112 protein-coding genes and 1 tRNA gene (2 of these 113 running past the window's edge) are annotated in these 112968 nt (G+C 61.8%); 46 read left to right on the forward strand and 67 right to left on the reverse strand.

The window, feature by feature from the left end:
* The 8 genes from NIM87_RS08140 to NIM87_RS08175 all read left to right on the forward strand — a co-directional run.
* Nucleotides 1–559, forward strand: partial view of a hypothetical protein gene (locus NIM87_RS08140; protein ID WP_254674157.1) — the 3' portion only. The gene continues 38 nt to the left of window position 1, outside the view; 559 of the gene's 597 nt are visible here — the last part of the coding sequence; its start codon lies beyond the left edge, outside the window; it ends in the stop codon at nucleotides 557–559.
* A 92-nt stretch (nucleotides 560–651) separates the two neighbouring features.
* Nucleotides 652–885, forward strand: coding sequence for a BolA/IbaG family iron-sulfur metabolism protein (locus NIM87_RS08145; protein ID WP_254674158.1), 234 nt, complete (start codon nucleotides 652–654; stop codon nucleotides 883–885).
* Nucleotides 886–888: 3 nt separating this feature from the next.
* Nucleotides 889–1200, forward strand: coding sequence for a DUF6665 family protein (locus NIM87_RS08150; protein WP_254674159.1), 312 nt, complete (start codon nucleotides 889–891; stop codon nucleotides 1198–1200).
* Nucleotides 1197–1589, forward strand: a complete 393-nt coding sequence (locus tag NIM87_RS08155) for an HIT family protein (protein WP_254674160.1) — start codon at nucleotides 1197–1199, stop codon at nucleotides 1587–1589. Before NIM87_RS08150 ends, NIM87_RS08155 begins: the two co-directional genes overlap by 4 nt.
* A complete protein-coding gene (locus NIM87_RS08160) occupies nucleotides 1586–2212 on the forward strand; it encodes an HAD family hydrolase (protein ID WP_254674161.1) in 627 nt (208 codons plus the stop codon). Before NIM87_RS08155 ends, NIM87_RS08160 begins: the two co-directional genes overlap by 4 nt.
* A gap of 93 nt (nucleotides 2213–2305) precedes the next feature.
* The gene (gene grxD, locus NIM87_RS08165; RefSeq protein ID WP_254674162.1) at nucleotides 2306–2641 is read left to right on the forward strand and encodes a Grx4 family monothiol glutaredoxin; all 336 of its coding nucleotides are present in this window, start codon (nucleotides 2306–2308) and stop codon (nucleotides 2639–2641) included.
* A 314-nt stretch (nucleotides 2642–2955) separates the two neighbouring features.
* The gene (locus NIM87_RS08170; protein WP_254674163.1) at nucleotides 2956–4173 is read left to right on the forward strand and encodes an MFS transporter; all 1218 of its coding nucleotides are present in this window, start codon (nucleotides 2956–2958) and stop codon (nucleotides 4171–4173) included.
* A 126-nt stretch (nucleotides 4174–4299) separates the two neighbouring features.
* Nucleotides 4300–5556, forward strand: coding sequence for a multidrug effflux MFS transporter (locus NIM87_RS08175; protein ID WP_254674164.1), 1257 nt, complete (start codon nucleotides 4300–4302; stop codon nucleotides 5554–5556).
* Between the two features lie 3 nt (nucleotides 5557–5559).
* On the opposite strand, the gene NIM87_RS08180 is transcribed toward NIM87_RS08175, so the two are convergent.
* The 5 genes from NIM87_RS08180 to ttcA form a co-directional block, all read right to left on the reverse strand.
* Nucleotides 5560–6186, reverse strand: a complete 627-nt coding sequence (locus NIM87_RS08180) for an ATP-dependent Clp protease proteolytic subunit (RefSeq protein ID WP_254674165.1) — start codon at nucleotides 6184–6186, stop codon at nucleotides 5560–5562.
* Nucleotides 6187–6231: 45 nt separating this feature from the next.
* Complete coding sequence (locus tag NIM87_RS08185; RefSeq protein ID WP_254674166.1) at nucleotides 6232–6576, reverse strand: SRPBCC family protein; 345 nt, start codon at nucleotides 6574–6576, stop codon at nucleotides 6232–6234.
* Nucleotides 6573–6887, reverse strand: coding sequence for an ArsR/SmtB family transcription factor (locus NIM87_RS08190; RefSeq protein WP_254674167.1), 315 nt, complete (start codon nucleotides 6885–6887; stop codon nucleotides 6573–6575). Before NIM87_RS08190 ends, NIM87_RS08185 begins: the two co-directional genes overlap by 4 nt.
* Before the next feature lie 68 nt (nucleotides 6888–6955).
* Entirely contained in the window at nucleotides 6956–7768 is an 813-nt protein-coding gene (locus NIM87_RS08195) for an inositol monophosphatase family protein (protein ID WP_254674168.1), read from the reverse strand.
* A gap of 4 nt (nucleotides 7769–7772) precedes the next feature.
* Nucleotides 7773–8630, reverse strand: a complete 858-nt coding sequence (gene ttcA / locus NIM87_RS08200) for a tRNA 2-thiocytidine(32) synthetase TtcA (RefSeq protein WP_254674788.1) — start codon at nucleotides 8628–8630, stop codon at nucleotides 7773–7775.
* Nucleotides 8631–8809: 179 nt separating this feature from the next.
* On the opposite strand from ttcA, the gene sbmA reads away from it, so the two are divergent.
* Complete coding sequence (gene sbmA / locus NIM87_RS08205; RefSeq protein ID WP_254674169.1) at nucleotides 8810–10108, forward strand: peptide antibiotic transporter SbmA; 1299 nt, start codon at nucleotides 8810–8812, stop codon at nucleotides 10106–10108.
* Nucleotides 10109–10270: 162 nt separating this feature from the next.
* On the opposite strand, the gene rpsD is transcribed toward sbmA, so the two are convergent.
* The 5 genes from rpsD to NIM87_RS08230 form a co-directional block, all read right to left on the reverse strand.
* Nucleotides 10271–10888, reverse strand: a complete 618-nt coding sequence (gene rpsD / locus NIM87_RS08210) for a 30S ribosomal protein S4 (RefSeq protein WP_254674170.1) — start codon at nucleotides 10886–10888, stop codon at nucleotides 10271–10273.
* Nucleotides 10889–11063: 175 nt separating this feature from the next.
* On the reverse strand, nucleotides 11064–12302 hold the full coding sequence (locus NIM87_RS08215; protein ID WP_254674171.1) for an MFS transporter: 1239 nt from the start codon (nucleotides 12300–12302) through the stop codon (nucleotides 11064–11066).
* A gap of 144 nt (nucleotides 12303–12446) precedes the next feature.
* Nucleotides 12447–13253, reverse strand: a complete 807-nt coding sequence (locus tag NIM87_RS08220; protein WP_254674172.1) for an RNA methyltransferase — start codon at nucleotides 13251–13253, stop codon at nucleotides 12447–12449.
* A 64-nt stretch (nucleotides 13254–13317) separates the two neighbouring features.
* Nucleotides 13318–13914 (reverse strand): GNAT family N-acetyltransferase, encoded by a 597-nt coding sequence (locus NIM87_RS08225; protein WP_254674173.1) that lies wholly within the window; start codon nucleotides 13912–13914, stop codon nucleotides 13318–13320.
* A gap of 116 nt (nucleotides 13915–14030) precedes the next feature.
* Nucleotides 14031–14609, reverse strand: coding sequence for a GNAT family N-acetyltransferase (locus tag NIM87_RS08230; RefSeq protein ID WP_254674174.1), 579 nt, complete (start codon nucleotides 14607–14609; stop codon nucleotides 14031–14033).
* Between the two features lie 94 nt (nucleotides 14610–14703).
* Between NIM87_RS08230 and NIM87_RS08235 the strand changes: the two genes are divergently transcribed.
* From NIM87_RS08235 to NIM87_RS08245, 3 genes are all read left to right on the forward strand, one after another.
* On the forward strand, nucleotides 14704–15147 hold the full coding sequence (locus NIM87_RS08235; RefSeq protein WP_254674175.1) for a GFA family protein: 444 nt from the start codon (nucleotides 14704–14706) through the stop codon (nucleotides 15145–15147).
* A complete protein-coding gene (locus tag NIM87_RS08240) occupies nucleotides 15144–15479 on the forward strand; it encodes a TfoX/Sxy family protein (protein ID WP_254674176.1) in 336 nt (111 codons plus the stop codon). Before NIM87_RS08235 ends, NIM87_RS08240 begins: the two co-directional genes overlap by 4 nt.
* 120 nt (nucleotides 15480–15599) lie before the next feature.
* Nucleotides 15600–16811 carry an NADP-dependent isocitrate dehydrogenase gene (locus NIM87_RS08245; protein WP_254674177.1) on the forward strand — a complete coding sequence of 404 codons (1212 nt, stop codon included), beginning with the start codon at nucleotides 15600–15602 and terminating at the stop codon, nucleotides 16809–16811.
* 109 nt (nucleotides 16812–16920) lie between these two features.
* Here NIM87_RS08245 and NIM87_RS08250 read toward each other — a convergent pair whose 3' ends face one another.
* Nucleotides 16921–18621 (reverse strand): vWA domain-containing protein, encoded by a 1701-nt coding sequence (locus NIM87_RS08250; protein ID WP_254674178.1) that lies wholly within the window; start codon nucleotides 18619–18621, stop codon nucleotides 16921–16923.
* A gap of 165 nt (nucleotides 18622–18786) precedes the next feature.
* Between NIM87_RS08250 and NIM87_RS08255 the strand changes: the two genes are divergently transcribed.
* Together NIM87_RS08255 and NIM87_RS08260 are read left to right on the forward strand one after the other, a co-directional pair.
* The gene (locus tag NIM87_RS08255) at nucleotides 18787–19794 is read left to right on the forward strand and encodes a glycerophosphodiester phosphodiesterase family protein (protein WP_254674179.1); all 1008 of its coding nucleotides are present in this window, start codon (nucleotides 18787–18789) and stop codon (nucleotides 19792–19794) included.
* Nucleotides 19795–19869: 75 nt separating this feature from the next.
* Nucleotides 19870–20754 carry a DMT family transporter gene (locus tag NIM87_RS08260; protein WP_254674180.1) on the forward strand — a complete coding sequence of 295 codons (885 nt, stop codon included), beginning with the start codon at nucleotides 19870–19872 and terminating at the stop codon, nucleotides 20752–20754.
* Nucleotides 20755–20822: 68 nt separating this feature from the next.
* Here NIM87_RS08260 and alaS read toward each other — a convergent pair whose 3' ends face one another.
* Together alaS and recA are read right to left on the reverse strand one after the other, a co-directional pair.
* Nucleotides 20823–23462, reverse strand: a complete 2640-nt coding sequence (alaS, locus tag NIM87_RS08265; protein WP_254674181.1) for an alanine--tRNA ligase — start codon at nucleotides 23460–23462, stop codon at nucleotides 20823–20825.
* A 175-nt stretch (nucleotides 23463–23637) separates the two neighbouring features.
* Complete coding sequence (recA, locus tag NIM87_RS08270; RefSeq protein WP_254674182.1) at nucleotides 23638–24711, reverse strand: recombinase RecA; 1074 nt, start codon at nucleotides 24709–24711, stop codon at nucleotides 23638–23640.
* Nucleotides 24712–24987: 276 nt separating this feature from the next.
* Between recA and araD1 the strand changes: the two genes are divergently transcribed.
* From araD1 to NIM87_RS08290, 4 genes are all read left to right on the forward strand, one after another.
* Nucleotides 24988–25983, forward strand: coding sequence for an AraD1 family protein (araD1, locus tag NIM87_RS08275; RefSeq protein ID WP_254674789.1), 996 nt, complete (start codon nucleotides 24988–24990; stop codon nucleotides 25981–25983).
* Nucleotides 25984–26195: 212 nt separating this feature from the next.
* Nucleotides 26196–27215, forward strand: a complete 1020-nt coding sequence (locus NIM87_RS08280; RefSeq protein WP_254674183.1) for an aldo/keto reductase — start codon at nucleotides 26196–26198, stop codon at nucleotides 27213–27215.
* Nucleotides 27216–27274: 59 nt separating this feature from the next.
* A complete protein-coding gene (locus NIM87_RS08285) occupies nucleotides 27275–27628 on the forward strand; it encodes an ArsR/SmtB family transcription factor (protein WP_254674184.1) in 354 nt (117 codons plus the stop codon).
* 11 nt (nucleotides 27629–27639) lie between these two features.
* Entirely contained in the window at nucleotides 27640–28131 is a 492-nt protein-coding gene (locus NIM87_RS08290) for an SRPBCC domain-containing protein (RefSeq protein WP_254674185.1), read from the forward strand.
* A gap of 4 nt (nucleotides 28132–28135) precedes the next feature.
* Here NIM87_RS08290 and NIM87_RS08295 read toward each other — a convergent pair whose 3' ends face one another.
* The 8 genes from NIM87_RS08295 to flgB all read right to left on the reverse strand — a co-directional run bounded on the left by NIM87_RS08295 (nucleotide 28136) and on the right by flgB (nucleotide 34891).
* Nucleotides 28136–28531 carry a DUF2237 family protein gene (locus tag NIM87_RS08295; protein WP_254674186.1) on the reverse strand — a complete coding sequence of 132 codons (396 nt, stop codon included), beginning with the start codon at nucleotides 28529–28531 and terminating at the stop codon, nucleotides 28136–28138.
* Between the two features lie 136 nt (nucleotides 28532–28667).
* Nucleotides 28668–31235, reverse strand: coding sequence for a cell cycle histidine kinase CckA (cckA, locus tag NIM87_RS08300; RefSeq protein ID WP_254674187.1), 2568 nt, complete (start codon nucleotides 31233–31235; stop codon nucleotides 28668–28670).
* A 111-nt stretch (nucleotides 31236–31346) separates the two neighbouring features.
* The gene (gene flhB / locus NIM87_RS08305) at nucleotides 31347–32435 is read right to left on the reverse strand and encodes a flagellar biosynthesis protein FlhB (protein ID WP_254674188.1); all 1089 of its coding nucleotides are present in this window, start codon (nucleotides 32433–32435) and stop codon (nucleotides 31347–31349) included.
* A gap of 3 nt (nucleotides 32436–32438) precedes the next feature.
* Nucleotides 32439–33206 carry a flagellar biosynthetic protein FliR gene (gene fliR, locus NIM87_RS08310; RefSeq protein ID WP_254674189.1) on the reverse strand — a complete coding sequence of 256 codons (768 nt, stop codon included), beginning with the start codon at nucleotides 33204–33206 and terminating at the stop codon, nucleotides 32439–32441.
* 2 nt (nucleotides 33207–33208) lie between these two features.
* Entirely contained in the window at nucleotides 33209–33475 is a 267-nt protein-coding gene (gene fliQ / locus NIM87_RS08315; RefSeq protein ID WP_254674190.1) for a flagellar biosynthesis protein FliQ, read from the reverse strand.
* A 168-nt stretch (nucleotides 33476–33643) separates the two neighbouring features.
* Nucleotides 33644–33976: a flagellar hook-basal body complex protein FliE gene (locus NIM87_RS08320; RefSeq protein WP_254674191.1), complete on the reverse strand. Its 333-nt coding sequence runs from the start codon at nucleotides 33974–33976 to the stop codon at nucleotides 33644–33646.
* Nucleotides 33977–33997: 21 nt separating this feature from the next.
* A complete protein-coding gene (gene flgC, locus NIM87_RS08325) occupies nucleotides 33998–34408 on the reverse strand; it encodes a flagellar basal body rod protein FlgC (protein WP_254674192.1) in 411 nt (136 codons plus the stop codon).
* Between the two features lie 75 nt (nucleotides 34409–34483).
* The gene (gene flgB / locus NIM87_RS08330; protein ID WP_254674193.1) at nucleotides 34484–34891 is read right to left on the reverse strand and encodes a flagellar basal body rod protein FlgB; all 408 of its coding nucleotides are present in this window, start codon (nucleotides 34889–34891) and stop codon (nucleotides 34484–34486) included.
* Nucleotides 34892–35111: 220 nt separating this feature from the next.
* On the opposite strand from flgB, the gene NIM87_RS08335 reads away from it, so the two are divergent.
* Nucleotides 35112–35747, forward strand: a complete 636-nt coding sequence (locus NIM87_RS08335; RefSeq protein ID WP_254674194.1) for a flagellar biosynthetic protein FliO — start codon at nucleotides 35112–35114, stop codon at nucleotides 35745–35747.
* Nucleotides 35710–36501 carry a flagellar type III secretion system pore protein FliP gene (gene fliP / locus NIM87_RS08340; RefSeq protein ID WP_408640060.1) on the forward strand — a complete coding sequence of 264 codons (792 nt, stop codon included), beginning with the start codon at nucleotides 35710–35712 and terminating at the stop codon, nucleotides 36499–36501. The genes NIM87_RS08335 and fliP overlap by 38 nt, the downstream gene beginning before the upstream one ends.
* Here fliP and NIM87_RS08345 read toward each other — a convergent pair.
* From NIM87_RS08345 to NIM87_RS08365, 5 genes are all read right to left on the reverse strand, one after another.
* Nucleotides 36498–39785, reverse strand: a complete 3288-nt coding sequence (locus NIM87_RS08345; RefSeq protein ID WP_254674195.1) for a tetratricopeptide repeat protein — start codon at nucleotides 39783–39785, stop codon at nucleotides 36498–36500. The two genes, fliP and NIM87_RS08345, sit on opposite strands and share 4 nt — an antisense overlap.
* A 243-nt stretch (nucleotides 39786–40028) precedes the next feature.
* Nucleotides 40029–41021, reverse strand: a complete 993-nt coding sequence (locus NIM87_RS08350; protein ID WP_254674196.1) for a MotE family protein — start codon at nucleotides 41019–41021, stop codon at nucleotides 40029–40031.
* Nucleotides 41018–41449 carry a DUF6468 domain-containing protein gene (locus NIM87_RS08355; RefSeq protein WP_254674197.1) on the reverse strand — a complete coding sequence of 144 codons (432 nt, stop codon included), beginning with the start codon at nucleotides 41447–41449 and terminating at the stop codon, nucleotides 41018–41020. The genes NIM87_RS08350 and NIM87_RS08355 overlap by 4 nt, the downstream gene beginning before the upstream one ends.
* Complete coding sequence (gene fliM / locus NIM87_RS08360) at nucleotides 41449–42642, reverse strand: flagellar motor switch protein FliM (RefSeq protein ID WP_254674198.1); 1194 nt, start codon at nucleotides 42640–42642, stop codon at nucleotides 41449–41451. The genes NIM87_RS08355 and fliM overlap by 1 nt, the downstream gene beginning before the upstream one ends.
* Nucleotides 42642–43142: a flagellar basal body-associated FliL family protein gene (locus NIM87_RS08365; protein ID WP_254674199.1), complete on the reverse strand. Its 501-nt coding sequence runs from the start codon at nucleotides 43140–43142 to the stop codon at nucleotides 42642–42644. The genes fliM and NIM87_RS08365 overlap by 1 nt, the downstream gene beginning before the upstream one ends.
* Before the next feature lie 284 nt (nucleotides 43143–43426).
* Between NIM87_RS08365 and flgF the strand changes: the two genes are divergently transcribed.
* The 9 genes from flgF (at nucleotide 43427) to NIM87_RS08410 (ending at nucleotide 50719) form a co-directional block, all read left to right on the forward strand.
* A complete protein-coding gene (flgF, locus tag NIM87_RS08370; protein WP_269467979.1) occupies nucleotides 43427–44167 on the forward strand; it encodes a flagellar basal-body rod protein FlgF in 741 nt (246 codons plus the stop codon).
* 18 nt (nucleotides 44168–44185) lie between these two features.
* Entirely contained in the window at nucleotides 44186–44971 is a 786-nt protein-coding gene (gene flgG / locus NIM87_RS08375; RefSeq protein WP_254674200.1) for a flagellar basal-body rod protein FlgG, read from the forward strand.
* An 11-nt stretch (nucleotides 44972–44982) separates the two neighbouring features.
* A complete protein-coding gene (gene flgA, locus NIM87_RS08380) occupies nucleotides 44983–45930 on the forward strand; it encodes a flagellar basal body P-ring formation chaperone FlgA (protein WP_254674201.1) in 948 nt (315 codons plus the stop codon).
* 16 nt (nucleotides 45931–45946) lie between these two features.
* Nucleotides 45947–46693 carry a flagellar basal body L-ring protein FlgH gene (flgH, locus tag NIM87_RS08385; protein WP_254674202.1) on the forward strand — a complete coding sequence of 249 codons (747 nt, stop codon included), beginning with the start codon at nucleotides 45947–45949 and terminating at the stop codon, nucleotides 46691–46693.
* Nucleotides 46694–46963: 270 nt separating this feature from the next.
* A complete protein-coding gene (locus NIM87_RS08390; RefSeq protein ID WP_254674203.1) occupies nucleotides 46964–48460 on the forward strand; it encodes a carboxypeptidase M32 in 1497 nt (498 codons plus the stop codon).
* Nucleotides 48461–48635: 175 nt separating this feature from the next.
* Nucleotides 48636–49070: a curlin gene (locus tag NIM87_RS08395; protein WP_254674204.1), complete on the forward strand. Its 435-nt coding sequence runs from the start codon at nucleotides 48636–48638 to the stop codon at nucleotides 49068–49070.
* 61 nt (nucleotides 49071–49131) lie between these two features.
* Nucleotides 49132–49518 (forward strand): curli-like amyloid fiber formation chaperone CsgH, encoded by a 387-nt coding sequence (gene csgH / locus NIM87_RS08400; RefSeq protein ID WP_254674205.1) that lies wholly within the window; start codon nucleotides 49132–49134, stop codon nucleotides 49516–49518.
* 203 nt (nucleotides 49519–49721) lie between these two features.
* Nucleotides 49722–50135 (forward strand): curlin, encoded by a 414-nt coding sequence (locus NIM87_RS08405; protein ID WP_254674206.1) that lies wholly within the window; start codon nucleotides 49722–49724, stop codon nucleotides 50133–50135.
* A 161-nt stretch (nucleotides 50136–50296) separates the two neighbouring features.
* Nucleotides 50297–50719: a YciI family protein gene (locus NIM87_RS08410; protein WP_254674207.1), complete on the forward strand. Its 423-nt coding sequence runs from the start codon at nucleotides 50297–50299 to the stop codon at nucleotides 50717–50719.
* A gap of 66 nt (nucleotides 50720–50785) precedes the next feature.
* Here the strand turns inward: NIM87_RS08410 and dksA are convergent, their stop codons facing one another.
* Nucleotides 50786–51202 (reverse strand): RNA polymerase-binding protein DksA, encoded by a 417-nt coding sequence (gene dksA, locus NIM87_RS08415; RefSeq protein WP_254674208.1) that lies wholly within the window; start codon nucleotides 51200–51202, stop codon nucleotides 50786–50788.
* Between the two features lie 164 nt (nucleotides 51203–51366).
* Nucleotides 51367–51786 (reverse strand): flagellar assembly protein FliX, encoded by a 420-nt coding sequence (locus NIM87_RS08420; RefSeq protein WP_254674209.1) that lies wholly within the window; start codon nucleotides 51784–51786, stop codon nucleotides 51367–51369.
* Between the two features lie 250 nt (nucleotides 51787–52036).
* Here NIM87_RS08420 and NIM87_RS08425 point away from each other — a divergent pair, with 250 nt between their 5' ends.
* From NIM87_RS08425 to flaF, 8 genes are all read left to right on the forward strand, one after another.
* A complete protein-coding gene (locus tag NIM87_RS08425; RefSeq protein ID WP_254674210.1) occupies nucleotides 52037–53155 on the forward strand; it encodes a flagellar basal body P-ring protein FlgI in 1119 nt (372 codons plus the stop codon).
* Nucleotides 53155–53493 carry a rod-binding protein gene (locus NIM87_RS08430; protein WP_254674211.1) on the forward strand — a complete coding sequence of 113 codons (339 nt, stop codon included), beginning with the start codon at nucleotides 53155–53157 and terminating at the stop codon, nucleotides 53491–53493. The genes NIM87_RS08425 and NIM87_RS08430 overlap by 1 nt, the downstream gene beginning before the upstream one ends.
* Nucleotides 53490–53957, forward strand: a complete 468-nt coding sequence (locus tag NIM87_RS08435) for a flagellar protein FlgN (RefSeq protein WP_254674212.1) — start codon at nucleotides 53490–53492, stop codon at nucleotides 53955–53957. Before NIM87_RS08430 ends, NIM87_RS08435 begins: the two co-directional genes overlap by 4 nt.
* A 97-nt stretch (nucleotides 53958–54054) precedes the next feature.
* Entirely contained in the window at nucleotides 54055–54405 is a 351-nt protein-coding gene (locus tag NIM87_RS08440; protein ID WP_254674213.1) for a hypothetical protein, read from the forward strand.
* A 212-nt stretch (nucleotides 54406–54617) separates the two neighbouring features.
* Complete coding sequence (locus NIM87_RS08445) at nucleotides 54618–56153, forward strand: flagellin N-terminal helical domain-containing protein (protein WP_254674214.1); 1536 nt, start codon at nucleotides 54618–54620, stop codon at nucleotides 56151–56153.
* Nucleotides 56154–56344: 191 nt separating this feature from the next.
* Nucleotides 56345–57955 (forward strand): flagellin N-terminal helical domain-containing protein, encoded by a 1611-nt coding sequence (locus tag NIM87_RS08450; protein WP_254674215.1) that lies wholly within the window; start codon nucleotides 56345–56347, stop codon nucleotides 57953–57955.
* Nucleotides 57956–58068: 113 nt separating this feature from the next.
* Nucleotides 58069–58494: a flagellar biosynthesis repressor FlbT gene (flbT, locus tag NIM87_RS08455; RefSeq protein WP_254674216.1), complete on the forward strand. Its 426-nt coding sequence runs from the start codon at nucleotides 58069–58071 to the stop codon at nucleotides 58492–58494.
* Nucleotides 58445–58819 (forward strand): flagellar biosynthesis regulator FlaF, encoded by a 375-nt coding sequence (flaF, locus tag NIM87_RS08460; protein ID WP_254674217.1) that lies wholly within the window; start codon nucleotides 58445–58447, stop codon nucleotides 58817–58819. The genes flbT and flaF overlap by 50 nt, the downstream gene beginning before the upstream one ends.
* 258 nt (nucleotides 58820–59077) lie before the next feature.
* On the opposite strand, the gene NIM87_RS08465 is transcribed toward flaF, so the two are convergent.
* From NIM87_RS08465 to NIM87_RS08475, 3 genes are all read right to left on the reverse strand, one after another.
* Nucleotides 59078–61081, reverse strand: a complete 2004-nt coding sequence (locus NIM87_RS08465) for a hypothetical protein (protein WP_254674218.1) — start codon at nucleotides 61079–61081, stop codon at nucleotides 59078–59080.
* 14 nt (nucleotides 61082–61095) lie between these two features.
* On the reverse strand, nucleotides 61096–62934 hold the full coding sequence (gene flgK, locus NIM87_RS08470; RefSeq protein WP_254674219.1) for a flagellar hook-associated protein FlgK: 1839 nt from the start codon (nucleotides 62932–62934) through the stop codon (nucleotides 61096–61098).
* A gap of 68 nt (nucleotides 62935–63002) precedes the next feature.
* Nucleotides 63003–64772: a flagellar hook protein FlgE gene (locus NIM87_RS08475; RefSeq protein ID WP_254674220.1), complete on the reverse strand. Its 1770-nt coding sequence runs from the start codon at nucleotides 64770–64772 to the stop codon at nucleotides 63003–63005.
* A 247-nt stretch (nucleotides 64773–65019) separates the two neighbouring features.
* Here NIM87_RS08475 and NIM87_RS08480 point away from each other — a divergent pair, with 247 nt between their 5' ends.
* Nucleotides 65020–65886 (forward strand): ATPase, encoded by an 867-nt coding sequence (locus NIM87_RS08480; protein ID WP_254674221.1) that lies wholly within the window; start codon nucleotides 65020–65022, stop codon nucleotides 65884–65886.
* Between the two features lie 75 nt (nucleotides 65887–65961).
* A complete protein-coding gene (locus NIM87_RS08485) occupies nucleotides 65962–66876 on the forward strand; it encodes a homoserine O-succinyltransferase (protein ID WP_254674222.1) in 915 nt (304 codons plus the stop codon).
* 24 nt (nucleotides 66877–66900) lie between these two features.
* On the opposite strand, the gene NIM87_RS08490 is transcribed toward NIM87_RS08485, so the two are convergent.
* From NIM87_RS08490 to NIM87_RS08505, 4 genes are all read right to left on the reverse strand, one after another.
* Nucleotides 66901–68163, reverse strand: coding sequence for an ABC transporter permease (locus NIM87_RS08490; RefSeq protein WP_254674223.1), 1263 nt, complete (start codon nucleotides 68161–68163; stop codon nucleotides 66901–66903).
* Nucleotides 68160–68843, reverse strand: a complete 684-nt coding sequence (locus NIM87_RS08495) for an ABC transporter ATP-binding protein (RefSeq protein ID WP_254674224.1) — start codon at nucleotides 68841–68843, stop codon at nucleotides 68160–68162. Before NIM87_RS08495 ends, NIM87_RS08490 begins: the two co-directional genes overlap by 4 nt.
* Nucleotide 68844: 1 nt before the next feature.
* Entirely contained in the window at nucleotides 68845–69279 is a 435-nt protein-coding gene (locus tag NIM87_RS08500; RefSeq protein WP_254674225.1) for a hypothetical protein, read from the reverse strand.
* Nucleotides 69280–69347: 68 nt separating this feature from the next.
* Entirely contained in the window at nucleotides 69348–70835 is a 1488-nt protein-coding gene (locus NIM87_RS08505; protein ID WP_254674226.1) for an alkaline phosphatase, read from the reverse strand.
* 213 nt (nucleotides 70836–71048) lie between these two features.
* Between NIM87_RS08505 and NIM87_RS08510 the strand changes: the two genes are divergently transcribed.
* Nucleotides 71049–72500 carry a YcjX family GTP-binding protein gene (locus NIM87_RS08510; protein ID WP_254674227.1) on the forward strand — a complete coding sequence of 484 codons (1452 nt, stop codon included), beginning with the start codon at nucleotides 71049–71051 and terminating at the stop codon, nucleotides 72498–72500.
* A complete protein-coding gene (locus tag NIM87_RS08515) occupies nucleotides 72497–73513 on the forward strand; it encodes a YcjF family protein (RefSeq protein WP_254674228.1) in 1017 nt (338 codons plus the stop codon). The genes NIM87_RS08510 and NIM87_RS08515 overlap by 4 nt, the downstream gene beginning before the upstream one ends.
* Before the next feature lie 113 nt (nucleotides 73514–73626).
* Here NIM87_RS08515 and NIM87_RS08520 read toward each other — a convergent pair whose 3' ends face one another.
* From NIM87_RS08520 to NIM87_RS08560, 9 genes are all read right to left on the reverse strand, one after another.
* On the reverse strand, nucleotides 73627–73950 hold the full coding sequence (locus tag NIM87_RS08520) for a 2Fe-2S iron-sulfur cluster-binding protein (RefSeq protein ID WP_254674229.1): 324 nt from the start codon (nucleotides 73948–73950) through the stop codon (nucleotides 73627–73629).
* Between the two features lie 126 nt (nucleotides 73951–74076).
* Nucleotides 74077–75102, reverse strand: a complete 1026-nt coding sequence (locus NIM87_RS08525; RefSeq protein WP_254674230.1) for an NAD(P)/FAD-dependent oxidoreductase — start codon at nucleotides 75100–75102, stop codon at nucleotides 74077–74079.
* Nucleotides 75103–75245: 143 nt separating this feature from the next.
* A complete protein-coding gene (locus NIM87_RS08530; protein WP_254674231.1) occupies nucleotides 75246–76520 on the reverse strand; it encodes a phosphoadenylyl-sulfate reductase in 1275 nt (424 codons plus the stop codon).
* A 152-nt stretch (nucleotides 76521–76672) separates the two neighbouring features.
* Nucleotides 76673–78331, reverse strand: a complete 1659-nt coding sequence (locus tag NIM87_RS08535) for a nitrite/sulfite reductase (RefSeq protein WP_254674232.1) — start codon at nucleotides 78329–78331, stop codon at nucleotides 76673–76675.
* A complete protein-coding gene (locus NIM87_RS08540; RefSeq protein WP_254674233.1) occupies nucleotides 78318–78641 on the reverse strand; it encodes a DUF2849 domain-containing protein in 324 nt (107 codons plus the stop codon). Before NIM87_RS08540 ends, NIM87_RS08535 begins: the two co-directional genes overlap by 14 nt.
* A gap of 2 nt (nucleotides 78642–78643) precedes the next feature.
* Nucleotides 78644–80014, reverse strand: a complete 1371-nt coding sequence (gene cysG, locus NIM87_RS08545) for a siroheme synthase CysG (protein ID WP_254674234.1) — start codon at nucleotides 80012–80014, stop codon at nucleotides 78644–78646.
* Between the two features lie 188 nt (nucleotides 80015–80202).
* Entirely contained in the window at nucleotides 80203–80523 is a 321-nt protein-coding gene (locus NIM87_RS08550) for a 2Fe-2S iron-sulfur cluster-binding protein (RefSeq protein WP_254674235.1), read from the reverse strand.
* A gap of 22 nt (nucleotides 80524–80545) precedes the next feature.
* Nucleotides 80546–81718: a class I SAM-dependent methyltransferase gene (locus NIM87_RS08555; protein WP_254674236.1), complete on the reverse strand. Its 1173-nt coding sequence runs from the start codon at nucleotides 81716–81718 to the stop codon at nucleotides 80546–80548.
* Entirely contained in the window at nucleotides 81715–83316 is a 1602-nt protein-coding gene (locus NIM87_RS08560) for a peptide chain release factor 3 (protein ID WP_254674237.1), read from the reverse strand. Before NIM87_RS08560 ends, NIM87_RS08555 begins: the two co-directional genes overlap by 4 nt.
* Between NIM87_RS08560 and NIM87_RS08565 the strand changes: the two genes are divergently transcribed.
* Complete coding sequence (locus tag NIM87_RS08565; protein ID WP_254674238.1) at nucleotides 83315–83470, forward strand: hypothetical protein; 156 nt, start codon at nucleotides 83315–83317, stop codon at nucleotides 83468–83470. The genes NIM87_RS08560 and NIM87_RS08565 overlap by 2 nt on opposite strands.
* A 24-nt stretch (nucleotides 83471–83494) precedes the next feature.
* On the opposite strand, the gene NIM87_RS08570 is transcribed toward NIM87_RS08565, so the two are convergent.
* Together NIM87_RS08570 and NIM87_RS08575 are read right to left on the reverse strand one after the other, a co-directional pair.
* Entirely contained in the window at nucleotides 83495–84085 is a 591-nt protein-coding gene (locus tag NIM87_RS08570) for an outer membrane protein (RefSeq protein WP_254674239.1), read from the reverse strand.
* 120 nt (nucleotides 84086–84205) lie between these two features.
* Nucleotides 84206–84595 (reverse strand): Hpt domain-containing protein, encoded by a 390-nt coding sequence (locus NIM87_RS08575; protein ID WP_254674240.1) that lies wholly within the window; start codon nucleotides 84593–84595, stop codon nucleotides 84206–84208.
* A gap of 354 nt (nucleotides 84596–84949) precedes the next feature.
* On the opposite strand from NIM87_RS08575, the gene NIM87_RS08580 reads away from it, so the two are divergent.
* Nucleotides 84950–90160 carry an apolipoprotein A-IV repeat region-like domain-containing protein gene (locus NIM87_RS08580; RefSeq protein WP_254674241.1) on the forward strand — a complete coding sequence of 1737 codons (5211 nt, stop codon included), beginning with the start codon at nucleotides 84950–84952 and terminating at the stop codon, nucleotides 90158–90160.
* 142 nt (nucleotides 90161–90302) lie between these two features.
* On the opposite strand, the gene NIM87_RS08585 is transcribed toward NIM87_RS08580, so the two are convergent.
* The 7 genes from NIM87_RS08585 to acs all read right to left on the reverse strand — a co-directional run bounded on the left by NIM87_RS08585 (nucleotide 90303) and on the right by acs (nucleotide 97774).
* A complete protein-coding gene (locus tag NIM87_RS08585) occupies nucleotides 90303–90824 on the reverse strand; it encodes an SRPBCC family protein (RefSeq protein ID WP_254674242.1) in 522 nt (173 codons plus the stop codon).
* Nucleotides 90802–91167, reverse strand: coding sequence for an ArsR/SmtB family transcription factor (locus NIM87_RS08590; protein ID WP_254674792.1), 366 nt, complete (start codon nucleotides 91165–91167; stop codon nucleotides 90802–90804). The genes NIM87_RS08585 and NIM87_RS08590 overlap by 23 nt, the downstream gene beginning before the upstream one ends.
* An 80-nt stretch (nucleotides 91168–91247) precedes the next feature.
* The gene (locus NIM87_RS08595; protein ID WP_254674243.1) at nucleotides 91248–92447 is read right to left on the reverse strand and encodes an MFS transporter; all 1200 of its coding nucleotides are present in this window, start codon (nucleotides 92445–92447) and stop codon (nucleotides 91248–91250) included.
* An 85-nt stretch (nucleotides 92448–92532) separates the two neighbouring features.
* Nucleotides 92533–93591, reverse strand: a complete 1059-nt coding sequence (locus tag NIM87_RS08600) for a glycosyltransferase family 4 protein (RefSeq protein ID WP_254674244.1) — start codon at nucleotides 93589–93591, stop codon at nucleotides 92533–92535.
* Between the two features lie 88 nt (nucleotides 93592–93679).
* Nucleotides 93680–94480, reverse strand: coding sequence for a UDP-2,3-diacylglucosamine diphosphatase (locus NIM87_RS08605; RefSeq protein ID WP_254674245.1), 801 nt, complete (start codon nucleotides 94478–94480; stop codon nucleotides 93680–93682).
* Nucleotides 94481–94571: 91 nt separating this feature from the next.
* Entirely contained in the window at nucleotides 94572–95654 is a 1083-nt protein-coding gene (locus tag NIM87_RS08610) for a glycoside hydrolase family 3 protein (RefSeq protein ID WP_254674246.1), read from the reverse strand.
* 167 nt (nucleotides 95655–95821) lie between these two features.
* Nucleotides 95822–97774: an acetate--CoA ligase gene (gene acs / locus NIM87_RS08615; RefSeq protein ID WP_254674247.1), complete on the reverse strand. Its 1953-nt coding sequence runs from the start codon at nucleotides 97772–97774 to the stop codon at nucleotides 95822–95824.
* Between the two features lie 194 nt (nucleotides 97775–97968).
* On the opposite strand from acs, the gene NIM87_RS08620 reads away from it, so the two are divergent.
* Nucleotides 97969–98532, forward strand: coding sequence for a hypothetical protein (locus NIM87_RS08620; protein ID WP_254674248.1), 564 nt, complete (start codon nucleotides 97969–97971; stop codon nucleotides 98530–98532).
* A gap of 3 nt (nucleotides 98533–98535) precedes the next feature.
* Here NIM87_RS08620 and NIM87_RS08625 read toward each other — a convergent pair whose 3' ends face one another.
* From NIM87_RS08625 to NIM87_RS08645, 5 genes are all read right to left on the reverse strand, one after another.
* Complete coding sequence (locus NIM87_RS08625) at nucleotides 98536–99861, reverse strand: lipopolysaccharide biosynthesis protein (RefSeq protein ID WP_254674249.1); 1326 nt, start codon at nucleotides 99859–99861, stop codon at nucleotides 98536–98538.
* Entirely contained in the window at nucleotides 99858–101033 is a 1176-nt protein-coding gene (locus NIM87_RS08630) for a lipid II:glycine glycyltransferase FemX (RefSeq protein WP_254674250.1), read from the reverse strand. The genes NIM87_RS08625 and NIM87_RS08630 overlap by 4 nt, the downstream gene beginning before the upstream one ends.
* A 167-nt stretch (nucleotides 101034–101200) precedes the next feature.
* On the reverse strand, nucleotides 101201–101899 hold the full coding sequence (locus NIM87_RS08635) for a YjbE family putative metal transport protein (RefSeq protein WP_254674251.1): 699 nt from the start codon (nucleotides 101897–101899) through the stop codon (nucleotides 101201–101203).
* Nucleotides 101900–102094: 195 nt separating this feature from the next.
* Nucleotides 102095–103006, reverse strand: a complete 912-nt coding sequence (locus tag NIM87_RS08640) for a dioxygenase family protein (protein WP_254674252.1) — start codon at nucleotides 103004–103006, stop codon at nucleotides 102095–102097.
* Between the two features lie 200 nt (nucleotides 103007–103206).
* A tRNA-Lys gene (locus NIM87_RS08645) sits at nucleotides 103207–103282 on the reverse strand.
* Nucleotides 103283–103451: 169 nt separating this feature from the next.
* On the opposite strand from NIM87_RS08645, the gene NIM87_RS08650 reads away from it, so the two are divergent.
* Nucleotides 103452–103604, forward strand: a complete 153-nt coding sequence (locus NIM87_RS08650; RefSeq protein WP_254674253.1) for a hypothetical protein — start codon at nucleotides 103452–103454, stop codon at nucleotides 103602–103604.
* Between the two features lie 323 nt (nucleotides 103605–103927).
* On the forward strand, nucleotides 103928–105037 hold the full coding sequence (locus NIM87_RS08655; protein WP_254674254.1) for a pyridoxal phosphate-dependent aminotransferase: 1110 nt from the start codon (nucleotides 103928–103930) through the stop codon (nucleotides 105035–105037).
* On the opposite strand, the gene NIM87_RS08660 is transcribed toward NIM87_RS08655, so the two are convergent.
* The 9 genes from NIM87_RS08660 to ilvC form a co-directional block, all read right to left on the reverse strand.
* A complete protein-coding gene (locus NIM87_RS08660; RefSeq protein WP_254674255.1) occupies nucleotides 105022–105966 on the reverse strand; it encodes an endonuclease/exonuclease/phosphatase family protein in 945 nt (314 codons plus the stop codon). The two genes, NIM87_RS08655 and NIM87_RS08660, sit on opposite strands and share 16 nt — an antisense overlap.
* Nucleotides 105967–106085: 119 nt before the next feature.
* On the reverse strand, nucleotides 106086–107639 hold the full coding sequence (locus NIM87_RS08665) for a 2-isopropylmalate synthase (protein WP_254674256.1): 1554 nt from the start codon (nucleotides 107637–107639) through the stop codon (nucleotides 106086–106088).
* Nucleotides 107640–107758: 119 nt separating this feature from the next.
* Nucleotides 107759–107914 carry a hypothetical protein gene (locus NIM87_RS08670; RefSeq protein ID WP_254674257.1) on the reverse strand — a complete coding sequence of 52 codons (156 nt, stop codon included), beginning with the start codon at nucleotides 107912–107914 and terminating at the stop codon, nucleotides 107759–107761.
* A gap of 62 nt (nucleotides 107915–107976) precedes the next feature.
* Complete coding sequence (locus NIM87_RS08675) at nucleotides 107977–108405, reverse strand: CopD family protein (protein WP_254674258.1); 429 nt, start codon at nucleotides 108403–108405, stop codon at nucleotides 107977–107979.
* A gap of 62 nt (nucleotides 108406–108467) precedes the next feature.
* Entirely contained in the window at nucleotides 108468–109352 is an 885-nt protein-coding gene (locus NIM87_RS08680) for a PhzF family phenazine biosynthesis protein (RefSeq protein ID WP_254674259.1), read from the reverse strand.
* On the reverse strand, nucleotides 109349–109846 hold the full coding sequence (locus tag NIM87_RS08685) for a heme-degrading domain-containing protein (RefSeq protein WP_254674260.1): 498 nt from the start codon (nucleotides 109844–109846) through the stop codon (nucleotides 109349–109351). The genes NIM87_RS08680 and NIM87_RS08685 overlap by 4 nt, the downstream gene beginning before the upstream one ends.
* 3 nt (nucleotides 109847–109849) lie before the next feature.
* Nucleotides 109850–110314: a GFA family protein gene (locus tag NIM87_RS08690; RefSeq protein ID WP_254674261.1), complete on the reverse strand. Its 465-nt coding sequence runs from the start codon at nucleotides 110312–110314 to the stop codon at nucleotides 109850–109852.
* Between the two features lie 61 nt (nucleotides 110315–110375).
* On the reverse strand, nucleotides 110376–112145 hold the full coding sequence (locus NIM87_RS08695) for a B12-binding domain-containing radical SAM protein (RefSeq protein WP_254674262.1): 1770 nt from the start codon (nucleotides 112143–112145) through the stop codon (nucleotides 110376–110378).
* A 156-nt stretch (nucleotides 112146–112301) separates the two neighbouring features.
* Nucleotides 112302–112968, reverse strand: partial view of a ketol-acid reductoisomerase gene (gene ilvC, locus NIM87_RS08700; RefSeq protein ID WP_254674263.1) — the 3' portion only. It continues 353 nt past the right edge of the window; only the last 667 of its 1020 coding nucleotides appear in the window; its start codon lies beyond the right edge, outside the window; it ends in the stop codon at nucleotides 112302–112304.

Consider the following 112968-nt stretch of genomic DNA (forward strand, 5'->3'; position numbering starts at 1 on the left):
CCTTGTCCTTTCTCCCGCACTGGCGGCGGCGCAAAGCGTGGTTGTCACACGCTCCGTCCTGCCGGCCCTGCCCTATACGCTGATCTATCCCGAACCCATGATCGCCTCCGGCGGCGGCGCAGATCCCCTGGTCATCAATCACCCCGAGGCGCCCCTGCAGTGCGAAATGCGGGTCGTGCCGGTGGAAGACACCGGCTGGACCGCCGAGACTGCGCTGGACCAGATCAATGACGGCGACGTGGCCACCTCCTGGGCCGAAATCATGCCGGGCTTTGTCATGGGCGCCAAGGGCATAACGTCCTACCAGGATGCCACGGCGCTGATCTATGACGGCAGCAGCCCGGAATCAGCCATGGGCGTGCCCTTGACCGTGGTGCACACAGAGACGGTCTCCAATGGCCGCGGCTATATTCTCGACTGCCTCTATGCCACCGCTGAGGCCGAACAGGCACGGCCTATCGTCGATTTCATCATCGCCAATTTTGCCACAAAGCTGGACGCCGAATGCTGCATCGGCGCGACAGTGGCCCCTGAGCAAGAGACGACACCTGCGCAATAGCGCTGGTTGAAGACGCTTCTTCCGCATGCCATATCAATGACATCGGCTCAGGTTTCGACCCAGCCACCATTTACGACAGCGGGAGACAGCACATGGCCATGGACGCAAGCGAAATCGAGCGCCGCATCAAGGCCGCCCTGCCCGATGCCGATATTGAAATCCGCGATCTGGCCGGTGACGGCGACCATTGGGCCGCCACGGTGAAATCCGAGCAGTTCCGGGGCAAGACCCGGGTGCAGCAGCACAAGCAGGTCTATGAGAGCCTGCAGGGCGACATGGGCGGCGCACTGCATGCCCTGGCCCTCCAGACAGTCGTCCCGGACTGATCCGTGTCCGGGCTGCGCGATTCCCTCGACCTGATCCGCATGGTTCGGCCAGAGGCCGGCACCGCAGCCCTCGATCATGAAATCCAGGCCGAGCGCGCCAATTCGCTGAGCGCCGCCGAACGGCGCGTCATCAAGGCGCTGGCGGAATTGAAATCGGGCGCGGACCGGCTGGCTGAAGCACGTGAGGCCGTCTGGGCCTATTTCGTGCAGCGCGAACTGATCGGCTTCCGCCGGCACACTGACGTCATCCTCGATCTCGGCATCCCGCCAGAAGTGCTCAACGGATTGGGCGCCATGCCGGGCAAGGGCCGATGAGCGAACAAGCCTGCCGATTCTGCCTGCACAATCAGTTGCTATCCGACGCACCTATTTTCGAGACGGAACGCTTCTACGTCCTCAGGAGCAATGACCCCGCCCTACCTCACTCGACCATGGTCATTCCGCGGCGACATGGCACGACACCGCTCGAAATGGACGCGGCAGAATGGGTCGAGCTGCCAATGGCCATCGAAGGCGCCCGACAGGCATTGGGTTCGTGGGCGCCTGACGGCTATACGATCGGCTGGAATGTGGGTGCCGTTGCCGGGCAAACGGTGGACCACACGCATTTGCATGTCATCGCCCGCTTCAAAGATGAGCCAATGGCTGGCAAGGGCATCCGCCACCCCCTGAAAAAAGCACTTCGTCAGGACCACAACGCATGACCCGCGCCCTTGTTTTCGACGTTGATGGCGTGCTGGTGCATGGCTATCACGCCCGACCGGATCGACAGCGCCGTTGGGACGAAAATCTCTTGATTGACCTGGGCGTCGATCCCGACCGCTTCCGCGAGGAGTTCATCTTCGACATCTTCATCAAGAAGGTGGTCATTGGTGAGATGGCGTTGATCGAGGCCCTGGACAAGCGGCTCCCCGGCCTGGGCTACAAAGGCTCGCCCATGGCGTTCGCCCAGTACTGGCTGGCCAACGACAGCACGCTGAACACTGAACTGCTTGACGCCATCCGCACGCTCAAGGCCCGAAGCGATGTGCGCCTTTTCATCGCCACCAACCAGGACCACATGCGCGCCCAATGGCTGTGGCAAACGCTGGGCCTGGGCGAAATTTTCGAGGACATCTTCTATTCGGCCCGCATTGGCATGACCAAGGCGCACAAGGGCTTCTTTGCGTTTGCCGATGAGCGAATGGGACGTTTTGACCAGCCGCCGCTGTTTTTCGACGACACGCAGAAGGTCATTGATGTGGCGCAAACGGCCGGATGGGACGCGGTGCTATTCGACACCAACGACCAATTCTTCGCTCACCCCTGGGTGAAGGCGAGGCTCTAACCAATGCGTCGCACTCGACAGCGGCAAAGTCCTATCCTATTTAAAGGCGAATTCAGCCGGCCCTTGAAACCGGACTTTTGAAAGGCTCCTCCCATGACCGACATCAATGCCTTCATCGACGACAAGGTAAAGAACAACGACGTTTTCCTGTTCATGAAAGGCTCCCCGGACTTTCCGCAGTGCGGCTTTTCCGGCCAGGTCGTCCAGATCCTGAACTACCTCGGCGTCGACTATTCCAGCGCCAATGTGCTCGAAAGCGAAGAACTGCGCGACGGCATTAAGGCCTATACCAACTGGCCAACCATCCCCCAGCTCTACGTCAAGGGTGAGTTCGTCGGCGGCGCCGATATTGTGCGCGAAATGTTCCAGTCGGGCGAATTGCAGACCCATCTCCAGCAGGCAGGCCTAGAGGTCAAGCAAAGCGCCTGATCGCGCCAGCGTTGAATCAGATTTTGAAGGCTCAGCCCTAACAGGCTGGGCTTTCTTGTTTTATTCTGGCTCAATTGTGATGCCCTGATCCTCACCACCGCGCCGCCCCCGGACTTGAGCCGAGGGCCAGCTGGAACAAACTCGAGGTCGAGAATGGTCCTCGGATCAAGTCCGTGGACGATTCAGCGAGGGCGGAATCTCGGACCTTGAACTGCCTCCCATCACAAACTCTGATCACCTGCATCAGCTTTTATCGCTTTGCGTGATGAGAAGCGGGGCGTAGATTGCGCGAAGCTCCTTTCGAGATTCCCGCCATGACCGTCACAGCCGTTCGCCCAGCAGTCCCTCTGCCGCTCGTCATCATTGCTGGCTGCATCATTGCCGCCATCGGCTTTGGCACGCGCGGATCGTTCGGCCTGTTCACCCTGCCGGTCACCGAGGACCTGGGCCTCAGCCGCGAGCAATGGGGCATGGCCATGGCCATCCAGAACCTGGCCTGGGGTCTGGCGCAGCCCTTCGCCGGCGCCATGGCTGACCGTTATGGCTCGGGCCGCGTACTGGCCGTGGGTGGTGTCATCTATGCGCTGGGCGTGCTCGGCATGGCATTCTCGCCCGATACGCTGACCATGACGCTGACCGCAGGCGTCGTCACCGGCGTCGGCATTGCCATTGCTTCATTCGGCGTGGTCATGGCCGCCTTCGGCCGCGTCGTGCCGGCGGAAAAGCGCAGCTTTGTCTTCGGAATCGCCACGGCGGCCTCCTCGGCTGGCCAGTTCATATTTGCGCCGCTCGGCCAGGGCTTCATCTCCGCCTTCGGCTGGCAGATGGCGCTGGTCTATATCGCGATCCTGCTGTTGCTGATCATTCCACTCTCGGCCGCCCTGCGCGGACGCACCGAATCTGTTCCAGGCCAGGCCGACCTGCCCTTCATGCAGGCGCTGTCGCGCGCCTGGGGCTATGGCTCATACCGGCTGCTGGTGATCGGCTTTTTCGTCTGCGGATTCCACCTGGCCTTTATCAATGTGCATATGCCCGCCTATCTGGTGCAGTGCGGTCTGTCGCCGGAAGTTGGCAGCTGGACTATTGCTGTCATCGGGCTTTTCAACATTGTCGGATCGCTCCTGTCCGGTTGGCTTGGCAGTCGCCTGCCCAAGCAGATGTTGCTGGCCGCGATCTATTTCCTCCGCGCCATCCTGATTGCCGCCTTCCTGCTCTTTCCGGTGAGCGAGATCACCGCCTATGCCTTCGCCGCAGGCATGGGCCTGCTCTGGCTCTCCACCGTGCCGCTGACGGCGGGTCTCGTGACCCTGTTTTTCGGGCCACGCTACATGGGCATGCTTTATGGCATCGCCTTCCTCAGCCATCAGGTCGGCTCCTTTGTCGGCGTCTGGCTGGGCGGCTACGTTTATGACATGACCGGCGCCTACGACCTGGTCTGGTACATCGGCATTCTGCTCGGCCTCGCATCCGCCGCGATTCACATCCCGATCAACGAGCGCACCGACGGCAATTTCGCGCTCAGGCCAGCCTGAGCCCATTTGAGCGGCTCGGGCTTCCATCGGCTTTTGCCGATTGAAGGCTTGCCAAAGATGAACAACGGGTCCATGGTCCGGCCAATCCTTTCGGCCGGCATCCTTCGGCTTTGATGAGTTTCAAACATGTCCGATCACTTTACGCGGGTTCTCTCGCGCCCTGAATTCATTGCTTTGATGGCCGCCTTAATGGCCCTCAATGCGCTGGCCATCGACGTCATGCTGCCCGCCCTGCCCTATATGGGCGAGGCCCTTGGCATCAGCCACGAGAACGAACGACAGTTTGTCATCACTGCCTATATGATCGGCATGGGCGTGGCCCAGCTGGCCTTCGGGCCGCTGACTGACCGGTTCGGGCGCCGCGCGCCGCTGCTGGCTGGTATTGGCGTCTATATCGTCGCGGTCATCTTCGCCGCCTTTGCGCCCAGCTTCACCATGCTGCTGGTGCTGCGCTTCATCCAGGGCCTTGGCGCCGCCAGCGTGCGCGTGATCACCACCGCCGTGGTGCGCGACCGGTATTCGGGCCGCGAAATGGCCGAGGTCATGTCGCTGGTCTTCATGGTGTTCATGGCCATCCCCGTGATCGCCCCCAGCATCGGCCAGGTGCTGCTGCTGACCGGCCCCTGGCAGACCATCTTCATCTTCATGGGTGGCCTCGCCGCGGCTTTCTGGGCCTGGACCTTCTTCCGCCTGCCCGAGACCCTGCCGCTCGACAAGCGCCGCCCGCTCAGCCTCAAGGGCGTCACTGACGGTTTCCGCATCGTCTTTACCAATCGCGTGGCCATTTCCTACGGGCTGGCCGGCACGTTCCTGTTTGGTGCGCTGTTCGGCTTCATCAGCTCATCCCAGCAGATCTATGTCGATATCTATGGGCTGGGCGTCTATTTCCCCGTCGCCTTCGCGGCCATGGCGGGGCTGATGGCGGTGTCGTCCTTCACCAATTCCAAGGTGGTGCGGCGGCTCGGCATGCGGCGCCTGTCGCATGGCGCCATGCTGACTTTCACCGGTGTCTCGGGCATCTGGGTGGCCTTCGCCCTCTCCGGCTTCCTGCCGCTCTGGCTGTTCTTCGGCCTCTTGTGCATCATCATGTTCTCGTTTGGCTGGTCCGCCTCGAACATGAACTCGCTCTCGATGGAGCCGCTTGGCGCCGTCGCCGGCACGGCCGCATCGGTCTTCGGCTTTATCCAGACGGTGGGCGGCGCGCTGATCGGTGGCTATATCGGCCAGCTGTTCAACGGCACCACCATTCCGGCCGCTGTGGGCTATTTCTCCATGGGCGCCGTGGCGCTGGTGTTCATCCTGATCGCCGAGAAGGGCCGGCTGTTCGGCGTCGGCGAGCAATATGCCGAAGCCAAGGGCGCCCCGGTGATGGACGCCCACTAGGCATCACGCCTCGGCCGGTCCCGGAAGTTCAAACTGGGACCGGTCGGCATAGATATGATCGACCAGTCCCCAGTCGCGCGCTTCCGTCGGGGACATGTAGCGGTCCCGCTCCAGCGCCGCCTCGACCTCCTCATAGCTGCGCCCGCAATGCCGGGCATAGATGGTGTTGGTGAGACGCTTGAGCCTGAGGCTTTCCTCGGCATGGATCATGATATCGGTCACCTTGCCCTGATAGCCGCCTGAAGGCTGGTGCAGCATGATGGACGCACTGGGCAGGCAGGCCCGGTGACCGGCTGCGCCCGCCGCCAGGATCAGCGTCGCCGCCGAAGCCGCCATGCCCATGCACAATGTGCCCACCGGCGCCTTGATGAACTGCATGGTGTCGTACATCGCCAGGGCCGCAGTCACCACGCCGCCGGGCGAGTTGATGTAGAGATAGATCGGCTTGGCCGGGTTTTCCGCTTCCAGAAACAACAGCTGTGCATTGATCAGCGAGGCCATGTTGTCCTCGATCTGGCCGTTGACGAAGATGATCCGCTCGCGCAGCAGCCGCGAATAGATATCGAAGGCGCGTTCGCCCCGGCTCGAATTTTCAACGACCATAGGGACGAGTTGCATCATGTCGCGCATGGGCGATCTCCTTGGGTTTGGCGATGGGGGCGGAAGTGGGAGCGGTCAGGCGGCCAGCAGCATGGCCGGCCCGGCCCTCTCGTTGTTATTGGCGGCCACCGGCACGGCGACCGGGGCATGGGTGAGGCGGAACCAGGTGCCGCCATCGGCCTGGGGCGTCAGCTCGAAGGTGACAAGGCTTTCCTGCGGATCGGCAGCTGCGCCCTGACCGGGATCCCGCCAGCGGTATGTGAGGCTTTTGTTCTCGTCCGAGGCGACGATATCGAGCTGTGTGTCGGCAGGTTTCTGCAGCCAGCGCTCGATATATTCGGGGATGGTCAGGGCCCGCCAGACCATCTCGGGCGGCGCGTCGAGCGCGGTTTCAAACACCAGTTCGTCCGTCTCGCTCATTGATCCATCTCCCTCAAGAGGTCCTTCAGGTTATCGATGCGGCTTGGCCAGAAGGCGCGATAGCGGGCCAACCAGGCATGGAGCGGCGCAAAGCCTTCTGGATCGACGCGATAATGCGCATAACGTCCTTCCCGCCGCTCGCTGACCAGACCAGCTCCGCGCAACACGGCCAGATGCTGGCTCATGGCTGGCTGGGTGATGGCAAAGCCTTCCCGCAAGTCCGTCGCCGTCGCCTCGCCCGCCGAAAGGCGTTCGAGAATAGCCCTTCGGGTGGGATCGGACAGGACCTTGAAGATTTCGATCTCGCTCATGCGTTACACATAAGCACATACTTATGAGTCGTGACAAGGGGCAGATCGTTGAACGCCAAGCGACAGCCTCAGACTGCAAAGACCTCGCGGCGCAGTTCGTCCCAGCTGTTCTGATCGGGGGCAACCAGCAGGCCACCACCCAGATCGCTGGGGCGATAGGCCGAGCCATCGAACTTGGCAACATGAGCGCCGCATTCGCGCATGATCAATGCCCCGCCGACATGGTCCCAGGGCATGAGCTTGTTATACATCAGGAAATGCACATTGCCCCCGGCGGCCAGACGATATTCGTGGCCGGCGCAACGGTAATTGGCGAACATCTTGACCTTGGCCAGATTGCCCATCACCCGGGCGCGTGCGTCGGGCGGCAGGAATGAGGTCGAGGCCAGACCGCCCATTTCCTCGAGCGGTACAGCATCGGCAAACTTCTGCCGTACCATGCGACCATCGGGGAAAGCCAGAAACGCGCCACACCCCTTTTCGGCCATCAGCACATCGCCGCCCAGCGGGTCATAGATGACACCAGCCACGGGCTCGCCGTTCTGCACCACCGCAGCCATGACCGCGAACAGTGGCAGGCCCCCGGCGAAATTGTAGGTTCCATCAACGGGATCGACGAAAATCACGATTTGATCGTCGAGGTTGCTTTCCAGCAGTTTCGGATTGGCGGCAACCGCCTCTTCGCCAATCACCAGATAGTCTGGCCGATGCGCTTTGATGGCAGCGGTTATGACCCGCTCGGCCCCGACGTCTGCCTCGGTGACGAGGTCGAATGCGCCGGTCTTGGTCTTGATCATGCCTTCGTCCAGCCGCCGGAAGCGCGGCATGATCTCCTCCTGCGCTGCCTGTTTCAGGATGGCGGCGAGACGATCGATATTCATGGGCTCAGGCGTCCTTTGGCTTGATGGAAAGACCTGCGAAATCGAACAGGCGCGGGTCGAGCATATGGCTGGGATTGATATTGCCCAGCGCGCGGATCATCACGTCCTTGCGGCCGGGCATCGCGCGTTCCATGTCGGTCAACATGGCCTTGGTGACATTGCGCTGCAGCCCGTCCTGGGAGCCACAGAGGTCACACGGAATGATCGGGAAGGCCATTGCGTCCGAAAAGCGCTGCAAATCTTCTTCGGCGCAATAGATCAGCGGGCGCAGCACTTCGAGGTCTCCCTCGTCATTGACCAGCTTTGGCGGCATGGCCGCAAGCTTGCCGCCATGGAACAGGTTCATGAAGAAGGTTTCGAGACTGTCGTCGCGATGGTGCCCCAGAACCAGCGCCGTGCACCCTTCCTCCCGCGCGATGCGATAGAGATTGCCGCGCCGCAGCCGGGAACAGAGCGAGCAATAGGTCGCGCCCTGGGGCAGCTTGTCGGTGACGATGGAATAAGTGTCCTGATATTCGATGCGATGCTCGATGCCGAGGCCGGTCAGGAATTCGGGCAGGATATGCTTGGGAAAGTTCGGCTGGCCCTGGTCGAGATTACAGGCCAGCAGCTCAACTGGAAGCAGGCCGCGCCACTTGAGGTCGAGCAGCAGGGCCAGGAGGCCATAGCTGTCCTTGCCGCCCGATAGGGCAATCAGCCACTTCTCGCCCGGCCGCACCATGGCGAACTTTTCCAGCGCCTCGCGGGTATTGCGGATCAGGCGCTTCCTGAGCTTGTTGAACTCCACCGAGCGCGGCGCATGAGCATAGATCGGATGGGCGCCAGTATCGGCGTCATCATCTGGCGTGGCGGGGGCGTCCATCACCGCAGTCATGGCGAAACTCTCGTTTGGGGCGTTGCGTAGCTGATAGCGTCCCTTGGCCGGTAATGAAAGTCAAAGCGGCGGTGCACAACCTTACCAAAGCTTAACTTCGGCTCCTTGTTTTAAGCCGTTTGCCACAGTTAGATGACACCATCGTCCCGACACCCAGGAGTCTCCCGGTGTTCCGCTCATTCTTTCCCAATCCACGGCTTTTCTTCACCTCGGCGCTTGTCTGGGTCGCTCTTGTCATGGTCGCCTGGTTCACCCTCGGCGCGCAAATGCAGTCGGTCATCAGCCTTGGGCCTTGGCTGGGCATTGCGCCCACTGAGGCGGACCCAGAGCCATTCTTCTCCTCCGACAAGGTATGGCTCTACCAATACGTTCTGATGTCTGGCTATCTGTTCTGCATTCCCTGGTATTGGGGCGGAAACCGGCGCTGGTACTGGTGGAGCGTCGTGGGCAGCGTCACCATTATCGAGATTGTCTATTTCAACGTCCAGATCAGTGCCTGGCTGAACGATTGGTATGGTGCCTTCTACAACCTCATTCAGTCTGCGCTCACCACGCCTGGCTCTGTGACGCTGGAGCAATTTCTCGGCGAAATCATAACCGTCGCCTATGTGCTCATTCCCAACATTACGGTGCTGGTGATCAACGCGTTCTTTATCGCCCACTATCTCTTCCGCTGGCGCCGGGCGATGAGCTTTTTCTACATGAGCCACTGGCAGCATCTGCGGCACATCGAAGGCGCGTCCCAGCGTATCCAAGAGGACACGCAGCGCTTCTCCAGCATCGTCGAGGGTCTGGCCGTGTCGCTGGTGGCTTCGGTGATGACGCTGATCGTGTTCTTGCCGCTGCTTTGGAACCTTTCGTCCAACATCACCGAACTGCCATTCATCGGGCAAGTTGACGGAAGCCTTGTCTGGGTGGCGCTAGTGTCATCGGCCTTTGGCACGGTGCTGCTGGCAGCGGTGGGTTGGAAACTGCCAGGGCTAGAATTCGACAATCAGCGCGTCGAAGCCGCGTTCCGCAAGGAACTGGTCTATGGCGAAGACCATCACGATCGGGCAGAACCCGTCACCGTCCGGCAGTTGTTCATCAACATGCAGCACAATTATTTCCGGCTGTACCGCCACTACCTCTACTTCAATATCGCGCGCTACGCCTACTTGCAGGGATCGAACTTCGTGCCCCTGATCGCCATGGGGCCCTCTATTGTGGCAGGAGCACTGACGCTCGGCCTGTTCCAGCAGGTCAGCAACGCGTTTGGGCAGGTTGAGGACTCGTTCAAATTCCTCGCCAGTTCCTGGACCACAATCATTTCGCTGATCTCGGTGTTCAAGCGACTGCGCGCATTCGAGGCTAACATTCCACCCAACGCAATCGCCGCCAATGACTATGACGATCCGATCTTCCTCAATCAGGAAGCAGTCCCAACCACGAGCGACGCAGTGCCCAGGCAACCAGCGCAGTTCTAAACCGTCTCACGTTTGGGTCGACGCGGCTCCATCGCCCCCTCCCCATTGAGGAGAGGGAGGCGGAGGCCCGATAGCCAAGCCGACAGTGAAATGCTCTCGGCAAAGCAAAAGGGCCGCTCCCCAGGAGCGGCCCTTTCCAATTTGGTTCTGTCGAACCCGCGATTAACGCGAGTAGAATTCGACGACCAGGTTCGGTTCCATCTGGACCGGGTATGGCACGTCGGTCAGGGTCGGAACGCGGACATAGGTCGCGGTCATCTTGTTGTGGTCGACGTCCACATAGTCAGGAACGTCACGCTCGGCCAGCTGTACAGCTTCGAGAACGACGGTGAGCTGCTTGGAACGCTCGCGCACTTCAACCTTGTCGCCCAGCTTGACCTGGTAGGACGGGATGTTGACGCGCTGGCCGTTGACCATGACGTGGCCATGGGACACGAACTGGCGGGCAGCAAACACGGTCGGGACGAACTTCGCACGATAGACGATGGCGTCCAGGCGACCTTCGAGCAGGCCGATCAGGTTTTCACCGGTATCGCCCTTGCGACGGGCAGCTTCGTCATACAGACGACGGAAGGCCTTCTCGGTGATCGAGCCGTAGTAACCCTTGAGCTTCTGCTTGGCGCGCAGCTGCAGACCATAGTCCGAGAGCTTGCCCTTGCGGCGCTGGCCGTGCTGGCCGGGGCCATAGGCGCGTGCGTTAAGCGGGGACTTGGGACGGCCCCAGATATTCTCGCCAAGACGGCGGTCAATTTTGTACTTTGCTGAATGACGCTTCGACATCGCGTATCCTTCTCAACAGTTGATGGGATCGCGCCCTCCTTTGCTCTCCTTGCGAAGAGCCGACAGATTCCTAAAAATTCAGGAGATCCCGGGTGCGCCTATAGGCCAAAGGCCCGATAGGTGGGCGCTTGATAGTGGGGCATGCCCATTGAGTCAAGCGCGACCGCCTATTTCCTCAGGCCATACGCTTGTCGATGTGCCGCTGATCGCGCAATTGCGGGAAAATGCGGCTCCAGATGACGGCCACAGCCATGGCTCCAACCCCGCCAATGACCACGGCAGGCACTGGCCCGATCAGATACGCCACACTGCCGGCGCGGAATTCGCCCAGCTCGTTGGACGCCCCGATAAACACCGAATTGACCGCATTGACGCGGCCACGCACTTCTTCGGGCGTCCACAGCTGCATGATCGTCTCGCGGATGCTGACGCTGACCATATCGGCGGCGCCAACCAGCGCCAGCGCCGGAATGGAAATCCAGACCGTGGTGGACAAGCCAAAGACGAGTGTGAACAGCCCGAACAGGCCCACGAACAGAAAGAGAATTTTGCCGGCATGGTCGCGCACGGGAAAGCGCGTGAGCCAGAGCGCCATGACAATGGCGCCAATGCCAGGCGCCGCGCGCAAAAGACCCAGCTCCGTCGGCCCGGCGTGGAGAATATCCTTGGTATAGACCGGCAGCAGTGCGACCGCCCCGCCCATCAGCACCGCGAACATGTCGAGCGAAATGGCGCCCAGCACCACCCTGTTCGAGAAGATATAGCGGAAGCCGCCAAAAATGGTCTCAAGGCTCGTCGCCTGATGCGACTGGCGCTGCACCGGCCTGGGAATCAGCAGCACCGTGACGACGGCGCAGAGCAGCAGCACGGCGCCCGTGCCAAAAGCAAAAGTGGGCGAAATGCCATAGAGCAGGCCACCGGCAGCCGGGCCGGTGATCGAGGCGAATTGCCAGGCCGACGCATTGACGGTGATGGCATTGGAGAGCGCCTCGGAAGGCACGAGGTTGGGCGCCAGCGATTGCGCCGCCGGACCCCAGAAGGCGCGGGCCGTGCCAAGCACGAGCAGAATGCCGAAAATCGGCCAGACTTCGTGCGCCTCGGCATTAGCCAGCAGCAGGAACCCCAGCGCACAGGCCAGCTCGACCGTCAGGCAGATCGCCATGATGCCGCGCCGGTTGAAGCGGTCAGCAGCCAGCCCGGTGATCAGCATCAGCAGCAGCGCCGGCAGGAACAGGCAGAGCCCCACCAGTCCCAGAAGGAAGGCATTGCCGGTGACATCGTAGATCTGCCAGGCAATCGACACCGACATGATCTGCACTGCAAAGCTGACCAGCAGCGTGGTCAGCCAGAAGAAGCGGAAACCGATATAGGTGAAGGCGAGCTTTGATGGCTCGGAAGGGGCGTGTGCGCTCATGGTGCACCGCTCATCGCATTTCGGCGATGAAGGGTCAAAGGGAGAGTGTGCTTTTCTCGCGGCCTCTGTCAGACACGGGGGCGAGTGGTCCTCGGATCAAGTCCGAGGACGGCGCGGTGGGGCGGATAGAGCGCGGAAGGCGACTTACTCTTCGTCTTTCTCCGCCTTCTTCATCCGGTTCGGATTGGGTCGCTCGTGCCGCCGGTCGATGGAAGAGATTACCCCGCGCAGGGTGCGGATTTCCTGGGCGGTGAAGCGGCCACGGGTCAGCGCGGTGCGCAGGTTATTGACCATGCTGGGGCGCTTGTCGGGTGTGGTGAAAAAACCGGACTGGTCGAGCACGCCTTCGAGATGTTCAAAAAGGCCCACCAACTCGCTGCGCGGCGCGGCTTCGGCCAGGCCATCGCCAAAGGGCAGAGCCCGGCCCGCCTCGCTGGTGCGGCGCCATTCGTATGACATCAGCAGCACCGCCTGGGCGATATTGAGCGAGGCAAAGGCCGCTTCCACCGGCAGCGTGACAATGGCATCGGCCATGGCCACTTCGTCATTGAGCAGGCCCCACTTTTCCCGGCCAAAAAGCAGGCCGGCCTTGTTCCCACCGGCAATATGGGCCGCCATGCTGCCCGCCGCCGTTTCGGGGCCAAGCACTTCCTTTTGCATGTCGCGCGACCGCGCAGTAGTGGCGTAAACCAGCGTCAGGTCGCCCATTGCCTCTTCCAGGGTTTCGAACACGCGAACCTGTTCAAGCACGTGATCGGCGCGCGAGGCCGAGGCAATGGCTTTTTCATTGGGCCAGCCGTCGCGCGGGCGCACCAGGCGCAGGTCCCACAGGCCGAAATTCGCCATGGCCCGCGCTGCCGCGCCGATGTTCTCGCCCAGTTGCGGCTCACACAGGATGATTGCCGGGCTGGGCGCCAGGGTGATGGGGAGTGAGCTGTCGGTGCCTGCCATGTGCCGCCAATCCGCGATGAGCTAGAGTGGCGGCGACATATCCCAAATGTCTCTGGCGGGCAAATCAGGCGACGCGATCACGCAACGGCAATTCGAGCACCTTGGCACTGGGGCGCCATTCGCGGTCGAGCACCGCAAAATGCAGTTCCTCATCCCACTCGCCCTGGAACAGCGCGTGCTCGCGATAATGGGCTTCAAGCCGGAAGCCAAGCTTTTGCATGAGCTTGACCGAATGGTGGCTGCGCCCATCGCAGCGCACCATGATCCGATGGATGCGGAAATGATCAAAGGCCAGATCGATCAGCGCGGTCAGCGCCTCGGTGAGATAGCCCTTGCCGCTCTGGGCCGGGTCGATGGCAAAGCGCACTTCACCCTGGCTGGCGGTCGCGTCGGACCATTTGAGACTCACCTGCCCTATCAGGCGGTGATCGCCCTTGCGTACCATGGCCAGGGTCAGCGTTTCACCCGGCCGCTGCAGCCCCACCTGCTTGCGCATGACGGCGATGGCCGCGGCGACGTCCTCGTCATAGCGGGTGGGCCGCTCGATATAGCGCTGCACAGCCGGAAGCGTGTGGTAGCGGCTGACAGCGTCCACATCGCCGCGTTCAAAGGGCCGAAGCAAGAGGTGCGCGGTCTCCACGGGTAGGCGCAATGACGACATGATCCGGCATCCTCCATGGGCGTTCGACAGGCACACTCGGCAAACGTTGCGTTGCCTGCGAAGTTCCTGTTCGCGAGGAGAATATCTTGCCAATTTGACGGGGTGCTGACAGCGCTTCAGAAATCGCCCGGATGGCGCGACGACAACCACTCATCACGCAGGATGGCATAGTAAAATTCCTCATCCCAACCACCCTTGAACAGGGCATGCTGGCGAAAGTGCGCCTCCCGCCGCATGCCCAGCCGCTCCATCAGCCGCCAGGACGGTTCGTTGCGCGCGTCGCAGCGGGCGAAAATGCGGTGGAGATCAGCAGCACCGAAACCCAGATCGAGCAGCGCATTGGCCGCCTCGCTGGCATAACCCCGCCCCTGATGGTCGGGATGGAAAATCCAGCCCAGCTCGCCCTGCCGCGCCTCCACCGAACGCCAGATCAACGAAACCTCTCCGACCAGAACGCCGGCATCCCGCGTCTCGACGGCAAGGACAATCCGGTCGCCTTCCTCGCTCAGCCCCGTCTGGTTGGTGCGCTGCTGAATGGCCAGCGCACATTCGTCGCGGCTGAGCGGCGGATCGAACAGATAGCGCGCCACGGCCTCACGGCCGCGATAGTCAAACACGGCATCGACATCGCCCCGGGTAAAGGGACGCATACGGAGCCGGTCGGTCAGAAGCGGAAATTCGGGATGCAGCGCCATGCTCACTCCAACAGCGGCGGCACTTTTGACCCTGCGATGGACAATGGCAAGCCAGTGCTTGCGGACCAAACGGGCCCATGCCAGCTTGCGCCGCATGAGCACACAGGACCGACCCGAACTCGACCTTGTCGCCAGCTGCGATTGCGGCGCCGTGAGGCTTGCGGTCAAGGGCCGGCCAATCGCGATGTTTCAATGCGCCTGTCAGAACTGCCAGAAGACGTCGGGCAGCGGTCATTCCTCAGTCGTGCTGTTTCCAGCCAGTGCGACCAGCGTTACCGGCGAAACGAAAAGCTATGTGCGACCAGCCGATTCCGGCGCCAGCTTCACGCGACACTTCTGCCCCGTCTGCAGCACCACGGTTTATGCGCAGTCGTCCCGGGCGCCCGCCTTCCACATTGTACCAGCGGGCCTCTTTGCCGGTCAGAACGAGTGGTACACCCCAAACCAGCTGATCTTTGCGCGCAGCCATGTCGGCTGGGACCTGATCGACACCCACCTGCCCCGCCACGACACCTATCGACCGGAGAAACAGTCATGAGCATGGCATCGGAAGACCTGGCGGACCGCATCCGCGCGCTCCTGCTACCCGAGGAAATTGTCCGCGAGCAGAAGATGTTCGGCGCCATCGCCTTCATGCTGCACGGCAATATGCTGGTGGCACCCATGAAGGATGGGGCGCTGCTGGTGCGTGTGGGCAAGGACGGCATGGATGACGCCCTGGCCCTGCCCGGCGCCAGCGTCATGACCATGGGCAGCAAGTCCATGAGCGGTTTCATCATGGTCAGCGGCGACGCGGTCGAGGACGATACTGCGCTGGGCGAATGGATCGACCGCGCCCGCACTTTTGTCAGAACCCTGCCGGCCAAATAGCTCAGGCCCATCCGGCAAGCCCCCATGCCGAGCCTGTCTTTGCGCTTTGCTCTGGCGGTGCTATACGGGCGGCCGAACTTGGCCAAGGGCCGAAAAGCGTATTTGCAAGGGAGCAATTCGATGAGCAAGATCAAAGTCGCCAACCCGGTCGTCGACCTCGACGGCGATGAGATGACCCGCATTATCTGGCAGGCCATCAAGGACAAGCTCATCCATCCCTATCTCGATCTGCCAATCGAATATTATGACCTCTCGGTCGAGAACCGCGACGCCACCAATGATCAGGTGACCGTGGATGCCGCCAATGCCATCAAGAAGCACGGCGTCGGCATCAAGTGCGCCACCATCACCCCCGACGAGCAGCGCGTCGAAGAATTCAAGCTCAAGAAGATGTGGAAGTCGCCCAACGGCACCATCCGCAACATCCTGGGTGGCGTGATCTTCCGCGAGCCGATCATCTGCAAGAACGTGCCGCGCCTGGTGCCGGGCTGGACCCAGCCGATCATCGTGGGCCGTCACGCCTTTGGCGACCAGTACCGCGCCACCGACTTCCGCTTCCCTGGCAAGGGCACGCTGACCATCAAGTTCACCGGCGAAGATGGCGAAGTCATCGAGCACGAAGTGTACCAGGCCCCAGGCGCCGGCGTCGCCATGGCGATGTACAACCTCGACGACTCGATCCGCGACTTCGCCTATTCGAGCTTCAACTACGCCCTGGCGCGCGGCGTACCCTGCTACCTGTCGACCAAGAACACCATCCTCAAGGCCTATGACGGTCGCTTCAAGGACATCTTCCAGGAAATCTACGACGCCGAATTCAAGGAAAAGTTCGAGGCCAAGAAGATCTGGTACGAACACCGCCTGATCGACGACATGGTCGCCTCGGCCCTCAAGTGGTCCGGCGGCTACGTCTGGGCCTGCAAGAACTACGATGGCGACGTGCAGTCCGACATCGTGGCCCAGGGCTTTGGTTCGCTCGGCCTCATGACCTCGGTCCTTGCCACACCCGATGGCAAGATCGTGGAAGCCGAAGCTGCCCATGGCACGGTGACCCGTCACTACCGCCAGCACCAGCAGGGCAAGGAAACCTCGACCAACTCGACTGCGTCGATCTTTGCCTGGACCCGTGGCCTCGCCCACCGCGCCAAGCTCGACAACAACGAGGCGCTGGCCAAGTTCGCCCTGACGCTCGAAAAGGTCACCGTCGACACCATCGAAGAAGGCAAGATGACCAAGGACCTGGCGCTGCTCGTCGGCCCGGATCAGCCCTGGCTCACCACCATCGGCTTCCTCGACGCCATCGACCAGAACCTGCAGAAGGCCATGGCGTAAGCCAGACCAATCTGAACGAGAAAGCCGGGGCAATGCCCCGGCTTTTTGTTGGGTTTGACAAAGCAAAGGGGCGCCCGTGGCGCCCCTTTCCCATTCTCCGGGAGAAAGCCTATTTCTTCTTGGTCTTGGCTGCGCCCTTTTCGACGGTGACCTCGGTGCGCTCGCCGCCAGAAACGCTGAACGGTGTCTCGGTCACGGTATCGTCGGCATAGCGCGTCACGGCAACATATTCGCCCGCCGGCAGGGTCGTCTGGTACTCGGCACCGAAACCATAGCCAACCTCGACGCGATTCCCCTGAATGTCCTTTTTGGCAGCATAAAGATTGAAGGCATCGGTTTCGGGCATGGTCAGGGACACGACCCCGGCATCAAGAATGCCCATGACCTCGACGCGCTCGCCGCTCTTGACCGCAAAGGGCACCTCGACCGAGGCCGCGTCCAACTTGAGCACGGCGACATAGTCACCCGGCGGCAGATCGAACGTATTGGCAGGGCCAAAGCCATAGCCCACTTCCTCGCGCGATCCGTCGATGGTCTTGGCTGCCTTGTAGACATTGACGGCCATGCCACCATCTTCCACCGCCATGCCTTCGACATAGCTTGCATCGATCACCGCCAGGCCAACGCCAAGGACAATGTCCTTTTCGATGGTTTCGCCGGCCGCAAGATCGAAGGTCTCGACATGTTCGCCGGCGCCTATCGTGACCGTCAGGGTCTGCTCGCCGGCCGGAAGGCGGAAAGTGCTTTCACCATAGCCGGTGGTCGGTCCACCGCCAGGATAGGCAACTGAAACCGCTGCATCGTCGGCGACAGGCTCGCCTTCAGCCGAGAAGGGACGAACGACGAGCAGGCCGGCGTTGAGCACGAAATGCGGCTCGATCACCTCGCCGGCCACAACCGTGATCGGCTGGTCGACCATGACGGCACCCCATTCGGCGCGCATGATATAGTCGCCCGGCTCCATGTCGATCTGGGCCCCGGAATGATATTCTGTGCGGATCCATTCGCCGGCAGCGCCATCAGCACCGACCGTGTGGAAGCTCCAGACGAGATCCGCCATGTCGTCGACCAGATCGGGTCCACCCTCGGTCAGCGATGCCGTGGGGGCAACCGTGTAGCCCAGAACCGCAGGCTCGGGTTCGGGGGCGGGTTCCGGTTCGGGCGCCGGTTCGGGCTCCACCTGGGCCGCTTCGGCCACCGTGGCGGTCAACGCATCGACGAGGTCGCCGCCATTCTGCGCCGAAAGATACTTGCCGCCGGTGTTTTCGGCCAGGCACGCGACCTGGCGGCCTTCCTCATCGGACAGGCCAAAACCGAGCACATGGGTGGTGAAATCAATGCCCTGGGTCTCAAGATCGCTGCCCAATGCGCAGGGATCGACTTCGCAGGTTTCGAGCCCATCGGTGATCAGGATGACCGTCGCCTTGTTCTCGGTAAAGCGCAGTTCCTCGGCCGCGAGGCGGACCGCATCGCTGAGCGGGGTCATGCCCTTGGGGTTGATGTCGTCAGCCGCCGCTGCAATCGCCGCGCCAGTGCCCGCCGCCGGGTCCACCAGCATTTCGATATCGGCGCAATTGCCCTTCTCGCGATGGCCATAAGTCATGAAACCCAACTCGAGATCGGCCGGCAATTCAGCCAGCACCGAGGCCAGGGTTTCGCGCGCAATGGTGATGCGCGCTTCGCCATCGATCTGCGCCCACATCGAGCCGGACCCATCGAGCACGATAATGGCCCGCTCGGCTGCCAAGGCTGGAAATGCCAGTCCCAGCGCCAAAGCGGCGCCCAAAATGGCCTTGTTCAGTAATTTCATTGAATGCCCTCCAAAATAGCATCGCCACGACCCGGCGACTGCGCGCTAAAAAGCCATGCGGACGATGAAGCCAGCATGAATGAGCGGTTCAGACTTGGCCTCTATTCTGCCGCCGCAATATGACTAGTTTCGCTGGTAAATGATCGCGCGAACAGGGGGATAATCATGCAGCGTCGTTATTGGGTCGGCCTCATTATTCTGGCGCTGGGCACGGGACTATACGTGTTCAACGCCAGCTGGCGGGTTGACCCTGCGAGCGGTGGAGACACCCGGCTTATTGCACATCGTGGCGTTCACCAAACCTTCAACCGCGACGACCTCGATAGTGACACCTGCACCGCCGAACGTATCGACCCGCCGCGTCATGGCCTGCTGGAAAATACAATTCCCTCGATGCAAGCCGCCTTCGCATCCGGCGCCGACATCGTCGAGCTTGATGTGCATCCCACAACCGACGGTCAATTTGCCGTTTTGCACGACTGGACCGTGGACTGTCGTACCGAGGGTAGTGGCGAGACCCGGTCCCATTCCATGGCCGACCTGCGCGCGCTCGATATCGGTTATGGCTATACCGCCGACGGTGGCGAGAGTTACCCCTTTCGCGGGGCCGGCATTGGGCAGATGCCCGAGCTCAAGGACGTGCTGCGGGCAATGCCGGAGCAGCACTTCCTGATCAATTTCAAGAGCCGCGAAGCGCGCGAGGGCGATATGCTCGGAACGCTCATGGCGGAACACCCCGAATGGCGCGCCGCCGTTTGGGGCGCCTACGGCGGCGACGAGCCGACCTATCGTGCGGCCGGCGCGATTGATGGGCTGGCGGTCTGGTCACGGCGCGGGCTGGTCGATTGTCTTGGCCAATATCTGGCGCTGGGATGGAGCGGCTTCGTGCCCGGCGCCTGCCATGACACCAAGGTCATGATTCCCATCAATATTGCCCCCTGGCTCTGGGGTTGGCCAAACCTCTTGCAACAACGCATGAGCGATGCCGGAAGCGAGATTATCCTCCTTGGCCCCTATGACGCCGGCGACCCGGGCACCGCCGGGATAGACGATATTGAAACGCTGGCGCAGGTTCCGCCCAACTTCTCGGGTTATCTCTGGACCAATCGCATCGAGATAATAGGCCCGGCATGGACCGGCGCGAGGCCGGTAGATATCCCGCCCGCCCCCTGATGACGGGGGGCGGCACTCCTTGTATGGTAACGCCATACCGTTCCGAGTCTTCCCCATTTCATTGGATAGTTTGAGATGCCCGTTGGCGTCGTATTTGCCTTTCTGGCCTATGCCATCTTTTCGATGGCCGATGCCCTGATCAAAACCACCGGATCGAGCCTGTCGGTGTTTGAGATCGCCTTCTTCACCACCAGTTTTTCCATCATCCCAGCCATGCTGACAAAGCGCGGCGAACGCTGGCGCGACGCCTACAAGCTGCACCACCCCTGGCTGGTGCATCTGCGCTGCCTGACCGCCATTTCGGGCACGGCCTGCGTGATGTACGCCTTCACCCACATCGCCTTTGCCGATGTCTATTCCATTGGCTTCACCACGCCGCTATTTGTCACGCTGCTCTCGGTGCTGCTGCTGCGCGAGCATGTGGCTCTGCATCGCTGGGTCCTGCTGTTCATCAGCTTTCTGGGCGTGGTCCTGGTCATCCGCCCCGGCCTGCGGGAACTCGAAACCGGCCATTTCGTGATGATGGCCGGCGCCGTGTTCGGCGCCATCACCACCACGGTCCTGCGCCATGTCGCACCCAAGGAGCGCCGGGTGAGTCTCGTCGGCCTGCAGGTGCTTTATTCGGCTATCGTCAATTTCGTGCTGATGTTGCCCACCTTCGTGGTTCCAACACTTGAACAATTGGCAATGCTGCTGGGGATTGGCCTGTTAGGCGGCGTGGGCGGCCTGCTGCTGATCCAGGCCAGCAAGCAGACCCCGGCCAACCTGATCGCGCCGGTGCAATACAGCCAGCTGATCTGGGCGATCCTTTTCGGAGCGCTGTTCTTTGGCGAATACCCCGATTGGATTGCCATCGTCGGCATGCTGGTGGTCGTGGGCGCGGGGCTTCTCAATGTGCTGACCGAGAGAACCCCCATCCGCTGGAAGCCGCGCATCTTCTTCTTCCGCATCGGCCAATAGCCCGGGGACGCCACAAAAAACCCCGCGTCAATGGCGCGGGGCTTCAGCTTGGGAATGCGTGCTCGCTGCTAGAGCAGCGCGCGAATGGCGGCGATGGCGTCGTCGGCCTTGTGGCCATCAGGACCACCGCCCTGCGCCATGTCGGGGCGGCCGCCACCGCCCTGCCCGCCCAGCGCTGCCGTCGCCGACTTGATCAGCGTGCCCGCAGCATAGCGGCCGGTGAGATCATCGGTGACGCCAATGGCCACGGTGCCCTTGCCGTCCTCACCCTTGAGCACGAGGATGACCACCCCCGAGCCAATGCGCTTCTTCTCGGCATCGACCACGCTCTTGATGTCCTTGGCCGCGACGCCTTCGACAACGCGCCCGACAAAGGTGACGCCATTGACGGTTTCCCCGGCATTGCCGCCTTCACCGCCGCCGCCCAAAGCCAACTTCTGGCGCGCATCGGCCAGCGCCTTCTCGGAGCGCTTGAGCTGATCCTGAAGCGCCTCGATCCGGTCCAGCACCTCGTGTGTGCCTGAGCGCAGGAGGCCGGCGGCTGACGAAACAATGGCCGTGCTGGCATTGCCACGATGGCGGGCCGCCGTACCCGTTAGCGCCTCGATGCGACGCACGCCGGCCGCGACCGCACTCTCGGCCACAACCGAGACCAGGCCGATGTCGCCGGTGCGGCGCACATGGGTGCCGCCGCACAGCTCGACCGACCAGCCAAGACCATTGCCAGTGGGTTCCCCCATCGAGACAACGCGCACCTCGTCGCCATACTTTTCGCCAAACAGCGCCCGCGCGCCCGAATCCTTTGCTTCCTCGACGCCCATCAACCGGGTTTCGACCGGGGTGTTCTGAAGGATGATGGAATTGGCGATATCCTCGACCTCGGCCATTTCCTGCGGGGTCATCGGCTTGGTGTGAACAAAGTCAAAGCGCAGACGGTCCGCCGAAACCATCGATCCCTTCTGGGCGACATGATCGCCGAGCACCAGGCGCAGGGCCTCGTGCAGCAGGTGGGTAGCCGAGTGATTGGCCCGAATGGAGCTGCGACGGCCATGGTCGACCAGGAGTTCCACGGCCTGGCCGCGCTTCAACGTGCCTTCGGTGACGCTCACCTTGTGGGCGAACACGCCATGGTGCTTGCCGGTGTCGGACACCGTAGCCACCACGCCTTCACCCTTGATGGTGCCGGTGTCGCCAACCTGGCCGCCGCTTTCGCCATAGAACGGGGTCTGGTTGACCACCACGATGCCGTCCTGCCCCGCGGCAATGGCATCGACTTCGACGCCATCCACCAGAAGCGCGGTGACTTCACCTTCGGCGGTCTCGGTCTCATAGCCGAGGAATTCCGTGGGTCCCAGCTTGTCGGCAAGGCCATACCAAACCGTGTCGGTGGCCGCCTCGCCCGAGCCGGCCCAATTCTTGCGGGCCTCGGCCTTCTGCTGGGCCATGGCGGCATCGAAACCGGCCTGGTCGACGCTGATATTGCGCGACCGCAGAGCGTCCTGGGTCAGGTCGAGCGGGAAACCAAACGTGTCATAGAGCTTGAAGGCCGTGGCACCATCGAGCGTCGCACCATCTCCCAGATCGGCGGTTTCAGCCTCGAGAATCTGGAGGCCGCGACCGAGGGTCTTGAGGAAGCGCCCCTCTTCGAGACGCACGGTCTCTGCGATCATGGCTTCGCCACGGCTCAACTCGGGATAGGCCTGGCCCATCTCGCGCACCAGGGTCGGCACCAGCTTGTGGATGACCGGCTCATTGGCGCCCAACAGGGTCGCGTGACGCATGGCGCGGCGCATGATGCGGCGCAGGACATAGCCGCGACCTTCATTGGACGGCAGCACGCCCTCGGCAATCAGGAAGCTCATCGAGCGCAGATGGTCGGCGATGACGCGCAGGCTCCGATTGCCCGGGCCGTTCACATCGGCATTGGTGGCGTTGGCCGCCGCACCGATCAGCGCCTTGAACAGGTCGATGTCGTAATTGTCGTGCACGCCCTGCATCACGGCGGCAATGCGCTCAAGACCCATGCCGGTATCGATGGACGGACGGGGCAGGCCGGTGCGCGAACCATCGGCATGCTGCTCGAACTGCATGAAAACGAGGTTCCAGATCTCGATCCAGCGGTCGCCGTCCTCGTCGGGCGAGCCCGGAGGACCGCCCCAGACCTTGTCGCCATGGTCATAGAAGATTTCCGAACACGGACCGCACGGCCCGGTATCGCCCATCTGCCAGAAGTTCGACTTGGCCCCGAGCCGCACGATGCGATCCTCGGAAAGGCCGGCGATCTTTTTCCAAAGCTCCATTGCCTCGTCATCGTCCTCATAGACGGTGACCATCAGCTTGTCCTTGGGCAACTCCCAATCCTTGGTGAGCAGGTTCCAGGCCAGTTCGATGGCGCGATCCTTGAAATAATCACCAAACGAGAAATTGCCGAGCATTTCAAAGAAGGTGTGGTGGCGCGCGGTAAATCCGACATTGTCGAGATCATTGTGCTTGCCACCGGCGCGCACGCATTTCTGTGCCGTCGTCGCCGTCGAATAGGGGCGCTTTTCGACGCCGGTAAACACGTTCTTGAACTGCACCATGCCCGCATTGGTGAACATCAGGGTCGGATCATTGCGCGGCACCAGCGGGCTGGACGACACGGCCTCATGCCCATTGCGGGCAAAATAGCCGGTAAAGCTCGAACGGAGATCGTTTACGCTGGTCATGCAGAGGCTTTCATGGCGAGCGGACGCGGACGCGCCCAAAGAGAAATTTCGAGGGCTTTCTATCCCGCAGGCCTTGGGCCTGTCCAGCATGGCGAAGCCGTCCGGGGATGCCAAAAGACAAGAAAAAGGCACCGGAAGACCGGTGCCTTAACGAGTGAGCATGGGATCGGGGAGGTTACTCGTCGCTGTCGGTGGGGTCGTCCCCGCCGGCAACGAGCAAAACTTCACCCAACAAGCCCGAACTTTCGCGCACACCATGTTCGATTGTGGCCGCAATCTCGGGATTGTCCTTGAGGAACTGCCGCGAATTTTCGCGGCCCTGGCCGAGGCGCTGGCTGTCCCAGGAGAACCAGGCGCCGGACTTCTCGACAATGCCGGCCTTGACGCCCAGATCGAGCAATTCACCCGTCTTGGAAATGCCTTCGCCATACATGATGTCGAACTCAACCTGACGGAAGGGCGGGGCCAGCTTGTTCTTGACCACTTTCACGCGGGTCTGGTTGCCCACGATCTCTTCGCGGTCCTTGAGCGCGCCGATGCGGCGGATGTCGAGGCGTACCGAGGCATAGAACTTGAGCGCATTGCCGCCCGTGGTGGTCTCGGGCGAGCCATACATCACGCCGATCTTCATGCGGATCTGGTTGATGAAGATGACCAGACACTTGGACTTGGAAATCGACGAGGTCAGCTTTCGCATGGCCTGGCTCATCAGGCGGGCCTGCAGACCCGGCAGGCTGTCGCCCATTTCGCCTTCGAGTTCGGCGCGCGGCGTGAGCGCGGCAACCGAGTCGACCACCAGCACGTCGATGGCGCCGGAGCGCACCAGCGTGTCGGTGATTTCGAGTGCCTGCTCGCCAGCGTCAGGCTGGGATATCAGCAGATCATCGACATTAACGCCCAGCTTGCGCGCATAAATCGGATCAAGCGCGTGCTCCGCATCGACAAAAGCGCAAATACCGCCCTTGCGCTGCGCTTCGGCAATGACATGCAGCGCCAATGTGGTCTTGCCCGAGCTTTCGGGCCCGAAAATCTCGACGATGCGGCCCTTTGGCAGACCGCCAATGCCCAGCGCAATGTCGAGGCCCAATGATCCGGTTGAAATCGACTCAACCTCGATGGAGGACGCTTCGCCAAGGCGCATAATCGAGCCCTTGCCGAAATTTCGCTCGATCTGGCTCAGCGCGGCCGCGAGAGCCTTATCCTTATCCATCGAACCACCCTCTACAACGCGAAGCGGCGAAGCTGCCATAATGCTGTCTCCTTATTTCACGCTCTCGAAACCCGTGCAACGAGAGGCGGCTGATGCCAATGTCTTTATTCCGTGCTTTATTTGTTCTCATTTTGTTTCACTCTCGTCAAGGGACAAAATAAGAACATCGCACAACCAGACCGGAGACGGCGCTCGCCTGCTGATAGGGCGATTCTGCCCGTCTCGTCAGCCTGATTGCAAAAGTATGATTTTTGACTGGACAGTTTGGCTGCGGACACGTTTTATGCGGCCAAATTCTTTGCCAAGGACCGCCCCATGCACCTGATCCAGTTTTTCGATGACAAGGGAAACCGCGCCGTCGGCGTCACCCGGGGGGGCGACACCCGCCGGGTCAACGGCGTTTCGAGCGTCTATGAACTGGTGCAAAAGGCACTGGCGGGTGCCGGTGGCCTTGCCGCCACTGTCGAGGCGGCCGGACTGGGCGAAACATTGGACAAGCTGGCGCTCGCCCGCGAGGGGCGTCTGCTCGCACCCATCGACCATCCCGACGCTGCGCACCTGCATGTCACCGGCACCGGCCTGACCCACCTTGGTTCGGCGGCCACCCGCGACGCCATGCACAAGGCCAATGGCGAAAAGCCGGCCGGCGAGTTGACCGACAGCATGAAAATGTTTCGCATGGGGCTCGAGAACGGCAAACCAGCCCCGGGCGAAAAGGGCGTGCAGCCTGAGTGGTTCTACAAGGGCAATGGCCATATCGTCGCCAATCCGGGCAAGGCTATTCCCTCCCCGTCCTTCGCGCTCGATGCTGGCGAAGAGCCTGAAATTGCCGGCATCTATGTGATCGATCAGAATGGCCAGCCACGCCGCCTCGGTTTTGCCCTGGGCAACGAATTTTCCGATCACGTCACCGAGCGGATCAACTATCTCTATCTGGCCCATTCCAAGCTGCGCGCCTGTTCCTTTGGGCCAGAGCTGCGGGTCGGCGACCTGCCGCGCCATATCGAGGGCAAGTCGCGCATTATTCGCGACGGCAAGGTGTTGTGGGAAAAGCCGTTCCTCTCGGGCGAGGACAACATGAGCCACACCATTGCCAACCTCGAATATCACCACTTCAAATATGACCTGTTCTGCCAGCCCGGCGACGTCCACGTGCACATGTTCGGCACGGCGACGCTGAGCTTTGCGGATGGCATTTCCACCCAGAACGGCGACACCTTCGAAATCGAGGAAAGCCAGTTCGGCCTGCCGCTGCGCAATCCGGTGCACGTTGAGGCGGAAAAGCCGGTGGTGATTGCAGGGATTTACTGAGGCGGCCCGGCGCGGCGTCTCATCCCGAACTGCCCTCGGGCTTGACCCGAGGGCCCCGACCCTCGCGCACAATGTTCAGATCGAGGCTCCCAAATAGCCCTCGGGTCAGGCCCGAGGGCGGGTTGTGCGCGTGGTTAGTGCCATAGCTGTGGCCCGGCTTTACTCGCACCAACTAACATGTCAGTTATCCGGTGCCCTGACGGAGGATGACGATGACCACGCGCACGTTCGAAAAGCGCCGCATTGCCCAGACTGATCTCGAGGTCACGACCCTGGGCCTGGGCGGGGCGAGCCTTGCGGGGATTTTCTCTGCCGTACCGGCCGATCAGGCCCGCTCGACAGTGGCGCACGCCCTCGATATGGGCATCAACTATGTCGATACTGCCCCGCAGTATGGCCTTGGCCGCTCCGAACACCTGATGGGTGACGTGGTGCGCGGCGCCAATCCGCGCCCGGTGATTTCCACCAAGGTCGGTCGCCGGTTGCGGCCTGTCGATCCGGCCGCACAGGACAAGGGCAACTGGGTCGATCCCCTGCCCTTCGATCAGGTCTACGATTATACCTATGACGGCATCATGCGCTCGCACGAGGACAGCCTGCAGCGTCTCGGCCTTGAGCGTGTGGACATTCTCTATGTCCACGATATCGGCGTCGCCACTCATGGCACGGAGGCCAACGCACCGCTTTGGCAGCAACTCGCCTCAGGCGGTTACAGGGCATTGCGCGAATTGCGCGACAGCGGCGCCGTCAAGGCTATCGGCCTGGGGGTCAACGAGTGGGAAGTGTGCATGGACGCCCTGGCGCTGGGCGACTGGGACGTGTTTCTGCTGGCGGGGCGCTATACGCTGCTTGAGCAAACCGCTCTCGAGCCCTTCATGACCACCTGCCTTGCGCGCAAGGCATCCATTGTGGTCGGCGGCCCCTTCAATTCCGGCATTCTGGTGGGCGGCGACAAGTTCAACTATGCCAAGGCGCCCGACGATGTGGTGACCCGCGTACGTGCCATCGAGGCGGTCTGCAAATCGTTCAATGTGCCCCTGCCCGCCGCCGCGCTGCAATTCCCGCTGACCCATCCGGCCGTCTGCAATGTGCTGCCCGGCCCGCGTTCACCGGCCGAACTGGACGGAATTCTGGCATGGTGGGACATTCAGATCCCCAATGCGCTCTGGACCACTTTGGCCGATGAAGGCCTTCTCGCGCCCGGCACGCCCGTCCCCGGCGGCTTGGCTTGACCGATAGCCTGATCCGACCATATAAATAACTATATGGTTTTGTAACTGGATCGTTTGGTATGGACGACAGCGCGCGGCTCGACGCCACCTTTCAGGCCCTTTCCGACCCGACCCGGCGGGCCATTTTGGCGCGGTTGGCGCGGGATGGGGATGTCAGCGTCATGGAACTGGCCGAGCCCTTCGCCATGAGCCAGCCTGCCATTTCCAAGCATTTGAAGGTGCTCGAAAAGGCCGGGCTTGTCTCGCGCGGCCGCGACGCGCAGAAGCGTCCGGTGCATCTGGAGGCGCAACCCCTGGCTGAGGCAACCGGCTGGCTGATCGACTATCGTAAATACTGGCAGGCCCAGTTCGGGCGCCTCGACGACCTGCTGGACGAATTGCAAAAGCTCGAAGCCGCCGCCGGCAAGAACTAGGAGCCCGTACGATGCAGTTTGGCGATCCCCTCTCGGTCACGACCCCCACCGACACGCAGATCATCATCACGCGCGGCTTCGTCGCGCCCCCGCATCTGGTCTATGCCTGTTACACCCAGCCCAGCCTCATCCGCCGCTGGCTGACCGGGCCGGATGGCTGGACAATGCCTGTCTGCACCTATGACGCCCGGATCGGCGGTGGCTATCGTTTCGAATGGCTCGGGCCGGGTGGCGAAGGTTTTCTGGCCGTTTCGGGCGACATCAACCAGATCGACGCCATCCGCTATATCGACAGCCAGGAAGTCTTCGACAGCGGCGTCATGGGTCCGGCCTATCGCGCCGAACTGTTGTTCGAGCTTGAAGAGCGCGGCACGAAGCTGGTCAATACCCTGACCTACACTTCCCTCGCCCACCGCGACATGGTCGCCTCGACCGGCATGGCTGAAGGGATGGAAATGAGTTTTCAAAGCCTGGATCGCCTGCTGGCAGCCGAGCAGGCATGAATCGCTAGTTCAAGTCCAGCGCGTAAGTCTTGAGCGTTGCTAGCGGAATAAGGTCCAGCACCCGCTGATTGGTGGCCCGCAGATACACCCGCGGCGCCATGCCGGCACTTTGCGCCTGCGCCCAGCGGCCCGCGACGAGACACCAGCGATTGCCGGCCACAAGGCCAGGAAAACCGAACTCCGGCCGGGGCGTCGAGAGATCATTGCCGGCGCTGGACGAATAGGCAAGAAACGCCTCGGTGGCCTCGATGCAGACCAGATGCACGGCCCCACCCTCGGGCCCTGCGGCACAATAACCGGAGCGAAAGTAACCGGTTAGCGGATCATGCGAGCAGGGCTGCAGCGGCTCACCCAAAACGTTGAGCTCAGACTGGCCTTCAATGCGGGGGACGACGGTCATGGAATTTCCTGCTCTCAACGTTCACCGGCCAAACACCTCCCCCTGGACGGCGGAGGATGGATGGGTCGGTCACACGCTGGATTTCGAGCGGGAACGCCCCTCTCCGTCAAGGGGAGGGTGCTGCATCGTGTGCGCCCTACTCCGCCTTGTCCATGCGCCGCAGCACTTCCTTGACCTTGGAATTGATCTGGTCGAGCGAATAGGGTTTTGGCAGGAAATCGACGCTTTGGTCGTCCTCGATATCGCGGCGGACGCTTTCCTCGGCATAGCCGGAGACGAAGATGATCTTCAGCTTCGGCATCTTCTCACGGATAACCTTGAGCATGGTGGGGCCGTCCATTTCGGGCATCACCACGTCCGAAATAATGAGGTCGACCGCATAGTCGAGGTCCTCGAGCACTTCGAGCGCCTCTTCGCCGCCATCGGCCTCGAACACCTCGTAGCCCGTTGCCTTGAGGGCGCGTGCCGAAAAGGCGCGCACGCTCTCCTCGTCCTCGACTAGCAGGATGCGCTCGTGACCGGTCAAATCCTTGACCGGAGCCGCGGCAATAGCGGCCTTGGCAGCCGATTCCTCGGCGGTCGGCACATAGCGCGGCAGGAAAATCTTGAAGGTGGTACCGACACCGACGGTTGAAACGGGGTAGATGAAGCCTTCGGTCTGCTTGACGATGCCATAAACCGTCGAAAGCCCCAGGCCCGTGCCCTTGCCCAGCTCCTTGGTGGTGAAGAATGGCTCGAAAATCTTGGCGATGACCTCCGGGCTCATGCCGGTGCCCGTGTCCTCGACATCGATCAATACATAGTCCGCCGGCACCATGCCCTCGAACCGCATCCGCGAGGCTTCCGCTTCCGTCACATTCGCCGTGCGAATGGTGATCGAACCCCCACCGGACATGGCGTCGCGGGCATTGACCACCAGGTTGATGATCACCTGTTCGAGCTGCACCACGTCGGCGCGCACCGGCCAGATATTGCGCCCGTGTTCGACCGTGAGATTGTTCTTCTCGCCGATCATGCGCTTGAGCAGCACTGTCAGGTCATCAACGATCAGCGGCAGTTCAAGCACCTGCGGGCGCAGGGTCTGGCGACGGGAGAACGCCAACAGCTGGCGCGTCAGGCCCGCCGCGCGATTGGCGTTCTGCTTGATCTGCATCAGCTCGTTGAACGATGGATCGCCCGGCTTGTGCTTGAGCAGCAGCAGGTCGGAGAAGCCGATGATGGCCGTCAGCAGATTGTTGAAATCATGCGCCACGCCGCCGGCCAGCTGGCCAACCGCCTGCATTTTCTGGCTCTGCGCAAACTGCGCTTCGAGCTTGCGCTGGTCGGTCATGTCCAGGGCGTAGACATTGACCTGCTCGGGCGATCCGGCGCTGACCTCTGAGGCCGAAATGTAAAGGCGAACCGCGTGGTCACCCTCGGCATTGAGCACGGCATCGACCGGCTCAACCTCGGAGCGCTGCGCCGTCGCGTCAGCCAGGGCACGCACCAGCTTGTCGCGGCTGGCCTCGCCGATAAGGTCACGCAATGGCTGCAACTCGAGGCTCTTGTCCTCTTCCGTCCAGTGGAAGATGCGCCCGAACGGCGCATTGGTGCGCACGATCCGCCCCTCGCCATCGAGCGTGGCAATGGCAAATGGCGTGTCGTTGAAAAAGCGCGAGAACCGCACTTCGGCGGCACGCAGCTCTTCCTCGACATCGGGCGCGCTCGAGCGATCGAGCACCAGCGTGCGAGTCTCGCCCAGTTCCCCGTCGGCCAGCCGCGCCGCGCGATGCAGCAGCCGCACGGGCAAGGCCGTTCCATTGCGGCGCACCAGATCGATATCAATGATCTCGGTGCGGATTTCGCCGTCACCCCTGCCCCGCATGAGCAGGGACGCGCCATCCCCGCGCACGATATCGCTGAGCGCCAGCTGGCCGACATTGAACTCGGCAAGGTCATAGCCCAGCCAATCGGCCAGGGTCGAATTGAGATACTGGATATGACCATGCGCATCGGCCGAGAAAAAGCCGGACGGCGAGTGATCGAGATAATCGATGGCGCGCTGCAGGTCGCGGAACGCGGTCTCGTTGTTCTCGCGGTCGCGGGTAATGTCCTCGACCGACCAGGCGACCAGCGGTTTGCGCGCATCTTCGATCTGCGGCAGCGGCCGCACGGTCACGCGATACCAGAACACCCGCCCTGCTTCGACCTGCGAGCCACCCAGCCCGCCCGGCACGCGGACATCTTCAATGGCGCTACGCCCGTCACGCGCGGCACGCGACAACCGATAGATGGCTTCGCCGGCGTCGGCATAGCCGGAGAACAGACGCGGCACGCCAACCGGTACGCCATTGGTCATGGCTCCGGGAAAACTGCCATAGTGATGATTGACGTAAGAAATCTTGCCCTCACGGTCGGCAACCACCGCCCCAAAGGGCAGGCTGTCGACCACGGCGTGGCTCAAGGTCCGCCGTTCTTCGCTGGTGGCAAAGCGGAACAACCCGGCGGCAAGACCAAACAGGAAGAACACTCCGGCCACCGCCAGCACGCCCACAAAGGTCATCACCAGCTCAGGTGAAATGCGATCCCCGAAGAGCGAAAATACGACGGCCACCACGACAAGGACGATGCCCAGCACCACCACGCGCCACAGCCCGGCGCCGCCGCGACCTGCATCCATGACCGGTTCGGGATAGCTGTCCTCGCCGAGCGGCTTCAAGGCCATCGTGTTCTGCTCCAGCGCGCATCTAGACGTCCCGAATCGGGACACACAAGAAGGTCTATCAAATGGACCGCCTGCTTGGGAGGGCGAAGCGGCTTTTCAACATGCAACACTTCAGGCACTCGGCCGCCAGCCGCCCCCCGGCTGCTTGAGCCGCATCACGAAGCCGATGACTTCGGCCACCGCCTTGAAGTGCTCGCCCGGAATGGTTTCGTCGATATCGACAGAAGCGAACAGCGCACGCGCAAGGGGCGGATTTTCGACAATCGGCACGTCGTGCTCGGTCGCCAGGGCACGGATGCGCAGCGCCACCGCGTCGGCGCCCTTGGCGACACATTTCGGCGCGCCCATCGACTTGTCGTATTTGAGCGCCACGGCAAAGTGGGTCGGGTTGGTGATGACCACCGTCGCGTCCGGCACGGCCGCCATCATGCGGCCACGGGCGCGCTCCTGGCGTAACTGACGAATGCGCCCCTTCACATGCGGGTCGCCTTCCATCTGCTTGTACTCTTCGCGCGTCTCCTGCACGGTCATCATCTGCTTCTTCCACCATTTCTGGCGGACATAGAAGAAGTCGGCGGCGGCAATGGCGGTGATCAGCGCGAGCACAGCGCCAAGTATCTTGATGCCGATTTCGTGGAAATCCATGAGGATCATGATCGGGTCGGCCGTCATCATGGTGTCGAGCCGGTCCCGCTCCGGCCAGCAGACCACCACCACGATCACCCCCACCAGCGAGATCTTGATCAGACCCTTGCCGAAATTGACCAGAGCCTCGCTCGAGAACAGGCGCTTGGCGCCGCTGGCAGGAGAAATTTTCGACAGTTTCGGGGTGATCGGATCGACAGACCAGACCATGCGGTGTTGCACCAGATTGGCCAGCACGCCGCAAACCATGAGGACGCCCAGCGGGATCAGCACCGTTCCGATGATGGCAAACGCCAGGCCATTGAAGAAATCGGCAAAGCCGGCGCCCTCAACGTCGAACTGATCGGCATTCATGATGATCAGGCTGAGCGAATTGCCCAATTGGCTGCTGACCCAGGGCGAGAGCATGGCAAAGACCACCGCTGATCCCAGCATCATGAACCAGGCTGTCACCTCCTGGCTCTTGGCCACATCGCCCTTCTTGTGGGCGTCCTCCAGCTTCTTTTGGGAGGGGTCTTCTGTTTTTGAGTCCTGGTCCGGTGCTTCACTCGACATGGGCTAGCCTCGCCACATCGCCAAGTGATTTTCGAACGAGGTGATGTACCACCCCATCATCATCGTCAGCAGGATCGCAAACAGCAGCAGCCCGACAATGATATTGGCGGGCATCAGAATGAAATAGACCTGCAATTGTGGCATCAGGCGCGCCAGGATGCCGGCGCCCAGGTTGAACACCAGACCAAAGACGATAAACGGCGCCGACATTTGCACGCCCACCGAAAAGGCGCCGGACACGGCCCGCACAGCCAGTTGCATCGCATCCTCGAACATCAACGGATCGGTGGGCGAAAACACCATGTAGCTGTCGTAGATCGCCGCCAGCGCCATGTGGTGCAGGTCCGTGGCAAAGATCAGCGTAATGCCGAGGAAGGACAGGAAGCTCGAAAACACCGCCCCTTGCACGCCCGCCTGGGTCGGATCGGCGGCCAGAGCGCCCGACAGACCAGTCTGGAAAGCAACGATAGTGCCCGCGACCGTAGTCGCCATGACGGTAATCCGCACGATGGCGCCGATGATCAGCCCCACGGCCAGTTCATGGAACAGCAGCCCCACCATGCCTGCCAGTTCGGTGGGCATGGCCGGGATGACCCCGTTGAGCAGCGGGAAGACCACCAGGGTGAAGGCCAAGGCGAAGCTCAGGCGCATGCGGACCGGAATGGTCTGCTCGCCCAGTGCCGGCATCAACATGAGCATAGCCGCGATACGGGCAAACAGGATGATATAGGTAAAGGCAGTGGCCGGCAGCCAATCGAGGCTGAGCGTCACCGTCAGCCGCCCACGATGATCATGTCGACCACGCGATCCATGTAACCGGCCATGGTAGCGCCCAGGAACGGCAGCGTGATCAGCATGGTGACAAAGATGGCGATGATCTTGGGCACAAAGACCAGGGTCATTTCCTGGATTTGCGTCAGCGCCTGAAATAGCGCGATGACCACGCCAACGATCAGGCCCACCAGCATCATCGGCATCGAAACGATGATGAGCGTCCAGATGCCCTGGCTGGCAATATCGAGTACTTCCGCGCCGCTCATGGTGATAACCCCAACGATTCGATCAGCAGTCTAGCAGACCGCTGGACCCACCATCACCTCCGGGCCGTCCTCGGGCCCGACCCGAGGACCATTATCAACACCCAATGCGTTGTGGGTGGCCCTCGGGTCAGGCCCGAGGGCGGATCGGAGACGTTCAGAGATCGAAGACTAGATCGGCATCCGCATGATTTCTTCATAGGCGGAGATCACCCGGTCGCGGATGGTGACCATGGACTCGATGGCCATTTCGGTTTCGGACAGCGCCGTCACCATATCGACCACATTGGCCTTGCCGCTGAGCGAGTCGAGCGCCATCTGGTCGGCCGCCTTGCCCTGGTCGACCACACCCTGGACATTCTGCGCCAGAAGATCAGCAAAATTGCCGCCCGCCGAAGGCGCCTTGGCCGTCAGGTCGGCACTGGGCTTGGCGGCCTGGTTGATCAGCCGGCTGGCATTGCCATAGGCGGTGGTGGCAGCGTTGAAGGCGGTATTAATGGCCATGGTGGCGACCTTTCAATTCAATCAGCCGCGCAGGATGTCGAGCGTGCGCCCGAGCATCTGGCGGGTCACGGTGACCACGTTGAGATTGGCTTCGTAGCTGCGCTGGGCTTCGCGCATGTCCACCGTTTCGATGAGCGTGTTGATATTGGGATACTGCACATAGCCGTTCTGGTCGGCGGCCGGATGGCCCGGCTCAAAGCGCGAGGTAAAGTCACTCGTGTCATAGGCAAGCTGCCCGATTTCGACCACGCGACCACCGACATCGGCGTTGAAACTGGACTCGAATGTCGGGATGCGCCGACGATAGGGTTCCTCGCCCGGCGCGGTGCCGGCAGAGTCCACATTGGCGATGTTTTCGGCGATGACGCGCATGCGCGCCGTCTGCGCATGCAGGCCCGTTGCGGCGATGCGGAGCGAGGAATTGAAGTCCATGTGCTACCCCTGAGGCCTTCCTTGTTGGTCGCGCTTCCGAACCGAAAAAGTGCGGTTACTTTTTCTCGAAACGCTCTAGACGTTTTTGCCCAGCGCGACGCGCAGGATGCGGACAGATTTCTGGTAGATGGAGGTCGCCGCCTGATAGTCCATCATATTGGTGGTGACTTTCATCATCTCGTCTTCCAGCGTCACGCCATTGCCTTCCGGCGTAATCTCGAAATTGGCCATGCGCTGAGCGTCGAATGCCCCGCCCTCACCCGAAGAGGCCGAAAAATGCATGGGTTGGGTGACGGCGGTGACAACCGCCGAGGAGCTCATCATCCCCTGGCGGTCGGCAAAGTCGTATTGCTTGAGGTCACGGCCGCGATAGCCGGGCGTTTCGGCATTCGCGACGTTCTCGGCCAGCAGACCCTGACGGGTCTGATGCCAGCGCATCTTGTCGGTCAGGGCCGAAAAGACCGGCATGTCCATAAGGCCCATGGGCCGAACTCCGCAACATCTGCAATTGGGCAATTCTTGCCGGGTGAATGGTTAATCAAGCGTTAACCTCACCCTCGCACACCCCTGTTTGGGGTTGCATTTTGCAGATTTGACCTTGCACTAGGCAGGAAGTGCCGATGTGTGTCGCCCTGCGACTATTGCCGCGTCTGGAATCGCGCTATGGCCTTAGCCTCGCGGAATACTCTTGGAGACCTTGCCCGTGCAATTCATAACCGGCCTGTTCGGCGGCAGTGGCAACACCATCCTCACCATGATCTTCGCACTCGGCGTTGTGCTGGTGCTGATCGTTCTTGCGGTATGGCTGCTCAAGCTGGTGTCCAATGTGTCGGGCAATGCCGCACGGGGACGCAATCGGCGTCTGTCGGTGGTCGACACCCTCGCGATCGACCAGAAGCGCCAATTGATCATCGTGCGCCGGGACGATGTCGAACACCTCATCCTCACCGGCGGCCCCCAGGATGTGGTGGTCGAATCCGGTATTCCGGTTGTTGAGGCCGCGCCCGCCGCGCCGCAACGCCGCGCCCTGCCCAAGCTTGGCGCCCTCAAGCCCGCAGCGGCAAATCCCGCGCCGCCGGTCGCCGAACCTGTTGCGGAGCCGGCGCACGACAGCGCGCCCCCTGCCCCGCCTGAGGTTGCCACGCGCCGCGTTACCCGCTCGCTGCGCCACACCGGGCTGTTGCGCCCCGTCAGCGTCCAGGACCCCACAGTGACGGGGCAAAACCCGGACATTTCGGTCGGGAGCCCTGCCGACTCAGCTAAAGAGGACGAGAACCACAAGGCGAGCGAAGGCGAAGCGCTTGAGCACGAAACAGGCGATCCTGCCAACCGATCCTGATCCGGCGCGCAAACCGCGCTGGAAACGTGCCCTGCCGTACCTGGTCGCCGCCGGTCTGCTGATAGCCCTGACCGGGCGGGTCTATGCCCAGGATCTCTCAATCGACTTTGGCGACGACACCACCCTGACCGAGCGTGCCATCCAGCTCATCGGGCTGATCACGCTGCTCTCGTTGGCGCCGTCGATCCTGGTGATGGTGACGAGCTTCACCCGCATTGTGGTGGTGCTCTCGCTGCTGCGCACCGCCATTGGCCTCCAGACCGCGCCGCCGAACACCGTCATGGTCTCGCTCGCCTTGTTCCTGACGCTGTTCATCATGCAGCCCACCCTGCAGCAGAGCTATGATCTGGGCATCGCGCCGCTAATGGCCGGGGAGATCGAATTCGCCGAGGCCTTCGATGCCGGCGCTGCGCCGATCCACGAATTCATGCGGGCCAATGTGCGCGACCGTGACCTTGAGCTGTTCTACGACCTCACCGAGGCCGAACCGCCCGCCGAACCGGAAGCCATCGAACTGCAACTGCTGGTCCCCGCCTTCATGATCTCCGAACTCCGCCGGGCCTTCGAGATCGGCTTCCTGCTGTTTCTGCCCTTTGTGGTCATCGATATGGTTGTGGCTTCGGTGCTGATGAGCATGGGCATGATGATGCTCCCGCCGGTCGTCATCTCCCTGCCCTTCAAGCTGATCTTCTTCGTGCTGGTCGACGGCTGGTATCTGGTGGCCGGCTCGCTGGTCCGAAGTTTTACCAGCTAGAGCGACGCCACGCCGCCGTTTTCCTTGCTCGGGTTAAGTGGCGTCAGTGCACCCTCGCCCGAGTAGGTTTCCCGATACGATGCGAGGAAGGCCGACAGGCTGTCCACGGCGGCTACTTCGGAGGCGACCCGCTTGAACTCCAGGCTCGTCGCCTGGATGGGGCCGGTGACATAGTCAAACATCGGCCACTCGGGCGAATCCACCATCTGCTCGCCAAATTTGGCCCGCAGCCGCGACAGGCCGAAATCGTCACTGGCGAGCACATAGCCCACAGCGGCTTTCACCAGGCTCATGCGGGCCACAATGTTCAGCGGCTTGCCGGCCGGCTCATTGCTGTAGATGGCCTCGATCATTTCCCCGGCCTGGCTATAGCGCCTAGCCTTCCAATGCGCGTCGATCCGCAGCAGCTCCACATCCTTGCCGTCCATATTGCTGACCAGGTCGAGCGCCAGCTGGTCCCGGCCGCCATCGATCATGGCGCGCGCCTCCAGAATGCGGCGTTGACGCTGAAGCGATTCCGGCAGGCCGGGCAATTGCGTGTCGTTGAGGACCCGGATCGCGTCCTGCGGCTTGCGGTCGGCCAGGTAGATCACCGCCAGATCGGACGCAATCTGCGTGCGCGCCACGCCGCGCAGGCGATTATCAAGCTGGTACTGCAAAAGCTCGGCCGCCTGCGGCAGCAGGTCCACGCGCACCAGCCGCCGCGCCAGATTGCGGATCATTTCATCACCACGGGCGCCCGGCGGGGTCAGGTGCTGGAAATCATAATAGATCGCCATGGCTTCCACGGCACCGATGGAGTCGGCAACACCATTGAGATAGAGGTCCGCGAACATCGACTGCGCCTGGTCACGCAGCACGTTGACCGAGGGGCTGTCGGGATAACTGGCGACGGCGGCCTTCACCGTCTCGAAGCCGAGCCGATAATCGCCATTGCGGAAATAGAGCTGCGCCAAGAGCGTCTGCATGTCTGCTTCGAGGGCGTCGCCGCGCCACAGCAATGTCTCGGCCGACAAAGTCTGGGTACCCTTGGCCAGATCGAGCCGGCCTTCCTGGTCGAGCAGCAGTAGCGTGCGATAGACCGCTTCGGCCCGCGTGGGGCGGACTTCCGAGGCGATCACCTGGCCGTAGGTGTCCAGCGCTTCCTGGTTGCGTCCCTCGGCCTCATCGATACGGCCCGCCAGCAAATGGTGCAGCGACGCGTCTTCGGCACTGATGCTGGCAAAGTCGATGGCGTCCAGCATGTTTTGCGCCAGGCTCGGATCTCCCGCCTCGACGGCGGCCCGTGCAGCTGCCAGCCGGAACCGGTTGCGCGCCCATTCGGGATAGCTGTCGGCAATGGCGCGCGCTTCCAGCGCATCAAAGCGGGCGCCGCGATAGTCGTGCGTTTCGGCACGGGCGATGGTGCGCCAGAACAGTGCATCCACTTCCTGGTCCAGCGAGGCGGCGTTGAGCATGTGCAGGGCGTCGCGCGGGCGACCGGCCAACACATTGGCAATGGCCGAGGTGGTGCGAATTTCCCTGGTCAGGTCAACGGCCTTGAGCTCGTCGGTCAAGACGTTGAGAACCCCGATGGCCTCCAGCGCGAAGCGGTTGCCCACCAGATACTGGGCCAGCCGCAGCCGGGCGATGTCCCGGTCGCGCCCTTCGCCGGCCGCCGCCGCCTGCTCAAGTTGATCGCGCGTTTCGATAAAGGCCGTTGGGCTCCGTTCTTCCAGCGAGCCAAGATCGAGGTAGCCGGACCGGGCCGCTTCCTGCGCTTCCGAACCGGTGTTGCGCAGCGAGTCGATGGCCGAAACAGTGAGACCGCCAGTTGTCGAAATCACCGCCTGCGGGCTTTCGATGGCAACGTCGAGATTGGCCGACTTGGGCTGCACGACCAGGCCATGCACACTGCGCAGCGCGGCGAAGTCCACATAGTCCAGCGTCCGCGTCAGTCCCCGCGCGGGCGGGAAAGCGGTGACCACCTTGAGCACGTCCCCCACCAGCGGATCACGGAATTCGTGCACCCGGCCGGGCCGAACGATATCGGCAACCATTTCAAAGGAGCCCTCGATGTCGCGCCGGCGCGACAACACCATCGGCTCGGTGGGGCTCAGCATCATGTCGCCCAGCGACAGTACCCATGCCATGCCCTCAGACCCAAGGGTCGCCAGACGATCCTGCGACAGATCGAGCCGCACCACCTGGGTGTCGCCCGAGGAGACAACCGCAAATTCCTGGGCGACGCTGTCAAGGGCGCTCGAATCGGTTGGCGCCTCGATGCCGCTCACGGTGTCAAAGATCATCCAGACCGTGTCGCCACGCCGGAACACGGCAGCGGGAGTATCCTGATCGAATGGAAACACCAGTCTGACGGTATTGCCCAGAACGCTGACGAAGGGCCTGACGGTTTCGGATGCGACGGCCTGCAAGGCGGCAATTTGAGGCGCTTCGGCGGCATCTGCTTCGGCCCGGGCCGCGGCGGCAAGCTCCTCGGCCTCGGTTTCCAGATCAGCCCGTGACAGCGCCGGCAGTTCCTGGCCGGCGATATCGATGTCGAGCACATATTGCGACGGCGAAATCGCGAAGAACCGCGGGGTGACGCCTTCGGCAAAAATGAAGGACGCGGCTGCGCCATCGGCGGACGATCCCGATTGGGCGGACACCAGTTCAGCCGGCAAATTCGAGACAAGCGCGCTCAGGTCCATATCGACCGGCCATTCGAAGGTGGCAGCGCCCAGTTCGCCCTTCTGGCTGAACTCGCCGACGGTGGGCACCGACCAGTCGAACTGCAGGCGCAGGAACGTGGCGTTGCGCCCCACGCGCACATCAACCTTGGGCTCCAGCTCGGCGACCATGCGCGCCTTGCGGTCACGCTCAGCCTTGATGGCTGTAACGCGTGCCCGTTCGGCGAGCTCGTCGATGATATCCTGCGGCAGGGCCGGCGGCATGCCCTGCCAGCTCGGCGGCAGCAGGTCGATGAACAACTTTTCGCCTGCCTCGATCCGGTTGAAGTTGAAGCCGCTCTTGAGGCCCAGCCGCAATCCACGACCGTCCGGGTCCTGTCGCGCAATCGAGAGGTAGTTCGGCATCGTCACAAGGACATCGGGCAGCACGATCTCGACCGGCGCCTCGAATTCTACCGAGAGCACGCCGTTTTCGATGCGGAAATCATAGGGCGGGAGGTCGTCAAGGGACGGAAAGCTCAGGATCAACCGGCCGTAGCCGTCTTCCTCGGTGGCGAAGAGCTGCCCCTGGTCCTGGGCAATAGCAGGCGATGCAACGGCCAATATACTGGCCATTGCCGTTGCGAGGAGGACATGAACTGCCCGCCTCCAGCCTGACATGTTTGCGGTCTTCACCGGCTTCTGCCCGCCCGACGCATCATTCGGCGCATGGGGGACGGGGAACTTCCCGAAGTCCTCAATACGCGAGGGTTACAACACTTCCTGACCCCGCCGCCTTCTGGACGAACGCGGATCATCTGGAAGCAACCCTAGCGTCGGGCAACTTAACACCCCCCTAAGGGGACATCTGGCAATTATCTATTGTCCAACGATCTGCGGCAAGGACGCGAGATCCTCGGGGGCCATCTGGTCGAGCGGATCAGTGCTGGCCGAGGCCATGCGCACGGTCAACTCCTGCGCCCGCATGGTGTCCATTTCGGCCAGGATTGGCGCCATCTTGCGCGGGCTCATCATCTTGGCGACGCGCAGCAGCACCTCGATATCAAGCGCATTGAAGATATTGGCCGCGTCCTTGGGCTTCATGGTTTCATACATGGCCACGATCCCGGCAAACTGGCCCTCCTCCATCTCCTTGCGCTGCTCGACCAGCGAGGCGATTTGATCTTCGATGGCCTGCAACGTCTGCTGACGTTCGTCGATCCGCTTTTCGGCAGCCTCCACCAAAGAGGCACGCATGGCCAGTTCCTGCTCGTAAGTATTGAGCTCTGTCCGCCGGGCCGAAAGGCGCTCCAACAGGGCCTGTTCCGTCAGGGTGGAGTCGCCTGCACCGAGGGGATCGGCGCCTTCCGGCGTCAGCACCAGCGGCCTTGCATCAGCAAGCGGCGGACATTCGGCGGGAATGACCATCAACTGGCCCTGGCTGGTATCGGCCTCGCCTTCTTCGTCAACCGGACGCGGATCGCAGGCATTGGCATCGGCAATAGCGTTACCGGCCGGCTCCTCGTGTCCGGCGCCGGCCTCGGCTTCAGCCTCGGTCCCGGGTTCGCCTTCGGCGGGCGCGCCGTGTTCGGCAGCTGGCGCGCCATGCCCGGCCGCTTCTGCCTCTTCTCCCAAGGTCGGCGTGCCATCACTCATGGTCGGCGCGGCATCTTCCAGTGTCGGTTCATTGGGCAGCGTGACAGTCTCGCCCGGCGCTGCGCCACCACCGTGACCAGAGCCGCCGCCAGCGGCCTGGGCAATGCCAACCCCCGAAAGGACATAGCCGCCATTGGTCACGAGGCCGAGGGTCTTGAGGACCAGCAGAGCCGCAACGGCGAGAATGACAACCGGGAGCAGGCGAATATTGGTCACGCAGCGGCTCCGCGGCTACGCACGCGCTCAGACAATTGGGCCAGAGCGTTCTGCACCTTGTTGTTAGGCGCCTCGACCGGCTCGATGGCCTGGCTATGGCGAGCAACGCTGGTGATCTTGGCGATCCGCTCCATCAGAACGGTGCCGGCGGTAACGTGATTGGCCAGTTCAATGCCGAAGCGCTCTGCTTCCTCAAGACGCGCCGTCAGCGACAGGTCGGCCTCGACAGCGGTGGACTTGAGTTCCTTGATCGCCTGATTGGCAAGATTGGTCGCACTGACCAGGTCGGCCACCATTTGCCGCATCACGTCCTTGTCCTGATGCAGGCGCTTCAGGCGCTGGTTCAGAAGGACGCAATAGCCGATCGTCAAGGCCAGCAGAATGGCGACAGCGCCTTCCACGAATAGTCCAAGTGGCAGCCCGAACATCATCGTCCTTCCATCTTCTCGTCGATTGCCTCAAAGGCCGCCATGGTGACCTTGGGTGGATTGAGCGGGTTGGTCACCCGCACTGAAACATGATTGCCGATATGGCCCATGATGGCCTCTGTCAGCTCGACATCGCCGCAGCGGAGGCGCACCGGGTCGCTAGGACCACGCTCGAACATCAGCGTCTGTCCCGGCTTCAAGTTGAGGAGACGTGACAGCGGCAATTCCTGCTCGTGCAGCACGGCCTCGACCTCGACATCGGCCTGGAAAATTTCGGTTGCCAGATGGCCTTCCCAGATCGGGTCGCGGCCAAACTTTTCACCCATGAACATCTGCAGCAGCTGTTCGCGGATCGGCTCGATGGTCGCATAGGGCAGCAGGATTTCGATCTTGCCACCGCGATCATCCATTTCGATGCGCAGTTCGATCAGGATGGCCGCATTGCCCGGGCGGGAAATGGCGGCAAAGCGCGGGTTGGTCTCCATGCGCTCGAGCTTGAAGTTGATCTGCGTCACGGGCTCGAAGGCGCGATGCGTATCCTCGAGAATGATCTCGATCATCTTGCGCGCCAGCGCCATTTCGATGGTCGTGTAAGGACGCCCCTCGACACGGATATTGCCGCCGATACGGCGCCCGCCGAGCAACACGTCGATCATCGAATAGATCAGATTGGAATCGACCGTAAGGAGCCCGTAATTTTCCCATTCCTCGGCCTTGATGACCGAAAGAATAGCCGGCAGCGGAATAGAATTGAGATAATCGCCGAAGCGGACCGAGGAAATGGAATCCATGGTCACTTCGACATTGTCGCTGGTAAAATTGCGCAGCGAAGTCGTCGCCAGCCGCACCAGGCGGTCGAAGACGATCTCGAGCATCGGCAGACGTTCGTAGCTGACCAGCGCCGAGTTGATCAGCGCCTGCACGCCCGTAAGCTCGACATTGCTGCCCGCACTGGCATCAAAGCCGAGCAGGCTATCGATCTCGTCCTGGTTGAGAACGCGGTCAGCACCGCCCTCGCCGTCGCCGTCACCACCTTCGAGCATCGCCGCCCATTCGGCGGCCGCAGCGGCATTGCGCTCGTCTTCGGACATTTCGCTTTCGTCGACTTCCGCTGGCGCCTCAGCACTTGCAGTGCCGAGATCTTCCAGCCCCCAGTCGTCGCTCAGCTTGTCCTGATCGCTTGGCCCGGCCATTACTGCACCAGAATTTCCTTGAAGAGCACGCTCTCCACATGGGCCGGATAGATCGCCAGGTTCACCCGGCGCAGCAGTTCTTCCTTCAGCCGATAGATGCCGGCCGAACCCTCAAGGTCGCTTTTGCGCAATTCGCGCAGGTAGACCTGGAAGGCGTCGATGACCTTGGCCAGCCGCGGCTGGATTTCAGTCATCATGTGTTCATCTGCGACCTCCAGGGCGATGGTCAGCTTCATGAACGACGCCGCTTCGTCGTCCGTATTGAGGTTCACCATCATGGGTGGCAGGTTGAAAATGAAGGTATCATGCGCCGCGCCAGCCTCGGTGCTGCCATGCGCATCAGTCGCCTCAGCCTCGCCGCCGCCCGATGACGACAGGAAAAAGAAGAGCCCAACGCCCGCAATCAGCAGGACCGCAACGGCCGCACCAATGATGATGAAGAGCTTCGGGATGCCCTTTTTGGCCGGTGCTTCTGTGCCAGCTTCTGCTTCCGCAGCCATATAAAGGCCCTACCAAACGCCTGCATTTCCGGTCGATTCCGGCTTGTGGACCAGCTAAGGCCCAGTTGGTTAATGAATGGTTACGAAGCGCCCTGAAGCGGCAGATTTTGCCGGGTAGATTTTGCCGATTGCACAAACAAGGTCTGCCGGTTGTGAACCAGGACGTTTCACTAAGTTATTGATTTTATTAAAATTGTCGCTCTGGCACGGTTACTGCAAGGTAAATGTGCGAGGCGACCAGCTTGGGGAAGCAGATCGTCTCGGGGACTTAACCGGGGAACGTCATGATCGAGAACGCGCAACTCATCGGCCTCAGTCGGCAGATCGCGCTGCAGCGCCAGCTGGATGTGGTGGCCAACAATATCGCCAACCTCAACACCACTGGTTTCAAGGCAGAGCAGGTCCTGTTCGAGGAATATGTGATGCCGCTCGCTCGCGACAATGACTTCCCCACGCTCGACCAGCCACTCTCCTATGTGCAGGACTGGGCCACGATCCACGACCTCTCCGGTGGCGCCGTCGTCCAGACCGGCAACGAGCTCGATGTGGCGCTTAACGGCGAAGGCTTCTTCGCCGTCCAGACCGCCGGTGGCGAGCGCTGGACCAAAGCCGGCTCCTTTCAGCTCAACAACCAGGGCACTCTGGTAGATCTCTCCGGCAACCCGGTGCTCGGCACCGGCGGCCCGATCCAGTTTGCCCCCGAAGAAGTCGGCATCACCATCGCAACCGACGGCACGGTGTCATCCAGCCAGGGCCCCAAGGGCCAGCTCCGCATTGTCGAATTTGCAAATGCCCAGGGTCTGGTGCGCGAAGGCGCCAACCTGTTCTCGGGTGGCGAACCGCAGATCAATGCCAACACCCGCGTCATGCAGGGCCATATCGAACGCTCGAACGTCTCGGGCGTCACAGAAATGGCCGAACTGATCAAAGTGCAGCGGGCCTACGAATCCGCCGCCTCCCTTGCCCAGAAGCAGGATGAACTGCGCCGCACGGCCATCCAGCGTCTCGGCGACGCCAACGCCTGAACCTGAGGACCAAACGCCATGAAAGCTCTCTATATCGCATCGACCGGCATGGGCGCCCAGGAACGCAATGTCGAAGTCATTTCCAACAACATCGCGAACATGCGCACCACCGGCTACAAGCGGCAGCGTGCGGAATTCCAGGATCTGCTCTACCAGCAGATCACACGGGCCGGATCGCAGACCTCCGACCAGGGCACCATGGTACCGGCCGGCCTCGAGATCGGTTCGGGCGTGCGCACTGTTGCCACCCCGCGCGTCATGAGCCAGGGCTCGGTCAACCTGACCGAAGGTGAGCTGGACGTCGCCATCCGCGGTGAAGGCTTCTTCATGATCGGCCTGCCCGATGGCCGCACCGCCTACACCCGCGACGGCTCCTTCGAGCGCGACGCCGAGGGCACGCTGGTCACTTCGACCGGCTATCCGGTCGATCCGGGCATTACCATTCCCGGCGACGCCCGCGGCGTATCTATTTCGCCCGATGGTACGGTTGAAGCCTTCATCGGCACGGACACCAATCCCACCCAGCTCGGCCAGCTGCAGCTGGCGCGTTTCGTCAACAAGTCCGGCCTCGAGTCCATGGGCGACAACCTGTTCCTCGAAACTGCCGCCAGCGGCAACGCCCAGGTCAGCGTGCCCAATGCCGACGGCGCCGGCGACCTGCTGCAGAACTACCTCGAAATGGCCAATGTGAACTCGGTGACTGAAATCGCCGACCTGATCGCTGCCCAGCGCGCCTACGAGATGAACGCCCGCGTCATCTCCGGTGCTGATCAGATGATGCAGGCCACCAGCCAGCTGAGCTGAGGAGACTGATGATGAACACCCTCCGTACCTTTGTCTTCACTCTCGCAACGACCCTTCTGAGCGGCGCTGCACTGGCCGCGCCCGTCCTGCGGGCCGACATCATGGTCAGCGCTCCGGTTGTCACGGTCGGCGACATGTTCGAAGACGCCGGCGTATTGGCCGAGCAGCCGCTGTTCCGCTCACCGCTGCCCGGAACCACTGGCAATGTGGAACTTTCTGCCGTCCGTTCCGCCACCGCCCGCATTGGCCTCACCCGCTTTGAGGAAAACGGTTTGGCGCAGGTCCGCGTTTCCCGAGCCGCCATGACGGTCGATCATGACCTCCTCGCCGAACTAATCGCCGAAGACCTGCGCGGTCGCGGTATCCTGGGCCAGGGCATGAGCGCCAATATGCTGTTCGCAACGCCCATCGATGCGATCAATGTCGCCACCAGTGAGGTCCCAGCCCGCCTCGACAGCCTCCGCTACCTGCCGGGCAATGGCACCTTTGCCGCACGGTTCCAGCTTGCCGGGATCGCAGCGCCGCTCGACATTTCGGGCACAATCGAGATCAGCATCGAAGCCCCGCACCTGATTGCCGGACTTCCCGCGGGCACAGTTCTGCGGCCCGACCATATCGTCATGCGCCCGCTTCCCATTCAGCAGGCCGACGCCCAGGGCGTGGCTTCATTGGACCAGCTGGTAGGCATGGCGCTTAACCGCCAGAGCCGCGATGGCATGCTGCTGCGGGCCGCCGATGTCAGCCAGCCGCTGGCCGTAGCCAAGAATGACCTCGTCACCATCTACTACCGTGAGGGCCCGATGACCCTGACGGTCAAGGGACAGGCCGTGACCAGCGCTGCAACTGGAGCGCCAATGCAGGTCCTCAACCTCATTTCCCGGCGCGTCATCAGCGCCACCGTTATCGCGCCGGGCGCCGTGGAAGTTACCTCCACGCCCGTCACGCTCGCCGGCCTCTAACTCGGGACAGATGAAAATGAACATCGCCAAGATCGCCACCATCCTGACCCTCACCGCAGCCCTGGGCGCCTGCAGCACCATGGATCGCCTCGCCAATGTCGGCCAGGCCCCGGCCCTCACCGCCATCGCCGATCCGACCACCACGGCGGGCTACCAGCCGGTGCGCATGCCCATGCCCGAGCCGATTGCCGACACCTATCAGGCCAATTCGCTCTACCGCACCTCGGCCAAGGGCTTTTTCAAGGATGAGCGCGCCCATCGCGTCGGCGACATTCTGACGGTCATGGTCATCATCGACGACAGCGCCCAGATCAATAATCAGACCCAGCGCACGCGCAATTCCACCAATAGCGCGGGCATGGGTGGTCTCTTCGGGGCGGTCTTCTCCAATGCCACCGACGCGGCAGAACTCAATGTCGACCCGCAGGCAGTCATCGACTTCAGCTCAGGCATCAAGGACGCGGGCAACGGCTCGGTGAACCGCAGCGAGGCGCTGGAAACATCGGTTGCTGCCGTCGTCACCCAGGTCCTGCCCAATGGCAACCTTGTCATCGAAGGCCGCCAGGAAGTGCGCGTGAACTTCGAAGTACGTGACCTCATCGTTGCCGGTATCGTCCGCCCATCGGACATCCAGGCCAATAACACCATCCCCTCGACCAAGATCGCCGAGGCCCGCATTTCCTACGGTGGTCGCGGCCAGATCACCGATGTGCAGCAGCCTCGCTACGGCCAACAGGCCATGGATGCCATCCTGCCCTTCTAGCCGAACAATTTCCCTCCGGCGGCGCACCTATCCCCATAGGCGCCGCCGCTCTCCCCGGCCGTCCCAGAATGGTGCGGCACGGTCCTGGCGGCAGAAGCCCCGGACCTTCTGCAAGGGGCTTCTGCTGTCCCAGGCCTGAAGCCCCAACCCCACGAGGCGCAGCTCCCCCAGCTGCGCCTCTCCCCATTTTGAGAAGATGATCGAGGTCTTGGCACTCTTGCCCTCCACGTAGAGCTGTGGAACACCTCGGGCTCACTTTCGGAGCCCGCCATGTCTTTTCAGAAACTCGATGAACTCGGTCGCAAGCTGGAGTCCCTCGAACACGCACTGTCCATCCTGGGTGCCGACGAAGCCACCCACATGGCCGTTGGCGGTGGCGAGAAGCGGGCCGAGGCCATGTCCAATCTGGCCGGCATGTATCACGCCCAGGCAACGGCGCCTCACATCGCCGACTGGATCGACGCGGCGCGAAACGAAGACTTGAGTCCCGACCAGACGCTGGCGCTTGTCGAATTCGAGCGCAGCTATGTCAACGCCACCTGCCTGCCGACCGAATTCGTCGAACGCCGCACCGCTGCGACGATGCGCTCCGAACAGCTTTGGCGCGAACTGCGGGCCAAGGGCGATTGGGATAGCTTCCTGCCCGCGCTTGAAGGCGTGGTGTCGCTGGTGCGCGAAGAGGCCGCGCTGCGCTCTGCAGCAACGGGGCTCGCCCCTTATGACGCCTTGATGGATCAATATGATCCCGGCAACCGTACTGCCGACATCGACGGCGTATTTGCCGATTTGAAGCGCTTTCTCAAGGACTTCGTTCCCACTGCACTTTCGGTGCAGGAGCAAAAGCTGGCCCGGCGCCCCCGCAAATCTCTCAATGCCCCCTTCCCCATCGAAAAGCAGCGCGAACTGGGCCTCGCCGCCATGCGCGCTGTCGGCTTTGATTTCACTCATGGCTCGCTGGCTGTATCGCACCACCCATTCTGTGGCGGCGTCCCGAGCGATGTACGCATGACCACGCGCTATCGCACCGACGAATTCCTGTCCTCGCTCATGGGCGTGCTGCACGAAACCGGCCACGCGCTTTACGAACAGGGCCTGCCCAAGGATTGGTCGCATTGGCCGCTGGGCAAGGCGCGCGGCATGGGCATGCATGAAAGCCAGAGCCTGTTCGTCGAAATGCAGCTCGCCCGCAGCCCTGAATTCTGGGAGTTCATGCTCCCGCTCGTGCATCAGCACCTGGGCGATCAGGCCATTGCCGGCTGGGACATCGACGATGTACTCAACGAGGTCAATTTCGTCGAACGCGGGTATATCCGCGTCGACGCGGATGAGGTGACCTATCCGCTCCACGTCATCCTGCGCTACGAGTTGGAGCAGGACCTGGTTTCGGGCAAGCTGGAAGCGAGCCAGATCCCCGAGGCCTGGGACGCCAAAATGGTCGAATATCTAGGCATTTCGACCATCAACGACCCCAAGGACGGCCCGATGCAGGACGTTCACTGGCCCGGCGGCGCCTTCGGCTACTTCCCAAGCTATACGCTGGGGGCAATGATCGCCGCCCAGCTCGCCACGGCCATGGAGAAGGACCTGCCCGACATGCGTTCGCAGATGCGCAGCGGCGATTTTGGCGCCATCAACAAGTGGCGCGCCGATAAGGTGTGGTCCGAGGCCTCACGCTATTCCACCCCGGACCTCATCACCCGCGCTACTGGCGAACCACTCAACGCCGATCATTTCAAGGCGCATCTCAAGCGGCGCTACGGCGGATAATTCCCTTTAATTTCCAGGAAGTTGTAGAGAGCGACGGAATCATTTCCGTCGCTCTTTTGCTAGATGAACCCGATCTGAACCTTCACTTCAGGCACGGTTCCAAATCACCTCCCTAAAACAGTCTCCATCAACGACGCGGTCGGAGGGACCGCAGCAAACCCAAGGAGACATCAAAATGATCCGCAAGCTTCTCATCACCGCCCTGACCGCCACTGCCATCATCGGCGCCGCTGCGCCCGCCATGGCCAACAACCTGTTCATCGAACAATATGGTTTCGGCAATGCCGTTGGCGGCAGCCAGGCTGGCTGGAACAACACCTTCGGCGCCTACCAGAATGGCAATTGGAACACCGGCGTTTCCAATCAGAACGGCGGCAACAACACCTCCGCCATCGGCCAGGACGGCAACAATAACTATGGCGATGTCTGGCAGGACGGCTGGAATAACCAGGCCGGCGTGGGCCAGTTCGGCGACAACCACAACGCCATCCTGACCCAGGACGGCAATGGCAATGTCGCCGCCGGCGTGCAGGTGGGCAATGGATGCAATGCCAATCTGGTCCAGCACGGCTCCAACAACGTCAGCGCCTTCGTTCAGGTCTGCCCGTAACACCAACGTTTTCGGGGTCGGTTCAATGCCGGCCCCTTCCCCATTTTAACAGGAGGCCAGAATGGTTTACTCCAGTTTTCGTATCGGCATTATCGCCCTCGGTGCCCTGGCAATTGCGGGCGTGGCGGCCCAGGCCGGCAGCAATGGTACCGCCGGTGTCCTCGATTGCGGCATCAGCACCAAGACCGAGCGCGGCATGATGAGCGTTGAGGGCGTTCTGACGAGCCCAGTGGCCATGAGCGGCGATTATCGTTTCTCGCTTCGGAGCCAAAGCACCGGTGGCTCTAGCAATATCAGCCAGGGCGGGCAGTTCACGGTGGCGCCCGGAACCGCCGTTTCTCTGGGCAAAGTCCTCGTCAACGCCGGCTCTTCCATCGATGTGGATTTCACCATCGCCAGCGACGGACAGCAGTTCAATTGCTCTGGACCGCTGACCGCGCACACCTGACAACACCCGAAACCTTCCCAACTGCCCCGCTTCGGCGGGGCTTTTTTTTGGACCGGGCCTCGCCCAGGACCACGCCCAGGACGACGCCCATGAACACATTCTGAACGCGCCGCTCCAAATGGGTTCAGGGCACCGATTCTAGGGTCATCTCAAGCGCTGGAGAGACCAGCACAGGGACCGCAAATCACATTGGGAGACTTCAGATGACCACCCGCTTCACCAAGACCATCGCCGCCGCTTTCACTGCCGCCCTGATCGGCATTTCCGCCAGCCCCGCGATGGCCGGTGGCCAGATCGCCATCGGCTTCAGCCCCACCGACCCGGATCAGGCCCAGGCGCTGGGCATGGGATTGCAGATGTTCTCGCTGATGCAAGGCCTGTCCAGCACCGGCGCCAATGCCTACCAAAATGGTTCGGGCAATTCGGCCGGCATCAACCAGAATGGCTCTGGCAATCATGGCCTCATCTGGCAGGAAGGCGACGGCCACAACGGCACCATCAGCCAGAGCGGCAACAACAACAGCTGCGGCCTGTTCCAGTTTGGCGAGGCCACCGATGCACAATGCATGCAGAACGGCGACAACCAGTCCGGTATCACCACGGTCTTCGGCTTCTGATTTCACACCAGATCACCAGGAAAGACGGGGCCTTCGGGTCCCGTCTTTGCTTTTTCGTCCGGGCGCGCGAAAATGAAGAAGAAAAAATGTCGAAGCTCCCGACAACCACTCGTCGGCTCGACAGGAAGGCAATTCCGCCTTCGCGTTTGAGGAGAGAGAAAATGCGTGTCGTCGTATTCGTAAAAGCCACCGCTGACAGCGAACAGGGCATCATGCCCACCACCGAAATGCTCGAGGCCATGGGCAAGTACAATGAGGAATTGATCAATGCCGGCATCATGCTGGGCGGCGATGGTCTGAAGGCCACCAAATTTGCCAAGCGGGTGCATTTCAGCGGCTCCAACCGCTCCGTCATCGACGGGCCCTTTGCCGAGACCAAGGAAATGGTCGCCGGCTTCTGGATCTGGGAAGTACGCGACATGGACGAGGCCGTCGAATGGGTCAAGCGTTGCCCCAACCCGATGCTCACCGACAGTGATATCGACATTCGTCCGATTATCGACATGGCCGAATTTGCCAGCGAGATGACGCCGGAAATTCAGGCGCTGCACGACCGTAACCTGGAACGCTCACAGAGCCGCTGAACGCCTTGGCGCCAACAAAAAAGCCCGCAGCGATGCGGGCTTTTTCAGTTTTTGTCGGCAATAGGCCTATTCGTCGCGATAGACTTTTTCGCGGCGCTCGTGCAATTCCTGGGCTTCAAGGCTCAGGGTTGCCGTGGGGCGCGCATCGAGCCGCGCCAGACCAATAGGATCGCCCGTTTCTTCGCAATAACCGTAGGTGCCATCGTCAATGCGCTTGAGCGCAGAATCAATCTTGGCAATCAGCTTGCGCTGGCGATCGCGTGTTCTCAGCTCAAGTGACCGATCACTTTCGGAACTCGCCCGATCCGCCATGTCGGGATGGTTCTGGCTCTCTTCCTGAAGGGCCTCGAGAGTCAGGCGGCTTTCGCGCAAGATCTCGTCCTTCCAAGCATGAAGCTTGTTCCGGAAATACTCCCGCTGCCGCGGGTTCATGAACGGCTCGTCCTCGCTGGGTCGATAATCCGTAAGTTCAACCGAAGACATCAGCAGACTCAACTCCAATGCGCCCTTGGCGGCCTATATATGCGTCCGACCCGCCGCGGGCAAGCAAACAAGTTACCACTCGTTAACGCAGGAAATCCCTGCGCATCAGCGCCATAGCGCGCAACTGACAACATCTTGATGACGAACGCGTTTTTGGGGGCGCATCAAAGCTGGGGAAAGCGCCCGAGCTTGGCCAGTTCAACCCGCACACGCAGCTCGATGTCATCGATGACGGCATCGAGCCCCGGCTCGACGCGCTCGCGCAGAGCCCCAAGTTGGCCGACCATGGCTTCGAGGCGTTCGGGCGCCGTTCGTCCGACCAGAAGATCGGCCTTCATCTCCTCAAGCAAATCGAGCAGACGACTGCCGCGCTTGACCGCCTTGCGGCGGCTCTCGGTGAAGTCCCCGACCGCCTGCAGCGCCAAAATGGCGTCAAGGCCCGCCGCAGGAGCAACGGGCGCCGTGCTGCTGACCCGTGCCGCGCCCTGCTCGCCAATGGGCACGAAGGCTGGACCACTGCCGGCTTTGCCGGCGGCGCTCCTGCCAGCGACACCGCTGGATCGATTGGTGGCGTCTATGCGCAAGGGTGCTGACTCACTTGAGGCTCTGCAATGTCGGCAAATTCTGCCCACCGGAGTTAACAGAGCCTTAACGCGCCCGGCAAGAATTGCAGCCCACACCCAATTTGATCCAAGCCAAACCCAGCACACAAGGAAAAAGCGGTTCAAAATCAGCAAGATAGAGGAAGTACAGAGAACTGGCACACTTCTGGCATTGAGTGATGCGAAGGCCGCGCCATGGGGATGGAGCGGCATCATTCGGGGATGAATGCCAATGCGCCTGTTTCGCACCATCGCAGCCACACTCCTGAGCGTCGCGCTGACCATGGCGCCGCTCACGCCCGTCCATGCCGCGCCTGCGCGCATCAAGGACATCGTGGATATGGAAGGCATTCGTGAGAACCAGCTGGTGGGCTACGGCCTGGTGGTGGGCCTCAACGGCACCGGAGACAGCCTCAACAATTCGCCATTCACCAAGCAGTCACTGCAATCGATGCTCGAACGCCTTGGCGTCAACACCCAGGGTGAGAACGTGCGGACAGCAAATGTGGCGGCGGTCATGGTCACCGCCAACCTGCCGCCCTTCGCTACCCAGGGTTCGCGCATGGATGTGTCGGTCGCCGCGCTTGGCGATAGCGACAGCCTGCAAGGCGGCACGTTGCTCGTCACCCCGCTGCTCGGCGCCGATGGCGAAGTCTATGCCATTGCCCAGGGCCCGGTACTGATCAACGGTTTCAGCGCTCAAGGCGACGCCGCCAGCGTCATCTCGGGCGTGCCGACGACAGGCCGCATTTCGTCGGGCGCGCTGATCGAGCGCGAAATAGACTTTCACCTGGGCTCGCAGCATTCGCTGCGGCTGGCCCTGCGCAACCCGGACCTGACCACGGCGCGGCGCATTGCGCTGGCCGTCAATGACTTCATCGGCGCGCCAACGGCGGTGCCGGAAGACCCGGGCACAGTGCGCCTCACCCTGCCCCGCAATTTCAACGGCAATATCGTCGACCTGCTCACCGATATCGAACAGCTCATCGTCCAGACCGACCAGACGGCCAAGATCGTCATCGACGAAAACTCCGGCATTATCGTCATGGGCAAGGATGTGCGCGTGTCGAGCGTCGCCGTGGCGCAGTCGAACCTGACCGTGACCATTGCCGAAAACCCCGAAGTGGTGCAGCCCAATCCGCTGAGCCTGGGACAGACTGCGGTCGAGCCCAATACCAATCTCAACGTCAACCAATCCGACACGGCCCTGCAGGTGGTCAATGAATCGGTGACGCTGCAGCAATTGGTCGATGGCCTCAACGCCCTGGGCATTTCGCCCCGCGACCTGATCGCCATCCTCCAGGCCATCAAGGCCACCGGCGCCCTGCAGGCCGAGATCGAGGTGCTGTGATGAACGCCATTGACCAGACCGGATCCAGCCTTTCGCCCGATCAGCTGTTGCGCATCCGCACCCAGGCCCAGGACCTGGAGGGCGTGTTCCTCAACATGCTGACCAAGGAAATGTTCGCCTCGATCAAGTCGGACGAGAATTTCGGCGGCGGCTTCGGTGAGGAGACCTGGCGCTCCATGCAGGCTGAACAGCTGGCCAATACCATGGCGCAAAGTGGCGGCGTCGGCATTGCCGATGACCTGATGGGGCAGATGATCGCCCTGCAGGAAGCTGCCAATGCCAGCCGGGGCCTGACCAATTCCAATATTATCGCAAGTACCGGAGTGTACGGAAAATGACCGCAGCCGCCCGCCTCGCCGCCCTTGATGCCCTGCCGGCAGAAGAGCTGTGCTCCCGCGCCGAAACCGCCCTTTCGGCATTGGTCGATGTGATGAACCAGGAAACCACCCTGCTCCGCGCCGGCCATCTGCGCCAGGCCGGCCAGCTGACGCCGGACAAAACACGGTTGTCGCAGGATTATGTGACCTTTGCCCGGGCTATTCAGCGCCAGGGAAAGCGGCTGGCGGCTGAGGCACCCAAGGCCATGGACCGGCTGCGGGCCGGCCACGAAAGCCTTGCCACCCAGATGGCCGAGAACCTGCGGGTCCTGGCCACGGCCAAAACCGTCACTGAAGATGTCCTTACCGATGTGGCGCGCATGGTCGGCCAGCAGAACCGTGCCAAGACCTATGGCGCTGGTGGCAAGGTTGCCACCGACGCCAGTTCATCGGCCAAGGGCATCGCTATCAACCGCGCGTTATAGGTACCTGCATTTGAATTAAATGCGCAACCCGCCGGTTACGCGAGCATAAGAGCCGCCGCTTAGGGTTTCCGCGAATAGGTGCATTCGGGGAAACGTGATGGTTACAAACCTCGCCGTAGAGCCCGTATCGTCGGGCGCGACAAATCTGATGGACTACCGTTATCGACCGGCAATGGGCGAGCGCACATTGCTGCAGGACAGCGCCCAGAAAGCGCCCACCAGCGCCAAGGCTGGCAATAAGGACCGCAACCTTCCCTTTGAACGGCAGACCGCGCGAGACGAACAGCCGATAGAAGTCGAGCGCAATCGCACGGCCGATTTTGCCGCAGCGGTAATTGCCGGCACGCTGGCCCCAACGCCGCAGTCCATGGAGGAATTGCTCCGCCGGATCGGCTCCTCGGAAATCCCCGAAGAGTCCCAGGCACGGCTCAAGGACCTTCTGGCTTAAGTTAACGAACTCCTAGACCCTCCCAAGTTGATATGCTGCCAAAGGCCCCGGTTTCCGGGGCCTTTTCTGTTTGAGCCGATCAATACTGCTCCGGATTTTGCCCAAAATTTCGGCATCGACTTAACCGTTCCTTAGAAGCTGACAGTTGAGGATGATCAGGCCTCAGGAGAGGTGTTTTAGTATGCGTAATCCTAGAAAAGGACTCTGCCAAAATGGCTGATATTTCGCTTTCCAAAGCCGTCCGTTCGAACCTGCTGTCCCTCAAGGGCACTGCCGAAATGATGGCCACCACCCAGAATCGCCTGTCGACCGGCAACAAGGTCAACTCGGCTCTGGACAATCCCTCCAGCTGGTTCACTGCCAAGGGCCTCACCAACCGCGCAAGCGATCTTGGTGCCCTGCTTGACTCCATGGCCAATGGCGTGAAGACGCTTGAAGCCGCTGACAATGGCCTCTCGGCCATGACCAAGACCCTGGAATCCATGCAGTCGACCCTGCGCCAGGCTCGTCAGGACAAGTCCTTCCAGACGTCCTCGTATACCGTGGACTCGAGCCTCACCAGCGGCAACATTTCGTTCTCCGGCGGCGCGATTGGCACCACTGCAGTCGACGTTTCGTTGGTCAGCGCTACGGCTGAGAGCGCCACTGCTGGTAACACCACACTTGCCGCCGCCGACTTCACCAATGCCTCAACCTTTGGCACCGGTGATACCCTCACCTTCAACCTTAACGTTGATGGCGCCGGTGATGAAGCAATCACCGTCACCAAGGCGATGGTTGATGCAGCGGGTGACGCCGACTCCACCATCGAAACTGCCGAAGAACTGGTCACAGTCCTGAACGCAGCAATCACCGCGAACGGCAACACCGACGCTGTGGCTTCGGTGAATGAAGATGGTGACGTCGTAATCTCTTCGGGCACCACTGGCGCAAATTCATCCGTTGCAATCTCTTCTGTGGTTGCCAACGACACCAGCACGGACGGCACGATCACCACTTCTGGCCTCGACGCTGCCACTGCAACTGCCGGTGCGGATGGCGCCAAGTCTGTTGATCAGCTCGTCAGCGAAATCAACGGCGACACCAACCTCACGGGCAAGATCCGTGCCTCGAACGACAACGGCAAGCTGCGCATCGAAAACCAGTCCACTCAGGACCTTACTGTCGACGGCGTCTCCGCCACCGGCACGCTCGATGGCACCAGCACCGGCGCCGCTTCGATCTTGGGCAACTCGGTTCGCGCCGGCTTGGCCGATCAGTTCAACGAACTGCGCGACCAGCTCGACAAGCTCGCCGATGACGCTTCGTTCAACGGTATCAACCTGCTGCGTGGCGACAAGCTGGCCATCACCTTCAACGAGACTGGTACGTCCTCGATCGACATCCAGACCAAGGACGGCGAGACCATCAACTCGGCCAACCTCGGTGTTGCCACCACGCTCGAAGAATCCGACCTCGACAGCGACTCCAATATCGACCTCGAACTGGGCAAGCTGAAGTCTGCCCTGAATGAAGTTCGTTCGCAGGCATCGTCCTTCGGTTCCAATCTGTCGATCGTGCAGAACCGTCAGACCTTCACCGACTCGATGATCAATACCCTCGAATCCGGCGCCGGCAACCTGACCCTGGCCGACATGAACACGGAAGCTGCGAACCTGCTGGCTCTGCAGACCCGTCAGTCCCTGTCGCAGAACTCGCTGTCGCTGGCGAGCCAGGCCGACCAGTCGATCCTGCAGCTCATCCGTTAATCGGACCAGGCTACGGCTTGAAGAATACAAGGGGCGGGTCGCAAGACCCGCCCCTTGCTTTTGCGCGTCCGGCGCTCAGCAAACTTATGGTTTATGAGCAGTCAACTGGCATGGTTAACGCCCCTTTAAGAAAAGGCGGTTAACACTTTCCACCAAGGGGCCGGAGCGGCCTGAGGCAAGGATTGCACTAGATGTCGGATATCTCACTTTCAAAGGCCGTTCGGTCTAACCTTCTCTCGCTCAAGAGCACTGCCGACATGATGTCGACGACCCAGAATCGTCTGGCAACCGGCAATAAGGTCAACTCGGCTCTGGATAATCCCTCAAGCTGGTTCACCGCCAAGGGCCTGACCAACCGCGCCAGCGATCTAAGCGCGCTGATCGATTCCATGGCCAACGGCATTCAGACACTGGAAGCTGCGGACAATGGCCTTTCGGCCATGACCAAGACCCTCGAATCAATGCAGTCGACCCTGCGCCAGGCTCGTCAGGACAAGTCGTTCCAGACCGCATCCTACACGCTGGACCCGGCCGACATTCTCAGCGGCGCCACCGACCAGGCGACCGCCGACGCCAAAGTGCTGAGCTTCACAGGCGGCGCGTTTGGAACGGCCACCGAAACCGTCGGCCTGATCAAGGGTGCGACGGCGACTACGGCGCTCTCCGCAGCAAGTGCGGCGACCTTTGACATGAACGAGGCTCTGGACGGCATCGACTTTGACATCGAGGTCAATGGCGACGCTGCTGTCGCGGTTGAAGTGCGTGGCTCCGCAGGCGTCAATCAGATTACCGTCGACGTCGGCGGCAGCGCATTCACGCTGGACGTTGCCGACGGCAACGCTGTGACCCGCGCTGAATTGGTTGAAGCGATGAACGGCGCTTTCGCGGCAGCGGACATGGACGTCACGGTTGGCGTGGACGGAAGCGACGGTCTGACATTCACGGGCCCAGCCGTTGAGCCCTACGGCGACGCCGCCGTCGCTATCTCCAACGGCTCGATGTCGAACGGTGTCGGTGGTACCGCTCTAACCTTCGCCGACTTCGGCTTTAGCGGCATTGCCCCCACCCAGGCAACAACCACAGAATACACCGCCAAGACCGTCGATGAACTCGTCACCGAGATCAATCTCAAGACCGGCGACCTGTTTGGCAACATTCGTGCCTCGAACGACAATGGCAAGTTGCGCATCGAGAACCAGTCCACCCAGGACCTGACAATTGATGGCGTGACAGCCGGCGGCGCGGTGGACGGCACTGCAACGGGCAATGGCAACATCCTGGGCAATGCCGTCCGTGCCGGCCTGGCTGATCAGTTCAATGAACTGCGCGACCAGCTCGACAAGCTCTCGGACGATGCCTCCTTCAACGGTATCAACCTGCTGCGCGGCGACAAGCTGACCATTACCTTCAACGAGACCGGCACGTCGGCGATTGACATCCAGACCGACAATAACCAGACGATCAACGCCTTCAACCTGGGCGTGCCGACGCAGCTGGAAGAAGAACAACTCGACAGCGACGTCACCATCGATGGCCTTCTCACCGACATGAAGGCCGCGCTCGACGAGGTTCGTTCGCAGGCCTCGACCTTCGGCTCGAACCTCTCGATCGTGCAGAACCGCAAGAAGTTCACCGAGGCGATGATCAATACGCTCGAAACCGGCGCGGGCAACCTGACGCTGGCCGACATGAACACGGAAGCGGCGAACCTCCTGGCTCTCCAGACCCGCCAGCAGCTCTCGCAAAACTCTCTGTCGCTGGCCAGCCAGGCCGATCAGTCGATCCTGCAGCTGCTGCAGTAAAGCGCTTACCAAGACGCGTTTGAAGGCGGGCCAGCGGCCCGCCTTCGTTGTTTTTGCCACAATGACAGGATAGAGAGGTCTGTCACCTCCCCCCACTCCCGGAGATCCCTCGTATGGCGCTCAAGGTCGAACTCAAGCCTGGCGAAAAGCTGCTGGTGGGCAATTGCATCATCACCAATTCCGACCAGCGCACCCGCCTGTTCATCGATGGCAATGCGCCGATCCTGCGCGAGAAGGATATTCTGACCTCGGAAACCGCGACGACACCGGCCAAACGCATCTATCTGGCCGTGCAGCTGATGTATATCGACGAGGACAGCAACAAGGCGCAGGCGGCTTACAACGAAATGTCGAGGGACTTTGTGGCCGCAGTGCCCAGTTCTCTACCGATTGTCGACCAAATCAATAACGAGATATTAACCGGCTCCTTGTACAAGGCTCTGAAAGCGTCCCAGAAGCTTATCGAATACGAACAGGACCTGCTCAATCATGCATCAAACCGGCGCCCAAGCGTATCAACAGACGGCGAAAGTCGTTGAATCTCCACGCCAGCGCGAGTCAGCATTGTTGATGAAGGCCGCCGCCGGCCTGCAGAAGGTCAAGGATGAGTGGGACATTTCCACCCAGGAAGAGCTGCGTTCGGCCCTGACGTTCAATCGCAAGCTCTGGACCATCTTCATGTCTGCCGTGACGCAGGACGATAGCCCCCTGCCCCCCGAAGTCCGTCAGAACATCGCCAATCTGGGCATGTTCGTGATGAACCAGACACGCGAAATTCTCTATGAGGGCGTGCCCCAGGCCGATCAGCTGACAGTGCTGGTGCAGCTTAATCGACAGATTGCGGCGGGCCTGCGCGGCATGTAAGCCGCATGGGTCGTGACCAATGAAAAGCCCCGCAGCGATGCGGGGCTTTTCTTTTGGGAGACATCGAGACTGCGCTTGCCGAGACATCGAGTGTGCCCTGCACCCGCAGTGCCCACAACGCCGTCCTCGGGCCGGCCCCGGGGACCGCTTATTCACTCATGCATTGTCGCGGTTGTGGATGGCCCTCGGATCGAGCCCGAGGGCGGTGCGGTGGGTGTAGAGACGCTATCGCCCCAACCCAATACGGCGGCCCCCTCCTTAGAGGTAGTTCACCAGGCTCAACTGGCTGACCATGGAGGTCACCTGATAGCTTGCGGTGAGCCGGGTCTGGAGCGCCAGGATTTCCATGGCAACATCTTCCTTGCTGACGGTTTCCACGTCGCTGAGGAGGTTGTCGAGCTGCGCCTTGTAATTGGTGTGCCGGTCGCCCGCCGCCTGAAGCGCGGCACGCGCCACGCCCAATTCCATGGTGACCAGTTCGATTGATCCACGCTCGGCGTTGCGCCCTTCGGACAGCTCCAGCTGCTGGCGTCGCGCCATGGCATCAAAGCGCTGTTTGGCAGGGTTGAGATCGACCGAATTCGGGTCGGCGGCGTTGGCGATTTCGGGATAGGTCTCGACTGTCATCGCTGCCATCGAGCGGATCATGCGCAGATAGCCGCTTTCGTTGGCCTGCATGCCATAGGCAACCCGCCCGGAATCCTCCACCGCCGCCGTCACCGACTGCCGGGGGTTTCCTTCGGCTGCGGCAGCAGCCTCGGTAACCGAGCGCAGCATGGCCTTTTCGAAATTGGCGGCATTCTCGGCATCCCTATCCGCATCGACAGTCGCGGTGCTGATCGTGAATTGCCCTGGGCCAGCGCGTCCCGTAACCGCTGTCAACGTCACGTCGCGCGTCTTGCCATTGGGTTCGGTCAAGGTGAGAGTGACCTTGTCGCCCGCCGCAAGGGCCGCGGTCGCGGAGTCAAACTCCACCGTCATATCAGCCGGCGGTCCGGCATTGCGCACTGCGGTAAAGGCGCCAGCATTGGTCATTTCGGGGGTGACGCTGCTGATCTGGAACCCATGGGCCGAAGACACCGGCATATTCTGCGTCAGCGTCACTTCACCGCCGCTTCGCGCCGACGTCAGCCGCCCCATGCCAACGGCCGAAACCGCCGCCGTCTCACCCGAATACCACATCACTGTATCGGTCTTGGTGGCCACGCGCAGGCTGGTGGCGGTGTATGGGTCCACCCCGTCCACGCGCAGCACGGGTTCGCCGGCCGCGTTGAAGAAATTCTGTCCCGCCGCAAAGGTCGAGGCAGCCTTGAGCTCGCTTTCCGCAGACTTCTGAAGCGATGCCTTGAGCGCGTTGTCGAAGTTGGTGGCCGTGGTGATGGTGGCCGTCGTGGGGTCGTCCCCGATGACAAACTCACCCGTAGCGCCTGAAGCATTGGCCGCAGAGACAGCCTTGAGGGTGATCTGGGTTTCCGTGCCGTCGGGCAAGGTGAACCCAAGAGTAATGCTGTCTCCCTCGGCCACGGTTGCCGGATCACCCGGGAAGGTGAAATCCACATTGGCAGGCGAAGCCGCAAAATCGGAGACGACGCCGATATTGGCGCCGATGGCGGAAACAGTGGACAGCTTGTAGCCAAACGGATGGTCGCCATCCTCGGTGAGCGAGACCGTAACCGGATCGGTCTGGAGGGCAGGCAGAGCGGGCGTAATCGTTGTTTCGAGCCGCCCCTGTCCCAGGGCGCCCAAATCCGCTGCCTGGCGTTCTGTCACCACCGTGCGATAGCCAGCGCGGCCACCCGCACCATCAAGCAATTCGGCCGTCGTGGGCAGCGGCGCCTTGTCGGTGACCGAGCCGCCGAAGAGGTAGCGGCCCGCAACGTCAGCATTGAGCAGAGTGACCATTTCATCGAGCCGCGCCTTGGAAAGCGAGGAGATGGTGGCCATGTTGATATTGTTCGAGCCATATTGGCCCTGCACTGCCGAATTGCGGGCCTGGCCCTCGATTTCATCGAGACGGGTCAGGGCGTTGTCATAAAAACTCAGGCGCAGGTCGACCTGTTCGATGCTGGAATTGTATCCGGCAATCGTGGTCAGGCGCGAGCGCACCGAGAGCGACAGCGGCAGGTCCCGGCCCATGTCCGAAAGCGTCTGTGCCTTGACCCCGGTTCCCAGCTGCATCTGCAGCAGGGCGAATTTATCCTGCATCTTGGAGATGACCGAAAATCCGGTCTGCAGCGGGAACATCGACTTATTGACGATCATGACGCACTACTCCCTCAAGTCGACGCAAACAGTGTGTCGAGCAGTTCCTTGACCACCGAAACCACACGGGCATTGGCTGCATAGGCACTTTGCAATTCGGTCAGACGGGCCATTTCCTCGTCCATATTGACCCCATATTCGGATTCCATCTGGGTTGTGATGGTGTCCAGGGTCAGCTGTCGATTGTCGCGGGCCGACATGGCCGAGCCGATGGACGTGCCCTGATAGTTGAGCACTTGTTCGATCAGCTGCTCGATAGTGCCATTGAGCTGGTGGCGCCCCTCATTGGCGGTCGGGGACGTGCCGGAGACAAAGGTCATCGCCGACAGTTGATCGAGGATGTATTGGGGACGCGACGCATCGCCCAGGGTACCGTCGATATCGAACTGCACCAAAAGGCGATTGTCCGAGATCACCGCCGGATTGACCGAAATACGGGCCGCGAAACCCATGATCTGGGGTGGATTGGTGTCCAGATTGCCTGTGAAGGCCGAATTGCCCTGATCGACGAAAAGCGCCATGGCCAATTCGCCCTGCTGGGTGCCAGTGGCGGAGCCGCGGGTGGTGAGGCCGGTGACATCCATGGCGCCGCCGGTACCGTCGTCCAGCACCTGCAAGACGCCGGCGCTGGGGCTGGTAATCGCGAGGCCCGGCAGCTTCGCCTGCAGGGTCGCCGCGGCGGCCGTCGAGTCCGAAAGATCGACTGAAATCACCCGCTGGCCGCTGGCGTCGATGAAATCCTCGCCATTGGTGCTGTTGATGATCCGCACCCGCTGCTGCGCACCGTTCTGCGTATAGTTCAGCAACACGTCATTGCCGGGCTTGAGGTAGGAAATGTCAGCCGACAACCCCTCTGCCCCGCCGCCGCCGGTCGCCGCGGTTCCAGCGGTGGTTATGGTGTTAAACACCGCGGCGACACCCGCCGCGATCTCGTCGAGCTGGTTCTGCGCCTCGACCAGGATCTTGTCGCGCAAATTCACCAGCCCGGCCAGTTCGCCGCCCTGCAACACGCCCTGCTGCACGAGGTCAATGCTGAGACCAGAAGGCGTCGTCAGCGACAGGGTGCCGACCTTGCTGGCCTCGGGGTCAGAACTGGCCTGAGCGGTTGGGGACAGCGCTCCGGCGGTGGTGAATTTGAAGGTCGAGAAGCCATTATCGAGCAGGCCCACGCCCGAGCGGGTCATCAGCGCCACCGTACCATTGGGCCGGTACTCGGCCTGCACGTCGATCACCTCGGCAACCGCCGCAACAAGGCGGTCGCGCTGATCGAGCAACTGGGCGCGCGACGTGTCTGTCATGCCCAGATCGAGCATGCGATTGTTCACCTCGTTGAGCGAGATGAGCATGGCATTGGCTTCTGAAACGTCATTGGCGATGCGCGTTTCCGCTTCCTGCCGCAACTGCTGGATGACGCCGGAGAGTGAGTTGAGCCGCTGCGCAAACGCCTGCGCCTCGGCCACGACATTGGCGCGGGTCGGGTAGTCGTCGGGACTGGTAGAGAGCGCCTGGAGGGAATTCTTGAACGAGCCGAACATGGTGTCGAGCGAACCGGCGGAACCGGGCTTGCCCAGATACCCTTCGAGACGGCTAAGGTAGTCGCCGGTGACATTGGACATCGAGGTGTCCGAAACCTGGCGATTGTAGTAGCCCTGAAGGCTCAGATTGAAGGCGCGATCAACGCCCGCCGAGCGGGCATAGGTACTGTTGATCGAGCTGTAATCGATGATGTTGAGCGACTGCCGATGATAACCCGGCGTGCCCGAATTGGCGATGTTGCGGCTCAGGATCGTGATCGAATCCTGGCTGGTCCTCAGACCCGTGACAGCGTTCGATAGTGACGATATCAGACCCATATCAACGGCCCTCAAACTGGAAACTGGCCCGGGGCCTCACGCCCCGGACCGTGTACTCATGTCCCGCGTCAGCGGATCATGTTCAGCGCTTCCTGCAGCATCTCATCGGCAGTCGAGACGATGCGGGTGCCCGCCGAATAGGCCTGCTGGGTGATGATCAGCTTGGTGAACTCGTCGGAAATATCGGTATTGGAGGCTTCAAGAGCACCGCCGATAACGCCGGAACCGGACAGATCAAAGATCGGCTCACCAGATTCGGAGGTGGCTTCGTAAACACCGCCGTCCAGGCGCTTGAGCGAGTTGATGCCATTGAACTGGGCGGTCACCACCTGCGCCATTTCAATGCGTTCGCCGTTCGAATAGGTGGCCACGACGCGACCACTGTCGGTGATTGCAACGGAGAGGAATTCACCAGCGCCATAGCCGTTCTGGTTGAGGGTCGACACCGTCACCGTGCCGTTGACGTCGGCAAACTGGGACACGCCATTGGTGTCGTGGGCGAGCACGACATCGCCGATCAGCACGCCATTGACACGCAGATCATCAATGGTCGCCTGGGGAACGCTGGTGGAGAGCGAACCATTGCTGCCGAACTCATATTCCTGACCGATATTGGTCCAGGCCGGTGAACCACCAACGGCAGAGCTGTCGGAAAGGTAGAACATGTTCCACCGGTCCGTGCCGCCAGAGGCTGCGCTGTCGATCTTGGCCCAGCGCAACTGCACGTTCACCGGCGCGCCATTGCTGGCATAAACGGTGATGGCGCCGCCCGAGATCGAATTGGCCACGAAGTCATCGGCGTCATCAGCCGAAACCGTGTTCACGGCGGCCAGTACCGGATCGGTGGAGGTCTGCGGGTCGGTCAGGCCCAGGGCCGTTTCCAGCGCAGCGCTGACACCCGAGATGGAGAAGCTGGCGTGATAATCCTCGCCCAGCGTTACCGCGAACTGGTTGGCGCCGTTGAGCGTCACGGTGGCCGACTCGGCAGCCCCGCCACCGAAGTCGCGCAACTCGGCCTGCATGTCGTCGAGCACGTTCTGGACGGTGCGTGGCGCCGCAATGTCGATGGCGACGCCGCTGGACGGCATCGCGGAAACGCCACTGTCGTAGAAGTTGAAATCGACCGCGATGCCATTGGCCGTGATGGTCATGGTGTCGCCATCAGCAAAGGTCGGCATAGCCGCCGCGCCAGCGACAAGGGCTGCCGTGCCATTGGTTGCCGCAGTGGCCGAACCACCAGCGAACATTTCCGAGCCCAAAAGCTCGCTATTGTGAACCGTCGCCTTGTAATTGGCGGTCTTGGGCAGCTGCGGCAGGTTGGCCTGGTAGTTGATGGTCGTCGACTGATTGGCCGGCAGGAAAGCGTTGGACAGCTCGATCACCTCGGGCACGGAACCCGAAATATTGCCGGTGGCCGGATCGATGGGCAGGCCCTTGAGGTAATAACCGGCGCCATTGACCAGCAGACCATCCTTGTCGATTTCAAAATCGCCGCGACGGGTGAAGTAGTTCGAGCCGGCAAACACCGAATTGCCGTCGGACTGGCCAACCTTGGGCTCGACCACGAAAAAACCATTCGCATTGAGCGCGATATAGGTCTCGTTGGAGCTGGTCTGGATATCACCCTGGATATTGTTGGTGGCGCGCGACTGCGCCAGCACGGCGCCCGGCACCTGCGACTTCAGCGGCGCATCGGGAATAAGGTCAATGAAACTCGTTTCCATCCGCTTGTAACCGGTGGTCTGCGAGTTCGCGATATTGCCCGAAATGTTTTCCAGCGCATGCGACTGCGCCCGCAGGCCGGTCACCGCACTGGAAAGAGCCCCATAGATACCCATCTGTAACTCCGTAATCCCCGTTGCGCCGCAGGGCGCGTTCAGGACTTCAGATGCAAGGGCAATGCCAAGTGGCGGACACTTTGATTTCATTGATGTTTTTGGCTGAACGGGCCGAAATTGCGGCGACAAGGCGGCAAATGAGTCCGAGCAAGGGGCAGTTTTTGCCGGTTGCTTGAGATCGGCGCGGGCTTGCTTTAAACGCAACACAGGCAACGGGCCCATGTTGGACCCTGCGGAGCGTCAGTTTATGCTGTTTTCCAGCGTCGATGAGTTTGTGAAGGCGCCGCGCCGTGCCGTCACGGTTTTTGGCATGGCCGGCGTGGGCAAGACGCGGCTATCCAATATGCTGCGCACCAATCACTGGTTTCACTATTCGGCCGATTATCGCATCGGCACGCGCTATATGGGCGAGTTCATCGTCGACAATTTCAAGCGCGAGGCCATGAAGGTTCCCTTCCTGGCCCAGCTCTTGCGCACAGACTCGATCTACATTTCGTCCAATATCACGTTCGACAATCTCGACCCGCTTTCGACCTATCTGGGCACGCCCGGTGATGTGGAGCGCGGCGGCCTGCCGCTGGCCGAATACCAGCGCCGCCAGGAACAGCACCGGGTCGCCGAAGTCGCTGCGCTCTGCGACGTGCCCTATTTCATCGAGCGGGCCAAGGCGCTTTATGGCTATGACGATTTCATCGCCGATACCGGCGGTTCGCTGATCGAAGTCGTTGATCCGGCAAACCCCGAGGACCCGGTGGTGCAGGCGCTCACCGCCAATACGGCGCTGCTCTATATCCGCGGCACCGACAAGGACGCCACCGAACTGGTGAAGCGCTTCAAGAAGTCACCCAAGCCGATGTATTATCGTCCCGAGTTCCTGGTGGAGAAATGGGCCGAATACAAGCTGATCAATGGCGTGCTGGACGACTGCGATGTCGACCCGGCCGGGTTTGGCGCCTGGGGCTTTGAGGCGCTGCTGCATGATCGCCTGCCGCGCTATCAGACGCTCGCGGACAATTTCGGTTATGTGGTGGAAGCCTCCGACCTTGCCACGGCACGCGATGGCGACGAATTTGTCGACCTGATCGCCGCCGCAATCGAGACGCGAATGCGCTAGCGCGCTTCTTCCCCAAGGGGAGGGAGACGCGCCAGCCTGAATCGCTTTCTCATTGCACCCGTTTAAGAGGCTGATATGCCTATCAGAATTCCCGACAACCTACCCGCTCGCAAGACCCTCGAAGACGAGGGTGTCAATGTCATGGATTCCAGCCGCGCCGAGCGGCAGGACATCCGCGCGCTTGAATTTGGCCTGCTCAACCTGATGCCGAACAAGGAGCGCACCGAAACCCAGTTCGCCCGGCTGATCGGCGCCACGCCGCTCCAGATCAACCTGAGCCTCGTGCGCGTCACAGACCACCAGTCCAAGAACACGCCCGAGGACTATCTCAACACCTTCTACCAGACCTGGGACGAGGTGAAGGAGCGCAAGTTCGACGGCTTCATCGTCACCGGCGCCCCCATCGCCAACATGCCCTTCGAGGAAGTGCGCTACTGGCCCGAAATGCTCGAGATCATGGAATGGACGCGCACCAATGTGCATCACACCATGTTCATCTGCTGGGGCGCCCAGGCGGCCCTGCACCATTTCCACGGTGCGCGCCGCTACCGCATGGATGAGAAAGCCTTTGGGGTGTTCCGCCACAAGGTGATCGGACAGCGCTCACCCTTCCTGCGGGGTCTGTCGGACAGTCCGATGATCCCGGTGTCGCGCTACAATGACATCGACCGGGCGAGCCTGGGCGACAATCTCGAAGTGCTGATCGACAACGACGAGATCGGGCTGTGCATGCTGGGTGACCGCAACGAGCGAGCCGTCTATTTCCTCAATCACCTGGAATATGACAACCGCTCACTGGCGGATGAATATGAGCGCGATATCAAGGCCGGCCTCGATACGCCACCGCCGCAGAACCTGTTTCCCAACGGCGACACCAGTGCGGAACCCGAAAACCGCTGGCGCAGCCACGCTCATCTGTTGTTCCAGAACTGGATCAACGAGATCTACCAGACGACGCCGTTCGATCTGGGCAAAATCGGGACGCAATGACCACGGGGCCGCAAGGCCCGGTCTCTAGTTGAGGCCATCAACGACCGGCTGTCGGAACACACCGACGGCCGGTATCACCGCCATGGCCGCCCCCACCAGGATCAGCGCCAGGACGAATTGCACATCCTGCCAGGCCAGGCTGACCGGAATAGCGATGCCGCTGCGCAATTCGAGGAAGCGGCTGACTCCGTAGGACGCCAGCACGCCCAGCACCAGGCCTGCCAAGGCGCCAGCCGCAATCAGCATTGCGACATAACTCCAGGCCACGAGGAACACATAGCCACGCGACGCGCCCAGCGCCCGAAGCACAGCAAAGCGGGTGCGAAACAATTGCAGGATCACCATGACGCCCGAGAGGATGGCGGCAACCACCAGTACCTGCGTGGCCAGCGCCAGAAAACTCATGATTGCACGGGCATCGCCCAGCACCGCATAGAGCTGTACGAGGATTTCCGCCGGAAACACCGCTTGCGTCGAACTGGTCCGATAGGCCGTGCGCAGGCCATAGGCGGCGGGCACATTGGCCGATTTGACCACCACGGCGGGGACGCCAGCGAGGTACGCCGGATCGAATGGCGGGCCAACCGGGGCGGCATGGTCGTTATGCGCCTCGGCGTCGTGGTCATCGCTCGCGTCCTCGGCGGCTTCCTCATGCGCCTCCTCAGTGGGCGCATGCCCATTGAGCAGGCCGTGTGACTCCCAGACCTGTTCGATCGGCGCCACGACCGCATTGTCCCAAGCCGACTGGGTGCGCGCCATCCGCCCCACAATGGTGAGGCTGCCTTCATGCAGATGCTCCTCGGAATCGAGGGCATCATGGGCGGCATGAACAATGTCTCCCACCTTCAGCGGCACATTGGCGCCAATGACCAGTTCATCCTCATGCGCAAATATCTGCCCCTCGGCCAGGTCACCCGAGAGATGAGAGACAAACTGAGCCGTCGTGCCCATGAGGGGGAAGCCTTCAATGCTGTCGCCAAACCCGATGGGCGCAACCATGTCAGCTTCCGGCTCCGCCATCAGCCGGGCCAGATCCTCGGCAGGCACCAGACCCATGCTGGTCGGCCTGGCATAGACGCTGGCCAGCACCAGGTCGAATGGGCTTCCCGGCGCACCAACGACCAGGTCGAACTTGTCGGCGGCCCGGGCGCTGCCTTGCCGCACAGCGCGCTCCTGCGTGGTTATGGCGACTCCCAGCGCCACGGCAAACGTGATCAGCGCCACAAAGAAGATCAGCGTCACCCGCTGCCGGTGGCGCAGGGACAGGACGATGGGGAACGGGTTCATGCCACTGCCTCGCTTGAGAGAGCGACAAGTCGCCCGTGGTCGAGCCGGATAACGCTATCGGCGGCTCCGATCACGACAGGATCATGGCTGACGACGATGACAGATTTGCCCGCCCTGGACAGGACCTGGAACTGTTCGGCCAGACCCTTGGAATTGGTGATGTCCAGACTTGCCGTCGGCTCATCCGCAAACAGGATCGGCGGATCGAAAACAAGGGCACGCGCCAATGCAATGCGCTGCTGTTCTCCGCGGGAATAGCTGCTGATCTGGCGCTTTTCGTCAGGCACGCCCAGCTGCGCCAGAAGCTGCCGCGCCTTGCCACGCACCTGCCGGTCGGAAAAGGCCGAGAAATAGGCTGCGACGGTCACGTTCTGATAGGCCGTCATCTCTTCGATGAGGTTGAAATTCTGGAACACGAACCCCGCATGGCGGCGGCGCCAATCGTCGCGCTGCCCCTCGTGCATCGGGACGATATCCTGGCCAGACCAGGCGATGCTGCCCTGGCTGGGGCGCAGCAGGCCGCTCAGCAGGTAAAGCAGAGTGGTCTTGCCCGAGCCGGAGGGGCCGGTAATGACCACAAATCGCCCAGCGGGCACGGAGAGTTCGGGAATGTGCACGGCCGCGCGCGCATTGGCGTCAGCGGTGTCGAAGCGGTGCAGCAGGCCGGAAACCGTCAGCATTTCAGACGCGCCAGTGCTCGGCCTCGGTGACGCGGACACGCGACACGAAGCCAAGTTCTTGATCGGTGTAGTCGCCCAGGCGCAGGGTACCGCCGACGGCAATGGGCACATTGAACGGCGTCACGGAAATGATGTCGCGCGCATAGATTGAGACGATGTCGCGCGGCCAATCCGCTGCGCTGTCACAGAATGGGCAGACGGACATGGGAATTTTGGTGAGCACGAAGAAGGCGGACTCAGCCTTTAGCGGCGGCGCCATGAAGCCCTCCAGTTGCACCGCCTTGCCGTCGTTGGCCATGGCAAAGTCTGAGAAAGACCCGTCGGCATTGTAGAGCTCGCGCATCCTGACCAGTTCTGCACTCGAGGCAGCGCGGATCAAAGCGGGCGCGGCCAGCACTGACGTGGCGGCTGCGGCAATGAAATGGCGGCGACGCATCGCATTCTCCTTGAAAACGGCACGAGGAGGCCCGCCTTTCGACGAGCCTCCCAAAGGTTTCCGCGGGCTTATTCAGCCGAAACGGCGTGGTTCATCACGTGGAAGATGTAGTTCTGTTCCTGCGTGCCCGAGAGCAGATGGGCCCACGGACCCTTGGCCCAGGAGGCGACGTCTTCACCCGAATGGGTTTCGCCGCCCATTGGAATGAGTGCCTGCTGCAGGTAGTCGACGTCCAGGGCTTCTTCCTGGGTCACGGTCGGGCGGGTGCCGAAGTAGGAACCGTCGGCCTGTTCGGTGAGAACCGAACCGGCGCCGTTGAGGTAGCCCACGACCGAATAGGGCTTGCCGTCGTCAGCCAGCATGGGCTCGCCGGTATGCTCGACACCGTCGCTGTTGACGCCCATGCAAAGACCGGTGATTGGCGTGCCGCGGCCGCAATAGCCGTTAAAGGCAATGGCGTGCTCGTGGTCGGCGGTGACGATGATGAGGGTATCTTCGTCATTGGTCATTTCATCGGCCCGGGCGACAGCCTCGGCGAAGGCCACGCCGTCCATGAAGGCGCGATTGGCATTGCCAGCGTGGTTCGCATGGTCGACGCGGCCACCTTCGACCATCAGGTAGAAGCCGTCTTCATTGCCTTCCATCGCCTTGATGGCAGCAACGGTCATGTCGGCAACCGAAGGCTCGGTTTCCGGGCGTTCGGTTTCGTAGCTCATGTCCGAATTGGTGAACAGGCCAAGCATTGGCGCACCGGCCTCGGCAGCCTCAAGACCGGCAAGGTCGCTGACAAAATGGGCACCGGCCGCTTCGGCGCGGGCCACCAGGTCGAGATCGTCCTTGCGGCTGGAATCGCCATCATGAACGGTCTTGACGCCAGTCGGGACGAAATTGCGGGCGCCGCCACCGAGCAGAACGTCGAGCGTGCCGGCCTCCATGGCTTCAATGGCCTGGATGGCGATGTCGGTGCAGCCTTCCGGCGCCGTTGCCTCCCAATTGCGATTGGCAGTCTTGGCATAGACGGCGGCGGGGGTAGCGTGGGTGGCGCGTGCAGTGGAAACCACACCAACCGACTTGCCGCTTTCCGAAACGATCTCGGAGAACAGGGTAACCTTGTTGCCCTCTTCGCTGGCGCAATTGTCGTGGCGGCCATCTTCGCTGAGGTTGATGGTGTTGAACACCTGCTTGACGCCCGAATTCATGGCGCCGGCCGTCGGAGCGGAGTCCGGGGTCTGGGCGTTGATGTTGTAGGTCTTGATCAGCGCGGTATAGGGATATTCTTCATAAGGCAGGACGTGCTCTTCGCCGAGCTTGCCTTCCAACTGGCCGGCGAACAGGCGCACGGCATAGTTCGTACCGACGCCCTGGCCATCGGCCACAAACAGAATGACGTTCTTGGCCTTGCCGGTATTGGGCTGCGTGGCGATCATCGCCTGCAGCTTGGCGTCGGCATCGGTGTACCAGACGCTGTCGGACTGAACGATGTCCTGGGAAAGGACCGGAAAGGACATGCCGAAGGCGGAAACGCCAGCCAGCAGAATGCGTGCAACACGATTCATTGCAAATTCTCCATGCGCATTAGATGCGAGCCGCGTCGCCCTCTGCGCACGGCAGACATCGAACTAGGGCGGGGGCGTATCATCGCGGTGACAGCGCCGTGACATTGCCGTGACAATTCCCGCTGCGCCCGGGCAGCGCCGAAGCCATCGCCACACATGCCCTTGCAATGCGCCGCCCGGGCCCTAACTTGTTCTGACACTGGGGACACAGCCTTGCCGCAGCCGCCGACGACCATCACCGACGAACTGGGCATTGCCCTCTCCAACCTGGCTGACAGCGCCACCGGCATCCTGACGCCAACTTTGCGCCTCGGCGTGACCGGCCTAAGCCGCGCCGGCAAGACTATTTTCATCACTGCCCTGGTGCACAATCTGCTGACCCAAGGTCGCCTGCCCGGATTTGCGCCGCTGGCCGATGGGCGGTTCATCGGCGCAAAACTGGCGGAATACCCTGACGCCACCATCCCTCGCTTTGCCTATGAGCAGCATCTGGCGGCGCTGACTGCCAATCCACCCGTGTGGCCGGAAAGCACGCGCCGGATCTCGCAACTTCGGATCGTCCTGAAATTCCAGTCGGCCAAATGGTGGGCCGGCCTGACCGGGCCCGCCACGCTCAATCTCGATATCGTCGACTATCCCGGGGAATGGCTGCTGGACCTGCCGCTCCTTGGCCTGAGCTTTGCGGAGTGGAGCGCCGAGGCCCTGGCGCGCGCCCGCCAGCCGGGACACGCCAAGGAAGCAGCCGAGTTCCTCAAGGCGCTCGACAGCATGGATGTGTCCAAGGATGCCAGCGACAGCGAAGCCGAGCGCATGGCCTCGACATTCACCACCTACCTGCGCCGCAGCCGCGAGCATGGGGCGCTTTCAACGCTGCCGCCGGGCCGCTTCCTCCTGCCGGGGGACCTCGAAGGCTCGCCGGCCCTCACCTTTGCGCCCCTGCCCCGGCCGGGCGTCCCCGTGCGACATGGCATGCTTTATGCCATGCTCGAAGGCCGCTTCGAGGCCTACAAGACACAGGTGGTGCGCCCATTCTTCCGTGATCACTTTGCCCGCCTCGACCGTCAGGTGGTGCTGGTCGATACGCTGCGAGCGCTCAACGCCGGGTCCGAGGCGGTCAACGATCTCGAGACGGCGCTGACCGCGGTGCTGGCATGTTTCCGGCAGGGCGAGGCCAATCCGCTGCTACGGCCGTTTGTGCGTAACATCGACCGCATTCTGTTTGCCGCCACCAAGGCCGACCACGTCCACCACACCAGCCACGACCGGCTGGGGGCCATCCTCAATCGGCTTGTTGCCAGCGCCAGCAAGCGCGCTCGCTTTGCGGGGACCACGACCCGCTCCATCGCCATGGCCGGCATCCGCGCCACCAGCGAAGGCACCATTCGGGAAAATGGCGAGACCCTGCCGACGCTCATCGGCACGCCGCTCAAGGGCGAAGTGCTCGATGGCACCAGCTATGACGGAAAAACCGAAATCGCTTTGTTTCCCGGCGACTTGCCGGAGCGCCCGGATTCTTTGTTCGAAGACGGACAGCCGGTATCCTTGAACTTTCTGCGCTTCACACCGCCGCAAAAACTCGACCGCAATGCGGCCGGCGATGTCGTCCTGCCCCATATCCGGCTGGATCGGGCGCTGGACTATCTCATCGGAGACTGGATGGCATGAAGCGACCCGTGGCCCGCACCATCAGTTCATCCACAACGACATCCGAAGCGGCGCGCTCACCCCGCGCCTTTGCGGCGGATCGTGCCGAAATCATCGAGGCCGTGTTCACGCCGGAGGCCGAACCGGGCCTGTTGCCCCTGCCCCCGCGCCGCCGCAGCTGGGTCGCCCGCCTTGCCTGGACCAGCGGCGGCATTCTCGTCTCCGCCGGCCTCGGGCTGGCCGCCGACCGGCTGATCCGCGATCTCTTTGCCAGCAATGAATGGCTGGGCTGGCTGGGTCTGGGCGTGCTTGGCGTGTTCCTGTTGGCCATTGTCGTGCTTGTCACGCGGGAAATGCTGGCCCTCCGCCGCCTGCGGGTTCTGGATGCGCTCAAGGCCGATGCAGCGCGGGCGGTGCTCGACAATGATCGCAAGACCGCAGGGGCGGTAACCGAACAATTGCTGGCCATCTATGCGCCCCGCCCCGACATGGCCCGCGCCCGCCAGACCCTTTCCGACACCCTGCCGCATTTGTTTGACGGCGCGGAGGTGATTGCACTGGCAGAACGGAGCCTCATGGCCCCGCTCGATGCACGCGCCAAGGCGCTGACGGCGGCCTCCGCGCGCCGGGTGGCGCTGGTGACGGCGGTGTCGCCGCGGGCGCTGGTGGACATCGCCTTCGTCATCTACGAGAGCGTCCGCCTGGCCGGCGCCATCGCAGCGCTCTACGGCGCCCGTCCGGGCTTTTTCGGTTTCTGGCGGCTGGCACGCGCCGTGCTTGCCCATCTGGCGGTCACCGGTGGCCTGGTGCTCACCGATGGCGTGGTCGAGCAATTGGTCGGCCAGGGCCTGGCCGCAAAGCTGTCAGCCCGACTTGGAGAAGGCGTCGTCAACGGCCTGATGACCGTCCGCGTCGGCATGGCCGCGATGCGCGTCGTACGACCCCTGCCCTATGAAACGCTGCCAATGCCCACGGTGCGCGATTTCATCGGCGAGTTGGTGAAGGTCACTACGGACGCGGGAAAGAGCGCGTAGCTGTTATGGACCAAAGCGCCGCCCTCGAGCCTGACGTCAGCGCATGCTGAAATGGCCCTCGGATCAAGTCCGAGGGCGGCGCGGTATTAGACGGATATCGGAATTCTAAAGGATCAAAAGTCCTTGGCGGCGCTCGGGGCCAGCGTGAGGCTCAGGCCATCCAGCGCATCCGAGCACAGGATCTGGCAGGAGAGGCGCGAGTTCGATTTCACGTCACCGACGCTGTCGAGCATGTCCTCTTCCTCATCGCTCGGCGCACCAACGGCGTCGAGCCATTCGGGGGCGACGTAGCAATGGCAGGTGGCACAGCTGAGCGCCCCGCCGCATTCGGCCTTGATGTTGAGGCCCCAGTCGCGGATGACCTCCATGACACGCCAACCTTCGAGCCCTTCGAGCTCGTGCACGTCGCCTGCCTGGTCGGTAACATTGATTTTCATGGGGCGCTCCTCAACAGCGCGAAGGGGATAGCGGCTAATGGAAGGGGCCGCAAGTACGCCTTTCCTCCATCTCCACCGGCTGTCATCCCGGCCTTCGCCGGGGTGACATCGAGAGGTGGAGAGAAGTCAGGCGACGCCGAGCTTCTTCTGCAACTTGGTGGAGCTGGTGGTGTACTGGAACACCACGCGTTCACCCGGCGAGATGATCGCCTTGGCCGCCTGGGCCATCAATGCAGCTTCATGGAAGCCAGAGAGGATCAGCTTGAGCTTGCCCGGATAGTAGTTGATGTCACCGATGGCGAAAATGCCGGGGACCGAGGTCTCGAACTTTTCGGTATCGACCACGATGGTGTTGTCGTTGAGTTCAAGGCCCCAATCGGCGACCGGGCCGAGCTTCATGGTGAGGCCGAAGAACGGCAGGAGGCGCGTGGCAGGAATGGAGAGATCGCCCGCCTCGGTGGTCAGGTGCACATGGTTGATCTGGCCATCTTCGCCATCGAGCTTGGCGATCTGGCCGAGCTGGAAGTTGACCTTCCCGTCGGCAACCAGTTCTTTCATCTTGTTGACCGAGGCCGGAGCTGCCTTGAAGGCGTCGCGGCGGTGCACCAGCGTCAGCGTCCGAACGATGGGCTGCAGGTTCAGCGTCCAGTCCAGCGCCGAGTCACCACCGCCCACGATGACCACATCCTGACCGCGGAAATCTTCCATTTTGCGAACGGCATAGAACACCGAGGTGTTCTCGAACTCTTCGATGCCGGGCACCGGCGGGCGCTTGGGCTGGAATGAACCACCACCAGCCGCGATCACCACAACCTTGGCGAAGAAGGTTTCATCGGCGTCGGTCTGCAGCTTGAACGAGCCATCCTCCAGCTTCTCGATGGAATTGACCATGCGCGAGAAGTGGAATTCGGGCGAGAACGGCGCGATCTGCGCCATCAGATTGTCAGTCAACTGCTGGCCGGTGACCACCGGAAAGCCGGGAATGTCGTAAATCGGCTTCTCGGGGTAAAGCTCGGCGCACTGACCACCCTGGCGATCCAGAATGTCGATGAAATGGCATTTGATATCGAGCAGCCCGAGTTCGAAGGCGGCAAACAGTCCGCAAGGACCTGCGCCAATAACGACAACATCGGTGGTGATCTCAGTGCTCATTCTCATCATGTCCAAGCTGGCCGACGGCGCCCTGACTGCCTCGGTGTCATTTCCGCCAATACGGAAATCTCTGTTTTAGGAAAACGGGACGCCCACGTTTGCGGATGACCCGGAATTATTATGATAGACGCGCTCCACTTACCTCAGGAGACGCGGCGAAGAAAGGGGCGAGTGCCCATGGGAACCTCGGTTAGGCCCACCGGCTGATAGAACAGCGCCATTTCCGGCAGGCGATGTTCAACCAGCGCCTCGCGGGTCGGCTCATGGGTCACGACCAGCGCGTTGAAGCCGCAGCGCAGCATGTGCGGAATCTGGTCCTGAAGCACATCGCCTACAGCCCTGATTTCGCCGGCATATTTGAACCGCTCGACCAAGAGCCGCGCGCTCGAATAGCCACGCCCATCGGTGAAGGACGGGAATGCAATGGCAATCGATGCAAAGCGTGCCAGATCGTCCACCAGCGTTTCGATATTGTCGCCCGGCGACACGAGCAGCCCAAGCGGATGCGGGCTGGCGAGATAGTCCGCCCGGTTGGCGATGAACTCGCTCACAGGCACATGCACATAACGTGCATCGGCTGGCCTGGTCCCCTCGGACCAAGGCTTGAACGGATCGGCAATGAAGGCGCCCTCTTTCCAGAGGGTGTGGCGTGCGGCGGCAGTCATCGGGGAAGCAATGGCTCCGTTGAAGTCGTAATGGATGCCGCATTCCTTCTTGTTGAGGCCGCGCCATCGTCCGGCGCGCGGATCCTCACCCTCGGCAACAATCGAGGTGCAGGGTGCGCAACCAATGGATTTGTAGCCTTTGGCATAGAGCGGATGCTCGGGCAAGTTGTGGGCCTGCCGATATTCGGTGACATCGGCATCGGAGAAATAGGCCAGCGGATTGACCTTGATACGATCATCGCTGGTCAATTCGAAATGCGGCAGCACACCGCGCTCGCTGGTCTGGTAGCGCTTCCGGCCCGTAACCCAACCACCATATTGCTCGGTGATCGGTTCCAGCGGCTCGGTCTTGCGAATGTGGCAGCAGGAATCGGGGTCGGTTTCCCACAGATCGCCATTGGGGTCGAAACGCTTCACGTCATCGGAATTGGGATGAATGGCGTGAACGTTGAGCAGCCCGAGCGTTTTCTTGAGGGTTTCGACATAGGCCAGCGTTTCAGCAAAATGCTTGCCCGTTTCGAGGAAATAGACCGGCAGCGACGGATCGACCTGCGCCACCATATGCAGCAGCACCGCGGAATCAGCGCCAAAGGACGACACAATGGCCAGATCGCCAGGCAGCACATCATTGATGGCATAGCGCAGCACACTGACGGCATCCATTTCGTCGAACATGCCGTTGAGCGCCAGTATACCCAGCGCCTTCAGCTTCTCATGCGCAACCGGCGCAGATGCCAGATTAGACTTTGGCATGGATGGTCTCCGCTTCATTCTTCTCCCCCTCGGGGAAAAGGTGGCGCGCAGCGCCCGATGAGGAGGATGCTTCAGCGGGGGCGGAGGGAGCCCCCCTCACCGACTCGGCTGCGCCGAGCCATCTCTCCCCGATGGGGAGAGGAACAAGAACGCTAAGCGTTGCCATACAATGCCTCCTTGAATGGCGCCTCGCCAAGGCGGCGGTAGGCGTCGAGGAAGGTTTCTTCGCTGCCGGTTCGCTGGGCGATGTAAAAATCGACCAGCTTCTCGATAGCGTCCGGCACCTGATCGGCCTCAAAGCCCGGCCCGATGATCTTGCCCACCGAGGCCCCCTCGGTGGCGTCGCCGCCAAGCGTGATCTGGTAGAGTTCGCCACCCTTTTTCTCGACGCCCAGGATGCCGATGTGGCCCACATGGTGGTGGCCACAGGCATTGATACAGCCGGAAATCTTGATCTTGAGATCGCCGATATCCTTCTGCCGCTCGGGCGAAGCGAATTTGTGCGAAATTTCCTGCGCGATCGGGATCGAGCGGGCGTTGGCCAGGGCGCAGAAGTCGAGGCCCGGGCAGCAGATCATGTCGGTGATGAGGTTGTTGTTGCCCTCGGCCAGCTCATGGGCCACCAGCACGTCATAAACGGCGCGCAGGTCGGACACAGCCACATGGGGCAGAACCAGGTTCTGCTCATGGGTCACCCGCAGCTCGTCATAGGAGTATTTTTCGGCCAGGTCCGCGACAACGTCGATCTGCGTATCGGTGGCGTCACCTGGCGCGCCGCCGACCGGTTTCAATGAAATCGTCACCGACGCATAGCCCGGCTGCTTGTGCGGATGCAGGTTATTGTCGAGCCAGCGGCCATAAGCCGGGTCGATGATCGACTGATAAGCCACGTCTACCGTCTCGCCCGCGCGGTCCGCAAAGTCCGGCGGCGCGAAATAGGCGGTGATCCGGTCGAGCTCTTCCTGGGGCAGCGTCAGGACACCGCCGCGCACCTCGGCGAATTCGGCTTCCACCTGCCCCTTGATGCTTTCAAGACCTTCCTCGTGAACGAGGATCTTGATGCGCGCCTTGTACTTATTGTCCCGGCGGCCATAGCGGTTGTAAACGCGCATGATGGATTCGAGATAGGCCAGCAGGTGCTCATTGGGCACGAAGGCGTTGATCAGCTTGGCAATCATCGGCGTGCGCCCGAGGCCACCGCCAACCCAGACTTCCCAGCCGATATCGCCGGCAGCATTGGTCGCCGCCTGCAAGCCAATGTCGTGGAAACGGATCGCCGCCCGGTCGTTGGGCGAACCGGTCATGGCAATCTTGAACTTGCGCGGGAGGTAAGAAAATTCCGGATGCAGGCTCGACCACTGGCGGATGATCTCGGCCACGGGACGCGGATCGATGATCTCGTCGGCGGCAGCACCGGCAAACTGGTCGGTCGTGACATTGCGGATGCAATTGCCCGAAGTCTGGATGGCGTGCATCTCAACGCTGGCCAATTCCTCAAGGATCACCGGAATGTCCTTGAGCTTGGGCCAGTTGAACTGGATGTTCTGCCGCGTGGTGAAGTGCCCATAGCCGCGATCATAAGTCCGGGCGATATGGCCAAGCTTGCGCATCTGCCGGCTCGACAGCGTGCCATAGGGCACGGCGATGCGCAGCATATAGGCGTGCAACTGCAGATAGAGCCCGTTCATCAGCCGCAGCGGCCGGAACTGGTCCTCGGAAAGCTCGCCCGAAAGGCGGCGCTTCACCTGGTCAGCGAATTGTGCCGTGCGACCCGCTACGAAAGCGGCGTCGAATTCGTCATATCGATACATGCCCGTCTTCACCTAAGTGCTGGCGATCATACGCCTGCCCGTTGAGAGAGAGGGGAGCGGTGGGGCCCGCCGCCCTGATGCGTTCGCGCAGGCGCTTGGGCACGATCTGGCCCTCGACCTGCGAGACTTCTTCGATTTCAAGGCTGATGACCCGTCCGGTCGCCTTGGTTGCCGCCAGAGCGCCGTCGCGCTCGGCCAGCTCTTCCTTGGCAAACAGCCGCGCGGCCTGGAGGTTTTCCACCCAATTGCCTTCGCCGTCGAGATAAACGGTGGCGCCAGAGATCAGCTCATTGCCAGTCAGGATTTCCATAGTCACGCTACCTTGAAATTATGTGCAGCCGCCGCAGCGGCCTCGGTCCAGACACCCTGGGCAACAGCCTGGCCCACGAGGATGACAGCCGGACCATCGACGAATTCAACAGCCCCATTGGCCAGTGCGCCCAGCGTCCCCGCATAGGCTTTGCTGTCCGCACGGCCCGCATTGACCACGATGCCGATGGGCAGGTCCAAAGCTGCGCCATGCGCCAGCAACCGACCTGCCACTTGGGCCGCAATGGCCTTGCCCATGTAGAGCGCCAGCGTCAGCCCCGACTGCGACAGGGCCGCCCAATGGGCCAGATCGCTGTCATCGGCACCATGCGCGGTTGCGACCACAAAGCCGCTCGACACTTTGCGCAGGGTCACCGGCGTCGCTGTATCGGCAGCCGCCGCCAGCGCCGCACTGACCCCGGGCACGACCTCGTAGCCGATGCCGGCCCTGCGCAGCGCCGCGATTTCCTCGCCGGCACGTCCGAAAATCATCGGATCGCCCGACTTGAGCCGCGCCACTTTCTTGCCCTCGCCCGCCAGCCGCACGATCAGCGTATTGATCTGGGCCTGCGAAAACGAATGATGGCCCCGCGCCTTGCCCACGCAAATCTGCTCGGCATCGCGGCGGCCCATCTCGACGACGGCGGCAGGCACGAGCTGGTCGTGCACGATGACATCGGCTTGCTGCAACAGGCGCTGAGCCCTCAGGGTCAGCAGATCCTCGGCACCTGGCCCGGCGCCGATCAGCCAGACCACGCCCTGCCCCGCGCCCTTGGCCGCATGGGCAGCAAGCAGCGTTTCGGCCCCAGCATGATCTATCGAGGGCGTGGTAACCAAGTCCTCATAGAACCGCCGCCGCGCCGCGCCGTCGTGAATCAGGCTTTCAACCCTTTGACGTAAACCACCGGCCAGCGCAGCAATTCTGCCAATTCCCGGCGCCAGCAGCGCCTCGATCTGCGCCCGGACCAGCCGCGCCAGGACCGGCGCATCCCCTTCGGTCGAAATCGCCACCGTCAGCGGCGCGCGATCAACGATGGAGGGTGTGTAGAAATCGCACTCACCCGGCACATCGACCACATTGAGGGGAATGCCCAAGCGCCGCGCCTCGGCCTTGGCCAGCTCGGCGTCCGCCCCCTCTTCGGCCACAAACACCAGCGCAGCCCCGGCAATGTCTTCGACACGCAATGCGCGCTCATACACAGTGACCGCAAAGCCGGAAAAATCAGTTTCGATGTGGCGGGAATAAATCTCTATCGATGCAGTCGTCTTAGCAACCAACCGAACCTTGTTCAGGGCTTCGTCGGTGCCACCGACGATGATGATACGTTTGCCCTTGACCTTGAAGCTCAACGGAAATGTGTTGAGAAGTCCCATAGTCGTCCTGCTCGAGAGATGGACGAAAATAATCCAAACCACGCTGTTCCAACAAGAGCTTGAAAATCAATAGCTTTTATATTTCCCCGGCGCCGGGCGGATTGGAATGGGGAGCGCACCGGGCGGAGTGTGCCGCCAAATGAATCTTTGGCGGACCAGTCCGACGAAAATTTTGCTCGCTTTCGGGGTCAGCCCTGACGGCTGGGGACATGCACGACCAGACCGTCGAGCGCATCGCGGACCTTGATTTGGCAGGAAAGGCGGCTGCTCTCCTTCACATCGAAGGCGAAATCCAGCATGTCTTCCTCCATCATCGACGGGCCGCCGACGACCTCACGCCAGGCGTCGTCGACATAGACATGGCAGGTCGCGCAGGTGCAGGCGCCACCGCATTCGGCCACGATCCCCGGCACCGCGTTCATGATCGCGGTTTCCATCACCGTCGAGCCATTCTGCCCTTCGGTTTCAATGCGCTCGCCGGAATTGGTGACATAGGTGATCTTGGTCATGGTGTGCCTGTAACAATCGGGTTCAGAGGCCGAGCAGGCCTTCGAGATAGTGCTTTTTTATGCCGAACATAGCCTTCACGTCCGCAATCCGGTCAAGCACCGCCTCGCGGGACCCTGCATTGCCCTTTTGCGCGACGATCAGATTGTTCTTGGGCGTATGGGCGTCCGAAACGAATTCAAACACCTTGGTGCGATAGCCGCTGGCCTCGAGCAGCAGCGCCCGCAAGCCGTCAGTGACCATCTCGGCCTGCTTTTCCATGAAGGTGCCATGCCGCAGCAGGAAATCCAGACGGTCGTCGGACGTGCCTGCCTCGATCTCGCGGCGGATCTGCTTGTGGCAACAGGGCGCCACGGCAATCAGCCCCGCCCCGGCCTTGATGCCCTGAAAAATCGCGTCGTCGGTAGCCGTGTCGCAGGCGTGCAACGCAATCACCGCATCGGCGCCACTGGCGTCGTAGTCGAGAATATTGCCCGCTTCGAACCGCAACCCGGCAAACCGGCTCTTTTTCGCCAGCGCATTACCCGCTTCAACGAGCGCCGGACGCAGCTCAACCCCGATCACTTCCAGGGACCGGTCGGTTCCCTTGGCGAAATGGTCATAGAGAGCGAAATCGAGATAGCCCTTGCCCGCGCCCATATCCACGATGCGCGGATTCTCTGCTTTAAGCGCCTGAATCAGCGGGGCAAAGATTTCGACCATCTTGTTGATCTGGCGGAACTTGTCCTGGGCGTCATTGCGCACCACGCCGTCCTTGCCTGTGATCCCCAAGGCATGCAGCCACGGCGCCGACATATCCGTGAGCGGGCGGTTCTTGGTCCGGTCATGGCTAGCCTCGACCGCCTCGCGGCCTTTGACTTCGGTACGCTTGAGCCGCAGCTTGTCGTTCTGCCGCTCGAACTGCAGGTCAAAACCCGTCGTCTCCAGCCGTGCGCTGCGGTAGCCGGATGCCAGCCCCTGCTCGAGAAAACCAATGGCTTCGTCAAGGGTGACATTCTTGGTGATGTCGGTGGTCTTGTAGCGGAACACAAAGCTCAGCCGGTCGCCCACCTTGAGGCTCACCCGCCGCGCTTCGACCGATTTGAGATCGGCTTCCTCGCCATGATAGCCGCCCAGCTTCAGCCGAACGAGCGATCCGTCGGTGAACGTCTGGGCTACGGCGGCCGTAAATTCGGCGATGCGGTCGGGGGCGGTCAATGGCGTTCCTTGGTGGTGAGGAAGCGGATTTTCGGCCAGTCCTGCTTGGCGCGATCCGCCCACCACGCATTCTGCGCCAGAAACACCGGCGCCCCGGTCCGATCCTCGGCCATGTTGACCTTCTGGGCCGCAATGAAGCGCTTGAGCTCGTCCGGGTCGTCGCTTTCCACCCAGCGCGCCACTTCAAAGCCGAGGCTCTCGAAGGTGATCGGCACGCCATATTCCTTGGCGACCCGGGCCGACAGCACTTCGAGCTGCAGCTGGCCCACCACGCCCACGATCCAGTCGGCGCCCACCATGCGGCGGAACACCTGGGTGACGCCCTCTTCGGCAAGGTCTGACAGCGCCTTGGACATCTGCTTGGTCTTCATGTGGTCGGTCAGCCGCACGCGGCGGATGATTTCCGGCGCAAAATTCGGAATGCCAGTCACATTGATATTGGCGCCTTCGGTCAGCGTATCGCCCACCGAGAGCGTCCCATGGTTGGGGATGCCGACAATGTCGCCCGCCACCGCTTCTTCGGCCAGTTCACGGTTATTGCCGAAAAAGAACATCGGGTTGGACACGGCCATGTCCTTGCCCGAGCGAACGTTCTTCAACCGCATGCCGCGCTCGAACTTGCCCGAGCAGAGGCGTACGAAGGCGATGCGGTCGCGATGATTGGCGTCCATATTCGCCTGCACCTTGAACACAAAGCCCGTGACCTTCTTGTCCGACGGCGGAATGGGCGCGGGTAGTGCCGGCTGCGGGCGCGGCTCAGGACCCCAATCGCCCAAGGTGCGCAGCAATTCGGCCACCGATATGCCCTTGAGCGCCGAGCCAAACAACACCGGGCTCAAATGCCCCTCATGGAAAGTCTTGAGATCGAATTCAGGCAACATGGCCTGCGCCATTTCAAGCGTTTCCAGCGCCGTCATGAACACCGGATTGTCGATCAGCTCTTCGTTGTCGAGCAGGTCTTCAAGCTGGTCATATTCGGCAATCGTCTTGCCCTGCGGATTGAGCACACGCTTTTCCACGAGGTCGATATAGCCGCCGAAATCGACACCCTGCCCGATGGGCCAGAGCACCGGCGTCAGGTCCAGCGCCAGCTTGCCCTGGATTTCATCGATCAGGTCGAGCGGGCTCTGGCCCTCGCGGTCGATCTTGTTGATGAAGGTGATGATGGGAATGTCGCGCAGGCGGCAGACTTCAAAGAGCTTGAGCGTCTGGCTCTCGATGCCCTTGGCGGCGTCGATGACCATGATCGCGGCGTCAACCGCAGTCAGCGTGCGATAGGTATCCTCGGAAAAGTCCGAGTGGCCCGGCGTATCGAGCAGGTTCAGCGTCAGACCATCATAGTCGAAGGTCATCACCGAGGAGGTGATGGAAATGCCGCGCTGCTGCTCCATTTCCATCCAGTCCGAACGGGTCGAGCGCGTACCGGCCTTGCCGCGCACCGCGCCCGCCTGCTGGATCGCGCCAGCGGCAGCCAGAAGCCGTTCGGTCAGCGTGGTCTTGCCGGCGTCCGGGTGCGAAATGATCGCAAACGTACGGCGCAGGCGAAAGGGTTCAGCGGTGGGCCGGGGCGAAACCTCGGCAACATTGGACAGGGACATGGAAACTGCTGGAGTGTTCGACCGCTGCCACAAGCAGGAACGGCCCGATTTCATCTGGCCGCTCTATAAGCGAAAGTCGGGGATGCGGTCAAACCGCGCCTGCGTGATCGAGGGCGGAGCAGGCCCGGCAGCAACGTGCCGTCGAGACAATTGAGGGGGCCGGGCCCCCTCGTCATTGTCAGAAGCGGTAGCCGACACCAGCACGGACGGCGTGGGCAATGACGCCGTTTTCGGTCTGATCGTACCAGGCGTTGGCAGCACCCAGCGCGGTATAGCGGTATTCGGCGCGGCCAAACCACGCGTCGCTGAAAGCCACTTCCGCGCCGAGACCTGCGGTCCATCCATAGCCACCCACCGTCGCAGCGGCGATACCGGCGGTGCCATAGACATGGAAATTGTCGACAGCATAGCCCAGGCGGGCACGAAGCGAGCCCTGCACGCTGCAATACCAGGCGGGGCTGGAACAGGCGGCAGCCTGGTCAAAGCTGTTCCATTCGACGTCGGCTTCGGCGCCATAGACGATGGAATCCTGCTCGTAGTTCACACCGGCAAAAATGCCCCCGATGAGACCATATCCCTCAAGCACGCCACCGGCCGGCAATTCAATGCGGGTGCTCTGGCCGCCAAGAGTGGCGCCGAGATATTGGCCCGACCAACCCTGCTGGTCGTAGGAATCGTACATGGGTGGCGGGTCAGAAAAGAAATAGTCGGCAGCCAGGGCCGGCGAAGCCGCAAGAACAAGAGCGGTACTCAGCAACAATCTACGCATAACAACCTCCAGCGCTTGACTGGAAGTGTCGGGTATTATGCTTAATGGCCGATTAATCGGGGAAAGTGCCTGAACCTGGCGTGATCGTCAGGTCATCTCAGGCAAAGCGTTGCAGGCCGATCAGTCTTCTTCGTTGGCCAGCATGCGGGCGACAAAGTCGCGCACTTCCTCAATGGCCATGCCCAGGTCATCGATGTGTTCGCTCTTGAGGGGCCGGCCGTCCTTGAGGTCTTTTTCAAGCGCTGCGGCCAGGTCGGCAACACCCCAGGCGCCAACGCCGGCAGAGGCACCCTTGATGGAATGGAGGTTGATGGCGAGATCATCAAAGCTGGTCGCTAGTTTCAAACGCCCGAAATAGGTCGCCAGCGTGCTGTCGAACAGGCGCAGGATTTCAAGTTCCAGATGCTCGTCACCCAGGCACTGCTTGGCCAGGTGGACCAGATCCACGGGCCGCATGGACCGTTTCTGGGCTTCGGGAAGCGCGTCTTCAACAAGTGCTCTCTGCGCCATTCTGGCTGCTCCTAACTCAACCGGAGCCCAAAACCGAGGGCCCCTGGGTACAAGTTAGATCGCCGGGCGTGAACAGGGGATTAAGCCACATCTTCGCCTTTGTTTACGGTTCCATTCCTTAACGTTTCCCACCCGAAAATTAACCTTTGAGTAAGAAACCGTTCGGTTTGCATAAAATTGAATGTATGAATGAGCTTTGAACCAGCGCGCGGCGGCGAGGGTTGGGGGGACGATACGGGGCAATTGCATCGAATTGTTCCGGTTTGGCGACAGGCCCAGAAAGGGCCAATCCCCTATGACTGCTCGTAAAGTCCGCCGTGTAGCTGCAGTGCCGACGCGAGAGTAGTAAAGAGTATGGCGAAGAATCCGACCCCCCAGAACGATCCGGCCGCTTTGGCCTTCTCGGCTGTAGAGGATGCCCTCAAGGATTCCGTGTTCAATCTGGACCCACCGTCCCAGGCGCCCCAGGAAAAGAAGCAGGAACGCAAGCCGGACCCGGCGCGCTCCGAGCGCCTGCGCGCTGCGGACCGCATCGCCCAGCAGGCAAGTTCGGTCGCCAACGACGACCGCGTCTCGACTTCAAAGCTTCTCTATAGCCTCCAGGGCCGCTCATCCTCCGCCCCCACCTGGCTGGCACTGCTGCTGTCCACGCTCTGGATTGCCGCCGTGGGCACCATCGCCTGGATGCGCTTTGGCACCCAGATGGCCGACTTCAGCACCTTCGTGGGGTCGATCGAGTTCATTGCCATTCTTGCGATCATGCTGGTCCCGGTGCTGGGCCTGTTTGCCGTGGCAACCCTGTTCCGCCGTGCTGCCGACCTGCGCAACGCCGCCTCGTCCATCACCCAGGCCGCCATTCGCCTTGCCGAACCTGAAGTCACTGCCGCCGACAAGGTCGCCTCCGTGGGCCAGGCCGTGCGCCGCGAAGTCAATGCGCTCGGCGATGGGCTGGAACGCGCCCTCAGCCGCGCCGGCGAACTCGAAGTGATGATCCACAACGAGGTCACCGCGCTCGAACGCACCTATTCGGACAATGAATCGCGCATGCGTGCGCTGATCGCCGAACTCGCCAGCCAGCGCGAAAGTGTACTGACCAATACCGAGCGCGTCCGCGAGGCCATCACCGAGAGCCACACGGGCCTGGTGTTTGACCTCGACATGATCAGCCAGCGCATCGCCGGAACCATCGTGGAAAGCGGCGGCAACCTGACGCGCGCACTCGAAACCGCTGGCAATACGCTGACCACCGGTTTCTCTGAACGAGCCGATGAATTCGTCGGCCTGGTGGACAACCGCACCACTGACTTCCTGTCCGCGCTCGATGACAGCTCCAGCCGCCTCGCGCTCGGCTTTGACGATCACGCGGCCAGTACCGCCCGGAATTTCGAGAACCGTACGCTCGAAATCACGTCGGCCATCGATAGCCGTATGGCGGACCTGACCCAGGCGCTCGACAGCCGCGCGGCCACCATCAGCGGCTCGCTCGAAACCCACACGCTGGCCCTGTCCTCGGCCATCGAGGACCGCACCGCCTCGCTGGCAAACCTGCTCAGCGATGGCGGCACCACTCTCGTGGACCTGCTGCGCGACCGTGGCCTTGAAGTCAGCGAAGCGCTCGAATCCATCGGCGCCCGTGTTTCAGGCGACATTTCGAGCCGCACGTCGGAAGCCGAATTCCTGCTCGCCACCCTTTCGCGCCAGCTCGACGAATCCGTGTCGATCCAGCTCAATGCGCTCGACAGCCGCTTGCAGTCGGCGATCATCGAGATCAATGGCGCCCTCGACGACACGTCCGAGCGTGCGCGCCTGACGCTCTCCACCGCCGGGCAGGATTCGCTCAGCCTGTTCGACCAACGCCTGACCGAAATCACCGGATTGCTCGACGACAAGCTCCATGCCCTCGACAATGTCATCGGCGACAAGGGCGACGACCTGGTGCAGCGCCTCGACAAGCAGGGCGTGAGCTTCGCCGCCCGCGCCAATGTGCTCGAAATGGCGCTTAACGAGGAATCCGGTCGCTTCAACGACATCGTCGCCGAGCGCACCCGTGAAATGAGCGACGTCATCGGCGCCAAGACCAAGGCGATCACCGAAACCATCACCAATCGCAGCCAGGAAATCTCCGACACGCTCGATGGCCGCGCCGAGAGCCTCAGCGAGGCGCTCGACGCCCGCACAAGCAAGCTCGACGAAGTGCTGTCCAGCCGCGCGCTTGAAGTGAGCGAGGCCATCCTGTCACGCACCGGCGAATTGCAGGAAACCCTTACGGGCGGCGGCGCCAAGCTGGACGAAGCCATCCGCATGCGCTCGCAGGAACTGGGCGAGACGCTCAGGACCGGTACGCAGACCTTCGACCAGGCCATTGCCGGTCGCACCCAGCGCATGGCCGAAACCATCTCCGAGCGCACCAGCGTTCTGAGCGAGACCATTTCCGAGCGCACCAACGCCCTTTCGCTCGAACTGGAAACCCGTACCGGCGACTTCGCCAACCAGATCGACGAACGTACCGGCACGCTGGTCTCCAAGCTCGACGAGCGGACCCAGGCCCTCGCCGGCACCATTTCCGAGCGCACCAACGCGCTTTCGCTTGAACTGGAAACCCGCACTGGCGACTTCGCCAACCAGATCGACGAACGCACTGGCACGCTAATATCGACGCTCAACGAGCGGACCCAGGAAATGGCCAGCGCGGTCAACAACCGCACCCAGCAGCTGTCCGAGGCGCTGGCCGGGCGCACCCAGGCACTGTCCGACACCCTGGCCACGCACACATCTTCGATGGGCGAGACGATCAGCCTGCACACCAGCGAACTGGCCGACACGCTTGACGAGCACAGTGCAAAGGCCCGCGCCAGTATCGATGGCTCGCTGCGCGACGTCACGGCCACCATGGAAACCCGGCTCACCGACATGGCGACCCGCGTCAACAGCAAGGTCAGCGACGTCAACGAAACGCTGGGCGCCGGCCTCGATAGCGCCATTGCCCGTATTTCCGACGCCGAAGCCGGTGTTGCCGCCCGCATTGAAAGCGCCAGCGTCACCGTTGGCGAAAGTGCCCGCCAGGCTGCCGAACTCATCGAATCCGGCGTTAATTCCGCCCGCAAGGCAATTGCCGACATGGTCGACCAGCGCCTGGGCACCCTGCCCGAGGCGATCACCGCCCGCGCCGACATCACCGCCGAGCGCCTCGCCGCGCTCAACGCCTCGATCAGCACCTCGATCACCCAGTCCATGGCTGACCTCGAAGCCGGGGCAGACCGGATCGAAGAGACCATCGCCACCCGCATCACCGCGGCCACCGGCGCGATTTCCGCCGACGTGGAAAACACCGCCAATCGCATGGATACCGCCGTGCGCGGCGCCCTCGAGCAGATCCGCCTGGCTGCCACCAATATCGACCAGCTGGTATCGGTGCGCGCCGTCAACGCCGCAGACGCCATCGAAACGCGCCTCGACGCGATCAATCGCTCGGTGGAACAGCACACCGGCCAGTTCGCCAATCTGGTCACCGAAAAATCAGCCCAGCTCGAAAACGCCCTGGCCAGCCATGGCAACCTGCTGCGCGACGCCCTTGGCGAAAACGCCCGAGAAGCCGAAGAGATCATGTCGGTCTCGACCTCGCGCATCCTGGGCGATGTCACCAACGCCCTCAACAAGCTCAACGACTCCAACCTGCTGCTGCAGCGCGTGCTTGACGCCTCGACCACCAATCTGGCGAGCCTTGAATCCAGCGTTGCCCAGCAGACGGCCAATTACTCGAACACCATGCGCGAGGCCCTGGGCCAAACCGAACAGGCCGGCACCATGGTCACCCAGCATGTGGGTGCCCTGCAGGCCACCATTGCCGGCATGGTCCAGCAGTTCTCGTCCATGCTCGGCCGGCTCGACACCGAGGCCAACGGCCTTACCCTGGCCGCTCAGACGCTCGATGCCAGCAGCTCCAATGCGCTTGAAAACCTCGAGGATCGTCGCGGCGCCATGGACGCCCTGGCCCAGAGCTTTGCGGCCCGCGCTGACGATATCGATGGCCGCATGCGGCTCTTCGCCCAGTCGATTGCCGATACGGTCAACGATACCGAGCGCCGCCTGATCGGCGCCCGCCGGGCCATGGACGAAGCGCTTACCCAGACCTCGACCACGGTCCAGCAGGCCCTGGAACAGAACATTGGCAGCGTTACCCAGGCGCTCGAACAGAATGCCAACAGCGTCAACGACGCGCTCTATTCCACCAATGAGCGCTTCACCACTGCGCTCAGCACCAATGTCTCGCAGATGGACAATGCCGTGCAGCGCGCCGCCGAGGCCGCGGCCGCCGCCCTCAACCAGACCTCCTCCACGGTGCGCATGGCGCTTTCCGAACAGGCCGGCCAGGTCAATGCCGCCCTCGAAGACAATGCCAACCGCGTCAGCGAGGTGCTGTCTTCCACCGCCGGCAGCGTCACCGACGTGCTCACCTCGACCACCAGCTCGCTGGCCGACACCATTTCGGAATCCACGAGCTCGGTGCGCAATGCCATTGCCTCGAATACCGGCCAGCTGCGTCGGGCGCTCGACGAAACTTCGGGCGAAGTCACCGGCAAGCTGGGCGAGTTCCACCAAACCGCCGACGCCGAAGGCCGCCGTGCCAACCAGGCCCTGCAGGATGCCCAGCAGCGCATGGTCACCGAAATGCAGCGTGCCATCGAGGAAGCCACCCAGCGCTTCGCCGACACGGCCCAGGCCATGCGCGAAACCGCCCGCGAAGTGGGCAGCGAACTCGAATCCACCCGTGCCGAACTGGCGCGCGGCGTCAACGAGCTGCCCGAGGAAACCCGCGCCAGCGCTGCTGCGATGCGCCGCGTCGTTGCCGAGCAGATCGAGGCCCTCAGCGAGCTCAACGCCATTGTGCGCTCACAGCCGGCCAGCCACGATCTCACCGACCGCCGGGCGCCGCAGCGCGCGCCGCGCGCCGTCGAGGCACCAACCTACCAGCCGCGCCAGCCCGAGCCGATGCGTCAGCCCGAGCCCGTGCGCGAAACCTATCGCCCTGAACCGCCTCGCCAGACCCTGGTTGATCCCATCCGCAGTGCGGCTGTGATCGAACAGCCGGCTCCTGCCCCTGCGCCCATTCCCGCGGCCGCTCCTGCTCCTGCCGCCGCACCGCGTCAGGCGACGGAAGCCGAAGGCGGTGGTTGGCTGCGTGACGTGCTGCGCAATGCTTCGGCCAAACAGGCCGGTGGACAACCGCCACAGGCCCTCTCCGGCCTCAGCGAAGAGATTGCCCGCTCCATCGACGATGCAGCGCTGGGCGAAGCCTGGGCGCGCTACCAGTCCGGCGAAAGCAATGTCTTCACCCGCCGCATCTATACGCTCACCGGCCAGGGCACCTATGACGAAGTCCGCAAGCGCATCCAGCGCGACGCCGAATTCGCCCGCACCGCCCAGGCCTATATGAGCGAATTCGAGCAACTGCTGAAGCGCGCCGCAGCCGGCCCCAATCCAGCCGCCGAAACCCGCGAATACCTGCTCTCCGACAAGGGCAAGGTCTACACCACCCTCGCCCATGCGAGCGGCCGGCTGGCCTGATCCACCGGGCAGTGAATACAAAAAGGCCCCGGAGCGATCCGGGGCCTTTTCAATTGTGTTGCCCTGCCAGGCAAGCAGCGATGCCGAAGCTGGGACCATCCACTTCCGAGCGTCAGCCCACGAGCGTTGACGGCCCTGCCATTTACCCCGCGGTGCCTGAAACAATCTCGGCCAGGAGGTCGTCTAGGGCCTCGAACTGCTCGGGATAGGCGCCCGTGCTGCCCGATGCGAGTGCCGCGTCCAGAGCATCCTTGGACGGATAGAGGTCAGATAGGACAAGGTAGGTCTTGCCGTCCTTTTCCGAGAGCGTGACGCTGGTCACGGAGCCCTCATCGCCCTCTTCATTCGTCCAGACGATTTTCTCGTTCGGCACCACCTCGATATACTTGCCAAAAAAGGCCATGGGCTGGTCGAAATCGGGATGACCGAAGACGAAGCGGTAGCTGCCCCCGGTGCGCACGTCGGCCTCGCAGGAGATAAAGGTGATGCCGAAGGATTTCGGCGTCCACCAGCGCATCAGCAATTCGGGCGTGGTCCAAGCCTCGAAAACCAGATGCGCCGGGCCGTCGAAGGTTCTGGTGATGACCAGTTCCCGCTCAGAATGCCGATTCACATCCGTGGCTATTTTGGCCGGTTTGGGTTCACCCACCTTGGCTTCGTCCATCGGTTTTCTCCTTGTGTTTCAAATCTTCGATAACCAGATCCAACGCGTCAAAACGCGCGGTCCAAAGCTGGCGATAGCGGTCTATCCAGGCCATTTCTTCTTCCAGCCGGCTCAGGCCAAGCTTGCAGGTTCGCACGCGCCCCACCTTTTCCGTGGTGACCAGGCCGGCACGCACCAGGACATCGACATGCTTCTTCATGCCGGTGAGGGTCATGTCGAACGTCTCGGCCAGGTCCGTGACCGTCGCATCCGACCGTCCCAACCGCTCCAGCACGCCGCGACGTGTGGCGTCGGACAGCGCGGCAAAGGAGGCGTCGAAGCGAGTTTGATTATAGTGAACCATCTGGTTCACTATAGGGCGAATTTTGTCATGCGCAAGGGGGCGCACGGCAAACGTGTCCAGAAAGCAGTGTGAGAGAGCGGTTATCCCGCCAACGACTTGGGCGGCCGCATCTTCAGCGACCACAACACGCAGCCAACAGCCAGCAGCGAGGTGATCGAAGAATAGAAGAACGCGTAGGCGCCGAAGAATTCCACCAGCACGCCGAACAGGATCAGTGCCGTCATCGCCGCTGCCATGCTGAGCATATTGGCAAAACCCTGCGCCTCGGCCGCATTGGCCTCATTGGTCCAGTTGGCAATGAAGTGGACGACCCCGAAGTAGCCCATGCCGAAGCTGAAGGCGTGCAGCAACTGCGTGGCAAACAGCACTTCCACCGGCGGATTGAAGGCCATGATGGTGAAGCGCAGGACCCCGGCAAGAGCACCGACAAGGATCATGTTGCGAGCTGTGACCCGACCGCCAAACCGGCGCCAGACGAACATCAGCACCGCTTCACCCACTGCGGCAAACCCCAGCAGCGGCCCCAGGAAATAGCTCGGTATGCCGTTCTCATGCCAAAGCAACGCCCCGAAGCTGCCAATGATGGCATTGGAGGAGTTGACCAGTGCGAAGGCCAGCAGCGGCAGCACGAACCAGGGCTGCAGCGCATCGCGCAGGCGGCTCGGCGCCGCCACAGCCTCGGGTGCAGTCGCTGCAAGCGTCACCTGCGGAGCGGGCGCCCGGAACCGCGGCAGGAGGAACGCGAGGAAAGCCCGCGCCACCACCATGGCCACATAGAGCCAGACGAAGGCGGCCGATCCGAGCATATTGAGAAACAACCCCAGCCCGCCCGCGCCGACGACATAGCCCACGGTTGCCCAGGCCCGGATAACCCCGAAATCGGTGCCATTGCGCCGCGTCATGCGCACAGTGGCCGCGTCGATCACCGGCGCGACCAGGCCATTGGTGGTGCCGCACAGCGCCCAGACCAACAGAATGCCCCAGAACTCGGAGACGAAGAACAGCGGCAGCGGCGCCAGCGCAGAGGCAATGGAAATAAAGATCAGTGCTGTGCGCCAGTCATCGGCCTTGTCCGCAACACGGCCCACGATGATGTTGAGCAAGAGCAGCGCCAGCGTCGGCAGCGCATTGATGATCCCGATCTGGTCGGCGGGAATGCCATGTTCGCTTAGCCATATACCCAGGAACACCGAGGCAACGCCGCCCGGCAGATAGACGGTGAACTGATAAATGGAAGCGCGCAGCTCGGGAGAATCCAAGCGCGAGAGGGCCGATGCCATTGAAAGAACTCCGGGCGCGAGAAATAAGCGCCGCGTGTCCTCCACTGACTCGGATGCTCGCCCGAGGCAAGGGCCTTTCTGGTCGCTAGACTGCTTTTGCCAGGCGGTGCTGCCTTACTGTCGCAGGGACCAGGGCGGAGAAGAATTGCAGGGCACTGGCAGACCAGGTGAACTGCTCGCCCAGCGACCTGGCATGCGCACGCTCCAGCAGCAGCGAATGGCGCACCGCCTGCTCCAGATCATCCGACAAAGTGCCGGCGCGCGGATCGGTCAAAATGTCCCGCGGACCGGTGACCGGATAGGCCGCCACCGGCGTGCCCGAGGCCAGCGCCTCGGTGATTACATTTCCAAAGGTGTCGGTGCGGCTGGGAAAGACAAAGACATCGGCGCTGCGGTAGGCGGCGGCCAGGTCCTCGCCATGCAGATAGCCCACGAACTTCACCTGCGGATAGGCCCGCTGCAGATGCGCCCGGTCTGGACCGTCGCCCACGACGATCTTGGTGCCTGCAATATTGAGCGCGAGAAACGCCGCGACATTTTTCTCCGCCGAAACCCGGCCCACATAGAGCAGATGCGGCCCTGGCAGGTCGGTGAACATGGTCTTGGGACCGGGATGGAAACGGGCGCCGTCCACGCCCCTGCCCCACAGGCTGAGATGGGAAAACCCATGCGCCGCCAACTCGCTACGCAAGGACGGCGTGGGCACCATGGTCGCGGCGGCCGGATCATGGAACCAGCGCAGATAGCCATAGCTCCACTCTTCAGGCACCGGCAGCCGTGCCGCGGCATACTCAGGGAAGCGGGTGTGAAAACTGGTGGTGAAGGCCTTGCCGCGTTCGAGGCAATAGCCCCGTGCCAACAGCCCCAGTGGCCCTTCGGTGGCAATGTGGATGTGATGCGCCCGCGCCCGTGCCATCTGCAGATAGACCGTCCGCCGCGTCACCAGCGACAGCCGGATTTCGGGATAGGTGGGTACCGGCACAGTCCAGAATGGTTCGGGGGTGAGGAAACTGACCTCATGCCCCCAGCTGCGCAACTGACCGGCGAGGCTTTCAAGGGTCCGCACCACGCCGTTGATCTGAGGTCGCCACGCGTCAGTGACGATTAGGATACGACGGCTGGCAAGGCTGGGATTGAGGTCCATTGCGGCACCACGATTTCTCGCATTGCCTTAATGGTGACCGCCTTCCGCGTCGGTCGCGTGACGGCTCAGTGACGATCAATTGACGGGCTTACTGCCCCGGGGCGCGGCGCAATTTCGTTTTCCGGGCCTCGCCGGTGACCATTTCGGTCCATTTGATCAGCTCGAACGCACCATCATGATTCTCGACAATGGCCGTGCAGCTCTCCACCCAGTCGCCGGTATTGATGTATTGAATGCCCAGGCGATCATGAATGTCGGCAAAGTGGATATGGCCGCAAATGACGCCATCGACGCCTGATTCCTTGGCCTCGTGCACCAGTGCTTCCTCGAAGCGCCCGATCACTGAAACGGCGTTCTTCACCTTCTGCTTGGCCCAGGCGCTGAGCGACCAATATTGCAGGCCGATGCGACGGCGTACCCAGTTGATGGCAATGTTGACACGCAGCGCGGCGTTATAGGCCCAGTCCCCCACATGGGCCAGCCACTTGGCATTCATCACAACCACGTCGAACTGATCGCCATGGATGACGAGATAGGTCTTGCCCGTCGCCGAGGTGTGGATGGTGCGGTCGACAAGTTCGATCTCACCGAAATAGGTGCCAAGATATTCGCGCAGGAATTCGTCGTGGTTGCCCGGCAAATAGACGATCCGCGTACCGGCGGCGGCCTTGTCGAGCATGAGCTGGATCAACGCATTGTATTGCACCGGCCAGTGCCACTGCTTGGCCAGGCGCCAGCCATCGAGAATGTCGCCCACCAGGTAGATGGTCTCGGCGTCGTGCTGGCTCAGGAAATCAATGAGCTGGGCCGTACGGATAGGCTTCATGCCCAGATGCACATCCGACAGGAACAGCGCCCGAACGCGCCGGATCTCGCGGTCTTCCGACATCAGCTTCGGGTCTCCAGGTCACAGGCGTTCATCTTAACGACCAAGAGTGACGCTGGAAACAACAACGCGGAGAAAGCCGGGGAAAGCCGCATCAATCCAGCCGGGCTTTCAGCGCCACGATGCGCGCATAACTCTGTTCAATGCGCGCGGCAAAGGCGGGATCGGCTGCCGCTTCGGCCAGAAGGATCGCCAGCACCTCCGCCGGAAGCCCGGGGCGATAGTCGGCGGTATTGGAAAACAGCAGGATATCCATGCCGGCGCGCACCGCCCCCGTCACCGTTTCTTCAAGGCTGAAATGATCGCGAATGGCGCCCATTTCGAGATCGTCGCTGATGACAACCCCGTCAAACCCCAGCTCCTGGCGCAGAACGCCCTCGATCCATCGCTGCGACAGCGATGATGGGGTCTCGCCGTCCCCATCGGCATAGTCGGCATGGTAGAGATGACCGACCATCACCATGTCGGCCATACCGGCGCCGATGAGGGCGCGATAGGGCTTCAGTTCATCCTCCGACCAGCTGCGGGTTATATCAACAAAGCCCTCGTGACTGTCGGCAGTGGACGAGCCGTGGCCGGGAAAATGCTTGAGCGCAGTGACCAGACCCGCCGCCCGATGCGCCTTGATGAAGGCTGCATCATAGGCAATCACGGTCTCAGGGTCGGCGGAAAACGATCGGCCGAAGCGGGCGATGATCTGGTTTTCGGGATTGGTATTGAGATCAGCCACCGGGCCGAAATTGACCGAAAAGCCCTCCGCAGCAATGGCCTTGGCCATGCGGGCGTAAATCGCCTCGGCCTCATCTGGCGCGTTGCGCGCCGCAACACTCGCCGCATTGGGAATTTCGGTAAAGCCAACGTCCTTGGTCAGCCGCTCGACTGCCCCGCCTTCCTGGTCAAGCGTGATGAACGGCGGCAGATCGGGCGCGGCGGCGCGGAACATGGTGTTCATCTCGCGCACGGTGGCAAGATTGGAGACGTTCTTCTTGAGATACATCACCCCGCCCAGCCGCCCGGCAGCAAGGTCCTGGGTGATCGCGCCGACACCGGCGTCATTGGTGCCATCGCCCTCGAAACCGACGATGATCATTTGTCCGGCCATCTGCTCGAGCGTGGCAGCCGATGCGGCGGTCGACAGGGCAATGAGGGCAAAGAGGGCGAGAAAGGAACGCAGCAAACCTGGCCACCTGACTGTGAATCGGGACCGGCACCTTGCCCAGCAAATGGCGGCAAGACAATGGTCCCGCGCCCGATCAAGGCGTAGCGGCGACCGCCATCAAGAGAAGCGCTTCAAGAACAAAGAGGAGAGCGGGGACCTGTTGGCCCCCGCCCAATGTCAATCGATCAGGCCGGCTTGTTCTGCCGGTTCGCGATCAGGTCGTCGACCACCGTGGGATCGGCCAGCGTGGACGTATCGCCCAGCGCACCAAAATCGTTCTCGGCGACCTTGCGCAGAATGCGGCGCATGATCTTTCCCGAACGGGTCTTGGGCAAGCCCGGCGCCCACTGGATGAAGTCGGGCGAAGCAATCGGCCCGATTTCCTTGCGCACCCAATTGCGCAGTTCGACTCGCAGATCGTCGCTGCTGGTCTCGCCGGCCATCAGGGTTACATAGCAATAGATGCCCTGCCCCTTGATGTCGTGCGGGAAGCCGACAACGGCCGCTTCAGACACCTTGGGATGGGCCACCAGCGCGCTTTCCACCTCGGCCGTGCCGAGGCGGTGACCGGACACATTGAGCACGTCATCGACGCGGCCCGTGATCCAGTAATAGCCATCCTCGTCGCGGCGGCAGCCGTCGCCGGTAAAGTAATTGCCCTTGTAGGTCTCGAAATAGGTCGAGACGAACCGGCCATGGTCGCCCCAGATGGTGCGCGCCTGGCTGGGCCAGCTGTCCTTGATGACCAGGACGCCTTCCGCCTTGGTCTGTTCCTGAACCTTGCCCTCGGGCGAGAGCACCTCGGGAATGATGCCAAAGAACGGCTTGGTCGCCGAACCCGGCTTGGTGGCAATGGCACCGGGGAACGGGGCGATCATATGGCCGCCGGTTTCGGTCTGCCACCAGGCATCAACGATCTCGCAGCGTCCCTTGCCAACCTTGTTGTAGTACCACATCCAGGCTTCCGGATTGATCGGCTCACCCACCGTGCCCAGGAGGCGCAGCGAGGGCATGTCGTACTTTTCGACATATTCAGGGCCGGCGCCCATCAGCGAACGAATCGCGGTGGGGGCGGTGTGGAAGATATTGACCTTGTGGCGCTCCACCACCTGCCAGAAGCGGCTGGCATCGGGCCAGGAGGGAATGCCCTCGAACATCACCGTGGTCGCGCCATTGGCCAGCGGCCCATAGACGATATAGCTGTGACCCGTGATCCAACCCACGTCGGCCGTGCACCAGAACACTTCGCCACGCTTGTAGTCGAAGCTCAATTCATGGGTCAGCGAGGTGTAGGTGAGGTAGCCGCCGGTCGTATGCAGCACGCCCTTGGGCTTGCCGGTGGAGCCCGACGTGTAGAGGACGAACAGCGGATCTTCCGCATTCATCGGCTCGGGATCGTTGAACGGCTCGACGCCTGCGGCGGCCTCATGCCACCAGACATCGCGGCTGCCCTTCATGGCAACGTCTGCGCCGGTATTGTGGACCACCAGCACCTTCTGCACGCCCGGGCAGTCTTCCAGCGCCTTGTCGACATTGGCCTTGAGCGGCACTGTCTTGCCGCCGCGGCGACCTTCGTCGGCGGTGATGACCACGGCAGAGTCGCAGTCATTGATGCGGCCGGCCAGTGAGTCGGGCGAAAACCCGCCAAAAACCACCGAATGCACCGCGCCAATACGGGCGCAGGCCAGCATGGCATAGGCCGCCTGCGGGATCATGGGCAGGTAGATGGTGACGCGATCGCCCTTCTTCACGCCCAGTGACTTCAACACATTGGCGCAGCGGCAGACCTTTTCGTGCAGCGTGCGATAGGAAATATACTCGGCCTGGTCATTGGGATTGTCGGGTTCCCAGATGATGGCGATATCGTCACCATGCTCGGCCAGGTGCCGGTCGATGCAGTTGGCGGCAACGTTGAGCACCCCATCCTCGAACCATTTGATCGAGACATCGGGATATTCGAACGTGGTGTTCTTGATCTTGGTGGGAAATTTCACCCAGTCGAGACGCTTGGCCTGCTCGGCCCAAAACCCGTCGGGGTCCGTGATCGAGCGCTGATAGAGCGCGTCATATTGCTCGGCCGTGGTGTGGGTGCGCGCGATCGCGGCCGCGCTTGGCTGGATTAAGAGCTGGTCGCTCATCGTCATCCTCCCTTATCTCTCCCAGGAACCGTTCTAATGACGCGCCCCCATGGCGGCAAGGCCTTGCACCCGCGACTCTTTGGTTTTCCCGGCATGGGTCTATGCCGAACCGGCACGGCACCGGACATTAACCCCCATAGGATAGTCTTTCGCCAAAGGCCGCGTGTCGGACCGGCCGCCATCAGGAGCTGCCCATGGCCGAAATGACCATTCGCGCCGCCACCCATGCGGATATCGACCTCGTCCATCGCGAGCTGAGCGATGTCATCGTGCAGTCGCCGCACTACAATGATCGCTTCAAGCAACACGAGGCCGGACGGCTCAACAAGCCGTTTCTCAAGGGCCTCATGGCCATCGACCCCTGGCACATCATGCTGATGTGCGCCGATGGCGTGCCGGGTGGCGCCATGGTGTCTGGCCCGGAATGCGGATCGTTGTTCCGCTATTGGAGCTGGGTCTTCCCTAGCCATCGCCAGACCAAGCTGGGCATGTTCGGCATGCGCGAATTCGACGCGCATTGGGACAACACACGCTTTCACAAGGCCTATACTTTCGTGCGGCCCGACAACGAGGTCGCCCGCATGCTGCTCAAGCGTTACGGCTACAAGGAAACGGCGCTGCTCGAGCAGCACATCTTCGGGCAGGATTACCTGCTGATCGAGAAATTCTATGAGCGGCCCGATGTCGACTATGACAGTGGCTATGTGGGCCGGCTGGGCCGGATCAAGAACCGGCTCAAAGGGCTTGTTGGCGCCTGAGGCCTACTCCGCAGCAGCCGGTGCCCGTCGCGCCCGGAACCAGTGCAGGATCGACACATCGATCCCCGCCGTACGGAGCGCGACCAGCCACAGCACCACCGACCAAACTGAAATGGCAATGATCGCCGCCATGGCCGCGCCGACAAGGTGGAAGGACGGCACGAGCAGCACATTGCCCAGCGCCAGGGTCCCCATGCCCAGCAGCACGGCCGGCAGGCTGGCCCATGGGCGGTCGTGAATGGAAAGCACCATGGAGGCGGGGCCCATGGCGGAACGCACCACCAGGCCCAGGCAAAGGATCGTCAGCGGCAAAGCGCCCGCGGTGAATTCGGGGCCGAACAGCAGCAGGGCGAAGGGGGCCCCGATCAACACCACCACGAACAGCCCGAGCGAAACCACGCTCGCCGCAACATTGGCCTCGCCCACCTTGCGGTTGAAGGCGGCGCGATCCGCATTGGCTTCGCTTTCGAACATGTCCGGCAAGATGACTGCATAGACAGCGGCGACACCAAACGAGACAAGCGCGAAGATTCGCGTACAGACCCCGAAGATCGCCAGTTCTTCGCGATCAAGCAGGTTGGCCAGCAGCAGCAGATCGATGTCGAAGAAGAAATCGGTAGCAAGGGTAATCAGCACCCAGGGGGCAGCAAACCGCCACCAGCGGGGTGCCTCGGCTGATCGGGCCTCGGTTGTATCAGCAACGCGCGGCAATGTGGCGATCACGAAGCCCAGATGCACCAGCGCAATGGCCACATAGCCAAAGGCGGTGATCCAGAGCATGGCGCCGAAGGCCTCAGCCGGCGAGTTCATCACCGCGGCGCAGCCGAGCACCGTTGCCAGCATCATCATCGGGCGGAAGATGCCATCGGCAAAAAAGCCGGCGAAGGGGCGCTTCAGCCCTATCAGCACGGTCCCATTGACATAGACAAGCGCCGTGGCGAGGGCGAGCATCGCCACCGGCACGAAATAGATCGCGACGACGTTTTCACCCAGGCCCAGCACATTCAATAGCCATGCACCGAACAGCAATAGCGCCAGGAAAACCAGCGCGACATGGCCATAGGCCCGCGTGACAAAGGCAATGAGTTGGCGCCGGTCGCCACGGGCACGGTATTCAGCAGCGAAATAGGCGCCGATCGTCTGGAAGCCGAGAGGCATGCCGACGGCGATCAGGTTCACTGCCGCAATGACGATGAGATAATCGCCCAGAATGGCTGCGCCCCAGACGCGCGCGATAAAGGCCTGCACCAGAAAGATGAGACCAGCGCCAAACAGGCGCCCGCCAAAGATGACAGTGGATTGCGACGCCAGCCGCCGCGCCAGGCTCATTGGAATTCCGCAGACACGGGCGACGGCGCCTGATCGGCCCGGGCACGGGAAGGACGCAGCATTTCGACGCGACGGCGCAACTCACCGAAGAGTTCGCGCGCTGCAAAGGCCCCTGCCCCGAAGGCATAGGCCAATGGCCGGGAGGCATAATTGGCAACCGGCGGAACGGGCCGGATCAAGCCGGCATCGCCCACCATGCCCTTCTTGAACTGATGCAGCCCCTGGAAACCATCCGTGCCGCCCAGGTCATACCAATTGGCGCGCGTGTGATCGCGCAGCCAGCGAATGATATGCCAATGCATGAAATAGCCGGCGCGAAGCGGCAGCGCTTTCTCATTGGTGGCGCCATAGAGATAAACCGCCCGGTTTCCTGCCTTAAAGATCAGCGCCCCGGCGACCAGTTCGCCCTCATGACGCACGAAGAAAAGCTCGGGCCGAAGCTGTTCGTCCATAGCCATCAAGGCATCGAGCGTGTCGAAGGCCGAATAGTCTGCGAACTGCTTGCGGTCGCTCATCGCCGCATAGAGGGTATTGAAATCGTCCAGCCGCTCGGGCCCGGCATGTTCAAACACAAGGTCCGACTTGTCCGCCTTGTTGAGCTGCCGCCGCCAGGTCTGGTCAAAGCTCTTGCGCTGCGCCTCGTCGCTCAAGCGCAGATTGACCAGATAGCGGTCGGGGAATCGCAACAGCGCGCCGCGCTTGAAGCCACGCGCCCGCAAAGCCTGATATTCGCTGTTATGATCCAGCACACTGGCGTGCGGCAGTACAGACAGCATCATGCCGCGCTGATCCGCATATTCGGCGATCAGCGCCTCGACCATGCCAGCATAGACAGCCGGCGCATCTGTCGCACGGACATCGGCCAGCATCGGGCCCCATTTGACAATTGCGATCTGGGCGAGCCCGAGCGGCAGTTGCTGCACCATCACCAGCGCGCCACCAACAATCCGGCCCTTGCGCTCGAACAGGCGCGGTTCTGGCGCAACGCCCGGCCAGCGGATCGAGGCGAAGGCGAACAATTGTTCCTGGCAGATGCAATCGAACCCGGAGATCACCGCATCCCATTCGTGTCCGTCGACTTTTCGCGACACAAGCGTTGGCGCCTCAACGCGATCCGCGGTCCGCGACAAAGGTTGCGTTTGATCCAGGGTCATTCCAACGGTGGCGGACATGGCGGCGCTTCCGGCTTGATACATTCAGCCGAAAGCTAGCCCCGCGAGGTGAGCAAATCCCTATCCCCGCCAGACAAATGCAGCAAACCTGCCGCCTTGGTTACCAAAATTCGAACTGTCCCGAAGGCCAATCACGCCATTGGCGTGATTGGCGTCACCGTTAGGCGTCAGTGCGCGGCAGCAGCGCCCAGCTCATGCGGCGTATAGAGCAGCGGAATGGCCGGGATATCGACAAACGCGCCCAGCCCTTCGAGCGTCATGCGCAGGGCCACGAACAGGATGATGACCAAGCCGACCCAGGCAATCCAGCGGAAGCGATGCAGGAGGCGGGCAATGAAAGTTGCCGCCACACCCATCAGGACCACGGACAGGGCCAGGCCAAAGATCAGGGCTTCGGTGTGGTGCTGCGCTGCACCAGCCACGGCCAGCACATTGTCGAGCGACATCGAGACGTCGGCGATGATGATCTGGATGACTGCCTGGCGAAGGGACTTTTTCGGCGCTCTGCCGGCCACGCTGCCATCGGCGTTATAGTCGGCGTCCGAAAGGGCTTCAGTCGCCTCTTCCTCTTCTTCCTGGGAGACCGTGAGCTCGCGGTACATCTTCCAACACACCCAGAGCAGAAGGATACCGCCGGCGATCAGCAGGCCGCCGCCAAGCGAGAGCAGCTGGGTGGTGATAAGCGCAAAGCCGATGCGCAGGCCGGTCGCGGCCAGAATACCGATAAGAATGGCGCGACGCCGCAGCTCGGGGGCAAGTCCGGCAGCGGCAAGACCGATCACGACGGCATTGTCTCCGGCCAGGACAAGGTCAATCATGATGACCTGGAGAAGTGACGAAAAGAAACTCGGGTCGATACCGAACATGATGTGTCCTTGCGGGGAAACCACGGAGAAGTGCCACGCTGCTACTGCCACGCGGCGTGCACATCAAGGGGGCAAGGCCTTCAACCCGACGAAAGTTCAAGAATTGAAGGGGATTTGGCGCCCATCCGACAGCTTGGCGACAGAAATACGCCTCTGAAAGTAACAGGGCGGCCAGTGGCCACCCCGCAATCTCGACTAGCCATTGGACGGCAGGGCGGGCGGTTCGCCGCCAAAGCCTTCGGGGGGCGCGCCGCCGGGAGCCCCCATGCCCTCAGGGGGCGCCATCATGCTGCCACTACTGCGTTCGGCTGTCAGGTCGACCGGAATGGTGATGGCGCCGGCATAGCCCGCCTGCGGGTCACCGGTCAGCGCCAAGGTCTGCTGGGCGATCTGGTCGGCGGTGTTGTCGTTAAAGACATTGTCAGTCGCAATGGTGATGCGACCGAGGTTCTGCGTGCCATTGGAATAGCGGGCATCGGCGGCGTAAACGGCCGCGCTTTCCGCCTCCGGCAAAGCAATCTGCGCAGTCAGCAGCGATGCGTCCCCGCTGACGGCCGCCTCGACGCTCTCGAAAATCTCAAAGTGCATATGTGGCCAGCGACCATCGTAGCAGCCAGGAACGATGGTGGTGAAACGCACCTTGCCTTCGGCATCGGCTACGCCAACGCCACGCAGATAGTTCGCCTCGGTGACATCATAGAGCGAATAATTGCCGGTGGCGTCGCAATGCCAGAGATAGATCGCATAGCCCTCGAGCGGCGTGCAACCATCGGCATTGACCAGCGTCAGTTCGATGTCGAGCTGCAGTCCGTCGGCGACCGGGGTCAGCGTGCCGAAGGAGCCACGCAGGTCCTGGCGGATAACGCCCTGTTCGGTCAGCGCATTGACCACCTGGCCATCTTTCACATTGCTACCATCGGCCGGATAGGGGCCGGCGGTTTCCCAGGGCAAAGCAACGCATTCGAGAGCCGCCGCCGCGCCGCCTGTCAGGCCAACCAGCCCCGCACCACCCATCAGGGCCAACAGGCGGCGGCGGCCAAGCATTTTGGGCAGATCATGGGCAAAGCCCAGGTCATGGTCATGATGATCGTCGTGGTGATGCGACATGGGCGGTTCCTTCCTGATGGGGCCGTCAGACACTTGCCACCAAATAGCGTTATTGGTGGGTCAGGCAGGACATACGAAACCGAACCTATCCGGCCCAATTCCAATGGATGAACAATTGGCAATCCGGCCTGAGGCCGGAAACCAATCAGTTCCCGCTCACCGAAGTGAGTTCAATCTGATCAGGAATTTTGGAGGGACTTTGGTGGGTGCACAAGGGCTCGAACCTTGGACCCGCTGATTAAGAGTCAGCTGCTCTACCATCTGAGCTATGCACCCGGGAAGCTTTTTGAAGAGCTCCGGCACCGAAGTGGCGCCTCTCTACCAAAGCGATTCCGACCTGTCCAGCACCCAAAAGCAGATTGTGTGGATAAACTGCAACGCGCCGCTCTCCGCGCCATGCAAAACGCCCGGCTGTCAGGCCGGGCGTAAGTCACTATTGCCGCAAATGCCGATAATCGTTCAGTTCCAGAACGTTGCTGACCGGCTTGGCCTGTTCGGGGCGGATTTCTTCCATCAACCCGATGGTACGTTCAATGATGTGACGCAATTGACGCGATCGCTGGTCCGCCCCCTGCAGAATGGTGGCGGCTCGCTGTAGATGGTCACGCGCAAGCACGTAGGTGGGAGGCACCGCAGTCTCCTTTAGATGTAGATTGTCGCAGAATCGCCTCGTTGGCGCGTCCTCAAGGTGCGCCGCCCGTAGTTCTCGACTCCTTGCCGGGGTGCGCGGCATTTAAATCGAATTGGCAGAACTTTATTTTGCCCCGGAAAGGGCCGGAACACGGGCCTGTCGCAAACAGCAAGCCCCCTTGGCTTTGTGCAAAACTCCGGGGACGGACGATATCGAGGGGCGCGATAGCGCTGGCAGCAGCGGCACGGAACGTTAAGATCGGGGTGGAATCGCAGCGCAAGGCTTATCCCGTGTCTCACCCGCCATTTACCGCCATCATCGACAGCCTGCCCGAAACCGTGCCCTTTGTCGGCCCCGAAACCATCGAGCGGCGCACCGGCATTGCGACGCGCGCGCGCATCGGTGCCAACGAATCCGGCTTCGGCCCGAGCCCACGGGTGATCGCTGCGCTGCGCGAGGCCGCGCCTGAGGTCTGGACCTATCCTGACCCCGAAAACTATGAACTGCGCTCAGCTCTGGCCGCACACCTTGGCATTGCCAATGACGAAGTGACGATCAGCGAGGGCATCGACGGGTTGATGGGGCTGTTGGTGCGATTGTTCATCGCGCCGGGCGATGTCGTCGTCACGTCTTTGGGCGCCTACCCCACCTTTAATTATCACGTCACCGGTTTTGGCGGGGACCTGCGCTTCGTGCCCTATAGTGGCGTGCACGAGAACCCTGAGGCGCTGGCCGCCAAGGCGCGCGAGACCAATGCCAGGATGGTCTATCTGGCCAACCCGGACAATCCGATGGGGTCGTTCTGGTCGGCCGCCGATATTGCCCGTTTCATCGATGCAGTGCCCGAAAACTGCCTGATCGTGCTCGATGAGGCTTATATGGAAACAGCGCCGGAGATACCGCTGGCCCTCGACACCTCACGCCCGAACCTTCTGCGCCTGAGGACGTTTTCAAAGGCCTATGGCATGGCGGGGCTGCGTTGCGGCTATGCCATCGGACATCGCCGCCTGGTGGGCGCCTTTAACCGCATCCGCAACCACTTTGGCGTCAACAAGCAGGCGCAGGTCGCCGCACTTACCGCCCTGGATGACCAGACCTATCTGCGCTGGGCCGTGGATGCTATTGCCGATGCGCGGCTGCGGATTGCCAGGATTGCGACGGAGAACGGCTTGCGGGCCCTGCCCTCAGCCACCAATTTTGTTGCCATCGACTGCGGACGCGATGGTCCATACGCGCTGGCCATTCTTGAAGCGCTGGCCCATGAGGGCGTCTTTGTCCGCAAACCCGCCGCGCCGGGGCTTGATCAACACATCCGCATCAGCGCCGGCCCGCCGGGCATACTCGATATCCTGGCCGAAGCCATGCCCATCGCGGTGAAAAACGCTCAGTCCGCGCCGTAAAGACCAACGGTGGCCCAAAGCGGGCGGTGGTTCGACCCGTAGCTTTCCCCGGATTCGAGGCTGATCAATTGAGCGGCGCCGCGTGTAAAGACGTTATCAATAGGCACGCCGAGCGGTCCGAGGCGCACCGGCCAGGTTGCGGGCTGGGTGGGGCCGGATGCCAGTCCCTGCTCGCGTCCAATCCAAGCCATCGGCTCGGTCCATGAGGCCGAGTTGAAATCGCCGGCCAGCACGAGTGGCCCTTCAATGCCATCCAGCGCCCGGTCAATGTGCCAAAGTTCAACCTCGGCGACATTGTCGTAATAGGGCTTGGTCAGGTGGATGCCCGCCACCGAGACGCGCTGACCATCGACGTTGATGCGGCCTATGATCAGCCGTTCACGCCCGAGCGGCGGCAAATCCGCCACGCTAACCTCTTCAAACGGGTAGCGCGAATGAAGGGATATGTCGCAGACAACGGTATCCTCGCATCCCGCGCGATAGGGAAACACTTCGGCGAGCCTATCCAGGTGAGACTCGATCCCCGGCGTTTCCATGATAAGCGCCACATCCGGTGGATTGGCGATGATGGCCTCCACCAGCTCCTCACTGCGCGGGTTACCGGTCAGCACATTGAAGCTGAGGAAGCGAAACTGTGCCAGTGGCGCCGAGGCGTAGTCCACGCGCCGCGCCTGAAAGTCGAGAACATAGGTGGCGCTGTGCGCACCAAACCCGAGCATGACCATGAGCAGGAGAAGGCCACGCCAGCGGGCGCCGGCCAAGGCCAGCGCGGCCGCCAGCCCTATTCCGCAGGCAATGAGGTGAAAGCGCAGCGATTGCAGCAGCAGTTCGCCCGGCAGGCCGGGCTGGACAATGATGACAGCAAAGACGACGACCAGAAACCCGCTCAGCGCCAGCAATGCGCCGCGCCATTCTCCCCAGCTCAACATGACATCATCCAAAGTCCTCTTGACGCCCACACCAGGCAAGTGGGGGCATTTCTCCGTCTGCACAGGCGCAAGAAAAAGGCCCCGGATTGACCCGGGGCCTATAACATGGGGCAGCGCGATCAGCCAGCCAGCGCACCCTGCGCCGAGGCGCCGCGCTCGATCATCACGCGGTTGAGCGCATTGAGATAGGCGCGGGCCGAGGCCACCAGCGTGTCGGGTTCCGCAGCATTGCCCGAGGCGATGCGACCGTTCATTTCGAGACGCACATGGGCCGAGGCCTGGGCGTCTGTGCCGCCGGTCACGCCATCAACGGCGTACAGGACCAGATGCGGGTTCTGGCCGGAGGCGGCCTTGATGGCGTTGAAGATCGCATCCACCGACCCGGTGCCTTCGAACGACACCGCAGTCTGCTCGCCGTCAATGGTGACGGTCAGGTCGCAGCGATGCACGCCGCCGGTCTTGGAGACAACTTCCATGTCCACCAAGCGGATCCGATCACCGACCGAACCGACCTCGTCATCGACCAGCGCGATGATATCGGCGTCATAGACATGCTTCTTGCGGTCAGCCAGATCCTTGAAGCGCTGGAAGGCTTCCTGGAAGGCGTTGTCGCCCAATTCGTAGCCCAGTTCCTTGAGCTTGTCCTTGTAGGCAGCACGGCCCGAATGCTTGCCCATGACCAGCGTGGTTTCCTTGATCCCGACACTGGCCGGGGTCATGATCTCATAGGTCTCGGCATTCTTGAGCATGCCGTCCTGATGGATGCCGCTTTCATGGGCGAAGGCGTTCTTGCCCACGATGGCCTTGTTGTACTGCACGGGGAAATTGGATGCCGCCGAAACAATTCGGCTGGCGCGCGAGAGCTGGGTGCTGTCGATCTCGGTGTAATACGGCATGGCGTCGCCACGAGTGCGCAGCGCCATGACAACTTCTTCGAGCGCCGCATTGCCAGCCCGTTCACCCAGGCCATTGATAGTGCATTCAATTTGCCGCGCCCCACCGGCCACGCCCGCCAGCGAATTGGCGACGGCCATGCCCAAGTCGTCATGGCAATGGACCGAGAAGATCGCCTTTTCGGCGCCCGGCACACTTTCGATGATGGTCTTGAACATGGCGAAATGTTCTTCCGGCACGGCATAGCCAACAGTGTCGGGCAGGTTGATCGTCGTTGCACCAGCCTTGATGGCAGTTTCGACGCAGCGCTTGAGGAACTCCATGGGCGTGCGTGTGGCGTCCATGGCCGACCATTCGACATCGTCGATCAGATTGCGCGCCTGCGCCACGGTGCGGGCGATGATTTCAATAACTTCGTCTTCAGTTTTTTTCATCTGGTGGGCCAGATGAATAGGCGAGGTCGAAACAAAGGTATGGATGCGACCCTTACGGGCGTGACGCACCGCTTCCCCGGCCCGGTCAATATCAGCGGAGATGGCACGGGCCAGACCCGCCACGGTGGCGTTCTTGACCTGCTTGGCAACGGCCACTACGGCCTCGAAGTCACCATTGGACGCAATCGGGAAGCCGGCTTCGATGATATCGACGCCCATTTCGTCCAGCGCCTCGGCGACCTGGAGCTTTTCTTCCAGCGTCATGGTCGCGCCAGGCGATTGCTCGCCATCGCGCAGGGTGGTGTCGAAAATGAAGACGCGTTCTTTGTTGCTATCGACGTACATGGTCGTTCTCTTGTTACTTATCGGCCCCGAGGCAATGGCTCGCTGGACCGGACATTTCTGGATGTTCGGTTGTGGCGCAATCCCCTGACGACCCGCTCGTTAAACCGAGCTGCCGGTGATCAGGGGCTGATAAGAAGGAGAAGCAGCGCGGGGAGCAGCAGCAGGCCGGCAGCCAGCAGAATCCGGGCCTGATGGGCCTGGGTCTGTGCGATAGCAATGGCTTTGGCGCGGTTGCGCTGCATCGGGTACGCTCTGGTACGCTTGTCGTTGATCAAACAATGCGCGAATCCGCCCGAGGGTGCAAGTCCACGCAGGCCGATAAAGTTACTTTTTTGCGTCAGCTGAAGGCGAACACCGCCGTCAGCAACACGCCCAGATAAGCAAGGCTCGTTACCCTGTGCACGACACCGGCCCGCTTTCCTGCCGCGGCATCCCCGGCCTGTGAGCGCTTGAACAGAATGCCACCATAGATGACCGTGCCCAGCATCAGGGCCACCAGCGCCATCTTGAGCCAGAACCAGATCGATGCGCCGCCGAACCCGCCATATTTGAGAAACATCACCAGCGGGCCGGTGACGAGCAGTGTCACCATGGCAATCTTGCCGATCTGCGAGAGCGTGTTCATCACCCCAAAATAGCCGGTGCGCTGTTCCGGCGTGGCACTGGCGAGACGCGCCCCGATGACTGGCCCCACGACCGAGTTCGATCCGCCCGCCACGAAGGCGATGATGTGAATCCAGATGAGAAGATTGATAACGATGTCCATCGCACCCGCCCTTCAGCGCGTCCCCGGAAAGCAGATTAGCACAAGCGCGGCCGCGCGATAGATCAATCCGCCAGGTCCAGAGTCCCCTCGCCCACAACCACGGCGTGGCCGCCAATGGCCCCGTAAACGAGCTGGTCGTTCTCTTTGCGCAATTGCAGAGTAATGCGACAGGGGCGGCCCATTTCATGGCCCTGACGCAACACATAGTCAGCCTGGCCATTGCCCAGTTCCTGCTCGGCCAAAAGACCAATCAGGGCCGCCGCTGCCGAGCCGGTGCCGGGATCCTCGCCCAGCCCCATGCCGAACATGCGTGCCGCGATGTCGTTGTCCCCCTCTTCGGGGGTGAGCGTAAAGACATAGGCAGAGTGATGATCGTGGTGGAACACCTGTTCCCAGGCGGATCGATTGAGGGTGATGCTCCTGAGCACCGTGGCGTTGCGCACCGGCACAAGGTGGAAGGTTACCCCGGCTGAGAACACTGCCGGCTTGAAGACGTCGCAACCGAGGTCATCGACCTCGATACCCAGCGCCTGAGCGATGCCCAGCCGGTCAGGCAGGTCGGCCAGACGCGCGGGCAGGCGCGGCAGGGTGAACCGCGCTTCGCCCGTGCGACGGTCAGTGCGCTCGAAAAGAGCCGTCACCAGGCCAACCTTTTCCTCCATGCGAATGGCCGAGGCGCGGCTGTTAAGGCCCAGCGTCACCGCCGCGCCAACCGTCGGATGCCCGGCAAAGGGCAGTTCCTGATAGGGCGTGAAGATCCGCAAAGCGGCGCTGTTGCGCTCGTTCTGCGGCTTGCAGATGAAGACCGTCTCGCTCAGGTTGAACTCGCGCGCGATGGCCTGCATCTCATTGTCCATCAGCCCGTCCGCCTTGGGCACCACGGCCAGCGCATTGCCCTTGAGCGGGGTACGGGTGAAGACGTCGAGGATCAGATAGGGCAGCTTCACTTGGCAGGCTCCGGGAGGGCGTAGTCGGCCCGCGCCTTGCCCAGGTGGTCGCAGAGCGCATCGACGGCCACGCCGTGATCGCTGCGGCCCGGCAGGCCCGAAATGGTCAGCGTACCAATAATGCCCGCACCTGGCACGCGGATGGGAAACCCGCCGCCGGCGATAACATAATCGGCCGGATCAACGCCGTTCTGAGGCGGCAATGGCTCCTCGCCACGCTCGAGCACCATCCGATAGCTGGAGCGCTGAAAGCGGCGAACCACGTTGATCTTGCGCCGCACCCATTCGGTGTTGTCCAAGTTGGTGCCAGGGGTCGCGGCAAAGAACAGCTGCCGGTCAAAAGTCCGCAGATCCACCACCAGCGACAGACCTTCAGCCAGCGCCCGCTCGCGAATGGCCGTGCCGATGGCAAAGGCCACCGCCTCGTCGAAGGCCGGGAGCGCGAGTTCAAGTTCCTGGCGCTTGACGCGCTCGATTTCATCTTGCTTGTTCATGTCTCAATCCTGATGGGAGCGGGTCCAGGCGTCGAACAGTGGCGCGCGGTCGGCTGCGCCCTGTGGGAAATGGGGCAGCGCGGCATCGATCTGGGCCCAAGCAGCCTTGCTGTCGGTCCAGATATTGCCCACCGGCGCAGCCCAGTCCAAATTGTCGAGCGATCCGGCACGCACCACCTTGATGCCACCCGCCGGCGGCACGTTCCACAGCCATGTGTGGCAATGGGCGCAGAAGTGCATGCCAATGACATTGCCGCTGTCGGCCTTGCGGTCGTAACGATCAGTCTCGCCGGAGATCACATGGAAATCGTTATCCTTGACGATCATCGACATCGACCAGGCGGCGCCCGAATAGCGCTGGCAGTCCTTGCAATGGCAATTGTAGACGCTGAGGGGCGAGGCCTTTAGCTGGTAGCGCACCGCACCACACGAGCAGCCACCTTCGACCGGAAATTCTGGCAAGGCCATTCACGTCTCCCAAATCAATGCCGGACGGTTCTAGGCCAGAAGCCCGACGATTTGAAGCCGCCTATTCGGCGGCGGGCGACGTGATGTTGTGCTGGGCGTCACTGATGCGCTTTTGTTGATCGAGCCAGGCGAGCGCGTCGCTGCTCTTGAACAGCTCCAGATCGTTCTCGTTTTCAAGGTCAACCGGAGACATGGCCAGATCCGTGTAGCTGTGGCGGTTCTCGTCCCGCTCGACCTTGAGCTGCTTGAGCCCAAAGCGGAAATAGAGCCAGCCCCAGCGTGCCAGTTTCCAGCCCAGCTCAGCGTAATATCGGGGGTAGAACAGCAGGGCCGGTTCAATGGGCATGCCGCTGCGCCGGTTGAGTCGTGACTTGCGCCTGATCCAACCGACTTCGAGGGGATGCACGCCCTCGATTTTGAGAGCGCCCATGAACCAGGTGCACAGCAAGAGGATTTGCGACGTCGAGATATGCGAGGCCGCCGCCCGGCGCATGATCGTCTCGACATGGTCCAGCGTATAATAGCGGCTCCAGGCGTCTGCATAGACCTTTTCAAACTGCGCCTTGCTCATCGTTGGATGACCGGTGGTGTAGTGGTTGAGGTCATATTTGTTGAGATCGGCATCCATGGCGACGCCGGCCCGATGCAGCTTCTGGTGGTCTTCGGACCCCGGCAAGGGCGTGAGAAAGAAGAACTCCAGAATATCAACGGGAAGCTCGCGCTTGACCACATCGATATCGTGCATGATCCGCTCGGGCGTGTCGGTGGGAAAGCCGAGGATGTAGCCGGCATAGGTGATCACCCGCCACTGTTTCCAGGCTTGGAGCATTACCCGATATTCGGTGATCTTGTTCTGCCGCTTCTTGGCATCCTTGAGGTTGGCGGGATTGACGTTTTCAAGGCCGATAAACACCCGCGTCACGCCGGCGCGCGAGCACTTCTCAATGAAGTTGGGAATGCGGTGACAGAGCGTATCGACCTGGATGATAAAGTTGAAGCTGAGCCCTTCGACCTCGCGCATGTGGATCAGCCGGTCGAGGATCGGTTCCCAGTCCTTGTTACGGGCGAAATTATCGTCGGTAATGAAGTAGCGGTGCACGCCCTGCGCCAGATTAAGCCGAATGATCTTCTCAATATCGTCCGGCGACCGGCGGCGAGACTTGCGGCCCTGCACATTGATGATGGTGCAGAATGAACACTGATAGGGGCAGCCGCGGCCTGCATCGAAACTGGTGAGGTTATAGGCCGTACGCGACACGTGCTCGACCGGCATGAAGGGCACAGGCGTGTCCTCAATGCCCGGAAGATCGTTCATGAAATTGTAGAGCGGCTTCAACGCGCCAGCGACGGCATCGGCCATCACTTCGTCGGTGCGCCCCTCCATTTCGCCGGCAAACATGGAGATGCCCATGTCCTTGGCCTTCTGGAAGTCTGCATCCTCGCCGTTCAACATCGAAATGACGCCGGAGACATGGAAGCCACCAATTGCCACCTGGACGCCCGCAGCTTTGAGTGGGCGCGCGATATCGAGCGCGCGGGGAAACTGGTTGGACTGCACGCCGATCAGCATGACCAGCGCCCCATCGGCGCTCCGGCAGTCCGTGATGATCGCCTGGGTGTCGATCTCCGTATTGGTCTCATCCACCGTTTCGACCTCGACCGCCCATTCCGCCCCGAGCGCCTTGCGATCAATCACGTCGCGCACCAGACCATGCACAGACGCTAGGGAGTTGGAGGGAATGGGCGAGAGGCGCCACTGGATGACATAGCCGTCATCGTCATAGTGCGACGGCTTGATCAGATAGAGCCGGAACCGCTTGGTCAAAGTCACTATCCAGTCTCCCTGTTGGGAAGGCAGAGGTTGACGACGCTCAAGACTAGCCTAGCAGAATGAAAATCATGCGAAAGCCCCCGCTTTCTCTGCAAAACCCAAGAAAAAAGGCGGGCCCGAAGACCCGCCTTTCTCTTGTCATCGCTTTTGCGAGACTTAGTTCTTGGCCTTGTCGACCAGCGCGCCGGCCTTGATCCAGGGCATCATGTCGCGCAGCTTGGCGCCGACTTCCTCAATCGGATGCTCGTCGGCCAGGCGACGGGTCGCCTTGAAGCGCGAGGCGCCGCCCTTGTATTCCTGCATCCAGTCAGAGGTGAACTTGCCCGACTGAATGTCGTGCAACACGCGCTTCATCTCGGCCTTGGTTTCCGAGGTGATGATGCGCGGGCCGGTGACATATTCGCCCCACTCGGCAGTGTTCGAGATCGAGTAGTTCATGTTGGCGATGCCGCCCTGGTAGATCAGGTCGACGATCAGTTTCACTTCGTGCAGGCACTCGAAATAGGCCATTTCCGGGGCGTAGCCGGCTTCCACCAGCGTTTCGAAGCCAGCGCGGATCAACTCGACCAGACCGCCGCAGAGCACAGCCTGCTCACCGAACAGATCGGTTTCGCATTCTTCGCGGAAATTGGTTTCGATGATGCCTGAACGGCCGCCGCCAACACCCGAAGCATAGGCCAGGGCGATGTCGTGGGCATTGCCTGAAGCATCGTGGTGGACGGCGATCAGGCAAGGCACACCGCCGCCCTTCTGATATTCGCCGCGCACGGTGTGACCCGGGCCCTTGGGCGCGATCATAATCACGTCGACGGTCGACTTGGGC

This window comes from Devosia ureilytica (genome assembly GCF_024273195.1).
In the GTDB taxonomy this organism is placed as follows: Bacteria; Pseudomonadota; Alphaproteobacteria; order Rhizobiales; family Devosiaceae; genus Devosia; species Devosia ureilytica.

What these genes read in the sequence shown, in the direction of transcription:
- NIM87_RS08145 (WP_254674158.1), top strand. Translation starts at nt 652, where the DNA reads ATGGCCATGGACGCAAGCGAAATCGAGCGCCGCATCAAGGCCGCCCTG.
- NIM87_RS08155 (WP_254674160.1), top strand. Translation starts at nt 1,197, where the DNA reads ATGAGCGAACAAGCCTGCCGATTCTGCCTGCACAATCAGTTGCTATCC.
- NIM87_RS08160 (WP_254674161.1), top strand. Translation starts at nt 1,586, where the DNA reads ATGACCCGCGCCCTTGTTTTCGACGTTGATGGCGTGCTGGTGCATGGC.
- grxD (WP_254674162.1), top strand. Translation starts at nt 2,306, where the DNA reads ATGACCGACATCAATGCCTTCATCGACGACAAGGTAAAGAACAACGAC.
- NIM87_RS08170 (WP_254674163.1), top strand. Translation starts at nt 2,956, where the DNA reads ATGACCGTCACAGCCGTTCGCCCAGCAGTCCCTCTGCCGCTCGTCATC.
- NIM87_RS08175 (WP_254674164.1), top strand. Translation starts at nt 4,300, where the DNA reads ATGTCCGATCACTTTACGCGGGTTCTCTCGCGCCCTGAATTCATTGCT.
- NIM87_RS08180 (WP_254674165.1), bottom strand. Translation starts at nt 6,186, where the DNA reads ATGCGCGACATGATGCAACTCGTCCCTATGGTCGTTGAAAATTCGAGC.
- NIM87_RS08185 (WP_254674166.1), bottom strand. Translation starts at nt 6,576, where the DNA reads ATGAGCGAGACGGACGAACTGGTGTTTGAAACCGCGCTCGACGCGCCG.
- NIM87_RS08190 (WP_254674167.1), bottom strand. Translation starts at nt 6,887, where the DNA reads ATGAGCGAGATCGAAATCTTCAAGGTCCTGTCCGATCCCACCCGAAGG.
- NIM87_RS08195 (WP_254674168.1), bottom strand. Translation starts at nt 7,768, where the DNA reads ATGAATATCGATCGTCTCGCCGCCATCCTGAAACAGGCAGCGCAGGAG.
- ttcA (WP_254674788.1), bottom strand. Translation starts at nt 8,630, where the DNA reads ATGGACGCCCCCGCCACGCCAGATGATGACGCCGATACTGGCGCCCAT.
- rpsD (WP_254674170.1), bottom strand. Translation starts at nt 10,888, where the DNA reads ATGTCGAAGCGTCATTCAGCAAAGTACAAAATTGACCGCCGTCTTGGC.
- NIM87_RS08215 (WP_254674171.1), bottom strand. Translation starts at nt 12,302, where the DNA reads ATGAGCGCACACGCCCCTTCCGAGCCATCAAAGCTCGCCTTCACCTAT.
- NIM87_RS08220 (WP_254674172.1), bottom strand. Translation starts at nt 13,253, where the DNA reads ATGGCAGGCACCGACAGCTCACTCCCCATCACCCTGGCGCCCAGCCCG.
- NIM87_RS08225 (WP_254674173.1), bottom strand. Translation starts at nt 13,914, where the DNA reads ATGTCGTCATTGCGCCTACCCGTGGAGACCGCGCACCTCTTGCTTCGG.
- NIM87_RS08230 (WP_254674174.1), bottom strand. Translation starts at nt 14,609, where the DNA reads ATGGCGCTGCATCCCGAATTTCCGCTTCTGACCGACCGGCTCCGTATG.
- NIM87_RS08235 (WP_254674175.1), top strand. Translation starts at nt 14,704, where the DNA reads ATGAGCACACAGGACCGACCCGAACTCGACCTTGTCGCCAGCTGCGAT.
- NIM87_RS08240 (WP_254674176.1), top strand. Translation starts at nt 15,144, where the DNA reads ATGAGCATGGCATCGGAAGACCTGGCGGACCGCATCCGCGCGCTCCTG.
- NIM87_RS08245 (WP_254674177.1), top strand. Translation starts at nt 15,600, where the DNA reads ATGAGCAAGATCAAAGTCGCCAACCCGGTCGTCGACCTCGACGGCGAT.
- NIM87_RS08250 (WP_254674178.1), bottom strand. Translation starts at nt 18,621, where the DNA reads ATGAAATTACTGAACAAGGCCATTTTGGGCGCCGCTTTGGCGCTGGGA.
- NIM87_RS08255 (WP_254674179.1), top strand. Translation starts at nt 18,787, where the DNA reads ATGCAGCGTCGTTATTGGGTCGGCCTCATTATTCTGGCGCTGGGCACG.
- NIM87_RS08260 (WP_254674180.1), top strand. Translation starts at nt 19,870, where the DNA reads ATGCCCGTTGGCGTCGTATTTGCCTTTCTGGCCTATGCCATCTTTTCG.
- alaS (WP_254674181.1), bottom strand. Translation starts at nt 23,462, where the DNA reads ATGACCAGCGTAAACGATCTCCGTTCGAGCTTTACCGGCTATTTTGCC.
- recA (WP_254674182.1), bottom strand. Translation starts at nt 24,711, where the DNA reads ATGGCAGCTTCGCCGCTTCGCGTTGTAGAGGGTGGTTCGATGGATAAG.
- araD1 (WP_254674789.1), top strand. Translation starts at nt 24,988, where the DNA reads ATGCACCTGATCCAGTTTTTCGATGACAAGGGAAACCGCGCCGTCGGC.
- NIM87_RS08280 (WP_254674183.1), top strand. Translation starts at nt 26,196, where the DNA reads ATGACCACGCGCACGTTCGAAAAGCGCCGCATTGCCCAGACTGATCTC.
- NIM87_RS08285 (WP_254674184.1), top strand. Translation starts at nt 27,275, where the DNA reads ATGGACGACAGCGCGCGGCTCGACGCCACCTTTCAGGCCCTTTCCGAC.
- NIM87_RS08290 (WP_254674185.1), top strand. Translation starts at nt 27,640, where the DNA reads ATGCAGTTTGGCGATCCCCTCTCGGTCACGACCCCCACCGACACGCAG.
- NIM87_RS08295 (WP_254674186.1), bottom strand. Translation starts at nt 28,531, where the DNA reads ATGACCGTCGTCCCCCGCATTGAAGGCCAGTCTGAGCTCAACGTTTTG.
- cckA (WP_254674187.1), bottom strand. Translation starts at nt 31,235, where the DNA reads ATGGCCTTGAAGCCGCTCGGCGAGGACAGCTATCCCGAACCGGTCATG.
- flhB (WP_254674188.1), bottom strand. Translation starts at nt 32,435, where the DNA reads ATGTCGAGTGAAGCACCGGACCAGGACTCAAAAACAGAAGACCCCTCC.
- fliQ (WP_254674190.1), bottom strand. Translation starts at nt 33,475, where the DNA reads ATGAGCGGCGCGGAAGTACTCGATATTGCCAGCCAGGGCATCTGGACG.
- NIM87_RS08320 (WP_254674191.1), bottom strand. Translation starts at nt 33,976, where the DNA reads ATGGCCATTAATACCGCCTTCAACGCTGCCACCACCGCCTATGGCAAT.
- flgC (WP_254674192.1), bottom strand. Translation starts at nt 34,408, where the DNA reads ATGGACTTCAATTCCTCGCTCCGCATCGCCGCAACGGGCCTGCATGCG.
- flgB (WP_254674193.1), bottom strand. Translation starts at nt 34,891, where the DNA reads ATGGGCCTTATGGACATGCCGGTCTTTTCGGCCCTGACCGACAAGATG.
- NIM87_RS08345 (WP_254674195.1), bottom strand. Translation starts at nt 39,785, where the DNA reads ATGGCCAGTATATTGGCCGTTGCATCGCCTGCTATTGCCCAGGACCAG.
- NIM87_RS08355 (WP_254674197.1), bottom strand. Translation starts at nt 41,449, where the DNA reads ATGTTCGGGCTGCCACTTGGACTATTCGTGGAAGGCGCTGTCGCCATT.
- fliM (WP_254674198.1), bottom strand. Translation starts at nt 42,642, where the DNA reads ATGGCCGGGCCAAGCGATCAGGACAAGCTGAGCGACGACTGGGGGCTG.
- NIM87_RS08365 (WP_254674199.1), bottom strand. Translation starts at nt 43,142, where the DNA reads ATGGCTGCGGAAGCAGAAGCTGGCACAGAAGCACCGGCCAAAAAGGGC.
- flgF (WP_269467979.1), top strand. Translation starts at nt 43,427, where the DNA reads ATGATCGAGAACGCGCAACTCATCGGCCTCAGTCGGCAGATCGCGCTG.
- flgG (WP_254674200.1), top strand. Translation starts at nt 44,186, where the DNA reads ATGAAAGCTCTCTATATCGCATCGACCGGCATGGGCGCCCAGGAACGC.
- flgA (WP_254674201.1), top strand. Translation starts at nt 44,983, where the DNA reads ATGAACACCCTCCGTACCTTTGTCTTCACTCTCGCAACGACCCTTCTG.
- flgH (WP_254674202.1), top strand. Translation starts at nt 45,947, where the DNA reads ATGAACATCGCCAAGATCGCCACCATCCTGACCCTCACCGCAGCCCTG.
- NIM87_RS08390 (WP_254674203.1), top strand. Translation starts at nt 46,964, where the DNA reads ATGTCTTTTCAGAAACTCGATGAACTCGGTCGCAAGCTGGAGTCCCTC.
- NIM87_RS08395 (WP_254674204.1), top strand. Translation starts at nt 48,636, where the DNA reads ATGATCCGCAAGCTTCTCATCACCGCCCTGACCGCCACTGCCATCATC.
- csgH (WP_254674205.1), top strand. Translation starts at nt 49,132, where the DNA reads ATGGTTTACTCCAGTTTTCGTATCGGCATTATCGCCCTCGGTGCCCTG.
- NIM87_RS08405 (WP_254674206.1), top strand. Translation starts at nt 49,722, where the DNA reads ATGACCACCCGCTTCACCAAGACCATCGCCGCCGCTTTCACTGCCGCC.
- NIM87_RS08410 (WP_254674207.1), top strand. Translation starts at nt 50,297, where the DNA reads ATGCGTGTCGTCGTATTCGTAAAAGCCACCGCTGACAGCGAACAGGGC.
- dksA (WP_254674208.1), bottom strand. Translation starts at nt 51,202, where the DNA reads ATGTCTTCGGTTGAACTTACGGATTATCGACCCAGCGAGGACGAGCCG.
- NIM87_RS08425 (WP_254674210.1), top strand. Translation starts at nt 52,037, where the DNA reads ATGCGCCTGTTTCGCACCATCGCAGCCACACTCCTGAGCGTCGCGCTG.
- NIM87_RS08430 (WP_254674211.1), top strand. Translation starts at nt 53,155, where the DNA reads ATGAACGCCATTGACCAGACCGGATCCAGCCTTTCGCCCGATCAGCTG.
- NIM87_RS08435 (WP_254674212.1), top strand. Translation starts at nt 53,490, where the DNA reads ATGACCGCAGCCGCCCGCCTCGCCGCCCTTGATGCCCTGCCGGCAGAA.
- NIM87_RS08440 (WP_254674213.1), top strand. Translation starts at nt 54,055, where the DNA reads ATGGTTACAAACCTCGCCGTAGAGCCCGTATCGTCGGGCGCGACAAAT.
- NIM87_RS08445 (WP_254674214.1), top strand. Translation starts at nt 54,618, where the DNA reads ATGGCTGATATTTCGCTTTCCAAAGCCGTCCGTTCGAACCTGCTGTCC.
- NIM87_RS08450 (WP_254674215.1), top strand. Translation starts at nt 56,345, where the DNA reads ATGTCGGATATCTCACTTTCAAAGGCCGTTCGGTCTAACCTTCTCTCG.
- flbT (WP_254674216.1), top strand. Translation starts at nt 58,069, where the DNA reads ATGGCGCTCAAGGTCGAACTCAAGCCTGGCGAAAAGCTGCTGGTGGGC.
- flaF (WP_254674217.1), top strand. Translation starts at nt 58,445, where the DNA reads ATGCATCAAACCGGCGCCCAAGCGTATCAACAGACGGCGAAAGTCGTT.
- NIM87_RS08465 (WP_254674218.1), bottom strand. Translation starts at nt 61,081, where the DNA reads ATGATCGTCAATAAGTCGATGTTCCCGCTGCAGACCGGATTTTCGGTC.
- flgK (WP_254674219.1), bottom strand. Translation starts at nt 62,934, where the DNA reads ATGGGTCTGATATCGTCACTATCGAACGCTGTCACGGGTCTGAGGACC.
- NIM87_RS08475 (WP_254674220.1), bottom strand. Translation starts at nt 64,772, where the DNA reads ATGGGTATCTATGGGGCTCTTTCCAGTGCGGTGACCGGCCTGCGGGCG.
- NIM87_RS08480 (WP_254674221.1), top strand. Translation starts at nt 65,020, where the DNA reads ATGCTGTTTTCCAGCGTCGATGAGTTTGTGAAGGCGCCGCGCCGTGCC.
- NIM87_RS08485 (WP_254674222.1), top strand. Translation starts at nt 65,962, where the DNA reads ATGCCTATCAGAATTCCCGACAACCTACCCGCTCGCAAGACCCTCGAA.
- NIM87_RS08490 (WP_254674223.1), bottom strand. Translation starts at nt 68,163, where the DNA reads ATGAACCCGTTCCCCATCGTCCTGTCCCTGCGCCACCGGCAGCGGGTG.
- NIM87_RS08495 (WP_254674224.1), bottom strand. Translation starts at nt 68,843, where the DNA reads ATGCTGACGGTTTCCGGCCTGCTGCACCGCTTCGACACCGCTGACGCC.
- NIM87_RS08500 (WP_254674225.1), bottom strand. Translation starts at nt 69,279, where the DNA reads ATGCGTCGCCGCCATTTCATTGCCGCAGCCGCCACGTCAGTGCTGGCC.
- NIM87_RS08505 (WP_254674226.1), bottom strand. Translation starts at nt 70,835, where the DNA reads ATGAATCGTGTTGCACGCATTCTGCTGGCTGGCGTTTCCGCCTTCGGC.
- NIM87_RS08515 (WP_254674228.1), top strand. Translation starts at nt 72,497, where the DNA reads ATGAAGCGACCCGTGGCCCGCACCATCAGTTCATCCACAACGACATCC.
- NIM87_RS08520 (WP_254674229.1), bottom strand. Translation starts at nt 73,950, where the DNA reads ATGAAAATCAATGTTACCGACCAGGCAGGCGACGTGCACGAGCTCGAA.
- NIM87_RS08525 (WP_254674230.1), bottom strand. Translation starts at nt 75,102, where the DNA reads ATGAGCACTGAGATCACCACCGATGTTGTCGTTATTGGCGCAGGTCCT.
- NIM87_RS08530 (WP_254674231.1), bottom strand. Translation starts at nt 76,520, where the DNA reads ATGCCAAAGTCTAATCTGGCATCTGCGCCGGTTGCGCATGAGAAGCTG.
- NIM87_RS08535 (WP_254674232.1), bottom strand. Translation starts at nt 78,331, where the DNA reads ATGTATCGATATGACGAATTCGACGCCGCTTTCGTAGCGGGTCGCACG.
- NIM87_RS08540 (WP_254674233.1), bottom strand. Translation starts at nt 78,641, where the DNA reads ATGGAAATCCTGACTGGCAATGAGCTGATCTCTGGCGCCACCGTTTAT.
- cysG (WP_254674234.1), bottom strand. Translation starts at nt 80,014, where the DNA reads ATGGGACTTCTCAACACATTTCCGTTGAGCTTCAAGGTCAAGGGCAAA.
- NIM87_RS08550 (WP_254674235.1), bottom strand. Translation starts at nt 80,523, where the DNA reads ATGACCAAGATCACCTATGTCACCAATTCCGGCGAGCGCATTGAAACC.
- NIM87_RS08565 (WP_254674238.1), top strand. Translation starts at nt 83,315, where the DNA reads ATGGAAACTGCTGGAGTGTTCGACCGCTGCCACAAGCAGGAACGGCCC.
- NIM87_RS08560 (WP_254674237.1), bottom strand. Translation starts at nt 83,316, where the DNA reads ATGTCCCTGTCCAATGTTGCCGAGGTTTCGCCCCGGCCCACCGCTGAA.
- NIM87_RS08570 (WP_254674239.1), bottom strand. Translation starts at nt 84,085, where the DNA reads ATGCGTAGATTGTTGCTGAGTACCGCTCTTGTTCTTGCGGCTTCGCCG.
- NIM87_RS08575 (WP_254674240.1), bottom strand. Translation starts at nt 84,595, where the DNA reads ATGGCGCAGAGAGCACTTGTTGAAGACGCGCTTCCCGAAGCCCAGAAA.
- NIM87_RS08580 (WP_254674241.1), top strand. Translation starts at nt 84,950, where the DNA reads ATGGCGAAGAATCCGACCCCCCAGAACGATCCGGCCGCTTTGGCCTTC.
- NIM87_RS08585 (WP_254674242.1), bottom strand. Translation starts at nt 90,824, where the DNA reads ATGGACGAAGCCAAGGTGGGTGAACCCAAACCGGCCAAAATAGCCACG.
- NIM87_RS08590 (WP_254674792.1), bottom strand. Translation starts at nt 91,167, where the DNA reads ATGGTTCACTATAATCAAACTCGCTTCGACGCCTCCTTTGCCGCGCTG.
- NIM87_RS08595 (WP_254674243.1), bottom strand. Translation starts at nt 92,447, where the DNA reads ATGGCATCGGCCCTCTCGCGCTTGGATTCTCCCGAGCTGCGCGCTTCC.
- NIM87_RS08600 (WP_254674244.1), bottom strand. Translation starts at nt 93,591, where the DNA reads ATGGACCTCAATCCCAGCCTTGCCAGCCGTCGTATCCTAATCGTCACT.
- NIM87_RS08605 (WP_254674245.1), bottom strand. Translation starts at nt 94,480, where the DNA reads ATGTCGGAAGACCGCGAGATCCGGCGCGTTCGGGCGCTGTTCCTGTCG.
- acs (WP_254674247.1), bottom strand. Translation starts at nt 97,774, where the DNA reads ATGAGCGACCAGCTCTTAATCCAGCCAAGCGCGGCCGCGATCGCGCGC.
- NIM87_RS08620 (WP_254674248.1), top strand. Translation starts at nt 97,969, where the DNA reads ATGGCCGAAATGACCATTCGCGCCGCCACCCATGCGGATATCGACCTC.
- NIM87_RS08625 (WP_254674249.1), bottom strand. Translation starts at nt 99,861, where the DNA reads ATGAGCCTGGCGCGGCGGCTGGCGTCGCAATCCACTGTCATCTTTGGC.
- NIM87_RS08630 (WP_254674250.1), bottom strand. Translation starts at nt 101,033, where the DNA reads ATGTCCGCCACCGTTGGAATGACCCTGGATCAAACGCAACCTTTGTCG.
- NIM87_RS08635 (WP_254674251.1), bottom strand. Translation starts at nt 101,899, where the DNA reads ATGTTCGGTATCGACCCGAGTTTCTTTTCGTCACTTCTCCAGGTCATC.
- NIM87_RS08640 (WP_254674252.1), bottom strand. Translation starts at nt 103,006, where the DNA reads ATGTCGCATCACCACGACGATCATCATGACCATGACCTGGGCTTTGCC.
- NIM87_RS08650 (WP_254674253.1), top strand. Translation starts at nt 103,452, where the DNA reads ATGCCGATAATCGTTCAGTTCCAGAACGTTGCTGACCGGCTTGGCCTG.
- NIM87_RS08660 (WP_254674255.1), bottom strand. Translation starts at nt 105,966, where the DNA reads ATGTTGAGCTGGGGAGAATGGCGCGGCGCATTGCTGGCGCTGAGCGGG.
- NIM87_RS08665 (WP_254674256.1), bottom strand. Translation starts at nt 107,639, where the DNA reads ATGTACGTCGATAGCAACAAAGAACGCGTCTTCATTTTCGACACCACC.
- NIM87_RS08675 (WP_254674258.1), bottom strand. Translation starts at nt 108,405, where the DNA reads ATGGACATCGTTATCAATCTTCTCATCTGGATTCACATCATCGCCTTC.
- NIM87_RS08685 (WP_254674260.1), bottom strand. Translation starts at nt 109,846, where the DNA reads ATGAACAAGCAAGATGAAATCGAGCGCGTCAAGCGCCAGGAACTTGAA.
- NIM87_RS08690 (WP_254674261.1), bottom strand. Translation starts at nt 110,314, where the DNA reads ATGGCCTTGCCAGAATTTCCGGTCGAAGGTGGCTGCTCGTGTGGTGCG.